This is a genomic window from Hymenobacter algoricola, from assembly GCF_039539525.1.
Classification (GTDB): domain Bacteria; phylum Bacteroidota; class Bacteroidia; order Cytophagales; family Hymenobacteraceae; genus Hymenobacter; species Hymenobacter algoricola.
Genome location: NZ_BAABDH010000003.1, coordinates 1 through 115,343 on the forward strand (window position 1 = coordinate 1; position 115,343 = coordinate 115,343).

At 63.4% G+C, this 115,343-nt stretch carries 92 protein-coding genes and 1 tRNA gene (1 of these 93 running past the window's edge); 42 read left to right on the forward strand and 51 right to left on the reverse strand.

All coding sequences use genetic code 11. The features are described 5' to 3' along the window. Positions 1 to 188: 188 nt before the first annotated feature. Entirely contained in the window at positions 189 to 2,648 is a 2,460-nt protein-coding gene (locus ABD842_RS00540; RefSeq protein ID WP_345108524.1) for a T9SS type A sorting domain-containing protein, read from the reverse strand. Between the two features lie 340 nt (positions 2,649 to 2,988). Here ABD842_RS00540 and ABD842_RS00545 point away from each other — a divergent pair, with 340 nt between their 5' ends. From ABD842_RS00545 to ABD842_RS00555, 3 genes are all read left to right on the forward strand, one after another. Then, positions 2,989 to 5,613, forward strand: a complete 2,625-nt coding sequence (locus tag ABD842_RS00545) for a T9SS-dependent M36 family metallopeptidase (RefSeq protein WP_345108526.1) — start codon at positions 2,989 to 2,991, stop codon at positions 5,611 to 5,613. Positions 5,614 to 5,724: 111 nt separating this feature from the next. Next, positions 5,725 to 6,153: a hypothetical protein gene (locus ABD842_RS00550; RefSeq protein WP_345108528.1), complete on the forward strand. Its 429-nt coding sequence runs from the start codon at positions 5,725 to 5,727 to the stop codon at positions 6,151 to 6,153. Further along, positions 6,150 to 6,938, forward strand: a complete 789-nt coding sequence (locus ABD842_RS00555; RefSeq protein WP_345108531.1) for a J domain-containing protein — start codon at positions 6,150 to 6,152, stop codon at positions 6,936 to 6,938. Before ABD842_RS00550 ends, ABD842_RS00555 begins: the two co-directional genes overlap by 4 nt. A gap of 58 nt (positions 6,939 to 6,996) precedes the next feature. Here the strand turns inward: ABD842_RS00555 and ABD842_RS00560 are convergent, their stop codons facing one another. Together ABD842_RS00560 and ABD842_RS00565 are read right to left on the reverse strand one after the other, a co-directional pair. After that, the gene (locus ABD842_RS00560) at positions 6,997 to 7,752 is read right to left on the reverse strand and encodes a TerC family protein (RefSeq protein ID WP_425553128.1); all 756 of its coding nucleotides are present in this window, start codon (positions 7,750 to 7,752) and stop codon (positions 6,997 to 6,999) included. A 102-nt stretch (positions 7,753 to 7,854) separates the two neighbouring features. Continuing rightward, complete coding sequence (locus ABD842_RS00565; RefSeq protein ID WP_345108534.1) at positions 7,855 to 8,346, reverse strand: YajQ family cyclic di-GMP-binding protein; 492 nt, start codon at positions 8,344 to 8,346, stop codon at positions 7,855 to 7,857. Between the two features lie 151 nt (positions 8,347 to 8,497). Between ABD842_RS00565 and ABD842_RS00570 the strand changes: the two genes are divergently transcribed. Continuing rightward, complete coding sequence (locus ABD842_RS00570) at positions 8,498 to 8,941, forward strand: GNAT family N-acetyltransferase (RefSeq protein WP_345108536.1); 444 nt, start codon at positions 8,498 to 8,500, stop codon at positions 8,939 to 8,941. Here ABD842_RS00570 and ABD842_RS00575 read toward each other — a convergent pair. After that, a complete protein-coding gene (locus ABD842_RS00575; protein ID WP_345108539.1) occupies positions 8,938 to 9,240 on the reverse strand; it encodes an Mpo1-like protein in 303 nt (100 codons plus the stop codon). The genes ABD842_RS00570 and ABD842_RS00575 overlap by 4 nt on opposite strands. A gap of 59 nt (positions 9,241 to 9,299) precedes the next feature. On the opposite strand from ABD842_RS00575, the gene ABD842_RS00580 reads away from it, so the two are divergent. Beyond that, positions 9,300 to 9,776: a PaaI family thioesterase gene (locus tag ABD842_RS00580; RefSeq protein WP_345108541.1), complete on the forward strand. Its 477-nt coding sequence runs from the start codon at positions 9,300 to 9,302 to the stop codon at positions 9,774 to 9,776. Positions 9,777 to 9,903: 127 nt separating this feature from the next. Here ABD842_RS00580 and ABD842_RS00585 read toward each other — a convergent pair whose 3' ends face one another. From ABD842_RS00585 to ABD842_RS00595, 3 genes are all read right to left on the reverse strand, one after another. After that, complete coding sequence (locus tag ABD842_RS00585; RefSeq protein ID WP_345108542.1) at positions 9,904 to 10,899, reverse strand: NYN domain-containing protein; 996 nt, start codon at positions 10,897 to 10,899, stop codon at positions 9,904 to 9,906. Positions 10,900 to 11,515: 616 nt separating this feature from the next. Continuing rightward, positions 11,516 to 12,256: a metal-dependent hydrolase gene (locus ABD842_RS00590; protein WP_345108545.1), complete on the reverse strand. Its 741-nt coding sequence runs from the start codon at positions 12,254 to 12,256 to the stop codon at positions 11,516 to 11,518. A 137-nt stretch (positions 12,257 to 12,393) separates the two neighbouring features. Further along, positions 12,394 to 12,582, reverse strand: a complete 189-nt coding sequence (locus ABD842_RS00595; RefSeq protein ID WP_345108548.1) for a hypothetical protein — start codon at positions 12,580 to 12,582, stop codon at positions 12,394 to 12,396. A gap of 222 nt (positions 12,583 to 12,804) precedes the next feature. On the opposite strand from ABD842_RS00595, the gene mfd reads away from it, so the two are divergent. The 3 genes from mfd (at position 12,805) to ABD842_RS00610 (ending at position 17,608) form a co-directional block, all read left to right on the forward strand. Further along, positions 12,805 to 16,239 (forward strand): transcription-repair coupling factor, encoded by a 3,435-nt coding sequence (gene mfd / locus ABD842_RS00600; RefSeq protein ID WP_345108551.1) that lies wholly within the window; start codon positions 12,805 to 12,807, stop codon positions 16,237 to 16,239. 71 nt (positions 16,240 to 16,310) lie between these two features. Next, entirely contained in the window at positions 16,311 to 17,237 is a 927-nt protein-coding gene (locus ABD842_RS00605; RefSeq protein ID WP_345108554.1) for a hypothetical protein, read from the forward strand. A gap of 53 nt (positions 17,238 to 17,290) precedes the next feature. Continuing rightward, positions 17,291 to 17,608, forward strand: a complete 318-nt coding sequence (locus tag ABD842_RS00610; RefSeq protein WP_345108556.1) for an STAS-like domain-containing protein — start codon at positions 17,291 to 17,293, stop codon at positions 17,606 to 17,608. 401 nt (positions 17,609 to 18,009) lie between these two features. Here the strand turns inward: ABD842_RS00610 and ABD842_RS00615 are convergent, their stop codons facing one another. The 3 genes from ABD842_RS00615 to ABD842_RS00625 form a co-directional block, all read right to left on the reverse strand. Continuing rightward, a complete protein-coding gene (locus tag ABD842_RS00615) occupies positions 18,010 to 19,461 on the reverse strand; it encodes an ATP-binding protein (protein WP_345108559.1) in 1,452 nt (483 codons plus the stop codon). A 258-nt stretch (positions 19,462 to 19,719) separates the two neighbouring features. Continuing rightward, positions 19,720 to 20,322 (reverse strand): DUF4276 family protein, encoded by a 603-nt coding sequence (locus ABD842_RS00620; RefSeq protein ID WP_345108562.1) that lies wholly within the window; start codon positions 20,320 to 20,322, stop codon positions 19,720 to 19,722. Between the two features lies 1 nt (position 20,323). Then, on the reverse strand, positions 20,324 to 21,574 hold the full coding sequence (locus ABD842_RS00625; RefSeq protein ID WP_345108565.1) for an AAA family ATPase: 1,251 nt from the start codon (positions 21,572 to 21,574) through the stop codon (positions 20,324 to 20,326). A gap of 593 nt (positions 21,575 to 22,167) precedes the next feature. Here ABD842_RS00625 and ABD842_RS00630 point away from each other — a divergent pair. Then, a complete protein-coding gene (locus tag ABD842_RS00630; RefSeq protein ID WP_345108568.1) occupies positions 22,168 to 22,653 on the forward strand; it encodes a hypothetical protein in 486 nt (161 codons plus the stop codon). A 332-nt stretch (positions 22,654 to 22,985) separates the two neighbouring features. On the opposite strand, the gene ABD842_RS00635 is transcribed toward ABD842_RS00630, so the two are convergent. Then, positions 22,986 to 24,362 (reverse strand): hypothetical protein, encoded by a 1,377-nt coding sequence (locus tag ABD842_RS00635; RefSeq protein WP_345108571.1) that lies wholly within the window; start codon positions 24,360 to 24,362, stop codon positions 22,986 to 22,988. Between the two features lie 602 nt (positions 24,363 to 24,964). Between ABD842_RS00635 and ABD842_RS00640 the strand changes: the two genes are divergently transcribed. After that, positions 24,965 to 25,282, forward strand: a complete 318-nt coding sequence (locus ABD842_RS00640) for a PKD domain-containing protein (RefSeq protein ID WP_345108573.1) — start codon at positions 24,965 to 24,967, stop codon at positions 25,280 to 25,282. A 36-nt stretch (positions 25,283 to 25,318) separates the two neighbouring features. On the opposite strand, the gene msrB is transcribed toward ABD842_RS00640, so the two are convergent. Next, on the reverse strand, positions 25,319 to 25,768 hold the full coding sequence (msrB, locus tag ABD842_RS00645; protein ID WP_345108576.1) for a peptide-methionine (R)-S-oxide reductase MsrB: 450 nt from the start codon (positions 25,766 to 25,768) through the stop codon (positions 25,319 to 25,321). 283 nt (positions 25,769 to 26,051) lie between these two features. Between msrB and ABD842_RS00650 the strand changes: the two genes are divergently transcribed. From ABD842_RS00650 to ABD842_RS00665, 4 genes are all read left to right on the forward strand, one after another. Further along, a complete protein-coding gene (locus tag ABD842_RS00650) occupies positions 26,052 to 28,271 on the forward strand; it encodes a M3 family metallopeptidase (RefSeq protein WP_345108579.1) in 2,220 nt (739 codons plus the stop codon). A gap of 81 nt (positions 28,272 to 28,352) precedes the next feature. Next, positions 28,353 to 28,520 carry a hypothetical protein gene (locus ABD842_RS00655; RefSeq protein ID WP_345108582.1) on the forward strand — a complete coding sequence of 56 codons (168 nt, stop codon included), beginning with the start codon at positions 28,353 to 28,355 and terminating at the stop codon, positions 28,518 to 28,520. 100 nt (positions 28,521 to 28,620) lie between these two features. Then, positions 28,621 to 29,400, forward strand: coding sequence for a DUF6624 domain-containing protein (locus ABD842_RS00660; RefSeq protein ID WP_345108585.1), 780 nt, complete (start codon positions 28,621 to 28,623; stop codon positions 29,398 to 29,400). A gap of 195 nt (positions 29,401 to 29,595) precedes the next feature. Next, positions 29,596 to 33,036, forward strand: coding sequence for a PAS domain S-box protein (locus ABD842_RS00665; RefSeq protein ID WP_345108588.1), 3,441 nt, complete (start codon positions 29,596 to 29,598; stop codon positions 33,034 to 33,036). Between the two features lie 59 nt (positions 33,037 to 33,095). Here the strand turns inward: ABD842_RS00665 and ABD842_RS00670 are convergent, their stop codons facing one another. Continuing rightward, a complete protein-coding gene (locus tag ABD842_RS00670) occupies positions 33,096 to 34,082 on the reverse strand; it encodes an ABC transporter ATP-binding protein (RefSeq protein ID WP_345108590.1) in 987 nt (328 codons plus the stop codon). A 389-nt stretch (positions 34,083 to 34,471) separates the two neighbouring features. Between ABD842_RS00670 and ABD842_RS00675 the strand changes: the two genes are divergently transcribed. Further along, positions 34,472 to 35,089: an SRPBCC family protein gene (locus tag ABD842_RS00675; RefSeq protein WP_345108592.1), complete on the forward strand. Its 618-nt coding sequence runs from the start codon at positions 34,472 to 34,474 to the stop codon at positions 35,087 to 35,089. Positions 35,090 to 35,215: 126 nt separating this feature from the next. On the opposite strand, the gene ABD842_RS00680 is transcribed toward ABD842_RS00675, so the two are convergent. The 3 genes from ABD842_RS00680 to ABD842_RS00690 all read right to left on the reverse strand — a co-directional run bounded on the left by ABD842_RS00680 (position 35,216) and on the right by ABD842_RS00690 (position 39,032). Next, complete coding sequence (locus tag ABD842_RS00680) at positions 35,216 to 35,665, reverse strand: hypothetical protein (protein WP_345108595.1); 450 nt, start codon at positions 35,663 to 35,665, stop codon at positions 35,216 to 35,218. A 59-nt stretch (positions 35,666 to 35,724) separates the two neighbouring features. After that, entirely contained in the window at positions 35,725 to 38,181 is a 2,457-nt protein-coding gene (locus ABD842_RS00685; protein ID WP_345108597.1) for a TonB-dependent receptor plug domain-containing protein, read from the reverse strand. Positions 38,182 to 38,330: 149 nt separating this feature from the next. Then, a complete protein-coding gene (locus ABD842_RS00690) occupies positions 38,331 to 39,032 on the reverse strand; it encodes a DsbA family oxidoreductase (RefSeq protein WP_345108599.1) in 702 nt (233 codons plus the stop codon). A gap of 112 nt (positions 39,033 to 39,144) precedes the next feature. Here ABD842_RS00690 and ABD842_RS00695 point away from each other — a divergent pair, with 112 nt between their 5' ends. Then, positions 39,145 to 39,639, forward strand: coding sequence for a YdeI/OmpD-associated family protein (locus ABD842_RS00695; protein ID WP_345108602.1), 495 nt, complete (start codon positions 39,145 to 39,147; stop codon positions 39,637 to 39,639). Positions 39,640 to 39,652: 13 nt separating this feature from the next. On the opposite strand, the gene ABD842_RS00700 is transcribed toward ABD842_RS00695, so the two are convergent. Both ABD842_RS00700 and ABD842_RS00705 read right to left on the reverse strand, forming a co-directional pair. After that, complete coding sequence (locus tag ABD842_RS00700; protein ID WP_345108605.1) at positions 39,653 to 42,526, reverse strand: TolB-like translocation protein; 2,874 nt, start codon at positions 42,524 to 42,526, stop codon at positions 39,653 to 39,655. 131 nt (positions 42,527 to 42,657) lie between these two features. Next, a complete protein-coding gene (locus tag ABD842_RS00705; protein ID WP_345108608.1) occupies positions 42,658 to 43,116 on the reverse strand; it encodes a DUF2141 domain-containing protein in 459 nt (152 codons plus the stop codon). Between the two features lie 248 nt (positions 43,117 to 43,364). Between ABD842_RS00705 and ABD842_RS00710 the strand changes: the two genes are divergently transcribed. After that, complete coding sequence (locus ABD842_RS00710; protein ID WP_345108610.1) at positions 43,365 to 43,931, forward strand: hypothetical protein; 567 nt, start codon at positions 43,365 to 43,367, stop codon at positions 43,929 to 43,931. A 215-nt stretch (positions 43,932 to 44,146) separates the two neighbouring features. Next, a complete protein-coding gene (locus ABD842_RS00715; RefSeq protein ID WP_345108613.1) occupies positions 44,147 to 44,335 on the forward strand; it encodes a hypothetical protein in 189 nt (62 codons plus the stop codon). Between the two features lie 79 nt (positions 44,336 to 44,414). Here ABD842_RS00715 and ABD842_RS00720 read toward each other — a convergent pair whose 3' ends face one another. The 4 genes from ABD842_RS00720 to ABD842_RS00735 form a co-directional block, all read right to left on the reverse strand. Next, positions 44,415 to 45,419 (reverse strand): fatty acid desaturase, encoded by a 1,005-nt coding sequence (locus ABD842_RS00720; protein WP_345108616.1) that lies wholly within the window; start codon positions 45,417 to 45,419, stop codon positions 44,415 to 44,417. A gap of 124 nt (positions 45,420 to 45,543) precedes the next feature. Beyond that, on the reverse strand, positions 45,544 to 45,954 hold the full coding sequence (locus ABD842_RS00725; protein WP_345108619.1) for a hypothetical protein: 411 nt from the start codon (positions 45,952 to 45,954) through the stop codon (positions 45,544 to 45,546). A 117-nt stretch (positions 45,955 to 46,071) separates the two neighbouring features. Further along, a complete protein-coding gene (locus ABD842_RS00730) occupies positions 46,072 to 46,647 on the reverse strand; it encodes a fasciclin domain-containing protein (RefSeq protein ID WP_345108622.1) in 576 nt (191 codons plus the stop codon). 155 nt (positions 46,648 to 46,802) lie between these two features. Then, positions 46,803 to 47,198 carry a hypothetical protein gene (locus ABD842_RS00735; RefSeq protein WP_345108625.1) on the reverse strand — a complete coding sequence of 132 codons (396 nt, stop codon included), beginning with the start codon at positions 47,196 to 47,198 and terminating at the stop codon, positions 46,803 to 46,805. Between the two features lie 163 nt (positions 47,199 to 47,361). Here ABD842_RS00735 and msrA point away from each other — a divergent pair, with 163 nt between their 5' ends. From msrA to ABD842_RS00755, 4 genes are all read left to right on the forward strand, one after another. After that, positions 47,362 to 48,036: a peptide-methionine (S)-S-oxide reductase MsrA gene (gene msrA / locus ABD842_RS00740; protein ID WP_345108627.1), complete on the forward strand. Its 675-nt coding sequence runs from the start codon at positions 47,362 to 47,364 to the stop codon at positions 48,034 to 48,036. Between the two features lie 157 nt (positions 48,037 to 48,193). Next, on the forward strand, positions 48,194 to 50,512 hold the full coding sequence (locus ABD842_RS00745) for a PAS domain-containing sensor histidine kinase (RefSeq protein WP_345108629.1): 2,319 nt from the start codon (positions 48,194 to 48,196) through the stop codon (positions 50,510 to 50,512). Between the two features lie 24 nt (positions 50,513 to 50,536). Further along, on the forward strand, positions 50,537 to 51,694 hold the full coding sequence (locus ABD842_RS00750) for a methionine aminotransferase (RefSeq protein ID WP_345108631.1): 1,158 nt from the start codon (positions 50,537 to 50,539) through the stop codon (positions 51,692 to 51,694). 156 nt (positions 51,695 to 51,850) lie between these two features. After that, positions 51,851 to 52,660 carry an amidohydrolase gene (locus ABD842_RS00755; RefSeq protein ID WP_345108633.1) on the forward strand — a complete coding sequence of 270 codons (810 nt, stop codon included), beginning with the start codon at positions 51,851 to 51,853 and terminating at the stop codon, positions 52,658 to 52,660. A gap of 73 nt (positions 52,661 to 52,733) precedes the next feature. Here ABD842_RS00755 and ABD842_RS00760 read toward each other — a convergent pair whose 3' ends face one another. Next, positions 52,734 to 55,043 (reverse strand): T9SS type A sorting domain-containing protein, encoded by a 2,310-nt coding sequence (locus ABD842_RS00760; protein WP_345108635.1) that lies wholly within the window; start codon positions 55,041 to 55,043, stop codon positions 52,734 to 52,736. A gap of 45 nt (positions 55,044 to 55,088) precedes the next feature. Here ABD842_RS00760 and ABD842_RS00765 point away from each other — a divergent pair, with 45 nt between their 5' ends. Beyond that, entirely contained in the window at positions 55,089 to 56,390 is a 1,302-nt protein-coding gene (locus ABD842_RS00765; RefSeq protein WP_345108638.1) for a UDP-N-acetylmuramoyl-tripeptide--D-alanyl-D-alanine ligase, read from the forward strand. Positions 56,391 to 56,413: 23 nt separating this feature from the next. On the opposite strand, the gene rfbC is transcribed toward ABD842_RS00765, so the two are convergent. Continuing rightward, a complete protein-coding gene (gene rfbC / locus ABD842_RS00770; RefSeq protein ID WP_345108641.1) occupies positions 56,414 to 56,959 on the reverse strand; it encodes a dTDP-4-dehydrorhamnose 3,5-epimerase in 546 nt (181 codons plus the stop codon). A 64-nt stretch (positions 56,960 to 57,023) separates the two neighbouring features. Next, positions 57,024 to 58,145: a glycosyltransferase family 4 protein gene (locus ABD842_RS00775; protein WP_345108644.1), complete on the reverse strand. Its 1,122-nt coding sequence runs from the start codon at positions 58,143 to 58,145 to the stop codon at positions 57,024 to 57,026. Positions 58,146 to 58,368: 223 nt separating this feature from the next. On the opposite strand from ABD842_RS00775, the gene ABD842_RS00780 reads away from it, so the two are divergent. The 8 genes from ABD842_RS00780 (at position 58,369) to ABD842_RS00815 (ending at position 67,477) form a co-directional block, all read left to right on the forward strand. Further along, positions 58,369 to 58,746, forward strand: coding sequence for a c-type cytochrome (locus ABD842_RS00780; RefSeq protein WP_345108647.1), 378 nt, complete (start codon positions 58,369 to 58,371; stop codon positions 58,744 to 58,746). Positions 58,747 to 58,800: 54 nt separating this feature from the next. After that, the gene (gene hflX, locus ABD842_RS00785; protein WP_345108649.1) at positions 58,801 to 60,123 is read left to right on the forward strand and encodes a GTPase HflX; all 1,323 of its coding nucleotides are present in this window, start codon (positions 58,801 to 58,803) and stop codon (positions 60,121 to 60,123) included. A 226-nt stretch (positions 60,124 to 60,349) separates the two neighbouring features. Beyond that, positions 60,350 to 61,609 carry a M43 family zinc metalloprotease gene (locus tag ABD842_RS00790; RefSeq protein WP_345108652.1) on the forward strand — a complete coding sequence of 420 codons (1,260 nt, stop codon included), beginning with the start codon at positions 60,350 to 60,352 and terminating at the stop codon, positions 61,607 to 61,609. A 316-nt stretch (positions 61,610 to 61,925) separates the two neighbouring features. Beyond that, positions 61,926 to 63,647: a GEVED domain-containing protein gene (locus ABD842_RS00795; RefSeq protein ID WP_345108655.1), complete on the forward strand. Its 1,722-nt coding sequence runs from the start codon at positions 61,926 to 61,928 to the stop codon at positions 63,645 to 63,647. Between the two features lie 191 nt (positions 63,648 to 63,838). After that, positions 63,839 to 64,330, forward strand: a complete 492-nt coding sequence (locus tag ABD842_RS00800; RefSeq protein ID WP_345108658.1) for a SixA phosphatase family protein — start codon at positions 63,839 to 63,841, stop codon at positions 64,328 to 64,330. Between the two features lie 135 nt (positions 64,331 to 64,465). Then, complete coding sequence (gene ppk1, locus ABD842_RS00805) at positions 64,466 to 66,598, forward strand: polyphosphate kinase 1 (protein ID WP_345108661.1); 2,133 nt, start codon at positions 64,466 to 64,468, stop codon at positions 66,596 to 66,598. 114 nt (positions 66,599 to 66,712) lie between these two features. Then, a complete protein-coding gene (locus tag ABD842_RS00810; protein WP_345108664.1) occupies positions 66,713 to 67,018 on the forward strand; it encodes a type IIL restriction-modification enzyme MmeI in 306 nt (101 codons plus the stop codon). Between the two features lie 48 nt (positions 67,019 to 67,066). Next, the gene (locus ABD842_RS00815; RefSeq protein WP_345108667.1) at positions 67,067 to 67,477 is read left to right on the forward strand and encodes a hypothetical protein; all 411 of its coding nucleotides are present in this window, start codon (positions 67,067 to 67,069) and stop codon (positions 67,475 to 67,477) included. 273 nt (positions 67,478 to 67,750) lie between these two features. Here the strand turns inward: ABD842_RS00815 and ABD842_RS00820 are convergent, their stop codons facing one another. The 3 genes from ABD842_RS00820 to ABD842_RS00830 all read right to left on the reverse strand — a co-directional run bounded on the left by ABD842_RS00820 (position 67,751) and on the right by ABD842_RS00830 (position 73,941). Then, positions 67,751 to 68,233, reverse strand: coding sequence for a hypothetical protein (locus ABD842_RS00820; protein WP_345108669.1), 483 nt, complete (start codon positions 68,231 to 68,233; stop codon positions 67,751 to 67,753). Between the two features lie 412 nt (positions 68,234 to 68,645). Next, a complete protein-coding gene (locus ABD842_RS00825; protein ID WP_345108671.1) occupies positions 68,646 to 69,797 on the reverse strand; it encodes a DUF6268 family outer membrane beta-barrel protein in 1,152 nt (383 codons plus the stop codon). A gap of 253 nt (positions 69,798 to 70,050) precedes the next feature. Continuing rightward, positions 70,051 to 73,941: a metallophosphoesterase gene (locus tag ABD842_RS00830; protein WP_345108674.1), complete on the reverse strand. Its 3,891-nt coding sequence runs from the start codon at positions 73,939 to 73,941 to the stop codon at positions 70,051 to 70,053. A gap of 268 nt (positions 73,942 to 74,209) precedes the next feature. Between ABD842_RS00830 and ABD842_RS00835 the strand changes: the two genes are divergently transcribed. After that, complete coding sequence (locus ABD842_RS00835; RefSeq protein ID WP_345108677.1) at positions 74,210 to 75,445, forward strand: Pycsar system effector family protein; 1,236 nt, start codon at positions 74,210 to 74,212, stop codon at positions 75,443 to 75,445. 161 nt (positions 75,446 to 75,606) lie between these two features. On the opposite strand, the gene ABD842_RS00840 is transcribed toward ABD842_RS00835, so the two are convergent. Then, positions 75,607 to 76,788: a DUF2652 domain-containing protein gene (locus ABD842_RS00840; RefSeq protein WP_345108680.1), complete on the reverse strand. Its 1,182-nt coding sequence runs from the start codon at positions 76,786 to 76,788 to the stop codon at positions 75,607 to 75,609. A gap of 120 nt (positions 76,789 to 76,908) precedes the next feature. Here ABD842_RS00840 and ABD842_RS00845 point away from each other — a divergent pair. The 3 genes from ABD842_RS00845 (at position 76,909) to ABD842_RS00855 (ending at position 78,507) form a co-directional block, all read left to right on the forward strand. Continuing rightward, positions 76,909 to 76,983, forward strand: a tRNA-Arg gene (locus ABD842_RS00845). Positions 76,984 to 77,169: 186 nt separating this feature from the next. Beyond that, positions 77,170 to 77,823, forward strand: coding sequence for a response regulator (locus tag ABD842_RS00850; protein ID WP_345108683.1), 654 nt, complete (start codon positions 77,170 to 77,172; stop codon positions 77,821 to 77,823). A gap of 318 nt (positions 77,824 to 78,141) precedes the next feature. Further along, on the forward strand, positions 78,142 to 78,507 hold the full coding sequence (locus ABD842_RS00855) for an STAS domain-containing protein (RefSeq protein ID WP_345108685.1): 366 nt from the start codon (positions 78,142 to 78,144) through the stop codon (positions 78,505 to 78,507). 47 nt (positions 78,508 to 78,554) lie between these two features. Here the strand turns inward: ABD842_RS00855 and ABD842_RS00860 are convergent, their stop codons facing one another. The 6 genes from ABD842_RS00860 to ABD842_RS00885 all read right to left on the reverse strand — a co-directional run bounded on the left by ABD842_RS00860 (position 78,555) and on the right by ABD842_RS00885 (position 85,619). Continuing rightward, positions 78,555 to 79,865, reverse strand: a complete 1,311-nt coding sequence (locus tag ABD842_RS00860) for a sensor histidine kinase (protein WP_345108688.1) — start codon at positions 79,863 to 79,865, stop codon at positions 78,555 to 78,557. Between the two features lie 170 nt (positions 79,866 to 80,035). Beyond that, complete coding sequence (locus tag ABD842_RS00865; protein WP_345108691.1) at positions 80,036 to 81,424, reverse strand: sigma-54-dependent transcriptional regulator; 1,389 nt, start codon at positions 81,422 to 81,424, stop codon at positions 80,036 to 80,038. 399 nt (positions 81,425 to 81,823) lie between these two features. After that, entirely contained in the window at positions 81,824 to 83,014 is a 1,191-nt protein-coding gene (locus ABD842_RS00870; protein WP_345108693.1) for an ABC transporter permease, read from the reverse strand. A 48-nt stretch (positions 83,015 to 83,062) separates the two neighbouring features. Beyond that, a complete protein-coding gene (locus tag ABD842_RS00875; protein ID WP_345108696.1) occupies positions 83,063 to 84,310 on the reverse strand; it encodes an ABC transporter permease in 1,248 nt (415 codons plus the stop codon). After that, on the reverse strand, positions 84,300 to 84,893 hold the full coding sequence (locus ABD842_RS00880; protein ID WP_345108698.1) for an RNA polymerase sigma factor: 594 nt from the start codon (positions 84,891 to 84,893) through the stop codon (positions 84,300 to 84,302). The genes ABD842_RS00875 and ABD842_RS00880 overlap by 11 nt, the downstream gene beginning before the upstream one ends. A gap of 57 nt (positions 84,894 to 84,950) precedes the next feature. After that, positions 84,951 to 85,619, reverse strand: a complete 669-nt coding sequence (locus ABD842_RS00885; protein ID WP_345109237.1) for an ABC transporter ATP-binding protein — start codon at positions 85,617 to 85,619, stop codon at positions 84,951 to 84,953. Between the two features lie 391 nt (positions 85,620 to 86,010). Between ABD842_RS00885 and ABD842_RS00890 the strand changes: the two genes are divergently transcribed. Further along, the gene (locus ABD842_RS00890; RefSeq protein ID WP_345108700.1) at positions 86,011 to 86,412 is read left to right on the forward strand and encodes a YybH family protein; all 402 of its coding nucleotides are present in this window, start codon (positions 86,011 to 86,013) and stop codon (positions 86,410 to 86,412) included. A 247-nt stretch (positions 86,413 to 86,659) separates the two neighbouring features. Here the strand turns inward: ABD842_RS00890 and ABD842_RS00895 are convergent, their stop codons facing one another. Further along, positions 86,660 to 88,126: a TolC family protein gene (locus ABD842_RS00895; protein WP_345108702.1), complete on the reverse strand. Its 1,467-nt coding sequence runs from the start codon at positions 88,124 to 88,126 to the stop codon at positions 86,660 to 86,662. Between the two features lie 2 nt (positions 88,127 to 88,128). Then, positions 88,129 to 89,376 (reverse strand): efflux RND transporter periplasmic adaptor subunit, encoded by a 1,248-nt coding sequence (locus tag ABD842_RS00900; protein WP_345108704.1) that lies wholly within the window; start codon positions 89,374 to 89,376, stop codon positions 88,129 to 88,131. Between the two features lie 257 nt (positions 89,377 to 89,633). Here ABD842_RS00900 and ABD842_RS00905 point away from each other — a divergent pair, with 257 nt between their 5' ends. Further along, positions 89,634 to 91,124 (forward strand): nicotinate phosphoribosyltransferase, encoded by a 1,491-nt coding sequence (locus tag ABD842_RS00905; RefSeq protein WP_345108706.1) that lies wholly within the window; start codon positions 89,634 to 89,636, stop codon positions 91,122 to 91,124. A 13-nt stretch (positions 91,125 to 91,137) separates the two neighbouring features. Here ABD842_RS00905 and ABD842_RS00910 read toward each other — a convergent pair whose 3' ends face one another. After that, a complete protein-coding gene (locus ABD842_RS00910; protein WP_345108709.1) occupies positions 91,138 to 94,326 on the reverse strand; it encodes a cyclic nucleotide-binding domain-containing protein in 3,189 nt (1,062 codons plus the stop codon). 40 nt (positions 94,327 to 94,366) lie between these two features. Continuing rightward, a complete protein-coding gene (locus tag ABD842_RS00915; protein ID WP_345108712.1) occupies positions 94,367 to 95,314 on the reverse strand; it encodes a YitT family protein in 948 nt (315 codons plus the stop codon). A gap of 447 nt (positions 95,315 to 95,761) precedes the next feature. On the opposite strand from ABD842_RS00915, the gene ABD842_RS00920 reads away from it, so the two are divergent. From ABD842_RS00920 to ABD842_RS00940, 5 genes are all read left to right on the forward strand, one after another. Beyond that, entirely contained in the window at positions 95,762 to 96,241 is a 480-nt protein-coding gene (locus tag ABD842_RS00920) for a VOC family protein (RefSeq protein ID WP_345108715.1), read from the forward strand. A gap of 314 nt (positions 96,242 to 96,555) precedes the next feature. After that, the gene (locus ABD842_RS00925; RefSeq protein WP_345108717.1) at positions 96,556 to 97,119 is read left to right on the forward strand and encodes a hypothetical protein; all 564 of its coding nucleotides are present in this window, start codon (positions 96,556 to 96,558) and stop codon (positions 97,117 to 97,119) included. A gap of 80 nt (positions 97,120 to 97,199) precedes the next feature. Then, entirely contained in the window at positions 97,200 to 97,682 is a 483-nt protein-coding gene (locus tag ABD842_RS00930; protein ID WP_345108720.1) for a hypothetical protein, read from the forward strand. A 117-nt stretch (positions 97,683 to 97,799) separates the two neighbouring features. Beyond that, on the forward strand, positions 97,800 to 99,947 hold the full coding sequence (locus tag ABD842_RS00935; RefSeq protein ID WP_345108723.1) for an ATP-binding protein: 2,148 nt from the start codon (positions 97,800 to 97,802) through the stop codon (positions 99,945 to 99,947). Positions 99,948 to 100,119: 172 nt separating this feature from the next. After that, complete coding sequence (locus tag ABD842_RS00940) at positions 100,120 to 100,329, forward strand: heavy-metal-associated domain-containing protein (protein ID WP_345108726.1); 210 nt, start codon at positions 100,120 to 100,122, stop codon at positions 100,327 to 100,329. 164 nt (positions 100,330 to 100,493) lie between these two features. Here the strand turns inward: ABD842_RS00940 and ABD842_RS00945 are convergent, their stop codons facing one another. From ABD842_RS00945 to ABD842_RS01000, 12 genes are all read right to left on the reverse strand, one after another. Then, on the reverse strand, positions 100,494 to 101,591 hold the full coding sequence (locus ABD842_RS00945) for an AIR synthase-related protein (protein WP_345108729.1): 1,098 nt from the start codon (positions 101,589 to 101,591) through the stop codon (positions 100,494 to 100,496). Positions 101,592 to 101,739: 148 nt separating this feature from the next. Then, positions 101,740 to 103,251: an amidophosphoribosyltransferase gene (gene purF, locus ABD842_RS00950; RefSeq protein ID WP_345108732.1), complete on the reverse strand. Its 1,512-nt coding sequence runs from the start codon at positions 103,249 to 103,251 to the stop codon at positions 101,740 to 101,742. An 81-nt stretch (positions 103,252 to 103,332) separates the two neighbouring features. After that, the gene (gene purN, locus ABD842_RS00955; RefSeq protein WP_345108735.1) at positions 103,333 to 104,034 is read right to left on the reverse strand and encodes a phosphoribosylglycinamide formyltransferase; all 702 of its coding nucleotides are present in this window, start codon (positions 104,032 to 104,034) and stop codon (positions 103,333 to 103,335) included. Beyond that, positions 104,031 to 105,320, reverse strand: a complete 1,290-nt coding sequence (purD, locus tag ABD842_RS00960) for a phosphoribosylamine--glycine ligase (RefSeq protein WP_345108738.1) — start codon at positions 105,318 to 105,320, stop codon at positions 104,031 to 104,033. Before purD ends, purN begins: the two co-directional genes overlap by 4 nt. Further along, entirely contained in the window at positions 105,304 to 105,762 is a 459-nt protein-coding gene (locus tag ABD842_RS00965) for a GNAT family N-acetyltransferase (RefSeq protein ID WP_345108741.1), read from the reverse strand. Before ABD842_RS00965 ends, purD begins: the two co-directional genes overlap by 17 nt. A 14-nt stretch (positions 105,763 to 105,776) precedes the next feature. Then, positions 105,777 to 107,177: a phosphoribosylaminoimidazolesuccinocarboxamide synthase gene (locus ABD842_RS00970; RefSeq protein WP_345108744.1), complete on the reverse strand. Its 1,401-nt coding sequence runs from the start codon at positions 107,175 to 107,177 to the stop codon at positions 105,777 to 105,779. A gap of 121 nt (positions 107,178 to 107,298) precedes the next feature. Further along, complete coding sequence (locus ABD842_RS00975) at positions 107,299 to 108,822, reverse strand: phosphoribosylformylglycinamidine synthase subunit PurQ (protein WP_345108747.1); 1,524 nt, start codon at positions 108,820 to 108,822, stop codon at positions 107,299 to 107,301. Between the two features lie 15 nt (positions 108,823 to 108,837). After that, positions 108,838 to 111,957 carry a phosphoribosylformylglycinamidine synthase subunit PurL gene (locus tag ABD842_RS00980; RefSeq protein ID WP_345108750.1) on the reverse strand — a complete coding sequence of 1,040 codons (3,120 nt, stop codon included), beginning with the start codon at positions 111,955 to 111,957 and terminating at the stop codon, positions 108,838 to 108,840. A gap of 125 nt (positions 111,958 to 112,082) precedes the next feature. Further along, complete coding sequence (gene pyrE / locus ABD842_RS00985; protein WP_345108753.1) at positions 112,083 to 112,694, reverse strand: orotate phosphoribosyltransferase; 612 nt, start codon at positions 112,692 to 112,694, stop codon at positions 112,083 to 112,085. A 49-nt stretch (positions 112,695 to 112,743) separates the two neighbouring features. Then, positions 112,744 to 113,505, reverse strand: coding sequence for an orotidine-5'-phosphate decarboxylase (gene pyrF / locus ABD842_RS00990; protein ID WP_345108756.1), 762 nt, complete (start codon positions 113,503 to 113,505; stop codon positions 112,744 to 112,746). Next, positions 113,493 to 114,353: a dihydroorotate dehydrogenase gene (locus ABD842_RS00995; RefSeq protein WP_345108759.1), complete on the reverse strand. Its 861-nt coding sequence runs from the start codon at positions 114,351 to 114,353 to the stop codon at positions 113,493 to 113,495. Before ABD842_RS00995 ends, pyrF begins: the two co-directional genes overlap by 13 nt. 216 nt (positions 114,354 to 114,569) lie before the next feature. After that, positions 114,570 to 115,343, reverse strand: the 3' portion of a protein-coding gene (locus ABD842_RS01000; protein ID WP_345108762.1) for an amino acid--tRNA ligase-related protein. 261 nt of this gene lie beyond the right edge of the window; 774 of the gene's 1,035 nt are visible here — the last part of the coding sequence; its start codon lies beyond the right edge, outside the window — the gene reads right to left on this strand; it ends in the stop codon at positions 114,570 to 114,572.

Sequence of the window (115,343 nt, forward strand, 5' to 3'; positions counted from 1 at the left end):
GTTCCGACGCGTGGCCACGCGCTACGATAAGCTCGCCGATTCCTACGCCGCGTTTATCCAACTACGCGCCATCACCCTCTGGCTAAATTGAGAACACGCCCTAGCTCTGCCTGGCCCAACCCGGGACTGAAACCCCACAAAAAAGCGGCGCCTCCTTTCGGAGGCGCCGCTTTTTTGTGTCGTAAGGCTTACTTCTGAATCAGCACCTTCTGCGAGGCCGCGTCGCCGGGCTGGCCCAGGCTGAGCTGGTAGAGGCCGCTGGCCAGCTTGTTCAAATCCACGGGCAGATCGAGCTGGCCGGCGGCGGGCGCTACGGCCTGGCGGAGCACTACCTGACCCAGGCTGTTGCGCACGAGCAGCTCCAGCCCCGTAACCGGCTTGGCCAGCGTGGCGCGGACGCGGAACAGACCCGCGCTGGGGTTCGGATAGACGCTCAGCCCCCCGGCGGCTTTCAGCTCGGAGGCCACGCTGGTGACACCCTGAATAACGAGGTTATCAATGGCCCAGCCCCAGCCGTGGGCACCGGGGTCGCCGAACAGGCGGAAGCGCAGGCGCACCACGTCGCCGGGAGTGAACTTGCTGAGCAGGTTAAACGTGTGGGGCGCGAACAAGGCGGGCGTCCCGACGCCGTTGGAGTTGCCGGCGGCGGTGGTGCTGCTGTTCCAGGCAGCCAGCCAGTTGGGGCGGAAGCGGGCGTCGTAGCCATCGGCCACCGGCGTCCAGGTAGCGCCGTTGTCCTTGCTGCCTTCTACTACCACGTAGTCGTAGAAAGCCTCAGTGCCATAAACGCTGCCGGGCTCGCCGGGCTCCACCAGGGCTATTTCGTCGAACGAAAGCGTGTGCTGGGTGGGCTGGATCGTGATGGGCACCAGCATCTGGTAAATCAGCGTGGAGTCGTCGTAGTACTGATGGTCGGAGTGGATGGCCGCGTTGCTGAAGCCGGCGGGCTGGGTGATGGCGAAGCCCTCGCCCACAAAATCCAGCGGCGCGGTACCGTTCAGATTGTTGGTGTAAAACGCCTGCGCGGGCTTGAAGTCGACAATGTTTACCACATAAGTGGCCGTCTGAGCCTGATTCACGCTGGCCGCTCCGTCGCGGGCTACGATGCGGTAGGTAAGAACGTCGCCGGCCACGATGGGGCCGCCACTGGTGGTGAGCGTACCCAGGAAGTTACTGCTCGCGCCTTGACGGGTCAGTGCCAGGGCCGGGCGGGCCACGCCGTTCACCGCGTATTCTACCGTGACGCCGGCCACGGCCACGTTATCAGTAGCCTGGGCCTGGAACTGGTAGGGCAGCTGCGAAACGAACAGGTAGGTCAGGGGCTTGTGCTTCACAACGGGCGCCGTAGCATCGGGCCCGATGACAAAAGAGTAGCGGGCTACCGTAGCCACATTGGGCGCATAGGTAGCCGGAGCGGTGTAGGTGCGGCCGGTTTCGTTGTCGGCCGCAGCTAGATAATAGCTTACCGTATGGTTGAGGCCCGGACCGGGAATAATGCCCTGGTAGTTGTTGCCGGCAGTGTTGGTCATGGCCACGGTATTCAGCGCGCCGTTGTCTACGGCGTAATACAGCTTTACCGAGCCCGGCGTTATAGTCCCGTCGGTGATGATGGTGGCGTTGACGAGGAAATTCTGCGACGTCTCCGCGTCGGGCAGCTTGGTGTGGCGGATGGCCGTATTAAACCAGCCCATCTCGTCGAACATGCGCAGGGTAATCGGGCCGGGATTATGCATAGCCTCGGCCGCGCCAATGTTGGGCGTCATCAGCGAGTTGATGTTGCCGGCCGGGTAAGTGGCTTCGTTCAGGTGGGAGATGCTGGAGCCGGCCGAATACGTAGCCGGAGCAAACAGGCGGGGCCGCACGCCGCCGTTCACGGCCTTGGCCAGGTTGCTGTTGAAGTACACGTTGCCGCTGGTGAACTGCGCGCCCAGGGCGGCAGAGCCGTTTGGGTACAGCGGGTTGTTGGTCAGGGGCTGGCCGGCCAGGTTCTCCATAAAGGAGGCGTATATGGAGGGCGGGTTGCCGTAGGAGCCGGCCCCGCTACCGTAGCTGGTGCTGGCAATGAAGCCCAGGCCGTGGCCCAGCTCGTGCAGCACCACCGACACCAGGTCGTAGCGGCCGGCCGGCACCATGCCGTCGGTTCCGTAGTACCAGTTGAAGGTGCTGTTGAAGCGGGCATTGATATCGGGCAGCGTACCGCCATTCAGCTCCTGGCCGGCAATTTTCTCCGCCAGCGCCACCGGGTACCCTACGCCGCTGCGTACGGCCCCGCTCGGGTCGTTGTAATACGCCGTAGCGCCGGCCGAGCCGAGGACGCCGGTGCCCAGGGGCGTCCAGGTGGCCTGCACCCGAATGGTAACCGGCGACACGAGCAGGGCCTCCCAGATATCGACGGCGTACTGGAAAGCGGCCTGCGCCTGGGGCGTGAAGCCGGTGTAGGTCACCTCAATGTTAGCGGCCGTGCTGCGGCGGCCGCGGCGCTGCTGCTCCAGGTAGGCCGCGGGCAGCGCCAGCCGGGTGTGCATATCCTCGGCGCGGGCGTAGCAGATGGTGGTAGGGGCCGGAGCCGGATCTTTTACGAACGTTTGCGCCTGGGTCGGATGCCAGGCCGCCAGCAGCAGGGCCGGCAGCAGGAGTAGTTTTTTCATCAAAGAGGAAGGAGGATAAAGCAGCCAGCTGCTGGATGGGAAAGCCTAAAGTTACGCTATTCAGCCTGCAAGCCCAAAAGCCCCGACCAGCCGTGGCCGGGCTTGCCAACGCGGTCAACCCCGGCCGGCCGGCCGGCGCGCCAGCCCTTCGCTTATATACTAGCCTGCAACTATTTACCTCGCCGGAAGCAGCTCAATAGAAAATAATTAGCTTCTTGGTTTATACCACAAGGATATATCACAATCCCTGTGTAAATTTGAAACAGCCCTTTGCTTCGACTCCGAAGTGAAGGCCTTTTTCATTTCACTCCCCCCTTTCTCTATGAAGTCAACTTCTACTATGACCGGATACCGGGCCTTGGCGCTGGCGGCCTTGTTAGCCATTCCGGCCCTGGGCTCGGCCCAAAATGCTCCCCTGGCCCGCACCCTCACCCAGTTGAGCGCCCAGCGCAGCCAGCTGGGACTGAGCGAGGCCGACCTGAACAATCCGGCCGTAACCAGCCAGTACACGGATGCCCACAACGGGCTGACGCACATTTATCTGCGCCAGCGCCACAACGGCATCGAAGTACTGGGCGCCGTAGCGGACGGCCACGTAACCAAAGCCGGTGAAATTGCCGCTCTGCACAGCAGCTTCCTGCCCAACGTAGCCGCCAGTGCCCGCGCCACCACGCCGAGCCTGACGCCCGAGCAGGCCGTGCAGGCCGCCGCCCGCGCCCTGCAGGTAGCCGCGCCCGGCAGCCTGCGCGCCGAAAAAGCCGCTACCCCAGCCGAAGGACTTACCTTTAACGACGGCGGTATTTCCCAGGATAAGATCAAAGCCAAGCTGATGTATTTGCCCGTAGCCAGCGGCGAGCTGCAGCTGGTGTACGACGTACTGCTGTGGCCTACTACCGGCGACGACGCCTGGTCGGTGCGCATCGACGCCCGCACCGGTGCTTATGTCAACAAGGTATCCTACACCACCCACGAGCCCGTCACCTTCGCCCAGCTTACCCAGCGGGCCATGCAGACGCCTAACTGGCCCGTAGTAGCGCCCACGACGGCCGGCAAGGTAAACGTGCCCAACAGCTACAACGTGTGGCCCATCACGGTGGAAAGCCCGATCCACGGCGCCCGCCAGCTGACGGTAAACCCATCCAACGTCCGCTCTTCTCCTTTCGGCTGGCACGATGAAGACGGCGTAGCCGGGGCCGAGTTCACCATCACCCGCGGCAACAACGTGCATGCCTACGACGACCGGCAGAACCGCAACGTGTACATCCCCGGGCAGAGCGTCAGCCCCGACGGCGGCGCCAACCTGGAGTTTGACTTCGCTTATGACCCGGCCAACCGCCCCGCCGGCAACCTGAACGCAGCCGTAGTCAACCTGTTCTACTGGAACAACATCATGCACGACATGATGGCCCTCAAAGGCTTCAACGAAGTCAGCGGCAACTTCCAGCAGATGAACTACACCGGCCTCGGCCTCGGCTTCGACCACGTGAAGGCCGAAGCGCAGGACGGGGGCGGCACCAACAACGCCAACTTCAGCACCCCGCCCGATGGCACGCGCGGCAAAATGCAAATGTACACCTGGAGCGCCGCTCCGGGCACGCTGATTGTAACGGCCCCGGCTTCGGTTGCCGGTACCTATCCGGCCGGCCTGGCCGACTTTGGCCGTACTGTAAACTCATTGGGCAGCGCCTACCGGGGCAACCTGGTGCTGGTCAACGACGGCTCCGCCAAGCCTTCGCGCGGCTGCAACGGCCCGCTGCGGAACCCGGCCTCGCTCAACGGTAACATCGCCGTAATTGACCGCGGCAAGTGCACGTTTGCCTCCAAGGTAAAGCTGGCCCAGGACGCCGGCGCCCGTATGGTAGTAGTAGTCGACAGTGTGGCCGGCGCTCCGCTGGGCGGCATGACCGGTGCGGCGCCCGACACCATCGGCCTCCGTATTCCGTCGGTATTCATTCCTAAAGCCCTCGGCGACCAGCTCAAGGCAGTGCTCTTATCGGGTGGCACAGTGACCGTGGGCGCTACCGGCGGCCCCGGCCCCGACGGCGACTTCGACAACGGCATTGTGGCCCACGAGTATGGCCACGGCATCTCTAACCGCCTCACCGGCGGCCCCGCTAACGCCAGCTGCCTGGGCAATGCCGAGCAGATGGGCGAAGGCTGGAGCGACTTTTTCGCCCTGTGGATGACCACCAAGCCCGGCGACGTCGGTACTACTCCCCGCGGCATCGGCAACTACGCCACCAACCTGCCCGTGAATGGCGCCGGCATCCGCCGGAAGCAGTACACCACCGACTTTACCCTGAACAACCACACCTACGCCTTCATCGGCACCACCTACACCCAGGTGCACGACATCGGTGAAGTGTGGGCCACGGTGCTCTGGGACCTGAACTGGGCCTTCATCAACCAGTATGGCTACAACGCGAACCTGACGGCGTCTACCGGCGGCAACAACGTCTGCATGCAGCTGGTAATCGATGGCTGCAAGCTGCAGCCCTGCAGCCCCGGCTTCCTCGACGGCCGCGACGGTATCCTGCTGGCCGACCGCAACAACAACGGCGGCGCCAACCAGGCGCTGATCTGGCAGGTGTTTGCCCGCCGCGGCATGGGCTTCAACGCCGTGCAGGGCAGCAGCAACTCCCTGACCGACAACACGGCCGGCTACTCGCTGCCGCCAACGCCGACGTCGGCCCAGAACGCGCTGAACGAAAACCTGCTCGAAGTGTATCCAAACCCGGCTAAAGATCAGCTGACGGTGCGGACGCAGGTCAACAGCACGACAGCGGTAGAAGTAACGCTGGTTACCATCCTGGGTCGCACGGTACAAACCACCTCGGTCCCGGTGGCTACCATGCAGCAGCAGGGCGTGCGCCTGAACACGACGGAGCTGGCCAACGGCCTGTACGTGGTGCGCCTGAAGACGTCGGAAGGGACCATCACCAAGAAGGTAATGGTGCAGCACTAAGCTGCCTTCCGCTGCTGAATGCCTTCGGGCAACTTAAAAAAGTCCGTCCGGCCCCGTGCCGGGCGGGCTTTTTTGTTGTTCTTCCTGCGCCGACCACCTACCTTTTTGCTTATGCCCCACCCGCTTCCCTTCTCTGCGCCCGATGCGGCGCTGCTGGCCCTGCGCCCCGCCGTGGCCACGGAGCTGCCCGCTACCGCGGAGGCCACGCCCGGCGACTTCCTGCACCGCACCCTGCGGCCCGTGCTCAAGCTGCAGAACCAGCTGTTGCTGCTCACGGTAGCCGATTTTGTGCGCGAGCACCACATGAACTTCGCCGGCCTTGGCCCTGCGGAGCAGCAGCGGGTAGTAGGCGAGCTGCTGGCCCGCAACGTGAAGCTGCGCTACACTATCATCGGGCTGGTAACCGGGGTTTTCACCGGTCCAGAAACCAGCTTTTACCGGTCGCGGCGCGGCGAAATAAACCGGCGGCTGCTGGAGCTGGCCACCAAACGCGTGCAGGACCAAGTGGCCGCCCTGGCCGAAGCCGAGCCGGCCGCATGACCACGCACTATCAGACGCTGGACCTGACGGAGCAGGCTTCCACCGATGATATCCGGCGGGCCTACCGCCGCCTCGTGCTCATTACTCATCCCGACCGGACTCCGGACCCGGCCGCCCACGCCCGATACCTGGCCATCAACGAGGCGTATGACGTGCTCGGCAACGCCCGGCGCCGGGCCGGCTACGATGCCCTGCTCTGGGTGCGGCGCAACCCACCGGCCGCGCCGGCCGGAGCGCCGCCCACCACCGTGGCCACGCGGCAGCGGCCCGCCCGGGCCCGCCCGGTAAGCCTGCAGGAGCGCTACGCCGCGCAGTACGCGCTGCTGTTTCGGTGCATGCGGCCGGTTATGCTGGCGGGAGCCCTGCTCAGCCTCAGCCTGGGACTCGACTGGCTGCTGGCCCGCGCGCAACCCGAGCAGGTACGGGTCCTCGATGCGGCGGTTTATTACACGGGCGGCCGCTATCCGGAACCCCACGTGTACTACGTGCACCAAACCGAGCGGGGCTTTTTTGCCAGCGACTCGGCCGTGGCCGTGGGCGAAACGCTGCTGGTGCGCCGCACCCCGCTCTGGCGCAAAGCCCTGCAGGTACGCCGCCCGGCCGCCGCCCATTCCCTGGAAACTGACACGGTGTATACGGGTCTGGCGTGGCTGGTGCCGCTGGCGCTGGGCCTGCTGGCCGGCCTGACGCTCTGGCCCGGCATCAACCAGGACTACCGCCTGGGCTTTGGGCTGGTCAGCGTTGTGTTGCTGGGCGTCACGGTTTATCAGCTGCTGCATCCTTAAAAACCCCCACTACTCCGGCGGAATAGTGGGGGTTTTTAAGGATGCAGCAGCGGCGACGCTAGTCGTACTGAGAGTCGCGCAGGTGCACGGGGTTGCTTTTCTTGCGCAGGCGCATGTTCAGCGTCTCCACAACCAGGGAGAAGAACATGGAGAAATACACGTAGCCTTTCGGAATCTCCTGGTGCAGGGCTTCGGCAATCAGCAGCACCCCGATCATAATCAGAAACGACAAGGCCAGCATCTTGATGGTCGGGTTGTTGTTCACGAAGTCGGCAATGTAGCCCGAGAAGGCCAGCATCACGCCCATGGCCAGCACCACGGCAATGATCATCACCAGCACGTTGTCCACGAGGCCGACGGCCGTCAGGATGGAGTCGAAGGAGAAGACGATGTCGATGATGATGATCTGAATGATAACGCGCAGCAGGCTGTCGTACTTGCCAGCCGCGGCTTCCTCTTCCTCGCCCTGGAGCTTGGTATGAATCTCGGTGGTGCTTTTGGCCAGCAGAAACAGGCCGCCCGCCAGCAGTATCAGGTCGCGGCCTGCCACGGCGAAGTTTGGCTCCCCAAACGGCAGATCCAGGGTAAACAGCGGCGTTTTCAGGCCCACAATCCAGGTGATGCTCAGCAGCAGCCCGATGCGGCACACCAGCGCCAGCAGCAGCCCGATGGTGCGCCCCTGCTTCTGCATGGCCGGCGGCAGCCGGTTGACCACGATGGAAATAAAGATGATGTTATCGATGCCCAGCACGATTTCCATGAACGTCAGCGTAAGCAGACTGATCCACGTTTGGGGGCTGGAAAAAGCGGCAATGTCGAACACGGGCAGAAGGATTTTGAAGGTATACGGAGTCAATGCCGGCGACGGAAACCGGCTGCAGCCAGTTCGCCTTGGGCTCTAAGGGGCCGGCGGGGCCTACGACTTCATGTTCACGAACTGCAGGGGCTGGCCGATATCGGTGCTGCGCAGCACGGCAATGGCGGCCTGCAGGTCGTCGATTTTCTTGGCCGATACGCGCATCTGGTCGTCCTGCATCTGTACTTCCACCTTCACCTTGGCATCCTTGATGGCCTTGGTGATCTTGCGGCCGGCTTCCTTGTCCACGCCGGCGCGCACCTTGATGGTTTTCTTGATCAGCTGGCCGCTGGCCTGCTCCTCGGCCGAAAAGTCGAGGGCCGTGCCGTCGATGCCCTGCTTGACGATGCGGCCCAGCAGAATATCTTCCAGGGCCTTCACCCGCATCGAGTTTTCCGACGAGAGCAGGATGGTGTTGTCTTTTTTATTGAGCTCCATGCCGCCCTTCGTGTCGCGCAGGTCGTAGCGGGTCTGCAGTTCTTTGATTGCCGTATTTACCGCATTTTCGAGGGTCTGCGGATCTACTTTGCTTACGATGTCGAAGGAGGCCATAGGCTGTAACTTGGGTGAAAAGGATATCTACGCCCCGCCGCGGCCGCGGTTGGAGCCGGGCGCCAAAGGTAGGAGTTTACGTACAGCCCGTCATACCCACGCCCCGAAACTCCCGGTTTGCTTTCCGCCCCTGCCACCATTCCGCCCTACCATGACTCTGCTGCTGACTACGCCCGCCACTCCCGCCGAATTTGAGGCCTACTACCGGCTGCGCTACGAAGTGCTGCGGCAGCCCTGGGGGCAGCCCGCCGGCTCCGAGCGGGCCGACGACGACGACGAGCCCACCACCCTGCACGCGATGCTCGTCGCCCCCGCGGGCCGCGTGGCGGGCGTGGCCCGGCTGAGCCCGGCCGGAGCAAACCAGGCCCAGGTACGCTACATGGCCGTGGCCCCCGACTTTCAGGGCCTGGGCCTGGGCCGCCAGCTGCTCGAGCACCTGGAAGCCCAGGCCCGGCAGCAGGGCCTGACGGAGTGCGTGCTGCACGCCCGCGAGGCCGCCGTGCCCTTTTATGCCAGGCTGGGCTACCTCGTGGTGGCGCCGTCGCACACGCTGTTCGGCAGCATCCCGCACTTTCTGATGCGCAAGCTGCTTTAGAACTTCTCCCGCCCCCGCAGCAGATCGAAGTACAGCGTAAAGTCGCCGCGCAGCGAATACAGCGGGTGCCGGAAGGTGGCGGGCCGGTTGTGCTCCACAAAGAAATGGCCGATCCAGGCAAAGCCGTAGGCCGCCACAATACCGGCCAGCAGCAGCGCCGGCTGCCGTTCGGCCACGGCCAGCACCGCGGCCACCAGAAACAGCGTGGTGCCCACAAAGTGCAGAATGCGGGTGCCCCGGCGCTTATGGTCGCGCAGGTAGGCGGGATAAAACTCGGCGAAGGTCAGCGCACGAAGCATAGGCGGGCTTATCCGGTAAAGAAACCTAACTTTTCGGCCATTATCCAGTCTTGCCTTGCATGGAGCAGCTTCCCGACGTAGCCACCCTGGTGGCCATCTACAACCAGATAAACCAGTACGGCCAGATCAACGGCATGGCCCTGACCGTGTCGGAACCCGGCCAGGTGGCATACACCATGACCATTGGCAACGAGCATCTGTCGTCGCCGGGCACCTGCCACGGCGGCGTTATTGCGGGGCTCATGGACTCGGCCCTGGGCGCGGCGGCGCTGTCGTTGGCCTTCACTGCCGGGGAGCTGGTGTCGACTGTCGAGTTCAAGATCAACTACCTGCACCCCGTACGCCTGCACGACCAGCTGGTGGCCCGCGGCCGGGTAGAGCACTCGGGCAAAACGCTCGTGGTAGCCAGCGCCGACATTGCCTGCCCCGCCCGCAACCTGGTAGTCGCCCGCGGTATGGGCACCTTCAACCGCTACCCGGCCGATAAGCGCGACTTTCACCGCCTGCTTTTCCCCGACGCCGACAGCGGCGAGTAAGGCAGTGGGCGCCGACTGCGCCCCCCGGTCAGCACAAAAAACCGCCGGACGCGCCTGCTACCAGCAGGGCATCCGGCGGTTTTTCTAAAAACGGCCTGGTTATCCTAAACTAACTAAACGTACGAGCTTACAGCCGCTCCGGGGAGCCGGCGGATTCGTGCTCGTGCTCCTCCGATTCTTCTTCGTAATCGTCTCCTTCGGCCGGGGCCTGCACTTTGCGCACGTTGCGGGCGCAGTCTTCGTCGCGGTGGTTGCGGCCCACGGTGAACTCCACCCAGTCGCCCTCGCGCAGGTCGTTGAAGTCGCCTTCGGCCATATCGGCGTAGCTGAAAAACAGGTTGTTGGGCGGCATGACCACGAAACCGAAGCCATTCTTCAGGTTTTTGATGGTGCTGATACCTACCGTGCCAACCGGACCGGCCGCCGTAGGACCCGTCGGGCGGATGGGCTTGACGCTGGGGTAAGACGCGGGCTCGGGCGTATTCACAAACAGGCTCTCGATGAGCTCGTCGGCGCTGGCCAGGCCGTTGTCAATCACGTCGTGCATGGCCACGGGATACGTGGAATGCTCCAGCAGCTGCTGCGAAGCGCGGGTCACGCGGTTTTCGCCCTTGAAGTCCACGTACTTGAAGTCCCAGTTCAGCAGCATCACGCGGGTGCCGATGGTGTTGAGCTTCTTGATCAGGGGCACGTAGTCGGAATCACCGGCGATGAGCACAATCACGTCGAAGCTCTTGTGCAGGGCCAACTCCAGGGCTTCGAGCGCCAGCCACACGTCCACGCCCTTTTCCTGCAGCCGGCCGTCGCGGGTCTTCAGGGGCATGTAGTGGGTGCTGATGCTCATGTTCATCAGAATGTCGTCGAGCAGCCGGTCGTGAAACAGGCGGTCCTTGTCGCGCGCTTCCGTAGCCGACAGGCGGCCGCGGAAAAAGTGGGCGTCAATGATCTGGCTCAGGCGTACGTCCACGTCTTCCTCCTCCGCCACCTGGTGGCGGATGTATTCGTGGAGCCCTTCCATGCTGATGCGCGCTTTGCGCTCATGCTGGAAGTAGTAGTAATCGCTGATTTTCAGGAAATAATTGCCGTCGTAGAAGACGCCGATCCTAATCAGGGGGCTATTCATCTGGTTCATAAGAGAAACTGGTTCGTGAACGCAAAAAAGGTGTGTAAGCGTAGGTGGGAGCGGGTACCCGACCAGGGTCGGGAGGGTAAAGATACAAAGCGCCTCTTTCTGAATACTGACACGGTATTGCGGCCGCCTATCACATGAATATGCGATAGAGCTATCATAGTAGAAGACGTTGGTACATATTCAGATTCTGGGGAGAGTCTGACCATGATTTATCACTGACCAGAGCAGCTGCTCTAGGCTAAAGACTTGCTATATTCTTCCCTCCACGAAGCAGTTGCGGGGTGCCACAATAGTAGATAAAATATATTCAAAATATCGGATATAAACAATTGGATCGGGCTTCTACTTATCCCGTAAGACGCTAAGCTAACAGCTTAATAGGGCTGGTGCAAGTTTTACCGCATCGCGCTTTAATCCTATGATCTACTAAATAATGCCACTACGTGCACCTATCGTTGATTTTTGAGACTTCAACAAGGTTAATGAAAGGAGTGTTTTTTTGCGTTACCAGTTTTTGCACACTGTACTGTCGGGCTCCGCAGCAGCCTGGCCGGAAAGCCCAGCCCTACTGGCTGATGTCGCCAGCTCTACCCAACCCCAACCGCTACTAGAACTGCATTCTGCCGATAACGAGCCCCAGCACCAGCAGGCCGTAGCCTACGCAGATTCCCACTTCCAGCACGTTGCCCGCGGCCGAACCCGTGGAAATCAGCGGTAGCTTAAAGGAATAGTCTGACAAGGGCAAAAACCACCGCACCCCGGATTTGGTCAGCGTGTCGGCCAGCAGGTGGGAGGCGTAACCCGCCCCGGCGTAGTGGGCCACGCCGTGCCAGCCCAGGCTTTGGTTGGCGAGGTAGCCGATGTAAGTCCACAGCAGCGTAGCCCAGATGGTGTGGGTCCAGGAGCGGTGGGTAGTGAAGGGCGCCACGCAGATGAAGATGCCCAGCATACTCAGCCACAGATACTCGAAGTACAGCCCGGCCAGCACCGCCCCGGCCCCGGTGAACACCAGTGCCAGCTTCCGGGCCGAGCCGCCCTGCAAGGCCGCCCCCAGCAGCCCAAACGCCAGGGCCGCCGTGAAGCCCATGCGCCGGTCGGGGCCGAGCGGCAGCATATAGTGCGTGTAGGCCGCCAGGCCCAGGCCCGCCAGCACGAAAGCCCAGCGCACGTACTGCTGGGTGAAGCCCAGGCGCTTGCTCAGGCGGGAGTTGGGGTGGTCGAGGTCGGCCGCCAGGGAAGAGAAGCCGGCCAGGGCAATGCCGGCGGGGGAAAAAGGAATGCCGGCTACCAGGCCGCCGACGGCCACGCCGGTAATCAGGCCAATGGCCAGGTGAGAAGAACCGCGCACTGCAGAGAAGGGAGTTGGGAAAACGAACCTGTAGTACGAAGGTACGCGGCGAGCAGTCGGGTGTGAGCTGAAAAGGCAGGAATGGTTCTGTGCTCCCAGTCTTGCACTCCGCCCCGTTTCACAGACCAGAAGAGAGGCTAGTTCGGTATCGGCAGCAGGTACACGATTTCCGGCTCGGCAGCCGGCTCGGCGGTCATGGACGGGCGGCGGGCAGCCTGACGGCGGGCCAGGGTGGCGTGGTGCCAGGCCTGCTTGAGACTCTGCCAACGCACCCAGGCGTCGAAATCAAAATCGGTATCCTCGGCGGGGTTACGAGTGGGTTCCATACGCAACAGGGGAAGTGGTGGGAATTGGCGCCGGTAGGCGGTAGGGGGGGCAGCAAGATGACGAATGTAACAAAACACAACCGTAACACCAGCATTCGGCCGGCCCAGGAAACTTTCGGACCTTGCGGGCGGTACTGCTTACCACAGTTTCTGCCTTGGCCCGACCGGAAATACAGCCGGCCGGGCTGCTCCTTTTTGCCTATCCCCTAGCCTTTCCGCGTTTTGAAGGTCACCGACTTCCTCCAGCTCTACCGCCTCGACCCGACCGTACTGACCGTAGCGGCCCGCCTGAACCCGGCCACGCGCCACTCCCTGCGCCCCGCCGGCGAGGCTGCGCCCGCCGGGCCGCTGCCCCGCCTGCACCTGCGCGGCCTCGTCGGCAGCCAGGATGCGGTGGTGGCGGCCGCTCTGCACGGCCTGTTTCCGGATCAGCACCACCTGTTCGTGCTCCACGACAAGGACGAGGCCGGCTACTTCCTGGCCGACCTGCAGCACCTGCTGCCCGAGCAGGACCCGTTGCTGTTCCCGAGCTCCTACAAGCGCCCCTACCACTTCGACGAGACGGAAAACGCCAACGTGCTCATGCGGGCCGAGGTGCTCAACCGCCTGAACTCCAAGCCCAAAACCGGGGAGCTGATCATCACCTATCCCGAGGCGCTGTTCGAGAAGGTTATCAACCGCAAGAGCCTGGTGGCAAACACCTTTCTGGTGAAGGTGGGCGAGAAGCTCGACGTGAACTTCATCAGCGACATGCTGGCCGAGTACGACTTCGAGCGGTCGGACTTCGTGTACGAGGCCGGGCAGTTTGCCGTGCGCGGCGGCATCGTCGACATTTTCAGCTACGCCAACGAGCTGCCCTACCGCATCGAGCTGTTCGGCGACGAGGTGGAAACCATCCGCACGTTTAACCCCGAAACCCAGCTTTCGGTGGAGCAGAAGCAGCAGATCAGCATCATTCCCAACGTGCAGACCAAGCTGCTCCAGGAAACCCGGGAGGCCTTTCTCGACTTCATGCCCCGGCACACGGCGGTGTGGGTGAAGGATATGCGCCAGACCCTGGACATCGTGACGGAGTCGTTTGAGAAGGCCGACGCGGGCTTTCAGGAATTGCTGGCGGGGGCGGCGGGAATGCAGATTGTGAGCAAGCCCGAGCAGCTGTTCGAGACGGGCAAGTCGTTTCGCAAGCTGCTGGAGAACTTCCCGGTGGTGGAGTTCGGCAAGCGGTTTCACTTCAAGACCGGGGCCGAGGAGTTCAGCTTCGAGGCCAAACCCCAGCCTTCGTTCAACAAGGACTTCAACCGCATGGTGAAGAACCTGCACGACAACGCCACCAAGAACTACGTCACCATCATCGGGGCCGACTCGGTGCGGCAGGCTGACCGGCTGCGCACCATCTTCGACGAGCTGGACAACAACGTCTCCTTCCAGCACATGCTGGTGGCCCTGCGCGAAGGCTACGTGGACGATTTGATGAAGCTCGTGGTGTACACCGACCACCAGCTGTTCGAGCGGTTCTATCGGGCCCAGGAGGCCAAGAAGTTCTCCAAGAAAAAGGCGCTTACCCTCAAGGAGCTGCGCACGCTCAGCCCCGGCGACTACGTGACCCACCAGGACTACGGCATTGCCCGCTTTGCCGGCCTGACGCAGGTCGAAATCAACGGGCACCTGCAGGAGGCCATCCGGCTGGTGTACCGCGACGACGATTTGCTGACCGTCAGCATCCACGCCCTGCACAAGATTGCCAAGTACTCGGGGGCCGAGGGCACGCCGCCGACCATGAGCAAGCTGGGCTCGCCGGAGTGGGAAAACAAGAAGAAGTCGGTTAAGAAAAAGGTCAAGGACATTGCCGCCGAGCTGATCCGGCTCTACGCCAAGCGCAAAACCGCGCCCGGCCACGCCTTCGCGCCCGACTCCTTTATGCAGGCCGAGCTGGAATCGAGCTTCATCTACGAGGACACCCCCGACCAGGCCAAGGCCACCGAGGACGTGAAGCGCGACATGGAAGTACCCCACCCCATGGACCGCCTCATCTGCGGGGACGTGGGCTTTGGCAAAACCGAAATTGCCATCCGGGCCGCCTTCAAGGCCGTGGCCGACGGCAAGCAGGCCGCCATTCTGGTGCCCACCACCATTCTGGCCATGCAGCACTACAAAACCTTCCGCGAGCGGCTCAGTAACCTGCCCGTGACGGTGGAGTACGTGAACCGCTTCAAGACCACCAAGCAGATCAAGGAAACCCTGGCCCGGGTGGCCGACGGCAAAACCGACATCCTCATCGGCACCCACCGCCTCACCAACAAGGACATCAAGTTCAAGGACCTGGGTTTGCTCATCATCGATGAGGAGCAGAAGTTCGGGGTCAAGACCAAGGACAAGCTCAAGGAGCTGAAGGTGAACGTGGACACGCTGACGCTGTCGGCCACGCCGATTCCGCGCACCCTGCACTTCTCGCTGATGGGCGCCCGGGATTTGAGCGTGATAGCCACGCCCCCGCCCAACCGCCAGCCGGTGCAGACCGAGCTGCACGTATTCGACGAAATCCTGATCCGCGACGCCGTGGCCCGGGAGCTGAAGCGCGGCGGGCAGGTGTTCTTCGTGCACAACCGGGTGAAGGACCTCGACGAGATGGGCGCGATGATCCTGCGCATGGTACCCGACGCCCGCATCACCACCATTCACGGGCAAATGGAGGGCGACCAGCTCGAAAAGCGCATGATGAAGTTCGTGGATGGGGAGTACGACGTGCTGGTGAGCACCAACCTGATTGAGTCGGGCCTCGACATTCCGAACGCCAACACCATCATCATCAACCGCGCCCACCTGCACGGGCTAAGTGATTTGCACCAGATGCGGGGCCGCGTGGGCCGCTCCAACAAGAAGGCCTACTGCTACCTGCTCACTCCGCCCGTAGCCGGCCTGCCCTCCGACGCCCGCAAGCGCCTGAGCACCCTCGAAGAATTCTCGGACCTGGGCGCGGGCTTCAACGTGGCCATGCGCGACCTCGACATCCGCGGGGCCGGCAACCTGCTCGGCGGCGAGCAGTCGGGCTTCATCAACGACCTGGGCTACGAAACCTACCACCAGATTCTGGACGAGGCCGTGACCGAGCTCAAGGAAACCGAGTTCCGCGACCTGTTCCTGGGCGACACGACAGGACGACTCCAGGATGCCGTGGGCAACAAGGGCCCCAAGGAGTGCAACATCGAAACCGACCTGCAGATCCTGATTCCCGACTCCTACGTGAGCAGCGTGTCGGAGCGGCTGCAGCTGTACAGCAAGCTGGACCGGGCCAAAGGCCCCGAGGAATTGCGCAAGCTCATTGCCGGCATGGTGGACCGCTTCGGCCCGCTGCCCGCCGAGGTCGAGCAGCTCGCCGACATCGTGAAGCTGCGCTGGCAGGCCTGCCAGGCCGGCTTCGAGAAGCTCACGCTCAAGAAGAACCTGCTCAAAGGCTACATCCCCGCCCTCGACAACGCCGACTTCTTCCAGGGCGAGCAGTTCGGCAACATCCTCAACTACATCCAGACCCACAGCCGCACCGCGAGCATGAAGGAGCGCAAGGAACAGCTCATCATCAGCATCGACGAGGTGAAGAGTGTGCAGGCGGCCAAGCGGATTCTGGCCGAGCTGGGGAGTGAGGAGAAGGTGGAGGCGTAAGCTGCTCAACTTTCCTCAAAGACTATAATCCGCTGAAACCCGGTATCTTGGCCAGCTGTTCAACCCTATGAATGGAACACGTTATCCAATTCGAAGCCTTTACTACTGCTTCGGCTTTCGCTGCATTTTTGCTGGATAACCGATTAGTCAAGGTGCAGGCGCATCTGCCGGGCCTCACTCAGGTTCGTATCCTGACGGCCAGAACGCAGACCCTGAAACCCCACCACGTCGTTACGCTAGCTTGCCTGCTGGAAGAGTACTGGCGGGCCGGCGTCCCGATTCATTTCGAGCCCAGCCCATCCATAGCGTATGGGTATCTGGAGAGCATCGGCTTCTTACGGCAGTGGTCCGGCCCTGTTGCCCCGCCGCACGAAGGGTTTACCGTTCCAACCGACGCTACTTCGTTCGTGTTCTGGAAGATCGAGCCGGAAAGAGTGGCCACCTTTGCCGACAGTGCTTACCGGCATTATAAGGCCAGCTTCTTTCAGGACAAAGATATTTCTGCCCTGCCGACCTATCTGGCCGAGCTTTTCAACAACGTCTTCGATCATGCCTTTGCCGCCGGGGCTACCGAACGAATTGCGTACTGCATGGTCCAGTTTTACCCCGCTACCAAACGACTGATTCTGGCCGTGGCCGACTTCGGCATGGGTATTCCTAAATCGGTCAACCACTTCCTAGCCTCCCAGCAGCAGGAGCAGTTGTCGGCCGTAAAAGCGTTGGAGCAGGCCTTACAACTCCATTTTTCGGCCCGCTCCCGGCCGCATAACCGAGGCCGGGGCCTGAATACCCTGCGCACCGGTCTGGCCGCCCTGGGCAGCACCCTCACGATCCAGACGTCCCAGGCTATTTACCACGTCGATAGTGCCGGCAATGCCCATCCTAAATCCTTGCCTGGCGAGAATTTTCCCGGAACAACGGTTTCTATTCGTCTGTTTTATGACCGGCTGCCGCCGGATGAACCCGACGTGCTGGAAGAGGAAGCTTCGCTTTTCTGAGCAAACTCCGTATACTGCCTGAAATATTCTCCTGACCGCCAACCCCTATTCCCATGAACCCCACGGTATCCAACGGCCCGGTCTTGCAGCTTTTTGACATTGTCGACAACACGCTGACCAATACTGAGGGCCTCAAGCTGCACCTGGCACTCCAGGCAGCCCTTCAAAACCAAGCCGGCTCCGTAACGCTGTCTTTACTGAACCTGACGGCCTTCTCCAGCTCTTTCCTGAACTCCTCCTTCGGGGCCCTCTACGAGCAGCAAGGGGCCGATTTCATGAAGCGTATTCGCCTGACCAACTACAAGCTCACGCAGCTACAACAGCTGAAAGATTACCTGACTGACGTTGCGCAGCTCCAGCAGTCTGAATAGATTGTACTTGATAAACAGAAAGACACTGCCGCCTTACACAGGGCGGCAGTGTCTTTTTACGGCTTCCCGTTTCCCGCACTATTTCTAAACCCGCCGCCTACTTCCAGGGCGACACCTTCGGCACCATCCTCAACTACATCCAGACCCACAGCCGCACCGCCAGCATGAAGGAGCGCAAGGAACAGCTCATCATCAGCATCGAGGAGGTGAAGAGCGTGCAGGCCGCCAAGCGGATATTGGCCGAGCTGGGGAGTGAGGAGAAGGTTGGGGTGTAGGGGAAGACGGCGCCCCAGACTGTGTAATGCACATAACAATCACACACAAAGAGTGCCTTTGTGTCACAGAAAGGCACTCTTTGCGTGTGATTGTCACATAACAGTCACATGACGGTCACATAAGAACTAGGCCCATATTGGAACATAACGAATGTGCTTCTTTGACTTATTATCAGGGTCGTAAGGCTTTATCAGGCCTTTTTCAATAGTATCGGCGATAATACGAGACACAATTGAGTAGTTCTTTTCTTCAATACCCATTCGTTCACGAAAAGACTGGTTTGTCATCTGCTCTCCATTCTCGTGCTTTAGACAGGCGTGTTGGTAACAAGCTCGAATTTTGTCCGGTTTATCCATAAGTCGCAACGAGCGTGGGCTGTACAGAATAGCGCGAGTATAATTATCACTATTAATAAAATTTGGTGCTGGCAATTGATACTTCTCACATTCTTCTACAACCAAGTCAATACCACTTCCACGCTCCTCACAAAATCCTAGGCGACGCATCATTGCAGCTACTGCCTCGTTTCTACTGCGGGGAGCGTGGTCTATGAAGCGTAGCGTATCAATAAGTGGGCTGCCTGGATTCGTTATTTCTATACGATTAGAGAAAACCTCAATCATAGGGGCAGTACCACGAATAGTAAGGTCTTGATGGATTAGAGCATTAGCTACCAGTTCACGTAAAGCAAGGATGGGATATATGGGTACAGTTTCGCGCCTAACCTTCTGCAACTCCTCATTGGCAGGCAGCTTTTCGTGCAAGTAGGTTACGATACCCTCAAAACCGAAAGCATACCCTTTCTGCCCAGATTGCTCACGCTTAGCACTGGTACGTCCTGTACCTTCATAAAAGATTACCCGTGGTGCCTTATGAGCGATGCGTGTAAACTGCCGCAAGTCACGGGCAAATAGTAAGGCCCCAAGATTAGTAATGTTGTATTTGCCATCCGAAGCACGAACAATAATTCTTTCTTGCAAGAACTTCTCGAGTACACCGGGCAAACCCGAAGGAAGAGGAAGCTTAAATAGTCGATAGAAGGCCTCATAATCTATCAACTCACGAACATGAGATGGGCCTGCGTTTTCCCATGCAATTTCCCTATCGAATTCATATTCGGAAGACTGGCGTTCTATTCGACGCCGCTCATCTGGATTGAGCGGACCAAGGCTTTCACCATCCCGACCATAGCAATGCCCTTTCCATGCGGTAGGTATGCCAATAACTGCTGGTGGAATTTCGAATAAAAGCACTCGTTGACCATCACGCTGGACCTCATGAATCCCTCGAAAAGTCAGCCGATTACTAGTCTGTTCAGCAACCTCTCTTAAAAGGTTCTGTAACTTATTTCCGTCTTGACGGAAAGCTGTTCCTACTATTTCTTTCTTGTCAGTTACGCCAAAAACCAACCATGCTTCGTCTGCACCCTGTAGGTTAGCTTCGTTGCTCAATGCACTAAAGTACTGTCCAAGCTTATCAGAATCAAAGCTTGCTTTGGCCTCTTTAAATTCTACTACTTCATTCTCTCTAGGAAGAGCAAGTAGCTTATCGAGGTAATGAGAGAAGTCACGTTCCATATAGGGTAAATGTATGTATATGCAGCCGCAAGGTTAGTGTGTTAACAAAGCTATTACAAGCTTGTAGCTCGTGCCCACCATGACGATGAGGTTCCACCTCATCTGCCGCAACGCGGCAACCCGGGCCTGCGCCGATAAGCCTACCGGGTGAGGCATAGCCTCACGTCAACGAAGGTACGAGCTACAAGCTCGCGCCAGTTGGGCCAGTTGGAAGTGAGGAGAAGCTGAAAGCGGAGGGAATCAGTAGCCTCTTGCGCCTTACAGCAGCCCCAGACTCTGCCGGAAATACTGGAAGCTGGCCGACGTATTCCGGTCGGGGTCCAGGTGGGGCGTGATAGTTTCGGCCCATTCTACTTTGGCTTTGCCGGCCAGGTAGTACCTGCCCTCCCGTAGCACCCGCCACAAGGTTTCCCAGGTATCGGCAATAGCATCCGGGTTCGGGGGCAGACCGCCAAAATGCTGCGGGCGCACCCGGGGATACGCGGCCTGGATAGCGGCCCGGTCCCCGAGAAACCAGGCTTCCAGCTCGGCTACCGCCAGCCGCGTGAGGATGCGGAAAGGCTGCCCGGCGCCGGCCGTGGTTTTGGTCAGCAAGCCGGCGGCCGCTACTACCTGCTCCATTTCAGCTTTGCGGCGGCGGCAATCGGTATCGGCATCCATGAGCACGACCACCCGCAGGTCGGGCTGGTGCGGAAACTGGCGGGCGTAGGTTTTCAGCCGGCCGGGCAGACGCTGCAACAAGTCCGTTTTGCCCCGGTGCGGGTAGCAGGCCCAGGTAGCGCCGGGCGGCAGCAGCCGGGGCAGCAGCAAGTCCAGCGCCGCCTTCGCCGACTCTTCTTCCAGCAGAAACTCGATGTGCATGCTACTGCGCGGCTGAGGGACGGGGAGCCAGCGGGTCGCCGAGGCGGAAGAAGTTGCTGGTCCAGAGGTAGCCCAGCGGGGAGCCGTCCTCCACCAGCTCCTTCACCTGCGGAATGTCGGCCGTGCGCGTGGCCTGGGTGTAGCCATCGGTGCCCCGGTGCAGAATCCATACCTGCGCGGGCTCCAGGGCATCGAGCAAAAACGGCGAGTGGGTAGCCACCAGCAGCTGCCGTGTTTCGGTGGCTTTTACCAGCTCCTCCGCCAGCCGGGGCAGCAGGTGCGGGTGCAGCTCGTTTTCCGGTTCCTCCAGCCCCAGCAGCCCGGTAGCGTTGGGCTCATAGAGCAGCGTGAGCAACGCCGCCAGCCGCATCGTGCCCTCCGACATGTACTGGGCCGGCAGCGGCTGAGTAAACGCGGCATCCCGGAAGCGCAGCAGCAGCCGCTCATCCGAGGTTATTTCCGGCACCACATCGGCCAGCTGCGGCACCCAACGCCGCAGCTTCTCCGTGACGCGGGCCAGCGCCGCCGGGTGCTTCGTGTGCAGATAATACAGCACGTTCGGCAGGTTGTCCCCGTTAGCCGACAGCTTCTCCCGCGGCCCGGCATCGGAGTAGCCTTTCAGGTGGTCGTCGGTGAGGTGGATGTAGCGGTAGGAGGTGAGAAAGGTCTTTAAAGGACTGATGATTCCACTAAGCCGACGGTTAAAAACAAAGGCGTAGCCTATCATCAAGTCAACGGTTGTCGCAACTAACATGCTGCCGTTTTCAGGGTATTTTTCGTTTTTCTCAACTTCATGGTCAGACTTCTCTGTCTCTGAAGTTATTTCTGACCATTCACCTGTATTCAAACGATTTGCTTTGAATATCTTTTTACCCTCGCCGCCTATTTTAACCCACTCGTCTGCAAGAAATATTTTGTTTTCTCTCTCATCAAGTTCGACATGATAGGTCATACTGCCTTGAGGTGACAGACCATCGATTGTTAAGGTGATTTGGATTGTCTCCTCGCTCCCCCGCGTCCGCATCCCGGCAAAGCGGTTCCGCTTCTCCCAGGCCTGCTGCAGATTCCCGCTTACCGCCTCGGCCAGAAACGCCAGCGCGTCCAGCACCGTGGATTTACCGCTGCCGTTGGGGCCGATGAACACCGTCAGCGGGGTCAGGTCGCGCAGCTCCACGTCGCGCAGGGCGCGGTAGTTTTTGATGCGCAGGTAGGTGAGGCGGGGGAAACCGGGGGCCGCGGCAGATTCAGGCATGGGGCAAAAAGGGGATGGGCTACAAAGTACGCGGGTTTGCAGGAATGTGCGTGAAACCGGCTCGTTCGGGACGCCCGCGCCACAGGTTATCTTATGGTTAAGGCGGCGGTAATTCCGGACTTATTCGTTGCTTTAGGCCGCGTCCAGGTCGTTTCTGCCTTAGCCACTTCGTATGCGCATCTCCCAGGTGTCGGGCCGGCTGGCCCGGGGCTGGTACTACTGCCGAAAGTAGTTTGCCGCCCTTCCTGCGCCTTGCCCATCTCCCCCGCCCGGGCGGGGTCGGGCGGCTGTCACTCTCCTGTAAGCCCCAACTGGCGCGAGCTGGTAGCTCGTGCCCACCATGACGATGAGGTTGCACCTCATCTGCCGCAACGCGGCAAACCGGCCCCACGCCAGTTGTTCTAGCAGGTGAGGCTAAGCCTCACGCTAAGCAAGGCCCGAGCTACAAGCTCGCGCCAGGAATACCCCAATAACTTTTCTCCCCCCACCCCTTGCGAACCCCAACCCATTTCCCCACCTTCCCGCTCCGCTCTATCTGCTAGTTACCTATTGCAACGTGTCCCATTCTTTTCCCACTTCTTATCCCCTTACTCATGCCCAACGAATTCCAAGCTGCTATTCCGGCGCCCGTACTGGCGCAGGTGCAGGAGTCGCTCAACGCCATTAAGACCGCGCTGGCGCCCTACCTGATTTCGCTGACCCCGGAGGAGCGCAAAACCATGCTGCGCATGGCCGACAAAACCGTGGCCTTCGTGCAGAAAACCACCGAGTACGCCACCAACACCCCCACCCTGGTACCGCCCTTCGTGGCGCTGAGCGAGCTGAAAGCCGACGTGGCCGGCCTCACCGCCCTCATGCCCCTGCACCAGCAGCTCGAGCAGCTTTCCCTCGATGTGGAGAGCACCACCATGGTAGCCGGCTCCGAAGCCTACGCCAGCTCCCTGACCATCTACACCAACATCAAGTACCTGGCCCACAACAAGCAGCCCGGCGCCCAGGCCGCCTTCGAGGACCTGCGGCAACGCTTCGCCGGCCAGGGCCGGGAGAAGAAGGCCCCCGCGAAGCCGTCGGTGAACTAGCTTCCTTGCCTTCACTATGCCACGAACCAGTTCGGGACTACCCCGGACTGGTTCGTGGCGTTTGGGGCCGGGTTGGGGTCCGCCCCGAACTGGTTCGGGTCCGCGGGCAACTGCTTAGCCTCGTTGGCGAACTGGTTCGGGTCGTTTGCCAACTAGTTCGGGTCGGACCCGAACTGGTTTAGGTCGAAGGCGAACTGGTTCGGGTCGGAGGGCAACTGGTTCGGGTCGTTTGCCAACTGGTTCGGGTCCGACCTGAACCAGTTCGGGTCCGGGGCGAACTGGTTTAGGTTGGACCCGAACTGGTTTGGGTCGGAGGCGAACCGGGCGGGAGCTTAGTTGAAGCGCAGCGCGTCCGCGACTTTATCGAGGGCAAAGGCCTTGTTGGCGAAAATATTGAAGCTGTTGACGGTGTTGCTGCCGGGTATGGTCTTCAGGTCGCAGCCCAGGGTGAAGCCGAATTTGCGCTCGGTTATCACAGCGTACACGTTCATGTAGAGGTTATTCCGGAGCTTGTTTAGCCCTTCAAAAGCCGGGTTGTTATCGGCCAGCGTGGTGCCCACAAACCCGACAGAGGGAATGGCAATAAACTCGACGTCGCCAAACCGGTACAGCACGGTAGAGCTCAGGCCAAAGTACCCGTCGAAGCTGTTGAGCCGCTGCTGCAAGGCCATTTCACCCCGGGCCGCGTCGCGCAGGAAGCTGTTGCTTTTCATGCGCACGGTGTCTTTAAACACGGCCGTCTTTTCGTAGGTGCTCAGAATTTCCCGCTTGATCAGCTCGCCGTGCAGGCCCAGGCTGATCTTGCACTCGGCCCGGGCCTGGGCTGGGCTGCTATAGGCCAGCAGGTTGAAACCCAGCGTCACGCCGGAACTGCGGACAGTAGTTGAGGCCAGCTTGTAGTTGAAGTACTCCCGCTCGACGCTCAGGGTCGAGTCGGCCGCTACCCGCCCCACCTGCCTGCTGATGGGGCGCTGAAACGTCAGGGGCACCACCCGGCCATTAATCACCGCTACGCCCTGCTCCTGCACCACCCGGAAGTAGCCCCCGAAATGGGGATTATGTTTTTTCGGGCAGTGCAGCCCATACTCTTTGAAGTGTTCCCCATCCGGGGACAGGTCCTTTTTTTTGCCCCACGGTATTTCGATTATATCCTGGTCCAGCGCCATCACATCAAAGTAGATGTTGCCGCCTACTTTTTCCTTATCGATGACGTTCAGGCTGGTGCCAATGGAAAAGCGCAGGGGGTAATTAAACTTCGATAAATACTTAAAAGAATCGGAGGCCGGCTTTTTTTCGCTGATGTCGCCAATCTGCACCGTAATCCGGTCATCACTGGTCACGATGCTGGCGCGGCTGAAGGCATCCTGCCCCTGCAATAGCAGCGTAAGATGCTCTTTGACATCCACCAGGGTATCGGCTTTCACGACCAGCTTGACGTATTGCACCCGAGCAGTTCGGCTGTCGAACACCAGCAGCAATGGCTCGGCATCAAGCTCAAAATCCAGCTTGATCTGGGCCGTGCTGCCTTTCATGACCGTCACGCTGACCGACAGTACCGAGTCTTTGGGAATGGTCCCCACGCACTGCACCGGAATATAGTACTCCCGTTTCACGGAGTCTTCCAGGTACGCAATAGGCTCTTCGGGAATTACGAATCCTATTCCCGGACTTTGCGCCCGGGCCAGGCTGGCAAAAAGGATTAAGCCCAAAACTGCCGGAAGAAACCGCTTAATCAGCCAATAATTTCTCATTAGAAAAATGAACAGTACAGCATAGGTTTTTATGCCCAATCCTAGCTATCGATTACATACGGGGCGTGCAAGTATACATAAATGCAGATATAAAGTATTCCATTGATTTTGCGACTCCTCATCCTAATTCCCGGGTTTCCCCCAACTGGCGCGAGCTTGCCGCTTATGCCCCGCCATGACGATAAGATTGATTTTTCTTCTCGTTACAACCGCCCCAACTGGCGCGAGCTGGTAGCTCGTGCCGAATCGTGGCCTGGGGTCCGGCCCCCAACTTACGCGAGGTGCTGGGACGAGGCTTCTGGCCTCGCGTGGAGCCGTGTGGCTATGATTTTCTGGCTTTGCGGGAAACCTTGGGCAACGGTTGGCCGCTGGCTGTTCTCCTGTCTTTCGGCAGTAGCCTTTCCCGGCCCGGGTGGCGCTATCATTGGGCAGCAGTGCTTAACTCATACCTTATTTAACTTTTACAACAAAAACTGCTTCATATACCCTTATTTATTGAATAAAAGCATGTTTTACACGTAACCCATGTATATTTAATCATCCAAAAAATTCCCTTTTCTATGCGTCCTCCATTTCTCTTTCGTCCGGCTATGCTGGCCACTGGTATTCTGCTGTTCGCGGCTTGTTCCAAAAAGCCGGAGGCCTGTTTCAGTGTCGATAAGGGCAGCCTGAGTACTAAAGTCAACGAGGAAATCCAGCTCAACGCCACGTGCAGCAACGATGCCGACTCCTACGCCTGGGAGTACGGCGACGGCGCCATTGAGGCGGGCGCTATTGTGAAGCACAAGTACGTCAGGGCCGGCACCTATACCGTCAAGATGACGGCCAAAGGGGACGGCAAGTCCGATACGGCCAGCAAGGAGGTTGTGATTCAGTAACGGCGGGCCACCTGTCGGCGGGCCACGTCAGGTGCCCTACCCGGCAGGTATTCGGACCAGGCTTGCGGAGTTGATGCAGTAGCGCAGGCCGCTGGGGGCTGGTCCGTCGGGGAAGACGTGGCCGAGGTGGGCGTCGCACACGTTGCAGCTGGCCTCCATACGCTGCATTCCCAGGCTGTCGTCGAAGGCATATTTGATGGCGCTTGGGGTCCGCGGCTGGGTGAAGCTGGGCCACCCTGATATGGCGTGGTACTTCGTGGCCGAACCGAACAACCGGCTCCCGCAGCCGGCGCAGGCGTACAGGCCAGGCTCGTAGCAGCGGCAGTAGGCATTCCGGTACGGCGGCTCCGTGCCCTTCTGCCGCAGCACCCGAAACCGGGCCGGCGGAAGCTGCCGGGCCCACTCGGCCTCCGAAAGCTCCACCCGGCGCGCGGGCTCCGGGTTGCTGTATCGGGCAAAGGTGAGGACGTCAATCCAGCGTAGCATGGGGTGGGGCAAGCGGTGAGTGAACCTGGATTTTCGGGGTAGGAAGGATACGACTTTCGCGGCATTGTCCCGCCACGTCTGGGCGGCCTCAGCCAGGGCACCACCCAGCCGAACGTCATGCAGAGGCGCAGCCGAAGCATCTCGCGTGCTGATATCGGGTCACTACGCAGGCATCCGCGCCCAAAATGCTTCCCATGCTCGGCAGGAACCCGGAAAATATAATCCCAAGCCCGCGCTTTGTACCTTCCCGTCTGCTCCTTCCAAATTCCCCCTTTCCGATCTTATGCCCGACTTCCTCCCCTTCTCCGCCGGACGGCTGGCGGCCCCCGCGCTGCTCGCCCTCAGCCTCACCGCTGCCCTGACTCCCACTTCCGGCCGCGCCCAGTCGGCCCCGGCGGCTACGGCCGCTACCAACCCGCTGCTCGCGCCCTGGGCGGGGGCCTACGGCGGCGTGCCGGCCTTCGACAAGGTGCAGGTATCTCAGTTTAAGCCGGCGCTGGAAGCAGCCATGGCCCAGAACCTGGCCGAGGTGCAGGCCATTGCCACCAACGCCCAGGCCCCCACGTTCGAAAACACCATTGCCGCCCTGGAGCGCACGGGCCACACCCTGGACCAGGTGCAGACCGCCTACGGCGTGTGGACCGGCACCCTCAACACCCCCGAGCTGCAGGTGGTGCAGCGCGAAATGGCCCCGCGCCTGGCAGCTTTCGCGGACCAGATAACCCAGAACGCGCCCCTGTTCAGGCGCATCGAGACGGTGTACAACTCCCCCGACAAGAAGAAGCTCACGCCCGAGCAGCAGCGCCTCACGTTCGTGTACTACAACAACTTCGTGCGCGCCGGGGCCCGGCTCGATGCCACCGCCAAAACCCGGCTGTCGGCCATTAATCAGCAGCTGGCGGGCCTGTTCACGAAGTTCAGCCAGAACGTGCTGGCCGACGAAACCGACTCGGTGCTGGTGCTCAAGACGCCCGCCGACCTGGGTGGCCTCTCGCCTTCCCTGCGCACCGATGCCGCCAGCGCCGCCACGGCCCGCAAGCTGGCGGCGGCCGGCGTCATCACCAACACCCGCTCGTCCATCGACCCGTTTCTGACTTACTCCGACCAGCGCAAGCTGCGCGAGAAAGCCTGGCGCATGTTCACCAACCGCGGCGACAACGGCGGCGCCAACGACAACAACGCCCTGATTACCGAGATTCTGCAGCTGCGCGCCGAGCGGGCCAGGCTGCTGGGCTACAAAACCCACGCCCACCTGCGCCTCGACAACACGATGGCCAAGACCCCGGAAAAGGCCATGGCCCTGATGGAGGAAGTCTGGACCCCGGCCGTGGCCCGGGTGAAGGAGGAAGTGGCCGACATGCAGGCCCTGGCCACCAAGGAAGGCGCGACGTTCAAAATAGCGCCCTGGGACTACCGCTACTACGCCGAGAAAGTGCGCAAGGAGCGCTACGACCTCGACCAGAATGAGGTGAAGCAGTACCTGCAGCTGGACAAGATGCGCGAGGGAATGTTCTGGGTGGCCGGCGAGCTGCTGGGCTTCACCTTCGCGCCCGTCGCCAACGTGCCCGTGTACCACCCCGACGTGAAGGTGTGGGAGGTGAAGGACAAAACCAGCGGCAAGCACGTCGGCCTGTGGTACTTCGACCCCTACGCCCGCCCCGGCAAGCGTTCCGGCGCCTGGATGAACGCCTACCGCAACCAGGAGCGGATGGACGGCGAGGTGAGCACCATCGTGTCGAACAACTCCAACTTCGTGAAGGGCCAGGACGGCGCGCCCACCCTCATTTCCTGGACCGACGCCACCACCCTGTTTCACGAGTTTGGCCACGCCCTGCACGGCCTGTCGTCGAATGTGACCTACCCGCGGCTGGCGGGCACCAGCGTGGTGCGCGACTACGTCGAGTTTCCGTCGCAGGTGCTGGAAAACTGGCTGGCCACGCCCCAGGTGCTCCAGCGCTTCGCCGTGCACTACCAGACCGGCAAGCCCATTCCCCAGGCGCTGGTCGACCGGATCGCCAAGGCGTCCACCTTCAACGAGGGCTTCGCCACCACCGAGTTCTTGGGCAGCGCCCTGATTGATATGAAGCTGCACCTGGCCGGCGACCAGAAAATCGACCCCGACAAGTTTGAGCGCGAAACCCTGACCCAGCTGGGCATGCCTACCGAGCTGGTGATGCGCCACCGCACCCCGCAGTTTTCGCACGTCTTCTCCTCCGACGGCTACTCGGCCGGCTACTACAGCTACCTGTGGTCGGTGGTGCTGGCGGCTGATGCCTACGGCGCCTTCACCGAAGCCGGCGGCCCCTACGACCAGGCCGTGGGCCAGCGCCTGAAGCAGCAGGTCCTGTCGGTGGGCAACACCGTGGACCCCGCCGACGCCTACCGCTCCTTCCGCGGCCGCGACCCGAAAATCGACGCGCTGATGCGGGAGCGGGGCTTCCCCATGAAAGGCGCCAAAGCCGCCCAGCCCACCCCGAAGAAAGCCGCCGGCAAGAAAAGCTAAGCGGTTTCCGCTTTCCTGATTGCCAAAGCCCCCGACCTCGGCCGGGGGCTTTTTTGTGCGCCGCGGTACCGTCCTGGTCCCTTGCCAGCCGGCTTCCTGCTGGATCCGCCGGGCCAGCTCTGCCGGCCCGGGCAGGCCACGCACCAGCTTGCTGCCAATCAGAAAGCCGGGCACGGCGCTGATGCCGAGCCGGGCCGCTTCGCGCAGCGCCTGCTGGTGCCGGGGCTGGTAGGGGCGCTGGTGGGTTGAGGCCGCGCAAAAGGCCTCCGTATTCAGCCCGATTTCGCCGGCCAGGTCGTGAGCACCGCCACGTCGCCGAGTTACCAGCTTATATTTACGCCCTGCCGCTATGCCCATGACCCACCGCTCCTACTGTCTGCTGTCTTTGCTGCTGCCCCTGGCGGCGCTGCTTTCTGCCTGCGACCCGCCCAGCTCGGTGGCCCAGACCCGCCCGGCCACCCAAGTGCAGCCAGCACCCCGGCTCAACCTGCGCCTGAAGCGGGAGCTGGACAGCATGGACGTGGAAGACCAGAAATACCGCCTGCTGCTGATGCAGACGATGGGCGTGGAGCGCAACACCCAGCTGGACTCCCTGAAGCGGACGGCCCACCTCACCGATGCCCAGGTCGGCCCTTACCTGTCGGAGCAGATGCTGCGCATCGACTCGGCCAACATCAAGCGGGTAGTGCAGATCATCCGGCAGTACGGCTACCCGGGCAAAACCCTGGTGGGGGAGCCCACCAACGAGGTGGCGCTGCTCGTGATTCAGCACTCGGGCCGCATTCCTCAGCTGCTGCCCCTGATAGAGCGGGAAGCCACCAAGGGCGAGGTAGCCTTTTCCCTTTACGCCCGCATGCTGGACCGCAAGCTCATGTATGAAGGCAAGCCCCAGCGGTACGGCACCCAGGGCCGCAGCTACGGCGTGCGCAACGCCCAGGGGCAGCCCGAAACCGTGAGCTTTATCTGGCCTATCGAGGACGCGGCCCATGTAAATGAGCGCCGCAAAAAGGCCGGGTTCGACTCCACGGTGGAAGCCAATGCCGAGCGGCTGCACATTCCCTACCGGGTTGTCACGCTGGAAGAAGCCCGCCGCATCGAGCAGCAGTCCGCCGCCGCCAGCCACCACTAGTCCGGGCAGCATTTTTTGCGGGCTCAGGGCTGCGGACGGGTGCTGGCACCGCGCGTGCTGGCGGCAGCGGCCGGATGACACAAATTTCCGTACGGCAGAAAGGGTGTACCTTAGATGGTCGGCAGTCTGGCAGAAAACCATAGCCCGGCTGACTCTTGCATTAAAAGCAGAATAAGTCTGTCCTTTCAAGGGTGGATGCCCGTTTTTTACCCCTTCCGGCCCATCCGGGTGGGGCTTTACTCCACTGGCAGCCGGCCCGGCAGAGCCGGCAAAACCACTCCGATGAAGGAAAGCGAAAAAAGATACCGGAGACTAATCGAAGCCAGTCAGGATTTATTAGTCACCGTGAACCTGCAGGGCAGCATCATTGACACCAACGAGGCCGCGGTCAAGCTAACGGGCGTGAATCGTGACACGCTGATGGGCTCCGGCTTCTTCACCTACTTCACCGAGCCCGAGCTGGTGCAGCAGGTGTATCAGGAGGTGCTGGCTAGCGGGGCCGTCAGCAACGTGCCCCTCACGCTGCGCCACACCAACGGCACGCTGACCGAGGTGCTGTTCGACGGCTCGGTGTACAAAGACGACCAGGGCGAGCTGCTGGGCGCCGTCATCGTGGCCCGGGAAATTGCCGAGAAGAAGTGGGCCACCGAACTGGGCATTGCCAACAAGGAGCTGGCCTTTCAGCACCACGAGAAGGAAAAGCGCGCCGACGAGCTGAGCATTGCCAACACCGAGCTGGCCTTCCAGAATGATGAGAAGGAAAAGCGGGCGGCCGAGCTGAGCATTGCCAACGAGGAGCTGGCCTTCCAGAACGACGAAAAGGAAAAGCGCGCCCAGGAATTAAGCATTGCCAACACCGAGCTGGCCTTCCAGAACGACGAAAAGGAAAAGCGCGCCCGGGAGCTGGGCATTGCCAATAAAGAGCTGGCCTTCCAGAACGACGAGAAGGAAAAGCGCGCCCAGGAGCTGGGCATTGCCAACACCGAGCTGGCCTTCCAGAATGATGAGAAGGAAAAGCGGGCGGCCGAGCTGAGCATTGCCAACGAGGAGCTGGCCTTCCAGAACGACGAGAAGGAAAAGCGCGCCCAGGAGCTGAGCGTCGCCAACGAGGAGCTGGCCTTCCAGAACGACGAGAAGGAAAAGCGGGCCCAGGAATTAAGCATTGCCAACACCGAGCTGGCCTTCCAGAATGATGAGAAGGAAAAGCGCGCGGCCGAGCTGAGCATTGCCAACATTGAGCTGGCGTTTCAGAATGACGAGAAGGAAAAGCGGGCCCAGGAGCTGGGCATTGCCAACAAAGAGCTGGCCTTCCAGAACGATGAGAAAGGCAAGCGGGCCCAGGAGCTGAGCGTCGCCAACGAAGAGCTGGCCTTCCAGAACGACGAAAAGGAAAAGCGGGCTCAGGAATTAAGCATTGCCAACACCGAGCTGGCCTTTCAGAACGACGAGAAGGAAAAGCGCGCGGCCGAGCTGAGCATTGCCAACATTGAGCTGGCGTTTCAGAACGACGAGAAGGAAAAGCGGGCTCAGGAGCTGGTTATTGCCAACAAGGAGCTGGCCTTCCAGAACGACGAGAAGGTGAAGCGCGCCGCCGAGCTGCGCATTGCCAACTATGCCCGCAGCCTGATTGAGGCCAGCCGCGACCCGCTGGTGACCATCAGCCCGGAAGGCAAGATTACCGACATGAACATGGCCACGGTGTACATCACCGGCATTGAGCGGGAGCAGCTGATCGGCTCCGACTTCTTCGCCTACTTCACCGAGCCCCAGATGGCGCGGGAAGTATACCAGGAGGTGTTTGCCAAGGGCACCGTGGCCGACTCCCCGCTCACGCTGCGCCACAAGGACGGCAAGCTGACCGACGTGCTGTTCAACGGCTCGGTGTACAAGAACGACGAGGGCCAGGTGCTGGGCGTGGTGATTGTGGCCCGCGACGTAACCGACCAGAAGCGCATTGCCACCGAGCTGAACGAGGCCAAGATAGCGGCCGAGCGGGCCACGGTGCTGGCCGAGGAAGCCCAGGCCAAGGCCGAAAGCGCCACCGCCATTGCCGAGGACGCCGTGAAAGCCAAGCAGCAGTTTCTGAGCAACATGAGCCACGAAATCCGCACGCCCATGAACGCCATCATCGGCTTCACGAAGGTGGTGCTGAAAACGGAGCTGACCGACAAGCAGAAGGAATACCTGACCGCCATCAAGCTCAGCGGCGACACCCTGATTGTGCTCATCAACGACATCCTGGACCTGGCCAAGGTGGACGCGGGCAAGATGACGTTCGAGAAAATCCCGTTCAAGCTCTCGGCGTCGGTGTCGGCGATGGTGCACCTGTTCGAAACCAAGATTCAGGAGAAAAACCTGGCCCTGATGATGGACTACGACGCCCGGATTCCGGAGGTGCTGGTGGGCGACCCGGTGCGCCTGCACCAGATCATCCTCAACCTGGTCAGCAACGCCGTCAAGTTTACCAGTGAGGGCAGAATAACCGTGGGCGTACGCATGCTGGTGCAGGACGCGGAAAAGGTCATCCTCGAGTTTTCCATTACCGATACCGGCATCGGTATCGAGGAGGCCAAGCTCAGTACCGTGTTCGACGACTTCCAGCAGGCCACCAGCGGCACCAGCCGCCTCTACGGGGGCACGGGCCTGGGCCTGGCCATCGTGAAGAACCTGGTGGAGCCCCAGGGCGGTACCATCAACGTGAAAAGCCGGGTGGGCGAAGGCTCCACCTTCAGCTTTATCCTGAGCTTCGGCAAAACCACCGAAAAGGCCGACACCGAGCTGGGCCTCGACATCGAGCTGGAAGCGGGCTTCAAGGACGTCAGGATCCTGGTTGTGGAAGACATTGCCCTCAACCAGCTGCTGATGAAGACGCTGCTCGAGGACTTCGGCTTCGAGATGGAAGTGGCCGGCAACGGCAAGCTGGCCATCGAAAAGCTGCGCACCACCCGCTACGACATTGTGCTGATGGACCTGCAGATGCCGGAGATGAACGGGTTCGACGCCACCGAGTACATCCGCACCCAGCTGCAGCTGCAGATACCCATCATTGCCCTCACCGCCGACGTGACCACCGTGGACGTAGAGAAGTGCAAGGCCGTGGGCATGAACGACTACATCTCCAAACCCATTGATGACAAGCTGCTCTACAGCAAGATCATCAAGTACCTGAAGAGTTCGGACTACGACAAAACCGTGGTTCCGGTGGGGGCGCCGGCAGCGCTGCCAGCGCCCCCACCGCCGGCCTGCGTCAACTTCGACTACCTGAAGCGCATCACCAAAACCGATGCCCGCATGGCCGAGATGATTCAGCTTTACCTGCAGGAGATTCCGCAGCTGGTGCAGGTGATGAAGAAGGCCATTGCGGACCGCGAATGGAAAGCCCTGAAGCGGGCCACGCACTCCATCATTCCCACCTTTGCCACCATCGGCATCAACCCCGAGTTTGAGGAGGTGGCCAAAACCATCCAGGCCCTGGCCGTCAACCTCATTCCCACCACCGCCGGCGACGGCGCCAGCGAGGAAACCATGAGCAAGCTGCGCAGCCTGTTCGCCAAGATCGAAGCCGTGTGCGCCCTGGCTGCCGAAGAGCTGGAAGACAAGCTCCGGCTGCTTGCCCAGGCGCGGGCTAAGAATTAAACGACTCTGCTTGCCGCTGGTGCGGCGGGTAGCAGCAGCAGCAGCGCTACGGCCGGTCCTTACAGGTACCAGCCACCGGCCGCGGCCAGCGTCAGAGTTACCCGGCGGCCCACGGCCGGGGCCGGCGCACTCGTTTTCACCGTCAGCCGCTCTCCCTGCACCCCGACTTCCACTTCGGAGTAGCTGCCAAAAAACCGGACGCTGAGCACTTCGGCCGCAAGCCCCGGGCCGTCGGAAGTATCGGCGGCGGTCAGCAGCACATCCTCGGGGCGCACCAGCAGCTGCTGGCTCGTGCGGCGGCGGCCGGCCAGCTTGGCTACGAGGGGCAGCAGCGGCCCGGTTATCAGGTTGTAGTCGCCAAACAGGCCGGCGGTGTACTCGTCGGCGGGCTGCCGGTAAATCTGCGCGGGCGGGGCCTGCTGCACTACCTGCCCCTGCCTGAGTACCAGGATTTCCTCGGCCCAAGACAGCGTATCGGCCGGGTCGTGGGAGACGAGCAGGCAGGTGATGCCCAGCTGGGTGCTCAGATCCTCAAGCACGGCTTTCAGGAGGTTCTTGTGGCCCCGGTCGAGGTTGGAAAACGGCTCATCCAGCAGCAACAGCCGCGGCGCCGACAGCAGCAGCCGGGCCAGGGCAATGCGCTGCCGCTCCCCCCCCGACAGCTCATCGGTGCGGCGCAGCAGCAGGTGCCCGATGCGGCACACCTCGTACAGGGCCGCCGCCTCCCCGGCCGGGAGCTTGTCGGCATAGCGCAGGGCCTGCTCCACCCGCAGAAACCGGGGCAGCTCGAAGTGCTGCGACAGGTAGGCAATGCCCGGGTGGCCGGGCACCAGCTGCTCGGCCGGCCCTTTCACGCGCTCCTGCTCGAAGAATATCTGCCCGGCCTGGGGCTGAATCAGGCCGGCAATGCACTGGAGCAGGGTGCTTTTGCCGGCCCCGGTTTCGCCGGCCAACGCCAGCCGGCGAAACCGGGGCTGAGTGAAGTGAATGTCGTGGAGGGCAAAAGCATTCTTCTCCCGCAAACTGATTCCGGCAACGCGTAGCATACTCATGGAAACAAAAGCCGGGGCGGCGGAAAGAGTTTGGCGCCCGGCCGCCAGCCCGAAGGGGCAACGCAAATATGGTGGGGCCGCCGCCGTCTTTTAGGGGCGGCAGCGGACTTTTCTGCCCCGGCCGCGCCGGAACTCAAAAATTACCGTCCGCGTTCCGGGCCGGAGTTCTGACAGCCAGCTGGTTGCCCGACGCTGCTGGCAGCGGCCGGAAAGTAGAGCAACCGGCGCAGAAAGTAGATTGGCGAAATAGTTTCTTCGCTTTTATCCCAGTATTTTCACACCCCTATTTATTACGTCGACCTTCCGCCTGTTGCATGATAAAAACCTCTACCCAACCGTGGCCCCTATTTTTATGCACCCTTCTCACCTTGTTGGGCATTTTTTTGGTTCCGGGCTCCCTGCAGGCCGTGCCGCCGGCCTATTGGCGGCTGGAGACTGACAAGGACGGCATTCAGGTGTATTCGCGCAGCCTGACCGGCAGCCGCTTCAAGGAAATCAAGGTGCGCTGCGAGATTCCCGGCACCCTGGCGCAGCTGGTCGCGCTGTACTCCGACGTGGATAACTACCGCGCCGTCATCAGCAACACCAAGTCGTCGCGCCTGCTGCGCCGGGTAAGTGAGACGGAGTTCTACTACTACCTCGAAAGCCAGATGCCCACGCCCGTCACCAACCGCGACATCGTGATGCGCCTGCAGTTTGAGTACAACCCCTACGCCAATTCACTGATCATCAACACTACGTCCGTGGATGGGCTGGTGCCGCTCAAGGCGGGGCTGGTGCGCGTACCTTCCTGGACGGGCCAATGGTATGTGCGGGCCCTGAACGCCAACCGGCTGCAGATCGACTATTCCTTCCGCGTAGACCCGGGTGGAGAGCTGCCCGCCTGGCTGGTCAACATGCTGGCTCCCGTAGCCCCGTACCAGTCGCTGATCAAGCTGCGCAACGGCCTGCAACTGCCCCGCTACCAGGGCCGCTCCTTTGCTTTCCTGAACGCCCGCTAACCCCGTAGCCCGCCCAACGACGACCTCCGGCAGTGCTGCTCATACTGCCTGCCATGCTGCCGGACCCAAAGCAAAGGGGCCATTCCTACCGGAATGGCCCCTTTGCTTTCTCCCAATACACTTGCTTTAGCGCAGCTGCAGGTTGGTAATGACGCCATCGACCTGGAGGCCAGTGGCAAACTTGCAGCTGAACGTACCCGATACGGCATTAGTGCCGGCATCCCGCAGAGTGGTGCCGCTGGCCTGCGTGGCAGTGATGGTGCCGTTCATTCTGACGTCGACCAGATCCGTACGGTTGGCACCCGCGGCCGTTGAGGACTGCCTGAAGGTAAAGGACAGCAGCGTCCCGTCGTTGAGCTTCCCGTTCAGCTCCAGCGAGGCCCGGCTGCTTTGGTAGAGCGACAGGCCGACCTGGGTTTCCTGCATTATATAGGGCGGGGCGCCGTCTACACTCACCGAAATGGCGGTGCTGGCAGGAGGTGGAGTTACTGGACCTGGGTCCGAGCCTTTAGTATCGCAGCCAGTAAAAAACAGCACTACGAGCAGTAAAATAGTGGAAATGGGAAGTAGTTTCATGGTTCCAAGTTACGAAAAACGAAAATAATCAGCCCCGGAGCTGATTCCGACCGGGCCACTTACCGGGCCGCTGCTACCCGGAAGCCGGCGGTGCTGCGCCCGGCCTGGCCGGTGTCAGTCAGGCCTTCCAACATCAGTTGGAAGGGGCCGGTTTCATCGGAGGCGTAGAATGACACGCTTGCCTGCCCGGCAGCATCGGTGCGCACGTCGGGGTTCCAGTAGAGCGTAGCACTGCGGTAGTCGGTAGCGGGGGTACTCTTATCGCCGTAGGCCGGCACGTAGAACTCCCGGACGGGCTGAAAATTGGGCAGCGCGTAGCCCAGCAGTCCCCGGTCGGCCTCCCCACCGGAGTAGCCATACTCAGGCGCCCCCTGCCTGGTGAGGATGGAAATAACCCCGGTGCCGGCCCGGGCCCCGAAAATAGCTGCGGATGAGCTTTTGAGCACCTCCACCGTGGCCACATCCTGCACGATGATAGAAGTGAGGCGGCTGGCATCGATGGGGATGCCGTCCAGTACGTAGAGGGCCTCATTGGAAGTGTTGATGGTATTGATGCCCCGGATCCGGGCGTGCATATCGTTGGGCGTGCCGGTGATGAGCACGCCGGGCACCCGCCCCTGCAGCAGCTGCAGCACGTTGGTGTAAGTGGCGGACGCGACGATATCCTTGGTGGCCACTACGGCATCGGCGCGGCCGTAGATTCGCCGCGGGTCGGGCGGCAGCGGGCGGTTGGCTTTCACCGTCACGTTGTCGAGCAGGATACTTTTGCCGCGGGCCTGGTACTGCTGCTGCTGCGCAATCTGCCGGCGGCTGCCTTTCAAATACGCCGCCTGCACCTCACTATCCGGGGTAAGCGGCCGCACGGGCAGCGTTACTACTTCCGGGATTAGCCGGTCGAGCTGGATGACGGGGTTGCGCAGACCCTTGGCGGGCGCCGCCTGCACCATCAGCCGGGCCGTATCGCGCCCGTCGAAGTTGCTGAACAGAAAGCGCCCGGTCGAGTCGGTAGTGGCCTGCGCCACGTCCTTTTCGGCGCCCAGGCGAAACAGGGTCACGGTGGCGCCCGGGGCGGGCACCTTCTTGTTGCCCAGCACCAGCCCGCTCAGGCTCAGGCTCTGCTCCAGCGGATAAGGGCGGGTTCCCAGGCGGCCCGCCAGCAGGTCCGGCCACACAAACCGCCGCCACCCCTGCGTCAGCAGCAGGTTGTCGAGGGCCTGCCGGGTGGCGGGCAGGTTGTTGGCGAAGTAGGAGCCCGGGGTTTCCACCCGACCCCGCAGGTCAGAATCCAGCAGCAGGTACGTCCGGATGTCAGTTGCGCCCGAATCGGCAGGCACCAGCGCGGCGTTGTTGACGGCCAGGGAAAACTGGCCAGCTACGGGCCGGCCGGCCGCGTCGGTAGCCGCAATGCGCACGGTTATCTTGTCGCGCGGCCCGTAGCTGGCCTGGTCGGGCTGCAGGGTCAGGCGCAGGTCGGGGGCGGTATGCACAAATACCAGCCGCTCGCACCGGGCCCGGTTCTGGCCGTCGAACAGGGTGAAATGGGCAATGCCGGCCGGAAACTTATCCTTGGGCACCCGCACCACGAAGGCATTGGCGTCCTTCATCACGCCCTGGGCGGCATACGCCAGCTGCCCGCGCACCTGGGCGACCAGCGTAATGGGCTCTGCTGCCGGGGCCAGGGCCCTGCGCTGGACGGCAAGCTGGAAGTAGGTGTCCATATCGAGCACCTGCATGGCAAACCCGGTAGGCTGGGCCGCGGGCAGGGCATAGCTGCTGCGCGAGGAAGCGGGCTGGCGCAGCACGGCCTTGTACTGCCGGCCCGCTTCGGGCGTAAACTGAAACCGGCCCATGCCCAGCCGCTGGCTGCGGAAGCTGACGACGGGCGTACCTTGATCGTCCTGCACTTCGCCGCTCACCTCCACGCCCTCGCCGTAGGCCCCGGTAGCTTTCAGGGCGACGGTGCTTGCCAGTCCTGCCACCAGCTGTCCGCCTTCGGGAAAGAACTGCACGTCCAGCCCGGTCAGCGGCGCGGCGGCCGGCAGGCGGCTGACCCGGCCGGCGGCCAGCACCGTGATGGGGCGCTGAAAGAAGTAGCCGGCGCCGGCATTGCGCATCCAGCTGGTGTAGGCGCGTACCGTGTAGGTGCCCGGCGCCAGGCCGGCGTCCAGGTCGATGTCGCCGGGCGCGGTGCCCCGACGCAGGGCGAGGATGCGCTGGGTCAGCACCTTGTTTTCGGGCGTCAGCAGGTCCACGTACAGCACCCGGCTGAGCGTGTCGGGCTGGTGCTGGGCAGCATCTACGAGGTAGGCCTTGAACCAGAGCGTTTCGCCGGCGGCGTAGATGCCCTTGTCGAGGTGGAGGTAGGCCTTTTCGGGATACGTAGCGGTATAAAACCGGGTCAGCTGGGCTTGCAGGCGCTGGATAAAGCCGTCATCGGCAGGGCGCCGGAAGGCGGTCAGCAGCAAAACCAGAGCCAGGGCAGCAGCCCAGGCGGCGGGCAGGCGGGAGTGTTTCATAGCGCAGGGGACCAGGGTAAGTAAAAATGCGGAGGCGTAGCGGACAGTAAGTATAGCGGATTTTCGCCGCCGGGTACGGAGCGCCGTCCGGGCGGCCCAAGCCGCAGAACCTCAGCCCTTGCGCACCGGAAAAGCCGCCGCCCGGCTGGCTAGCACGCGCTGCCGTCGAGGCCGCAGGCGGCGCCGTCGGCGCTGGCCAGCGGCCCGGGCGCGGGACGGGCTTCGTGCCACACTTTTTCCAGCACTTCCTGAAACAGCTCGCTCGGCTGGGCACCGGATACCGCATACGTATCGGCAAACACAAAGTAGGGCACCCCGCGTACCCCGATCTGCCGGGCCTGGTACTCATCGTGGCGCACGTCCTGGGCGTAAAGGTCGGAGGCCAGCAGCTGCTGTACCTCGGCGGCGGGCAGCGCCAGCTCGGCCGCCAAGCGGGTGAGCGTGGCCGGGTCGTCGATGTTCGCGCCTTCGGTGAAGTAGGCCCGCAGAATGCGCTCCTTCATGGCATCCTGCAGCTGGTGGGCCGCGGCCAGGTGGATGAGGCGGTGGGCGTTGAAGGTGTTGGCGGGAATGGTTTTGTCGAAGTTGAAGGCCAGCCCCACGGTGGCCGCGTGCTCAGCCATCTGGGTGTTCATCTGCCGGCCCTGCGCCACCGACATTCCCTTGCGCTCGGCCAGCAGCTCGTGGATGGTCTGCGCCGGGTTGGTGCGCATGTTGGGGTCCAGCTCGAAGCTGCGCCAGTGCACCTGCACCTGGTCGGCGTGGGGGAACTGGGCTAGGGCAGCTTCGAAGCGCCGCTTGCCGATGTAGCAAAACGGGCACATGATATCGGACCAGATTTCTACTTTCATCGCGGGGTAGTGAAGGTTCTTGGGAAGTAGCTATAAGCCGGGCGGGGTCCGAAAGGTTTCCCGGGTTGGCGGGCGCGGCAGGCGGCGCGCTTTGCTTAGCTTAGGCCCGCCTATGGAAACTGCCTCCCATTTTGAAGCCCTGCTGGAACCCGGCGGCCCCAGCTTCATGCCCACCCAGATCATCATCGTGCCGCTGGCCGTGGTAGCGGCCCTGGGCGGCAAAAGCCTGCGCCGCGTGACGGGCACGCTCAACGGCCACCCCGTGCGGCTGGGCCTGCAGCCCATGAACACCGGGGAGCGGTACCTGATGGTCAACAAAGACCTGTGTCAGGCAATGGGGTTGCAGCTGGGTCAGCGCGTGCGCGTCGTGCTGGCTCCCGACCCCGACCCCGACCATGTGGACCTGCCCGCTGAGCTGGCCGAAGCCCTGGCCGCCTGGCCCGAGGCGGAAGCCGCCTTCGCGCAGTACTCTGCCAGCCACCAGCGGGGCATAGCCTACCACATCAGCACCGCCAGGCAGCCCGAAACCCGCGCCCGCCGGGCCGTGGAAGTGGCCGAGCGGCTGGCGTTGGGAGCCCACCCGTTCCGCAAGCTGCCGGGGCGCTAGAAACCCGGACCGCTCAGATCCGGATGTTCAGCACCAGCGGCTCCAGCACGTAGCGGCGGGTGTAGGTGTTGTACACGTAGCGCAGGCCGGTTTCGATGGGCGTGCGCAGGTGCAGCACGTTGAAGAGCACGTTGGCATCGAGGCCCACATTGCGGTAGCGGCGGGTGGCCAGGCGGCCGGTGCCGGTGTTTTCGCCCTGGGCAAAATCGACGAAGCCGGTGGTCCGCAGCCGCTGAATGTACAGCACCCGGCCCAGCGTCCAGTGCACGTAGGCCAGCGGCAGGTAGTAGTCGAGGCTGGCGGTCTGCAGCCGGTCGAAGCTCACGTAGCCCTCGCCCCGCGGAAACGACACGGCCGACCCGAAGCGGTACTCACGCTGCTGCTGGCGCTGGTAGCCCCCGCGCACCCGGATGGCCTGGTGCTTGCCCAGGCCCGGCACAAACAGGCTGGCCTGGGCCCCCAGCTGGGCCGCGTCCCGGCCGGCGCCGAAGGGCGTGGTGCGCCAGGTCACCAGCAGCGTCTGGGCCCAGCGCGGGGCCACGTCGCGGGCACTCTGCTTGAGCTGGCGGGCGTAGCTGAGCGATGTTTGCAGCCCGTTCAAAGAGCTGGGGCCGACTTCAGTTATGGTGCGAACCGGCAAATCGTAGCCCTGTACCTGCTCGTGCAGGTAGTATGCGCCCAGCGTCAGACCCTCGAGGTAGCGGGAGCGGGTGAAGGTGAGCGGCAGCCGCAGGCCGGTGCTCAGGCGGGTATAGGTCCACTGGTCGCGCAGCAGGCCCTGGGTGGTGAGCAAGGCCACGTTGCGCCCGCCGTAGGCCACGTCGGCATCGAATACGGGGTAGCGGCCCTGGTAACTGAGGCCGCCAAACACGTTGGCCGTGCGCTCGGTCTGGTCGTAGCCCACGCCCACCACGGCCTGGGTGGTGCTGAGCAGGTCCTGGGACCGGACGCCCAGGCTCAGCCCATTGCCGGCCGGACTCTGAATCAGGCCGTAGCTGAACACGTTGAAGGCGTGGCGGAGCGGGGAGTAGCGCTGCACGGGGTAGCGGGCCGCCGAGTCGGGCGGGCGGAGCATCAGGCTCCGGATGAGGCCGGCCGCCGGCTCCCGGGCGCTAAGCTCGGCGGCGTAGGTGCCCGGCGTGTCGGTGGTAGCGGCGGGCACGGGCGGCCAGGTGGCGGGGTCGAGCAGCATTTCCACGACGCGGGAGCCGTCGGCCCGAAACTCGTGAAAGGCCAGGTGGCGCCCGTCCGGGGCCACGGCGGCGTGGTAGGCGCCCAGCGGGCGGGACGTCACCTGAAACGTGCGGCCCGAGCTGATCTGCACGGCGTACACGTTGTCGATGCCCGATTGCGGGGAGTTGTAGAGCACGTAGTCCTGCCAGGGCTGGGGGTTGGTCAGGTTCACGTTGGCCACCGGCAGCAAGGCCCGGGCCGCCCCGGTGGCGGGGTCCAGCAGCTCAATCGTTTTGCCGGCCGGCTTGAGCGTCACGACCACCAGCTGGCCGTCGGCCGTGAAGCGGGGTTGGAGGTAAAAGTCGTTTTGCGGGTTAGGCAGAGTGCGCTGCCCCGCGCCGGTACGGGCATCCAGCAGCACCAGGGCGTGGTGGTAAGCCGAGTCGGTCTGCACCGCCACGAGCCGCGCGCCGTCGGGACTGAGCGCGGCGGCGGCGTAGCGGCGCTGCTTCAGGCGGGTCAGCTCGCCGCTGGCTACGGTCAGAATCCGCAGCTCGGAATACACCCGCTGCCCCCAGCGCGGGTCGGAGCGAAACTCGGGCCACACCACCTTGCCCCCGCCCACCGACAGCAGCTCGGGGCTGTTGACCAAGCCCTGCACAAACAGCTTTTTCTCGGCTCCGTGCCGACTCAGCAGCACCAGCTGGGCAATGTCGCCGAGGCCGGTTTTCATGGCTACCACGGTGCTGTCATTGACGTACTGCGGATAGCGGTATTCGGTGAACACGGCGTGCCGGCCCTGCCGCTCGGGTTGGGCGGCAAAGTCGCGGCCGGCGGTCAGCGGCAGGCCCGGCGGCCGGGCCTGCCAGGTCGAGTCGAGGTCGGCCATGGTGCGGGCATGGAGCTGCTCCACGGTGAGGCCGGTGGTGCGGCGCAGGCTGTTGGAAAAGGAAAACGGGTAAAACGGAAACCGGTAGTACCGATCCAGCACCCCCGCCCAGATGGCCGGGGTGTAGTGGTTTTTCAGGTAGGAAGTCATGAAGTAGCCCAGCACGTACCAATCGGGCACATTGTCGCGCAGGGAGCCGCTCACGGCCTTTTGGTAGTCGTAGTGGCGGCCGGCCAGGCGGTTGGCGCGCAGGCCCACGTTGAATTCCGGAATCCGGCCCCGGCCGCTGCGGGTCAGGGCCGTTTCGCTGCCCACGGCGTCGCCCTCAAAAAACCACTGCGGCACGCCCACCGCCGCCACGCCCAGGCCCCCGTCGCCGAGCAGCGGGTGCAGCAGCCGCCCGATGCCCTGCCGGGCCTTGTCGAACTGCCCCACGTGCCGGTACTCGTGCACCACCAGCCCGTCGAGCCAGTCGACGGTGCCCAGGCCCATGCCCTGCTGGGGCGTGGTAAAAAACTCGGCGTGGCGGGGCAGAAACGTCACGAAGGCGTTGCTGACCGTGGTCTGGTTCTGCAGCACGATGCTGATGGGCGGGGGCAGCACGCCCAGCGTGGCCGTGCCCGGCGCGTGCACCTGCTCGAGCCGCCGGGCCGTGCGCTGGGCGGCCGAGTCGAGCCCCGTGGGGTAAAGCACCCGGAAGTGCGGGGTGCGCACCTGCCGCCAGCGCAGCGCGGGCGGGTTCTGGTCCAGGATGGGCAACGTTTGGGCAGACGCGGCAAGCGGGAAAAACAGACTCAGCAGAGCCGGCAGCAGACGGTGGCGCATGGCAGGGGGTTGGGAAGAGTGCAAGAAACCCAGCCCACCGCTGGAAAGCAAAAGCCGCGGCCGCGCGGGCCCCCGGCCGGCGCGGCGCCGCCCCGGGTTTTTTTTCGCGTACCCCTGGCCGCCAGACTACGCTACTTTTTCAGGACGATGGACACCACCTTGCCCGAGCCGTTGACCATGAACTTGCACTGGTTGAAATCGGGAGGGCGCAGGGTGGGACGAATGTTGTTGGAAAAGGCGTAGGGCTCGGTCGGGATACCCAGGAAGTTCTTGTCCAGCTTATCGTTGTTGTTGGTGTCCTGGGTGATGGCCACGGCCCATTCGCCGTTGGGCAAATCGACGGGCAGCTGAATCCGGCTCTGGCCCCCGGGCTTGACCACCCGCATGAAGGCGTAGCCGCCGTGCTGCAGAAAGGTGGCATGCACATTATAGAAATACAGCTTGACTGCCGCCTTCGTGGATACCAGCTCCGATACCACCACCGTCACGGAAGACGTGCCGCCGCCAGTGCCCGCCGCGGCGGGGTGGCCGGCCACCCCGGCCAAAAGCAGGCTGGCCGTAGCGGCTACCCCAAGCTGAATTCTTCTCATAAGCAGCAAAACCTGAAAAACAGATGATAACGGGCCAACACCAGTCTACGGAAAAAGATTACCCTCAGCCGGAGCGGCCGGCAAAAAACCCGACGGGCCTTCAGCCTCAGGGATTTAGCGGCGCCTAACCGGGCCCGCCGCCAGCTGCCGCAAAATTTTAGGGGCAACGCCGACGCATATTTCTCGTAAGTGACTGATAACAAAACTATTACTGTTCAGCTTCCTTCCTCCAACCAAACCACTCCCCCATGAAACGCATCTTCATTTTCGCCGCCGTACTCGCCGCCGCCCTCTCTACGGCCCGGGCCCAGTCCACGTCGGGCACTACCACGGCAGGCACCACTACCTCCGGTAGCATGACGTCGGGCACCACCAGTGGCACGATGACCTCGGGCACCACCAGCGGTACGATGACATCAGGAACTACTTCGGGCACGACCGGCGGCAGCATGACGTCGGGCACCACTTCCGGCACCATGACCTCCGGTACCACCAGTGGCTCGACCACCTACGGTACCACGGCGGGCACTACTTCCGGCACCATGACCGCGGGGGGTACCACCAGCGGCACGATGACGTCCGGCACCACCAGCGGCCGCACCACCAGCGGCACGATGACGTCCGGCACCACCAGCGGCCGCACCACCAGCGGCACGATGACGTCCGGCACCACCAGCGGCCGCACTACCAGCGGCAGCAAGGGCAGGATGAAAACCAACTCGGATGGCAGCAAGATGAGGTCGAAGGGCTCCCGCGCTACCACGACCAGCGGCTCCATGACGTCGGGCTCGACCAGCGGCAGCACCACGCGCTAGACTTTTCTGCTGCCTCGCCATTGAAACGCCGGGCTTACGTCCGGCGTTTTTTTGTGTCGGCGCAGTGCCGCGCCCAAGGCGTTACGCCACTGACCAGCGACCATTTTTCCCGGCTTCCAGTCCCTATCTCGCCGCAGAGCCGGCGCACCCTTCCGGCGGCCGGACGGTTAAGTCCGCTTGTCTGGCTGGCCTTCTTTTGCCAATCCCCCTTCTCTATGGAATACCAACAACTGGGCGACTCCGCCATCCGGAATTTCGTCATCACCTTCGGCAGCCGGGCCGCCGGCGGCGGAAGGTGGGGCGGCACCGAGCAGAACGATGCCGGGGGCGCCAGCCACGCTTCCTACAACCTGGGCGTGACGTTCATCGACACGGCCCCGATCTATGGGCAGGGCCTCAGCTAAATCCCACTCCAGCCCATACGCAAACAGACCTTTCCGATAGCCGGAAAGGTCTGTTTGCGTATGGGCACCCGCTGCTCCCTCAGGCCTCCACCAGCTGCCGGTCGGGCACCGACTGGTCTTTGAGCGTGGCCTGTCCGCGGGATTTGCGGGTGATGCGCGAGAACAGGCTGATTTCCTGATCGAACAGAAAGCGAAAAAACAGCCGGGTGTAGGACGTGTGGTGCAGCAGCGGCTCGTAGAACTCGGGGGCCACCGCCTTGAGCTTAGGCAGGTTGTTCCACGGAATACTGGGCATGTCGTGGTGCTCGTTGTGGAAGCCCACGTTGAGGTTGATGCCATTCAGCGGGCCGTAGTAGCTGTAGGTTTCCTGCGCCTTATCCAGCGTCAGGTAGTGCTCCTGAATCCAGCGGGCCCCGAGCGGATGCAGGCCCACCGAAAACCAGAAGCTCAGGAACAGGTAGAGCATGGCCGTCCAGCCGAAAAAGTAGATGACGGCCGCGTCAAAAGCCACCTGCGCCACCATGTTGGCCACCACGTACCGGTCGACGGTAGCCACCTCCCGGCAGCGGATGGTGCGAATCACCTGGAACAGGGGGAAGAAAAACAGCCACACGGCCTTGCCCACCGAGTAGTTGCGGATCAGGCGGGCCTCGTACCAGTCGGGCAGGTCGGCATCCAGCTCGTGTACGCCCTGAAACACGTGGTGCTTGATGTGGAAGTTCTTGAAGGAAATAGCCGTCGGGACGATGGACGGGAAGTTAGCAATGATGCCCACGGCCACGTTCTGCCACACCTTGCGAAACACCAGGTTGTGGGCCGCCTCGTGGATGACCACAAACAGCGTGTGGGAGAAGAATGCCCCCACCATATACGCCACCGGCAGCGTCCAGTACCAGGCCTGGTGGCGCAGCGCGTAAGCCAGCCCCACCTGGGCCAGCACGCAGGCCCCGCCGATGGCGAAGGTGGCCGGAGTGCGGGTCATCAGCTGCTTCACCTCGGGGTGGGCCCGCACAATCTGCCGGGTGCGGAGGCGGTGGGGCTCGGTGGTAGCTACCTCAGTGAAGTTGTCGGGGGTCGGAATCATGGGCAAAGCACGGGGCGGCAGAGTGAGACAGTCGGGCAAAGGTCAGCCTTTTCCCACTACCCCGACAGCTGGCCCGGCCCGCTTGTTTTGCCCGGCCCGCTGTTTTTTGCCCGCGCCGCCGCCCCTAGGATGTCGGCGGGGCCGGCGCCACCCAGCGGCGGGCCTGCTCCGGGGTTTCGAAGGTTTGCACCTCGGCCGGAAAATCAACCGTCATGTGCTCGGCAATGGTTTTCATGGCCATCCGGTTCAGCGGGTCGCGCGACACGACCACCCCAAAGCGCCGCAGCGGCAGCCCAACCAGCGCCGGCAGAAAGTTGTCGTGAATCCACTGCTGGTCGGCGGGGCTGATAGTGCGCATGCCCTGCTGGTTGGTCACCAGGCCCAGCACCCGGTTTTCGCGGGCCAGCCGCAGCGCCAGGGTCAGGCTCTGGCGCAGCGGCTCGCCGCTGGCGTAGTCGAGCCACTCCGTTTCGAGCAGACTGCGCCGCTCATCCAGGTAGATGCGCAGGATATCGGAGGTGTGCAGCAAAACCATACAGCCAGATTTACTCCCATTTTAAAAATAAGCCGCCGCCGGGGTGCCGAGGCCGAAAGCCAAAGCCCCGGCCGTCTGCAGGCAGACCACCGGGGCTATGACGACAGGCGCAGCTGCTTACTTGGGCAGCATCACTTTGTCGATTACGTGAATCACGCCGTTGCTTTGCATCACGTCGTAGGTCGAGATGCAGCTCGTGTTGCCCGACTCGTCGGTGAGCACCACGTTGTGAGGGCCGTTCATGCTGGCGACCAGGGTGCCACCGCTCACGGTTTTCAGCGAGGCCTGGCCCTTGCCGGCTTTGATGGCGGCCATCAGCTTGTCGGCCGTCATGGTGCCCGATACCACGTGGTAGGTCAGCACCTTGGACAGCGTTGCCTTGTTTTCGGGCTTGAGCAGGGTTTCTACCGTGCCGGCGGGCAGGTTCTCGAAGGCGTCGTTGACGGGGGCAAACACCGTGAACGGGCCTTTGCTCTGCAGCGTCGCCACCAGGTCGGCGGCCTTCACGGCGGCTACCAGCGTGGTGTGGTCCTTGGAGTTGACGGCGTTTTCAACGATGTTCTTGTTGGCGTACATGGCCTGGCCGCCCACCATCACGGTGTTGGGCGACATCTTGGCCTGGGCCGAAGCCGAGGTAGCAGCAGCGGCACCAAACAAAGCCACGAGGGCGAAGGAATACAGGGACTTTTTCATGGGGAGGAAAACGGTTGTTTTGAAGATGACGCACTTACGCCACCCTACCCGCAACCGGATTTTTCCGCCTCAATATTTAATCTTCCGAATACTACAACTAACTGACTTACTGATCTAAAAAAATCCAACTTCCTGCTCGCGCCGGGCGGCCCGGCTCACATCTGCCGCAGCCAGGCCTGCGCCGTCTCCAGCTCGTCGAAGGTGGCAATGATGGGTTGGGTGGTGTAGGTCAGCGTCAGGTCCGTCGACAGGCGGCTGTACACGTTGGGCGAATACACCCAGGCAAAGTAGCGCAGCCCCGCCGCCTGCATGGCCGGAAACCACTCCGTGCCGCCCCATTCCGCCGCATCCGCCCACATGCTCGTCACGCGGGTGTTGTTGTTGAGCACCTTATGGCACCGCTCGGCCACCAGCAGGTCCAGCATTTTCAGGGCCCCGGCCTGCACCGTAGCCAGCGTCTGGTCGCCGGTCCAGTCGGCATAGAGCCACTCGTTGACGTAGTCGTAGGAAATCTGGATAAACGACGTTTCAAATAGGGTGCGCAGGGCCATGGCAAACGGGGAACGAGGAACGGGACTTAGCCAAGGGTGGAGCGCCAGCTCTGCCCCGGCAACCGGGCCGGCGTACGTGCTTGGCGGCGCCAAGATAGCGCCGGTTTGGGCAAAGTGCGGGGGCTGCATCCGGCGGCGGGCCGGCTGCGTATAGGAACCCGTGATGAACAAGCCAACTTTCTACCTGCTGGGGCTGCTGCTGAGCCTGGCCTCCTGCACCCAGCGCCAGCCGGCCACGGCCGATGCGCCTGCTACCCCCTTCAGCCAGCCCACCACCGGGGCGGCCCCCAGCAACCTGAGCGGCCTGGCCGTGGCCACCTTCGCGGGGGGCTGCTTCTGGTGCGAAGAGGAAGTTTTTGAGGAGCTGCGCGGCGTGCAGCAGGTGGTGTCGGGCTACGCCGGCGGGCCGGAGCAGAACCCCACCTACGAGCAGGTAGGCAGCGGCGCCACCGGCCACGCCGAATCCATTGAGGTGTATTACGACCCCCAGCAGGTCAGCTACCAAACCCTGCTGGACGTATTTTTTGAAGCCGCCCACGACCCGACCACCCTCAACCGCCAGGGTCCCGACGCCGGCGCGCAGTACCGCTCGGTGGCGTTTTACCGCACGCCCGAAGAGCGGCAGCTTATCGAGGCCACCATCCGGCGCGTAAACGAGTCGAAGCACTACCCGAACCCGATAGTCACTCAGGTGACGGCCTTTACCCGGTTCTGGCCCGCCGAAGACTACCACCAGGGCTACTACCGCCTGCACCCCGACGACTCCTACATCCGCAGCGTATCGGAGCCCAAAGTGGCCAAGTTCCGGCAGAAGTTTGCCGATAAGCTTAAGAAATGACCTTGCCCGGGCCCTGCTTTTTTCGAAGCAGGGCTTTTTTTGGCCCCGGCCCGGCCTTTTTGGAGGCGACTGCCAGTCACGGCTTATATTTGTTTGGCGCCAGCCGCTTCCGCTGCTGGCTGCCGGTGCCCGCCCCGACCCCATTTTCTTTGCTGCTATGCCTGCCGCCGTTGACTTTGAGCTCATTTTCGAGGCCCTGCTCGCGCCGCATCTGGCGCTGGCACCCGATCTGACGATTCTGGCGGCCAACGTGGGCATGTGCCGGCTGCTGGGGCGGCGGCGGGAAGAGCTGGTGGGGCAGCCGGTGCTGGCCGTTTTTGAGCAGCGCCCGGCCCTGGCGCCAGCCGTGCTGGCCGAGTGGCGGACCGCGCTAACCCAGGCAGTGCAGCACCAGCACAACCAGACGCTGAGCCTGCGCCACAGCGCCGGCCACGCCAACGGCCGTCGCCCGTCCGCCCACTGGAGCATCGAGCTGCGGCCCATTCTGGCGACGGGCGGGGAGCTGCGCTACCTGCTGTGCCGGGTGCTCGACGTGACGGAGCAGGTGGTGGCCGAGCAGCAGAGCAACGAGCGGTTTCGGCTGCTGCTGGAGGTGCTGCCCCAGATGGCCTGGATTTCGCAGCCTGAGGGCGGGGTGCTTTATTACAACCAGCGCTGGTATGACTTCACCGGGGGCACCTTTGCCGAGCTGCAGGACTGGGGCTGGGAGAAATTTATTCACCCCGACGACCTGTCCACCACCCTGCAGCACTGGCAGCACGCCCTGGCCACGGGCACCCAGTACGAGGCCGAGCAGCGCTGGCGCAACCGCCAGGGCCAGTACCGCTGGTTTATCTCGCGCGCCAAGCCCATGCACAGCGCCGACGGCACCATCCTGCAGTGGGTCGGCACCAATACCGACATCCACGAGCGGCGGCAGACCATGGCCCTGCTGCAGGAAAAGGACCAGCAGCTGCAAGCCATCATCGGCAACGTGCCGGCCTACATCATCACCATGTTCGGGAGGGAGCACCTCATTGGCTTCGTCAACGACCGGCTGCAGCTGCTGCTCGAAAACCGCGCCCACCTGGGCCTGCCGGTGGCCGAGGCGCTGCCGGAAATAGCCCACAACGGCCTGACCCGGCTGCTGGACCACGTGTACGAAACCGGCCAGCCCTACTCGGCCCTCGAAACGCCCTTCCCGGTTATTGGCGCGGCAGGGCAGCCCGTGGACATGCGCTACTTCGACTTCACCTACCAGCCCTTTCAGGATGAGGCCGGCCAGACCCATGGCATCCTCATGTTTGCCGTCGATGCCACCGAGCGGGTGCTGGTGCGCCACCGCGCCGATCAGCTCGACGCCGCCGTGCGCCAGCGGGAGGAGGAGTTTGGGCTGCTGGCCAACGCCATGCCCCAGCTAGCCTGGATGGCCGCGCCGGACGGGCATATTTTCTGGTACAATCAGCAGTGGTACGACTATACCGGCACCACGCCCGAGCAGATGCAGGGCTGGGGCTGGCAGCAGGTGCAGCACCCCGACCACGTGACCAGCGTGGTGGAGCGGTGGCAGGCGGCGCTGGCCACCGGGCAGCCCTGGAAAGACACGTTTCCCATTCGCAGCGCCGAGGGCGAGTACCGCTGGTTTCTGTCGCGGGCTCAGGCCATCCGCGACGAGCAGGGGCAGGTCGTCCGCTGGTTTGGTACCAACACCGACGTCACGGAAGCCCAGCGCGTGGCAGAGCAGCTCAAGGAGCAGAACCGCGAGCTGCTGCGCATCAATGAGGACCTCGACAACTTCGTCTACACCGCTTCGCACGACCTCAAGCAGCCCATCAACAACATGGCCGGCATCTTCGAGGAGCTGACCCGCACGGCTTACTTCCGCGACCCGGACGCCGTTAAGCTCATTGCCATGTTTGAGCGGGCCCTGCAGCAGATCTACGACACCATTCACAACCTCTCGGAGCTGGTGAAGGTGCAGAAGCTGCGCCACGCGCTGCCGGCCGAAGCCATCGGGCTGGAGCAGCTCACCCAGCAAGTGTTGACCAGCATCAGCGAGCAGCTCGACTCCTCCCGCGCCATCGTCACCCTGGACTTTTCCCTGGTGCCGGTGGTGGAGTTTGTGCGGCCCAACCTGCAGAGCGTGCTCTACAACCTGCTCAGCAATGCCCTGAAGTATGCCGCCCCGCGCCGGCAGCCGCGCATCGCCGTGCGCAGCGCCCTGGAAGCGGGCCACCCCGTCATCATCGTGCAGGACAACGGCCTGGGCATCGACATGGAACGCTACGGCCACCAGCTGTTCACCATGTTCCGGCGCTTCCACAGCCACGTGGCGGGCTCGGGTATGGGGCTGTACCTGGTCAACCGCATCGTGCAGAGCCACGGCGGCCACGTCGAAGTGCAGAGCCAGGTCAACGAAGGCACCACCTTCCGGATTCACCTGGCCCCCACGGCTCAGCCCGCCGCGGCCCCGCCCGAGCTGAGCTACTTTATCTGATTTATTTCGGCCTGCCTGCTGCTTATGCCTTTGCCCCCTCTTGTATCGAAGCTGCCCGACGTAGGCACCAGTATCTTCTCGGTGATGTCGCAGCTGGCGGCCGAGTACGGGGCCATCAACCTCGCCCAGGGTTTCCCCGACTACGACCCGCCGCAGGTGCTGAGTGGTGCCCTGGCCCGCCACGCCACCACGCCCGGGCACCAGCAGTATGCGCCCATGCCCGGCCTGCCCCGGCTGCGGGAGCAGATCAGCCGCAAAACCGCCCTGCTCTACGGCGTGCCCGCTCCCGACCCCGACACGGAAATAACGGTGACCAGCGGAGCTACCGAGGCTCTGTACGCCGTGCTGGCCGCCGTGGTGCGCCCCGGCGACGAGGTGCTGGTGCTGGAGCCGGCCTACGACCTGTACGGCCCGGCTATCCGGCTGCAGGGCGGCGTGCCGGTATATGTGCCCCTGTGCCCGCCCGGCTTCCGCCCCGACTGGGATCTGGTGGCAGCGGCCCTCACGCCCCGCACCCGCCTGGTGCTGCTCAACTCGCCCCACAACCCCAGCGGCGCCGTGCTGACCGCCGCCGACCTGCGCACCCTGGGCCAGCTGCTCGAGCACTCGGCCACGCTCGTACTCAGCGACGAAGTGTACGAGCACATGGTATTTGACGGGCAGTCCCACCGCAGCGCGTTGCAGGAGCCGCTGCTGGCCGAGCGCAGCTTCGTGCTGTCGTCGTTTGGCAAAACCTACCACGCCACCGGCTGGAAAGTTGGCTACTGCCTGGCCCCGCCCCTGCTCACGGCCGAGGTGCGCCGGGTGCATCAGTTCGTCACGTTTGCCGTGAGCACGCCTACCCAGCACGCCCTGGCCGACGTGCTGCCCGACGCCGAACTTTATACTTCCCTGCCCGGGTTCTACCAGCGCAAGCGCGACTTATTCGCCGACCTGCTCCGGGACTCGCGCTTTGAGCTGCTGCCCGCCCAGGGCGCCTACTTCCAACTGGCCCGCTACGCGCAGATTTCCCGGCAGGACGACGTCACCTTTGCCCAGTGGCTGACCCGCGAGGTGGGCGTGGCCGTGGTGCCGGTATCGGCCTTCTACCACGACCGGCAGGATCACGGGCTGGTGCGCTTCTGCTTCGCCAAGCGCGACGAAACGCTGCGGGCCGCAGCCGCCCGGCTGCGAAATCTGTAACCCGTGGGCTGGGGTTTGCCGTGGTCGGTGCCGCAGTCCGGATTGGCGGATAGTACGGAACTAGCTTGCCCGTAATAGCATTATTTGATTTCAGGTTATCATCATTTTTGCTTATCATTCAGAAAATTCTTCTCACCTGCCAACTCCTCCCAGCTCGTGCCCGACTTAACTGTTTCCTTCGTCCAGTCCTCGCTGCAATGGCATGACCCGGCCGCCAACCGGGCGGAACTGGGGCGGCATATTGAGGAGATTTCCATTCCAACGGACCTGATTGTGCTGCCCGAAATGTTTACCACCGGGTTCAGCATGGCAGCTCCGGCCCTGGCTGAAACGATGGATGGCGCCACCGTGGCCTGGCTGCGGGAGGTGGCCGCCCGCCGCTCGTCCGTCGTTACGGGCAGCGTCATCATCCAGGAGCAGGGACATTACTACAACCGGCTGCTCTGGGTGCGGCCCGACGGCACGCTGAGCTACTACGACAAGCGCCACCTGTTCGGCGTGGCCGGCGAAGGGCAGGTGTACACACCGGGAACCGAACGGCTGATTGAAGAGTGGCGCGGCTGGCGCATCTGCCCCCTGGTGTGCTACGACCTGCGCTTCCCGGTCTGGAGCCGCAACCCGGCCGCCGAGCCCTACGACCTGCTGCTGTACGTGGCCAACTGGCCCGCTTCCCGCCGCACCGCCTGGATTACGCTGCTGCGCGCCCGCGCCATGGAAAACCTGGCCTATACCATGGGCGTCAACTGCGTGGGCATCGATGGCAACAGCCTGGCCTACGCCGGCGACTCGGCCCTGCTGGACATGCGGGGTGAGTACCTCGTCGAAGTCGGCAACCAGGAAACCAGCATCACCCGCACCCTGCGCCGCGACGACCTGCAGGCCTTCCGGGAACGGTTTCCCGCCTTGCAGGACGCCGACCCGTTTGTGCTGCGGGAGCCCGTGTACTCCGCGGCCCACCACAACTAGCCCGCTTGCAGCATCCAATAAAAAGCCCTTCGACCGCGCAGTCGAAGGGCTTTTGCTTTTCCCTTACTCCGCGTTACCGTACCGCCAGGCGCAGCACGCTCGACTGGCCCGCGGCCGTCTCGGCCCGCACCAGATACAGGCCCGCCGCCAGCCCGCGCAGGTCGAGGGCGTGCGTGCGGGCCGGGGTGGTGGCGGTACGCACCCGGCGGCCCGTCAGGTCCAGCAGCGTCAGGCGCACGGGCTGGGCGGCTTCTACGGTAGCCGTGGCCGTGGCCGGGTTCGGGTACACGCTCAGCCCCACGGCCAGCGCCGCGGCCTGCCGGGTGCCCAGCAGCAGGTTGTTGCGGGTACCAAAAGCCACCACGCCGCCGGTTTCGGTGCCGACAAAGGCTTCCGGCGCCCCGTCGGCATTCAGGTCGGTGGCGGCCAGCGCGTAGGAGTTCGTGAGCTTGCCGCCCAGGTTGGTAGCTTGGTACTGCCCCAGCAGCGAATTGTAGAGCAGGTCGCTGCGGTCCAGGAAAATGGCGCTCTGGGCGCGCAGGTTCGGAAAGAACCGCAGCTCCCCGGTCGTGTCGATGGTGAGCATGTCGATGGTGCCGTCGCCGTCGATGTCGGCCACCGTGGACGCGAGCGAGACGGGCCGCTGGTTGGCATCAGTGCGCAGCTGGCCGAAATCGTTATTGACCAGCACGAAAGCCGAGCGGAGCGGCAGCGTCCCGTTGTTGCGGTAGTAGCGCAGCGCGCCGCCCGGCAGGGCATTCGTGTCGGTGCCCACCAGCAGGTCCACGTTGCCGTCGCCGTCGATGTCGGCAAAGGTGGCATTGTCGTACTGGCGGCTTGGCAGGTTGTCGATGTAGGCAATGCTGCCCAGGTTGTAGGCGGCGGGCTGGTTGGCGGCGGCCGTATTGAGCAGGTAGCCCACGAAGTTGTAGGAGCTGCCGCGGCTGTTGCCCGAGAAAGCCAGGTCCAGGGCGCCGTCGCGGTTCAGGTCGACCAGCGAGGGGCGCAGCGAGGAATAAAACTGGCCGGGGCCCGCCAGGCCGAGGTAGTTGCTGTCGATGAGGCGAAAAACCGGCTTGGTGGCCGTGCCCACGTTGCGGTAGTACGACAGCGTGGCCCGGTAGAAGCCGTTGGGCGTGTTGCGGCTCACGCCGCCCACCAGCATATCCTTCAGCCCGTCGCCGTCCAGGTCGCCGAAGGTAGGCGCGGCCTTCTCGCTCAGGTCCAGCATGTCGCGCTGCAGAAAGTCGTTGCGGCGGTACTCAAACGTGGGCGTGCTGGTGGCGCTGACGTTTTCGTACAGCAGCACCGTCTGGCGGGTGTCGAGCGTGTCGAGGTTGTCGAACACGTTCGGCGTCACCGCCAGGTCGGGGCGGCCGTCGAAGGTCAGGTCGAGGTAGTAGGGCGAGGGGAAGTTGGCCAGGTGGGCCGGGGTGGTGTTCGAGGGAAAGTTGGTTTCAAGGCCGGTGCTGGTCATGCGCGGTACCAGGTTGGTACCGCTGTTAATGACCTTGGTCAGCTCGGTGCAGTAGTCGCGCCCGGTGAGCATATCCAGGTCGCCGTCGCCGTCGAGGTCCAGGGTGAGCAGGTTGTTGCCCGAGGTATGATTGATCTGCTGCACGGAGCGGCAGGTGGCATTATCGAACACGAACGAGGTGCAGGCCGAAAAGCAGATCCGCGTGCCGCCCCAGCGTTCAATGGGGGGCGCAAAGGTGAGTCCGCCGCAGCTGGAGCTGGTATTGAGAAACAGCCGGATGTCGTAGTTGCCGCCGAAGTCGTGGCACAGAATGTCCACTTTGCCGTCGCCGTTCACGTCCCGGATGTCGGGCAGGTTGAAGCCCCCGGTGGTGATGTTCACGTCGCCGGGCGGCGGCGCGGGGTCGAAGTAGTACAGGTTGGGCGCCGTAAGCTGAAACGAGGGCCGCCCGCCGGCCCCGGCCACGTTGCGAAACACGCGGATATTGCCCGGAATCTGGCTGGCCGTGAACAGGTCGGGGCGGTTGTCGCAGTCGTAGTCGCGCAGCAGCACCCAGTTCTGCATATCGGTCGGAAACAGCGCCTCGTACTCGGGCGCGTACTGCCAGCGGCGCCCGCCACCAACGGCCGGCGCGCTGAGAAACGTCATCGAGCGGCGGCTGATCCGGTCGAACAGGTACAGGTCGGGCTGGTTGTCGCCGTTGAGCTCAATACTGGAAAACTGGGCCGAATTCAGGCCGCCGGCCCAGGCGTTGCGCAGCGTGTCGGTGCCTTGCACTACTTTTGCCACGTCGCGGTGTTCAAACCCGAACAGGCTGCCGGCCGACTGGGCCCGCCCGGCGGGCGCCCAGCCCAGGGGCAAACTCAGCAGCAGCACAAAAAGGCCCCGGCGTAGCATCGGCGACATAGTTTTTCAGGTTTACAATTCAGTTCCAAGTTACGCAGAATCAGCATGGAAGACGCAGCGGCCCTTTACGAGATATTCCAGCACTGCTCGGCCGTGAGTACCGACTCGCGGCAGCCCCAGGCCAACACGCTGTTCTTTGCCCTGAACGGCCCCTCGTTCCGGGGCCGCGACTTTGCCGCGGCGGCCCTGGCCCAGGGTGCCCGCCACGCCGTGGTGGATGATGCCGCGCTGGCCGCCACCGACCCGGACCGCTACACCTACGCCCCCGACCCGCTGGTGGCGCTGCAGCAGCTGGCCCATTTTCACCGCCGGCAGCTCATCATTCCCGTTATCGGCATCACCGGCTCCAACGGCAAGACGACCACCAAGGAGCTGGTGTACGCCGTGCTCAGCCAGCGCTACCGGGTGCAGTACACCCAGGGCAACCTCAACAACCACATCGGAGTTCCCCTTACCCTGCTCAGCATCCGGCGCGGGGAGCACGAAATGGCCATCGTGGAAATGGGAGCCAATCATCAGGGCGAAATTGACCTGCTCAGCCAGCTGGCCGAGCCCACCCACGGGCTGATTACCAACATCGGCAAGGCCCACCTCGAAGGCTTTGGCGGGGTGGCCGGCATTGCCCGGGGCAAAAGTGAGCTGTTCCGGTTTCTGGCCCGGGTGGGCGGCACGGCCTTCGTGAATACCGCCGACCCGCTGCTGCCCGGTTTGGCGGCCCCGGTGGCCCACTGCATCACCTACCCCGGGCCGGCCGACTCCTACCCGGCCGAGCTGCTCAGCGACTCGCCCCAGATGCTGCTGCGCCTGTTTGATGGCACGCTGGTGACGGCCCAGATTACGGGCGGCTACAATTTCCTGAACCTGGCCGCCGCCGCCGCCGTGGGGGCCCACTTTGGGGTGCCCAGCGCCGATATTGCGGCCGCCCTGAACGGCTACGCGCCCACCAACAACCGCTCCCAGCTGGTGCGCACGGCCCGCAACGAAGTAATTCTGGATGCCTACAACGCCAACCCGTCGTCGATGGCGGCGGCCCTGACCAGCTTTGCCGCCCGCCCGGCCCCGGCCGCCGACAAAGTGGTGGTGCTGGGAGACATGTTTGAGCTGGGCACGGAAAGTGAAGCCGAGCACCGGGCCCTGGGCGCGCTGCTGGCCGCCCAGCGCTTCGGCACCGTGCTGCTCTGCGGCCCCGACATGCGCTACGCCCTGGAAGCCTGCCCGACGGCGCAGTACTTCCCCACCAAAGCCGATCTGGCGCACTGGCTGCAGGCCCAGCCGCTCAGCCGCCGCCAGATCCTGATCAAAGGCTCCCGCGGCATGGGGCTGGAAACGGTGCTGAGCCTGGTGTAAGCAGCCGGGTTAGCGGGGGCCGCCTACGCGAAAGGCGACTCGAACCCGGCGAAGGCGGGCAGCATCTTGTCCTTGTCCGACACGATGGGGTTGGTGGCGTGCCAGTTGATATTCAGCGTGGGGTCGTTCCAGCACAGGCCGCCCTCGGAGCCGGGCTCGTAGTAGTCGGAGCAGCGGTAGAGAAACAGCGTGTCGTCCTGCAGGGCGTAGAAGCCGTGGGCGAAGCCGGTGGGAATGTAGAGAATGTTGCCCCGGCGCGAATCCAGCTCCACGCTCAGGTGCTGCCCATAGGTGGGCGACGAGCGGCGCAGGTCCACGATAAAGTCGCGCACCCGGCCCGTAGCCACGCGCACGAGCTTAGCCTGCGAGTACGGGGGCCGCTGAAAGTGCAGCCCGCGCAGCACGCCCAGCCCCGAGCTGGACTGGTTGTCCTGCACCCACTCGCCCACGGCGCCGGCTTCGGCCATCACCCGGGCGCTGAACGACTCGAAAAAGATACCGCGCGAATCTTCGAAAATACGGGGCGTGAACTCCACGACGCCCGCCAGGGCATGCTGCTTGACTTCCATGAGCAGGAAAATAAGAGGCGCGCAGAGGGAGCCTGCACGGGCACAAGGTAGCTAGTTTTAAGGCTCAGCGCTGACCTGATCCTACTTCTTCGACCACGCGCAGGTATTTATCCAGCACAATCTGCTCGTCGAACTTCTGCTCGGCCAGCCGCCGGCCGGCCCGGCCCATGGCTGCCAGCGCCGCATCGTCGAGGCGGAGCACCTGCAACATCTTGGCGGCCAGGTCAGCAGCGTTGCGCACTTCGCAGAGCAGGCCGTTCTGGCCATCCACCACGGTTTCGCGGCAGCCGGGCACGTCGGTCGTCACAATGGGCTTGCCCATGGCCGCGGCTTCGAGCAGGGTTTTGGGCGTGCCTTCGCGGTAGGAGGGCAACACCACGCAGTCGGCCAGGCGCAGGTGCTCGGCCACGTTGTCCGACGTGCCCAGGTACTCCACGTGGCCCGCCCGCAGCCACTCGTCGAACAGGGCCCGCTTCACCCCGATGTTGCCCGACTCATCAATACCGCCCAGCAGCTGCACCCGGGCGCCGGGCACGGCCTCGCGCACCAGGCGGGCGGCCTCGAAGTACTCTTCCACGCCCTTTTCGTAGAGCACCCGCGCAATCATGAGGAAGGTGAAGGGCTGCTGCCGCCGGAACTCGGCCGCGGGCCGGAACTTGTTGGTATCGATGCCCGAGCCGGGGAGCAGGTCGGTGATGCCGGGCTGCACCAGGCCGTGGTCGAGAAACAGCTGCCGGTCGTCGCCGTTCTGAAAAAACACCCGCTTGGGAAAGCGGAAGGCAAAGCGGTACAAGCTCAGGGCCACCGTACTCACGAAGTTCTTGACGATAAACACCGTACCCAGCCCCGACACGTTGTTGACGCTCGGAATGCCGGCCAGCCTGGCCGCCAGCGTACCGTAGATGTTGGGTTTAATGGTGTACTGCAGCACCACGTCGGGCTTTTCGCGGCGGTAGATGTTGTAGAAGCGGCGCGTGAGCAAAGCGTCCTGGGCGGGGTTGGTGCCCTTGTTCTCCATCAGAATCGGGACGAAGCGGCAGCCCAGCTCGGTTTCCAGGCGCTCCGAGTAGGCGTCGGGCGGGGCAATGGCCAGCACTTCGTGCCCGGCCGCCTGCAGGGCCCGGATCAGGCTGCCGCGAAAATTCCAGATGTTCCAGGAGGTATTGATGACGATGGCAACGCGCATAGGGCAGACGGGGAATAGAGTTCGTAAAGGTAGCGGTACCGGGCAGGAATCGGCACACGAAGGTCCCGCCGCCTTGCCCGGACCAGCCTCAGAAGGGGTTCCGGCGCTTCCCGGTCTGGCGGCATACGCTTTTTCCAGGGCGGAAGGCCGGCTGGCTGGGGCGACAGTCCCTACCGCGCATTGCGGACCTAACTCACTATCGGCGGCTCCGTACCTTTGCCGGATGAGACCTTGCACTTTCTCCCGCCCCCGCTCCGGCGGAGTCCGGTTTTTGGGATTGATTTTGCTGCCGCTGCTGTTAGCAACGGCCTGCACCTCGGCCCCCGACTCCACGGCGCCCCCAACGGCGGCCGCTCCGCCCACGGCTGATGCGGGACTGGAAGCGGGCAAAGCTATCTTCACCCAGCGCTGCGCTGTCTGCCACGGTCCCGACGGCAAAAAAGGCCTGAACGGGGCCCACGACCTGACCAAAAGCAACCTGAATGCCACCGGCCGCGTGTACCTGGTTACGAACGGCCTGGGCTTGATGCCTTCCTTCAAAACCGAGCTCACGCCGGCTGAAATCGACGCGGTGGCAGCTTACTCTCTCACGCTGCGCTAAGACTGCTTTGCGGCAACCTTGTGGGGCGCCACTTTACTTTTACTACCTGAACTCATGGCCAAAAAAGGCAACTCGCATAGCTGGAATCCTACCAACAGCACCCGCCACCACACCACCGACGCCCCTACCACGGGGCCCAAGCGCGACCCCAACCTGGGCACCTACGATACCACCAACGGCCAGGAAACCGCCGTGCTGGTGGCCGTACCCGACAAGCGCCAGCCCGAGCTTCAGACCCGCGAGTACCTCGACGAGCTGGAGTTTCTGGCCGAAACCGCTGGTGCCCAAGTGACCAAGCGCTTCATTCAGCGTCTCGACAAGCCCGACACCCGCACTTTCGTGGGCGAGGGCAAGCTGGCCGAAATCAAGGCCTACGTGAACCACAGCCGCACCAGCATGGTCATCTTCGACGACGAGCTTTCGCCCTCGCAGCTGCGCAACCTGGAGGCCGAGCTGAAGGTGAAAATCGTGGACCGCTCCCTGCTTATTATCGACATCTTCGCCCGCCGGGCCAAGTCGGCCACGGCCCGCACCCAGGTCGAGCTGGCCCAGTACCAGTACCTGCTGCCCCGCCTCACCGGCCTGTGGAGTCACCTCGACAAGCAGCGCGGCGGTGGTGTAAGCCAGCGCGGACCGGGGGAAACGGAAATTGAAACCGACCGCCGCGTCGTGCGGGAGCGAATCGACTTTCTCAAGGAAAAGCTCAAGGACTTCGACCGGCAGAGCCACACCCAGCGCAAGTCGCGCGGGGGCGTGATTCGGGTGGCCCTGGTGGGCTACACCAACGTGGGCAAAAGCACGATTATGAACCTGCTGAGCCGCTCCGACGTGTTTGCTGAAAACAAGCTCTTTGCCACCGTCGACTCCACGGTGCGCAAAGTGGTGCTCGACAACACGCCCTTTCTGCTCTCCGACACCGTCGGCTTTATCCGCAAGCTGCCTACCCGCCTGATCGAAAGCTTTAAGTCGACGCTGGACGAAATCCGCGAGGCCGACCTGCTGGTGCACGTGGTGGACATCTCGCACCAGTCGTTTGAGGAGCAGATTGCGGTGGTCAACGACACGCTCAAGGACATTGAGGCCGCCGACAAGCCCATGCTGCTGGTTTTCAACAAGATTGACCAGTATGAGCTGGACTCGACGGCGCTGAAGAAGGATGAGTTTGAGGGCATGAACCCCGACGAGGACGAGACGCCCCGCCCGACGCTGGCCCAGCTGCAGGCGACTTACATGGCCAAGATGCACGACCCGGTGATTTTCATCTCGGCCCAGGAGCGGCAGAACATCGACGAGCTGCGGGCGCTGCTTACGCGCCACGTGACGGCCCTGCACCGGCAGCGCTACCCCAACCAGGTCGGCGAAGCCTACGACGAGTAGCTTCCCTTCTGCTTAAAAATGCTTTTCGCCAGCCCCGTCATCCGGCCCCCGCCGCGTGACGGGGCTTTTTTCTGTGTTCGTCGCAAATGTCATTTGCGGCGTTATTTCAACGATTTGTTATCGAAATGTTAACATAATTAGGGCATTGTTATAAAAATGGCAACCCTCCTGCGTATATTTCCATATCCCCACTCATTCACTCACCATCCAAAGAAAACCGTTTCGCATGAAGACAACCTTCTACGCTGTTGCTCTGGCCTGCCTGGGCCTGGGTTCATTTGCTGCTCAAGCCCAGGATGCCCGCCTGGCCCCCATGGGTGGCAACCCCGCCGCTGTTGTTGGCCGCAACTGCGCATCCATGGAAGTTCTGGAAGCTCAGCTGGCCGCCGATCCGGCTATGGCCCAGCGCATGCGCGCCATTGAGCGCCAGACCGCGGAGGTGCTGGCCGGCAACGGCGCCAATCGGACCAATGCCATTGTCACCATCCCCGTGGTCGTCCACGTGATCTACAATACGACCGCCCAAAACGTACCGCAGGCGCAGATTGATGCGCAGATCCGGGTACTCAACGAGGACTTCGCCAAAACCAACGCCGACGCCAGCCAGATTCCTTCCCTGTTCACGGGGGTAGCGGCAAGCACCAACGTTCGGTTTGTACTGGCTAAGCGCGACCCGAACGGGGCTGCTACTACGGGCGTTATCCGCAAGTCGACCAAGACTCGCTCCTTTAGCAGCAACGACGCGGTGAAGTCTTCCAGCCGTGGCGGCAGCGACGCCTGGCCAGCTGATAAGTATCTGAACCTTTGGCTGTGTAACCTCGGCAACGGCTTGCTTGGCTACGCCCAGTTCCCCGGTGGCGCAGCCGCTACCGATGGCGTGGTCTGCCTGTATTCGTCGGTTCCCGGCGGCACGGCTACCAGCTACAACAAGGGCCGCACGGCTACCCACGAAGTAGGCCACTGGCTGAACCTGCGCCACATCTGGGGCGATGCCACCTGCGGCAACGACCTGGTATCGGACACCCCGACCCAGCAGACGTCTAACGGTGGCTGCCCGGCTTTCCCTAAGGTAACCTGCGGCAACCAGGGTGATATGTCGATGAACTACATGGACTACACCTACGACGCCTGCATGTACATGTTCACCACCGGCCAGTCGTCGCGCATGGACGCGCTGTTCGCCACCGGTGGGGCCCGCACCGGCCTGATCACCTCTTTAGGCGGCACGGCTCCCCGCGCTGCGCTGGCTACTACCACGGAAGTAGCCATGTATCCTAACCCGGCCAGCAGCGTGCTGAACCTGACCCTGCCGAAGACGGCCAACGCCTGGAACGTAACGGTATACGACCTGCGCGGCCACGAAATGAAGCAGGCGGTTTACAATGGCCAGGGCCAGGTAAACGTAGCCCAGCTGCCGAAGGGCCTGTACCAGATGACCATTTCGAACGGTGAGCAGACCACGCGTCAGCGCTTCCAGAAAGACTAGGTGCCCGGGGCAGGCCGCGCGGCGCAGCTTAAGCTGCACCGTGCTGCTTTCTCTGACTCCGACAATGAAAAGGCCGGCCCCAAAGGCCGGCCTTTTTTACTGATTGAAGCGGCGCGCCTGCAGGTCGTAGCAACCGGCCGGCGATGCGCTTTTGTTGCCAAATTCTCAAAATACCGGCGCCTTACGGTGCATTATCAAAAAAGTTATGCCAGTATTTTATAAATATTCACAGTAAAGTGGATTGTAGCCTTCCAAATATTATCTACATTGTCATTCCGTTTACCCTTTCCCCCAACCAACCCCCCAATTCTCTCGCATGAAAAAAAACTATTACGCACTTGCCTTGGCCTTTTTGGGCTTGAGCCTTAGCTTCCAGGCGGAAGCGCAGAAAACCCGGGAGTGTGCCACCATGGAAAGCCTTGAGCGCCAGATGGCGGCTGACCCTTCGCTGGCTCAGCGGATGGCTGCCATCGAAAACCAGACGCGCCAGTTCGAAGCCAACCCCATTTCCCAGCGCAGCACGGCTCTCACCGGCACCATCCCGGTAGTAGTGCACGTACTGTACAGCAACGCCAACGAGAATATCTCCGACGCGCAGATTGCTTCGCAGATTGCCGTGCTGAACGAAGACTTCCGCAAGCTCAACTCGGACGTAAATAATACCCCCGCCGCTTTTGCGGGCCTGGCAGCCGATGCCGGCCTGCAGTTTGTACTGGCCAAGCGTGACCCGAACGGCAACGCCACCACGGGCATCCAGCGCAAATCGAGCACCAAGACCACTTGGGGCACCGCTGATGCCATGAAGAGCACCACCACCGGTGGTCTGAATGCCTGGCCCGCCAGCCAGTACCTGAACCTGTGGGTATGCAACATCGGCGGTGGTATCCTGGGCTACGCCCAGTTTCCGGGTGGCGCCGCCAGCACCGACGGCGTAGTGGTAGGCCCCAACTACTTTGGCCGCACCGGCTACCTGTCGGCGCCCTTCAACAAAGGCCGCACGGCCACGCACGAAGTAGGCCACTGGCTGAACCTGCGCCACATCTGGGGCGATGCCTCCTGCGGCAACGACCTGGTAACCGATACCCCCACCCAGCAGACCAGCAACACGGGCTGCCCGGCTTTCCCCCGTCGCACCTGCGGCAACACCACCAACGGCGACATGTTCATGAACTACATGGACTACACCGACGACGCGTGCATGTACATGTTCTCTACCGGCCAGTCGTCGCGCATGAACGCGCTGTTTACTGCCGGCGGCTCCCGCGCTTCCCTGATTACTTCCCTGGGCGGCACGGCTCCCGGTGGCACCACGCCTCCCCCTGCCGCTACGTATTGCGCTTCGAAGGGCACGAGCGTGGCCTACGAGTTCGTCGACTACGTGAAGCTCGGTACCCTGGTCCGGACCTCGGGCGCGGATGCCGGCTACTACAACGGCACGGCCCTGGCGGCTCCGAGCATCGGCGCCGGTACCTCGCAGACCGTCAGCTTCAGCGCGGGCTTCGTGGGCACGGCTTACTCGGAGTACTTTAAGGTCTACATCGACTACAACCAGAACGGCCTGTTCACCGACGCCGGCGAGCTGGTGGTAAACGCCGCCGCCAGCAGCGTGACCACCATCCGCAGCGCGACGTTTACGGTTCCGGCCGCAGCCAAATCGGGGACGACCCGCCTGCGCGTGGTGATGAGCGACAACTCGGCTACCACCAGCTGCAACTCCTACAGCTACGGCGAAACCGAGGACTACACGGTCAACATCACCGGCGGCACGGCCAAAACGGCCTCGACGGCCCGCATCGGCAACAGCACTGAGTACAGCGTATATCCTAACCCGACGGCCGACGTGCTGAACGTGGTGATTCCGACGGACCGCCTGGGCAGTGCCGTTTCGGTGAAGGTGTACGACGTGCGCGGCGCCGAAATGAAGCAGGTGGCCTTCGATGGCAGCCAGCTCAACGTAGCCAACCTGAGCAACGGCATTTACCTGCTGACCATCACGGCCGGCGACCAGGTGTCGCACCAGCGCTTCGTGAAGCAGTAAAGTAGCTTCACTCGGGAGGACCGTAGCTTTCCCTTACGCGCCGCGGTTTTCCTGATTAGGCTAAAAAAGGCCCGCCGGCTCCCGGCGGGCCTTTTTATTTTTTCGCCAGCTTGCGCTTAGATCAGCACTCTTAATAACCATTTTGGGAAGCACGTAGTAAAGAGGCCCATCCCATTTAGCCGCTCCACTGTATGAAAACCCTGTATCTGATGCGCCACGCGAAATCCAGCTGGAGCTTCGACGATTTGAGCGACCAGGAACGCCCCCTCAACGACCGGGGCCGCGACGATGCCCCCCATATGGGCCGGGCCCTGGCCGCCCGCAGCATTCAGCTCGACCTGCTGGTCAGCTCGCCGGCCGTGCGGGCCATGAGCACCGCCTCGCTGGTGGCCAAGGAAATCAGCTACCCCCACGACCGGATCCAGGTGATTGAGGGCATCTACGGGGCCGAAGTGGCCGGCCTGCTGGCCATCGTGCGCCAGCTGCCCGACGCGGCGGCCTCGGTGCTGATGGTGGCCCACAACAACACGCTCACCGAGTTTGTGAACCTGCTTTCCCCCAACCAGATGCCCGAGCTGCCCACCTCGGCCATCGTGTGCCTGAAGTTCAATACCGAGCACTGGGCCAAGCTGGACCGCGCCAACGCCGAGTTCTACTTCTACGACTACCCGAAGAATAATTAGGGCTTAGGGTTTCAAGGACCTGGGGACTCAGGGTCTTGGTTTTCGTTCAACGAATCCAAGTCCTGAGACAGAAGAGCCCACGTCCCTATACCAAGTCCCTAAGTCCCCAAGACCCTAAGTCCCCAAGTCCCCAAAATGGAATCGACCAAGAAACACCAACCCGTACTGCTCAACCGCGAGCTAAGCTGGCTCACGTTCAACCGCCGCGTGCTGCAGGAAGCCCAGAATCCGGCCGTGCCGCTGCTGGAGCGGGTGAAGTTTCTGGCCATCTTCTCTTCCAACCTCGACGAGTACTTCAAGGTGCGCGTGGCCACGCTGCGGCGGCTGGTGAAGCTCAAGAAAAAAACCCGCGCCAAGCTGGGCGAAGACCCCGGCGAGCAGCTCAAAAACCTGCTCGACGAAGTGGGCCGGCAGCAGCAGGAGTTCGGCGAGACCTTCCGCGAGGGAATCCTGCCCGAGCTGCAGCGCCAGCACATCCACCTCATTGCCGAGCACGACCTGAGCCCTACGCAGCGGGAGTGGGTGCACGGGTACTTCCGCGAGAAGGTGCAGGACCTGCTCTCGCCGGTGATTCTGGACGAGAACATGCACCACCTGTTTCTGAAGGACCAGACGGTGTACCTGACGTTTCACCTGACCGAGCCCCTCAAAGCCAAAGCCAAGAAGCACGACGACGAGGAGCGCGTGGTGGTGGTGGAGCTGCCCACCAAGCGCCACGGCGGCCGCTTCGTGCAGCTGCCCACCGAGGGCGCCGAGCACTACGTGATGTTTCTCGACGACGTCATCCGCTGCTGCGTGCACGACCTGTACCCCAAGTACCAGCAGGTGCAGGTGCAGGCCCTCAAGCTTTCCCGCGACGCGGAGCTGGACATCCAGGAGGAGGTATCGGGCAACATGATGGCCAAGATCAAGAGCAGCCTGCAGAAGCGCGAAACCGGCTACCCGGCCCGCCTGCTCTACGACCCGGGCATGCCCAAGGCCGTGCTCAGGAAGGTGATGCAGAAAACCGGTATCGGCAAGGACGAGCTGGTGGAAGGCAGCCGCTACCACAACTTCCGCGACTTCTTCGGCTTCCCGACCCTGGGCCTCACCGACCTGCAGTACCCCGAGCAGCCGCCCCTGCCCCACCCCACGCTGCCCCGCACCGGCGGCAAAATGCTGGCCGCCATTGCCGAGCGCGACCACCTGCTGCACCTGCCCTACCAGTCGTTCGACTACGTGACGCGCTTTATCACCGAGGCCGCCACCGATGCCCACGTCACCAGCATCGGCATTACGCTGTATCGGGTGGCGACCAAGAGTGAAGTCGCCAAAGCCCTGCTCAAGGCCGTGAAGGCCGGCAAGCAGGTGACGGTGGTGGTGGAACTCAAGGCCCGCTTCGACGAGGAGTCGAACATGTTCTGGGCCGAGAAGCTGCAAAAGGCCGGCGCCAACGTCATCTTCGGCATCCCCGAGCTGAAGGTGCACAGCAAGCTGCTGCTCATCACCCGCACCGAAGACGAGCAGAACCGCCTCTACGCCTACTTCAGCACCGGCAACTTCAACGAGGTCACCAGCCACATCTACGCCGACCACGGCCTGTTTACCTGCGACCCGCGCCTGACCCACGAGGCGGCCGAGGTGTTCCGCTACTTCCACGACCGCCAGCCCAAAACCGGCTTCGAGCACCTGCTGGTGGCCCCGTTTGAGCTGCGCGACAAGCTCAACGACCTCATCGACCGGGAAATCAAGCTGGCCAAGCACGGCAAGGACGCCTACATCATTCTCAAGCTGAATGCCCTGCAGGATGAGCGCATGATCCTGAAGCTCTACGAGGCCAGCCAGGCCGGTGTACGCGTCGAGCTGCTGATCCGCGGTATCTCCTGCGTGATACCCGGCGTGGAGGGGCAGAGCGCCAACATTCAGCAGCGCGGCATGGTCGACCGCTACCTGGAGCACGCCCGGGTGTACGTGTTCGGCAACGATGGCGAGGAAAAGGTGTTCGTGGCCTCCTCCGACTGGATGGCCCGCAACCTGGACCGCCGCGTGGAGGTGGCCTTCCCCATTCTCGACCCCGCGCTGCGCGCCGAAGTGCGCCACCTGCTCGACCTGCAGCGCCAGGACAACATGAAGTCCCGCGACTGGGAAAACAACTACATCGGGCAGGCCGAAGGCGAGGTGCAGCAGGTGCGCGCCCAGGTAGAAACCTACGAGTACCTGAAGAAGCTCAGCAAGCGCCGCGCCGCCCCGGTGAAGAAGGCCCCGACGCCGAAAGACCCGGCCGGGTAGCCCCCCGGCCTCCCCAGGAGCCTCACCCCCAGCCGCACCTGCTTTATGCGCAGAGTCCTGAGGAGAGAGGAGCTTGCTGCCCTACAAACACCAGAGCCACCAGCTGCCCAGCCGGTGGCTCTGGTGTTTGTAGGGCAGCAGGCCGCGGCGGTGGAAGCGGCGGCCCGGCTGGTGCTGGCGGCGCGGGCGCAGTGTGCCGCCGAGAGCCTGGCCACCCTCTACGACCCGCTCACCATGCCCCCGGTGCTGGTAAAAGCCCACCAGCAGCTCGACCGGGCCGTGGACCTGTGCTACCGGGCCGCGGCTTTCCCCACCGAGCTGAGCCGCCTCGAATTTTTGTTTGAGCAGTACCGCCAGCTCCAGGCGCCCCTGCTGCCCCCGCCGCCCAAAGCCCCGCGCAAGGCTCCCGCCAACCGCTAGCATCCGGCCCCTCACCCAAAGCCCCGCCCGCCGCCTTTCCCCACCCCCATGCCAAACCCGCCCGGTCTGGACCTCCAGTACCGTCCCGACCTGGACCTGCTCACCGCCCGCTGGCGGCACGACTCCAGCTTCGCCGACCTGCAAGCCGAGTACGAAGCCCGGCTGGCCGCCGGCCGCGCCCACCACGCCACCCGCTGGCTCGTGGATGTGCGCCGCCGCGACGCCCCCACCCTGGAAGCCTCCGAGTGGGTGGCGCAGCAGTGGCTGCCCCGGGCAGTGGCTACCATGGCCCCCGCCCGCCTGCGCCTGGCCTACTTCATCTTGCCCGCCCAGGCCGAGATGCTGCGCACCAATACCGCCATCCAGCCCCTGGTGCACGAAGCCCTGGCCCGCATCCACGACTACGAGATGGAAATATTTCACAACGAAGGCGAGGCCGTGGGCTGGCTGCTGGCCTAGCCCCCACCCGAAACCGGGGGTCCGCCCCCATCAATCGAGGGTCCGACCCCATCAAGTGAGCTTCCGAAGGCCGATTTCGAGCTTCCGAAGGTCGAAATCGGTCTTCGGAGCGTCGAAATCGAGCCAGCTTGGCCCGATTTCGCCCTGAAAAGGCCCGATTTCGACCTTCCGCGGGTCGCAATCGAGCCTCGCAGCTTCGATTGCGAGCCCAAAAGGCCCGATTCCGAGGCGCGTCAGCTCGAAATCGGGCCTTTTGGGCTTGGTCAGGCCACGCTAGCCTTTGGTGGGGCCGGGCTTGCGGCCGGCGGTGGTGTTGCCGGGGAAGCGGGTGCGCAGCTCGTCGTAGGCAGCCTGGGCCCCGGGGCGCTTGTTTTTCGCCAGAAACTTAATGTTGCCATACACGGTGAGGGCCGCGCCGTAGGCTTCCGAGCCGGCCACCATCACGGTGGAGTCGGTATCGAGGGCGAGCTGCTCGAACTGCTGCCGCAGCGGGGTCAGGGCGGCAATGCCGGCCGCATCCTGCTTCAACTCGGCCAGGCTCACAAAATCGGGCACGAAGGCGGCATTGTTGGTGGCCTGCTCGGTGGTTTTGGTCACGAAGGCCACGGTCTTGTCGCCCATGCGGAGCATGGTTTTGCGCTCTTCGGGGGTCAGCGACAGCAGGTAGGGCGCCAGCTCGGCCTTGATGTCGTCCAGGGACTTCTGCACCCGGGTCAGCACGGCGGCCGGGATATCGGAACGGAACTCGTTGGGCATGGAAGGGGGGGGTAAAGGGTAGAAGATGGGAGAAACGCGCGTTGCAAGAGGCGCTTCGGGTAGTGGATAAGCAGAATAGGTTTCCGAAGATGGCAAATGTGCGCCGCTGTTGCAAGCCGCCCGCCGGGTACGGGCCCGCAACGCCGGCCGCGGACGAAAAAAGCCCTTCTCCGGAACCGGAAAAGGGCTTTTTACAGGACCGCTGTTCAGGAAGCAAGGCCGAGGCGAGCTGCTTCGCGGCGCTGTTTCGCAGTCAGTGAGCGTCGTAACGCGAAGTTCTCCTTCGCGTCGTCCGGCCCGGGTCAGCGGTGGGCGTCAGCAACGGGTCGCGAAGTGAAACTTCGCGTTAGGCGTGGGCGGTGTACTGGCCCGGCGACGGCCTCAAACTGCCTGCGGGTGAGGGCCAACCAGCTTACTTGCGGCCGGCGGTTTTCTTCAGGAACTTGCGGGGGGGCACAATGAACAGCTCCAGGCTGGCGTAGGGCGCGCCGGCCAGCTTGCTGTCGATGATCTTCTCGCGGTCGGCGTTGGTGCGGTCGAAGGCGTCGAAGGCGTAGTTGTAGCGGTAGCCGCCTTCGGCCCCAAACCAGAGGAAGTCGTAGATTTCCCGCTCCCAGCGCAGGCGGAACTTCACTTCCGTCTCGCGCAGCTCCAGGGTACGCAGGGCGGTTTTGCCGGGGTCGGACATGCCGTTTTCCAGGTTGCGCTGCAGGGGCGTGCGCAGCTTGGTGATGTAGTTGAGGCCATCGACGGAGTAGCCGGCGAAGAGCAGGGAGTTGGGCGCGACGTTGTAGCGCACCGTCACGCGGGCCGGAAACAGGGCCTCCACCCCCCAGCGGCTGTTGAAGGTGCGGTTGTAGAGCAGGGCCGGATAGGGGCTGAAGCGCCCGAAGGTGTAGCCCAGCTGCACGCCCAGCCCCCAGGAGAAAGTCGGGCTGCGCTTCCAGCCGTAGAGAAACTCCGACGACACGCGCAGGTAGTCCTTCACGCTGAGCTCGGAGGAGGTATAGTCGCCGCTCAGCTCACCCTTCACCCGGAAGATGTACCAGTTCACGGTATTCACCGGCCGGATCACGGCCAGCTGGGCGCCCAGGGTCTTGAGGCCCTTGTCCTCAATGTTGTCGTAGAGCTCGTAGCCGGTGGGCGAGTCGCGGAACGCAAACTCCTCCCGCTCGTAGTTGATGCCCAGAATCAGCTTCAGGTGGGGGTGGTTGACCATCGGAATGTAGCCCTTCACGTTGAAGCGGGCATTCTTGGTGGCCTCCGAGCTGAAGTCCTTCAGGCCGACTACCTTGCCCGTGGAGGCCACGTTGAAGCGCGGCACCCGCTCGTAGTGAAACACGAGGCCCTTGCTGGGGCCCATGCCCACCACCGAGGGCGTGGCAAACTCCTGCCGGTCGATGACGCTGCTGTCGGCGGCAGCAGGGGCCGGCAGCGGGTACACCGGCGTGGTGGGCGTCACCTGGGCCGTGGCCGCGAAGCTCAGCCCCAGCAGGGCCAGGCCGGTGGTCAGCCGCCATTTGCCGGAGGGGGTTGGAAAGGGAAAGCGGTAAGAAGTCAGCATCGTGTGGGGTGGTGAAAGCCGGGCAGGGTAGGAGCCCGAAAGCAGTATCGTTGGGCTAACGGGAATCCGGGCAAAAGGATAGGCCCGCCGCCGGGTGAGCCGGTCGGGCCGGGAGCGGCGACGCAGCAATCCGGCCGGCGCCCTGCCGCACGCCGGGCGACCAAAAAGCCCCGAGGTCTGGTGACGTCGGGGCTCTGGGGGGGGGGAAGCACAAGCAGCTGCCGGGCGCGCCCCGGCCGGTTGGGCCGGACGGCTAGAACAGGAAGTCGAAGCCGACGAAGACCAGGTTCTCCTCCCCGACCGAGTAGGTGGCATTGATAACGGCCTGCTTGAGCACGTCGATCCAGATGCCGCCGCCGGCCGCGGTGTGGAAGGACTTGAAGCCGGTCCGCACGTCGTTGTCGGAGTACACGCGGGCGGCGTCGGCCAGGCCCAGGATGCCGAACTTGCCGGGCACCAGGTAGGCGTTGAAGGTGAAGAGCTGCAGGCGTATCTCGCCGTTGGCATACACCGAGCTGCGGCCCGAGTAGCGGGTGCGGCGGTAGCCGCGCAGGTTGGTGGTGCCGCCCAGCGTATTGGCCTGGTAGAAGCGGTAGTCGCCCAGGGCGCGGTTGGCGCCGATGCGGCCGGCCCAGGTGAGCTGGAAGGGGAAGTTCGGGCTCAGGTAGAAGCGGACTTCCGTGGCCAGGTTGCCGTAGCGCAGCTTCTCGCCGTTGAGCTGGTAGTTGTACTGGGCCTCGTTGTACCAGCGGATGCCGATGCGCGGATTGATGGGCGAGCTGCTGGCGTCGAGGTTGAAGTAGGCCCGGCCGCCGGCGTAGCGGTTCAGGCCGAAGTCGGAGGCACGGATGCCGAAGCGGGTATTTTCCAGGCCGCCGGTGGCGTTCAGGCTGTCCTGAATCACGCTGCCGATCTGGGCGCGGTCGACGCGGAACTGGTCGTACTGGGGGCCGAAGCCGACTTTAAGAAAGCTGAACACGTCCTTTTCCAGCGTGGGCGAGAAGGTAAAGCGCGAGAACCGGATGCGGTAAGAGCTGGTGACGGTGCGGTTGGTGACGTTTTCCCGGTCGTTTTCCCGGGCAAAGTTCTCGGTGTCGTTGCCGATGCCGAAGAAGTTGTAGAGCAGCTGCGGGCCGTAGAGCTGGCTGTTGACGTTCAGGTTGAAATTGCCGAATATCTCCGTGAATTTGCCGGTGTAGCGCACATTGTAGGCGTCGCGCGAGGGGGCGTAGTTGGCCGCCAGGGTCTGCTGGGTGGCGAAGGGCGTCTTGCGGAAGCCGTAGGTGCGGTACGTAGCGCCGCCCCCGATAAACACGCCGTCGTCGATGTTGTAGCCGAAATAGGCGGCCGGGCCGAAGTAGTTCAGGTTATAGTCGCCACGGTTGCCGCGGGGGTGCACGTCGTAGCGGTTCACGTCGATGCCGGGCTGCAGGCGCAGGCGGGCTTCGGTGCCGGGCACAATCACGTTGCCCGAGTCGCCGTCGTAGATCTGGGTTTTGTGGCCAAACCAGCCGTTCACGTGCGAGTCATCCACGATGGAGTCGCGGCCGGTGCCGGCAATCACGCGCAGCAGCGAGCCGCTGCCCGAGCGGCCGGTAATCTTGTACACGTCTTCGCCGGCGAAGCCGTAGAGGCGGATTTCCTTGGTGTCCTTGTCGAAGGTCTTGTCGAACAGGTCCTTGCTGACTTTGCCTTCCTTGTTGATCTTATTGACCTGGACGCGGGTTTTGCCGCCTTCCAGCCGGGTCACCACGAACTTCTCGCGCTTCTTGCTGCCCTTCACCTCGACAATGTGGTTCAGGGTGCTGTAGTAGTCGTTGGCCAGCTGGGGCAGCAGGTCGCGGCGGCTTTTGAGCTTGGCCACAATTTCGGGCCCGTGCAGGTCGTAGATTTCCTTGGACCAGCGGGTGCGGAAGGCCTTTTCAATCACGTCGTCGGTGAGCGAGACCTTCATGTCTTCGGCAATCTTCACCCAGTCCTCCTTGGTCACCGACGCCAGGAACGTGCGGTCGTTGGCCAGGGCCGTCAGGTTGAGGCCCTTGTAGTCGGCGTAGTCGTAGCCGAAGTTCTGGAAGTTGCGGACCGCAAACTTGCGCGAGGCCAGGAACGGAAACAGGCCGTCGCCCTTAAAAAAGGCAATGTCGCGGTCTTCGGGCACGCCGGTGAATTTCCGGTCGCCGTCCTTGTCCTTCTTCTCGGCCCAGCGCCACTGGTCCTCGTGCCGGTCCCAGTCGCCGATCCACATGTCGAACAGGCGGGAGCGGGCAAATTCCTTCTCGTTGACGCGGTTGTCGTTGTCGTCCTGCAGGCGCTCCAGCACCTTGTCGGTTCCCACCAGGTTGGTGGCGTTGCCCAGCGAGGCCACGTTGCTCTGGTCGTCCTTGGCATCTTCCTCAAAGCCGGCGGGCGTGTTAGAGAAGCGCTCCAGGTACTGGCCCAGCAGCGGGTCCTGGGGGACGTACACCGGCTTGGGGTTGGTATGCAGAATCTTGGCCGCATCGGCCAGGGGCGGAATGGCGAAGGACGCGTAGGGGTGCTGGGCCGAAATCTGGTCCTGCAGGATGTCGGCGGCGGCGCCTTCGCGCAGGGCCTCGGGCAGCACGGCGCCGGGGTCCTTGTCGATGCCGCGGATGGTGAACAGGCGGCCGGCCTCGTTGCGCACTTTCAGCGAGGCGGTCTGCTTGCCGCCCCCGATCTTGTAGGCTTCCAGCCCGCCCTGCTCGGTGGCCATGTCGAGCACCTTGAACTTGACCGGCGTTGCCCACTCCTTGCGGTAGTGCTCGCCGAAGAGGAAGTTGTGAAACTTGTTGTGGTCGTCATACTCGGGCTTCACGGCCAGCGTGATGGTGCTGTCGCCGAAGTTGGGGCGCTTCACCTGCTTGGTTTCCAGCTTCTGCACCACGGCCGCCGTCTGCTGGGCGTAGAGCGGGGTGCGGAACACCAGCCGGCCGGTTTCGCCCTTATCGTTGGGCACCCAGAACTCGGTCCAGACCTCGCCGTTGTCGTAGTAGTTGACGCGGGACCAGCCTTTTTCCTTGTCCGAGAAGATGGAGCCGGCACCGCTGCCGGCGCGCACGTGCTGGGTTTTGCAGCCCGAGCCGCTCACAATCTGGTGCCAGGAGTTGATTTTGAAGTACTGCAGGTTGTGCTCGTGGCCCGAGGCGTAGATGATGTTTGGGTACTTGTTGAAAATCTCCTCCAGCCCCTTTTTGTAGGCCTGGTACTGCGGGTGGGCAATGTCCTGGCTGACGCCGCCGTACTTGCGGGCAAACGGGTAGATGGAGCCGATAATCGGCAACGGGATGAAAGCATACTTGTAGACGATGGACACCGGAAAGAAGTGGTCGGCCAAAGTAAAGTAGCCGCCATGAACACCGTCGGAATAGATCGGGTGGTGGGCTACCACCATGATGTTCTTGCCCTGGTTGCGGGCAATGATGTCTTCGAGCTGGGTGAAGAAGTCGGTTTCGTTGGCCACGCCGCAGCCGCTGTTCGAGCCGTAGGGCCGCTCACCGTTGGTTTGCAGAAACCACTGTGAGTTGACGGCAATCATGACCACATCGTCCTGCACGCGCACCTCAAACGGGCCGGGGCAGGCATTGCGGGGAATGAAAAAGTCGCCGGTATAGGCGAAGGCGGCCGAGTCGGAAGTCAGGTAGTTTTCTACGAAGGCCTGCTCCCGGTTTACCTGGTCGACGCCGCCGGTGAGGCCCTGCTTCCAGTCGTGGTTGCCGGGAATCATGTACTTCTCGCCGGCGTAGTCGCGCAGGGCATCGAGCTGGGCTACCATGCGCTCCTCGGAGGCTTTGCGGTCGTAGGCACCCTCACGGGGCATGCCGTACTCATATATGTTGTCGCCCAGGTAAATGGTAGTGCTTTTGCTGCCGGCCTTCACAATCTGGCTGTGCAGAAAGTTCAGGGCCGGCTCCCCGCCCTCGGCCGTGGGCACGGGCTTGCCTACGTCGCCGATCAGAAAGACGGAATAGCGGATGCGGGAGCTGTCGGGCGGGGTTTTGCTTTCCCAGGTTTCGCCTCCGTGGTGGTAATTGGGCCGGGTGGGATGGGCCGTCTGAGTCTTTTGGGCAAAGGCCGCGTTCAGGCTACCAAGGAGTAGCAGGGCGCAGAACAGGAAATGTCTTCTCATATAGAAGCAAGGAACGGAAAAAACGAGCAGGCACTGTGCAAGCCTAACCCGATAGGGGCGGCAGAGTTGTAGAAAAGGTCGTAAACTGAGTGTACGCAACGCCGCGGACGCCGTTGACCGGTCCGTACGCAGACGGTTGGGCTGCGGTTGGGCTTGACCCGACATTATGCCGACCTTGGGCCCACAAAAACCTCCGCTGCCGATTCGCGTTCTAAGCCCGTTAGGGCCCGGCGCTGCGGCCGGCCCCGGCTTCTCTTCTTCTTCCCGCATGGAAACCACCGAAACAATAAAGCCCGCCAAAGCGGAAATCCTCAAAAAGGCCAAGACCTACGTCACCGACCTTTTTGAGGAGAAACTACCCCGGCAGCTGGTCTACCACTCCTTTAAGCATACGGCGGCCGTGGTGAAGGAAGCCAAAGCCCTGGGCGAAGCCAGCAACCTGAGCGGCCCCGACCTGGAGGCGCTGGTGCTGGCCGCCTGGTTTCACGATGTGGGCTACACCGAAGTATACGACGGCCACGAGTACCGCAGCATGGAGATGGCCGGGCAGTGGCTGACCGAGCAGGGCTACCCCGCCGACCGGATTGCCCTGGTGCAGGAAACCATCAAAACCACCCACCGCGACGAGCCCGCCGCCACCGAGCTGCAGCTGCTGCTGGCCGATGCCGACATGAGCAGCATGGGCCAGGAGGAGTTTTTTGCCAACGCCGAGCTGCTGCGGGCCGAGTGGGAAGCCATGCTGGGCAAGAGCTACTCCACCACCGAGTGGGCCGAAACGCAGCTCAACTTCCTGCTGTCGGCCAAGTTTCACACCGGCGCGGCCAAGGACCGGTACAAGGAGCAGTTCAAGGATAACATCAAGCAGCAGCGCAAGCTGCTGAAGAAAACCGGGAAGAAAGCCAAGAAAAAGGAGGAGGAAGCCACCGGCACCTTTGCCGAACCCAAGCGCGGCATCGAAACCATGTTCCGGACCATGTACTCCAACCACATGAAGCTCTCGGACATGGCCGACAAGAAGGCCAGCATGATGATTCAGCTCAACGCGGTGCTCATGTCGGTTATCATAACCTATCTGGGGGCCAAGATGGGCCAGACCGCGGCCCTGGGCAGCCTGTTTTCCAAAAACCCGATTCTGGCCGTGCCCATGAGTATTCTGCTCATCACGGCCCTGGGCTCGGTGGTGACGGCCATCTTGTGTGCCCAGCCCGACGTGACGAGCTTCAAGTGGCTGAAGCGCAGCCCGCAGATTGCCACCAACCGCCGGGTGAACCTGCTGTTTTTCGGCAACTTCAGCAAGCTCAGCCTCGACGACTTTCAGGGCGGCATGACCGAAATCATGCGGGAGAAAGATGCCCTCTACACCAACATGGTGACGGATATCTACTACCTCGGCGACGTGCTGACCCGCAAATACCGCCTGCTGCGCACCAGCTACACCATTTTCATGGTCGGCCTGATCCTGACGGCCTTGTCGTTCGGCATTGCGCTGCTGTATAAGAGCTAAAGCCGGCCTCGCCCGAAAAGCAACCTCACCGCTGGCCCTTTTCGGGTGAGGCCGACAGGCGAACCAAGCGCCGCTACCACCATAGAAAGCCCCGGCGGATGCCTCCGCCGGGGCTTCGGGTTGAAAAGGAGTTCTGGCGCCTGCGGCCCTGCCGGGCAGGCTCAGGCGTGCTGCCCGGTCAGCATCTGCCCGCACAAGGTGGCCAGCTGCCGGCCGGCGATGCCCAGAAACCGCTTCATGCGTCGCAGCTGCCCGAAGCGCACCAGGCGCAGGGGGCTGGCCACGTAGCCGTAGCGGAATTCCAGCGTCACCAGGCAGGCAGTGGGTGTGACGGGCTCGATGAAATAGAACAGCAGGGAGTTGGGAAACAGCCGGAACAGCGAAATCTTCTCCACGTACTCGATGCGGGTGGCCTCCTCGAAGCGCTGCACGGTCTGGAAGTCGATCTGGCCGCGGTTGAACTGCACTTTGTAGCTGGTGCCCAGGCGGCCGGCTTTGGTCACGTCGTACTGCACGTCGCGTACGCCGGGCATCCAGTTGGGCCGCAGCCGGAAGTTGCTGACGACGCGCAGCGCGTAGGCCGCGGGCACCGGCACGGGGTACTGCACCTTGATGGCGTTGCGCTGGCTGCCCTGGGTCTGGCCGCCGTTCTGCGGGCCGTTCAGCAGCAGGCGCAGCGGCGAGAGGTAGGCGTAGCGGTAGCAGATTTCGCCCAGGTGGTCGTAGAAGCAGGTGCCGCGCAGCAGCCGGGTCCAGGAAAAGCTGCGGGCCAGCTCGGCGGGCTCCTGGGTTTCGAGGTAGCCGTCCGACAGCAGGAGGTACTCGTTGCCGGTGATGTTGTTTTTGAGCAGCCGGTGCACCACGATGACGTCGCGGCCCATAAGCTTGGTAAACTGCCGGATGTGGGCCACACTCACCCGCCCGAAGTGCACGATGATCTTGATGGTCAGGTCGTGGCTGCGCAGGGCCGCGCTCAGCTCCGAGTCCAGGTCGCGCTCCACCAGGCGCACGTAGTTCTGAAAGTCGAGGAAGATGCGGCGGCACTGCGTGACCAGGTCCTGAATGGGCGGCGGCGGGCCCAGCCGGTAGAACAGGATGGCGTCGCCCTGAATCTCGCTCACCTCCATGGTCAGCATGTTGGCTTCGATCAGGATTTCGAGCAGGTCGGCAATCAGCTGGGGCGCCAGCGGGCTGCCCGACTCCTGAATAAAGCGCGTGAAGCCGCTGATGTCGGGAATAAACAGCAGCGCGGGCTCCATGCCGTCGGCGCTGACCGGCGCGGGAGTGTCGGCGCGGCGGCCGGCGGCGCGGCGGGCGGCGTGCATGTCATCCAGTAAACCCATATGGCCGGAAAGCTAGGAAAGAAACCCGGAAGCAGCGCCAGACCGCCGGGGTATGCGGCCGCGGCGCCGGCGTTTGGGCCGCCGCCCGATTCGGCCTACCTTTGGGACGCCGCAGGCTTTGGCCCCGTAGTTCAACGGATAGAACAAGGGTTTCCTAAACTTTAGATGTGAGTTCGATTCTCGCCGGGGCCACCAAAATGCCCGCCGCTCGTTAGCTAATGAGGGGCGGGCATTTTAGCTGCGGCCCAGTGGCTTGGTTTGCTGTGTCTGCCGCGTGCCCCGGCCTGAGCTGCCACCGCCCTGCCGGGTCCTTGCGGCGCAGCTGCGGCTGTTCCGGCGCGGGGCCTGCCGGCTTTTTACCGCTTCTTACTTTGTACTGCCATGATTCGTATCATCCTCGCCGACGACCACACCATTCTCCGGGAAGGCATCCGGGCGCTGCTGTCGGCGGCGCCGGATCTGCAGGTGGTGGGCGAAGCGGCCAGCGGGGAAGCGCTGCTGGACCTGCTCACTACCACAGCGGCCGACGTGGTGGTGCTGGATCTGAACATGCCCGGCATGGACGGCTTTGGGGCGCTGGCCCAGCTGCAGAAGCACTATCCGGCCGTCAAGGTCCTGATTCTGTCCATGCTCGACCACGAAAAGTACGTGGCCCGCACCCTGGACGGCGGGGCCCGGGGCTACATCCTCAAAAATGCCGACAGCACCGAAATCATGTACGCTATCCGCACGGTGGCCGAAGGGCGGCTGTTTTTGTGCACCGAGCTCGGGCTGGACATGCTGCGCAAGCTCACCCAGCTGGCCCCGGACAAGTCGCCGGAGCCGGGCACCAGGTCGCCCAGCGACCTGTCGGGCCGGGAGCTGGAAGTGCTCAAGCTCATTGCCGAGGGCCTCACCAACGCCGAAATTGCCGATAAGCTCTTTACCAGCAAGCGCACCATCGAAACCCACCGGCAGAACATCATCGAGAAAACCCAGGCCAAGAATACCGCGGCCCTGATAAAATTTGCCGTCAACCAGGGTCTTATCGACTAAGCGGGCTGGGCTGCGGCCCAGCTGGGCGGGCGCACCCTGGCGGAAGGCAGCCAGTGCACGGCCACTACCATCTACGACACGGCTCCCGAAACGCCCTTCTCCATTCGCGGCCTGCACCTGCTCGGCGCCGGCCAGGAGCACGACCCGACGCCCCCGGCCCGGCCCCGGCAATCTGCTTTGGGCTGGCTTCCCCTTCCCTGACGCGCCTTGGCGATGCTGCACCTTTTGGCGCTGGAAACGTATATGCAGCTGCAGCCTATACTGCGCTAATACCGTGTTTATAAGCTCGTTCGTTGCATCCCACCCAACCCTACCGCCATGCCCGCCCTGCAAGTATACCACGAGATTTTACCGGACAGCTACCTGCTGATTCTGGCCGAGAATGACGAGCTGCCGGAGGAAGTGCCGCTGGCCAAGCTGCTCCGGCAGGCCGCCAACAGCGGCAAGGCCTACGTGTGGGTCGACTGCAGCCATATTCACCGGTTGTCGCACCAGGCCATCGGGCTGCTGCGCAAGTACTATCTGCAGCTGCGGCGGCGGCACATTCCGCTGGTTCTCTGCCACCTCGACGAGAGCCTGCAGCAGCTGTTCCGGCAGCTGCCGGCCGCCTCACAGCCGCCCATTGTACCCACGCTCCTCGATGCCGACCACTACTGCCACGCGGGGCGGAGCCACCGCTCGTAGAGCCTGCTGGCGCGCCTGCTGAGCTGCTTTCTGCCGCGAAGCCCGCGCTATTCGGCGGCCGTCAGCTGAATGGTAAAGGCGGTCAGGCCGTCGGGCCGCGTTTCGAGGCGGAAGGGAAAGCCGTGCTGGAGCAGGATGTCGCGGATGAGGGTGAGGCCGATGCCCTGGCCGTCGCGCTTGGTGCTGAAGAAGGGCGTAAACAGGCGGGGCTGCACCTCGGGCGCAATGCCGGGGCCGTCGTTGAGCAGGCGCAGCACGGGGGGCCGGGCGGTGGTCTGCACGGTCAGGTTGCCGTTTTCGCCGATGGCTTCGAGGGCGTTCTTGACGATGTTGAGCAGGGCCTGCTCCAGCTGCTGCTGGTCGAGGCTGATCCAGAGCGGGCCGGGCGCCAGCTCCCAGTGCCAGCGGATGCCGCGCTTCTCGCTCTGCACCAGCAGCAGGCGATGAATGGCGCGCAGCAGCTCGTGCACGTCGCAGGGCTGGCGGTTGGGGGCCGGCAGCCGCACCAGGTTGGCGAAGTTGGCAATGAAGTTGGCCAGGTGGGTATTGCGGTTGATGGATACCTCCAGGGCCTCCCGGAAGTCGGGCTGGTCGTCGGCGCGCAGCTGGGGGGCGTAGTAGCTGAAGCTTTGCAGAATGGAGTTGATGGCGCCGATGGAGTTGTTGATTTCGTGCGACATCATCCGGATCAGCTTCTCGTAGGCCAGCTTTTCCTGCCGGATCAAGTCCTGAGTCAGCTCTTCGAGCACGATGAAGTTGCGGGTAAAGCCGCGGTCCAGGAAGTGGGAGCAGTGGGCGCGGTAGGTCTGGATGCCCGACAGCCGAATCACCTGGGGCTGGCCGGTGTGCAGCGTGCTCAGGGCCGGGCCCCACTCGCCGGGCAGCTCGCCGGGCTTGCGGCCCAGCAGCTCGGCCACGGGCAGCTGCAGGCACTGGGCGGCGGCCGGGTTCAGCGTCTCGATGCGGCCCTCGAAGTCGAGCAGCAGCACGCCGGCGGGCGAGGCCTGCAGCAGGCGCTCCAGCAGAAAGCTTTTCTCGTGCTGGGTTACCCGCTCCTGCCGCAGCTCGTCGATCATGTGGTTGTAGACGTCGATGAGCTGGTCCATCTCGCGCTGGCCCACGGGCACAAACTTCATCGAAAAGTCCCTGGCCCGGATGGCCTCGGTGCCCGCGGCAATGAGCTGAAACGGCCGCACGAAGCCCCGGTACAGCTGCGCGGTGAGGATGATGGACACCAGCAGCAGCCCCTCCAGCCCCACAAACAGCGGCGCATTGGTCCGCAGCACCTGTCCCGCCAGCACGATGAGCACGCCGTGAATCAGGATAACGAACAGCAGGAACTTGGTGCGCAGGGTCATGAGAGAATTAAGCTAGTTGCACAGTAAGGATTTCTGAGCCCAAAGGCCGTCATGCCGAGCGCAGCCGAGGCATCTCGCGTGCTGACTCTGAATTAGTACTCAGACATCAGCACGCGAGATGCCTCGGCTGCGCTCGGCATAGCGTTCAAGCTGAACAGCCGCCGCACAGCTTACCCCTTCTCCGCGTCAAACGGAATGGCGTACTTTTCCAGCCTACGGTAGAGGGCGCCGCGGCTCAGGCCCAGAGCTTTGGCCACCCGGCTCACGTTGCCGGCGTAGAAGTCCATTGACTTGCGGATCATCTGGGCCTCCAGCTCGTCGAGAGTCATGGAGCCCACGGCGGGCAGCTCGCCGGGGGCGGCGGGCCTGGTGGGGGCTTTCTGAAACTGGGCCTGGAAGTCTTCGGGGCCCAGCTCATCTTTGCCGCTGACCAGCACGGCCCGCTCGACCAGGTTTTTCAGCTCCCGGATGTTGCCGGCCAGGGGCAGCTCGCGCAGCCAGTGCAGGGCGCGGGTGCCCACTTTCAGGGCGGGCCGGTGGTAGGTAGTGCGCAGGTGGTGCACGAAGTGCTGCACGAGCAGCGGTATATCGTCGGGCCGCTCGCGCAGGGCGGGCAGGCGCACGGTTATCAGGTTGATGCGGTAGAACAGGTCTTCGCGGAAGCGGCCCTCCTGCACCAGCTCGGCCAGGTTGCGGTTGGTGGCGCAGATTACCCGGATGTCGAGGCTGCGGGCGCGGCTGTCGCCGAGCACCTCGTAGGTGCGGTCCTGGAGCACGCGCAGCAGCTTCACCTGGCTGCTCAGATCCAGCTCCCCGATTTCGTCGAGGAAGATGGTGCCTTTGTTGGCCAGCTCGAAGCGGCCCACCCGGTCGGCTTTGGCGTCGGTGAAGGCCCCGCGGCGGTGGCCGAACATCTCGCTCTCAAACAGCGACGACGAAATGCCGCCCAGGTTCACCTTCACGAAGGGCTGCTGGCGGCGGTGGCTGTTCTGGTGCACGGCCTCGGCAATGAGCTCCTTGCCGGTGCCGCTTTCCCCCTCAATCAGCACCGAGGCATCGGTGGCGGCCACCTGGCCCACGCTGCGCAGCAGGTGCAGCAGCTGGGCATCCTCCCCCACGATGTCGCGGAAGCTGTAGTGCCGGTCCAGGTCGCGGCGGCTGAGGCGGGGCGCCTCAGCCGCCGCGGCGGGCTCGTGCAGGGCCAGGATGGTGCGGATGGTCTGCAGCAGCGCGTCGTTGTTCCAGGGCTTGGTCACAAACTCGGCGGCCCCGGCCTTGATGCCCTCCACGGCCAGGGTGATGGAGCCCCAGCCCGTAATCAGAATCACGGGCACCGGCGGGGCCAGCTGCTTCACCTGGGCCAGCAGCTGCAGGCCGTCCTGCCCGGATGTTTCGAGGGAGTAGTTCATGTCCATGAGCACCAGCTGCGGGGTGGCGAGGCGCACGGCGTCCAGGGCGGCTTCGGGGGTAGCGACGGCCTGGGTGGCGTAGCCGGCCTGCTTGAGCAGCAGCCCCAGCGAAGTCCGGATGGCCAGGTCGTCATCGACGATAAGAATCATAGAGGAAAGGTAGTTGCTGCGAAGGACGGCAATGCCGGGGAGAAAATCGGGGGTCCGACCCTTGATTTCGGGGGTCGGACCCTCGGAATCGGGGGTCCGGAGGTTGAAATCGGGGGTCGGACCCTCGAAATCGGGCAAAAGTGGCTTGATTCCGAAGGTCTGACTCTCGGTAAGGAGCCACTTTTGCCCGAAATAGACCCTCGGCAGTCCGAAATCGGACTTCGGAAGCTCTATTTCGGCCAAAAACGGACCGGATTCGAGCTAACGAGGGGCTAAATCGGGCCTCGTTAGCTCAAAATCGGTCCTCGTTAGGTCGAATTCGGGCCTCCTTAGCTTGAATTCGGGGGTAGCACGCTCGAAATCGGAGGTTGGCCCCCCGATTCCGACCCGGTGCCGGACTCAGTCTTCGCGCAGGGCCACGGCGGGCCGGATGCCCGCGGCCAGCCGGCTCGGGTACAGGGCGCACAACGCCGTGAGCATGTACACCAGCACCGAGGCCACGCCCATGCCGGCCAGGTACACGGCGGGCTTGATGTTCATCACGCCCAGCAGCGGAAACTGCGCCGCCACCAGCAGCCCGAGCACCAGCCCAAAGGTGGTAACGACCAGCACCTCACCCAGAAACTGCGCGCTGATGATGCCGGCGCTGGCCCCCACGGCCCGGCGCAGGCCGATTTCGGCCCGGCGCTGGCTGATGTTGTACCAGAGCACCCCAAACAGGCCCAGGGCCACGTTAATGATCAGGAAGCCGCACACCAGCACCATCATGCCCATGGGGGCCAGCGCGAACTTCATGCGGATGGCGCGCTCCTCGGTCAGCGTGGTCACGGTGGTTTTCCAGCCGCCAGTGGTGGCGGCCACCTCCTTGGCAAGGCGCTGCTCCAGCTCGGCGGTGGCCGTGGGCTGCACCCGGATCAACAGCTTGGGCTGGTCGAAATTGACGGAGTCCTTGGGACTCACCAGGGCCTCACTGCGGTGGAACAGGGCTGGGGCAATTTCCTGGAATTCGCCCCGGCTGCGGAAGGGCGTGGCCAGCACGCCCACTACTTGCAGCTCGTCGTCTTTGGTGCGAATGAGCTTGCCCAGCGCCGGGCCGTTGGCAAACAGGGCCTGGCGCGTTTCCGGGGTGATAACCACGGGTTGATGCGTAGCCACTTCGTCGCGGCGGTCGAACCAGCGGCCTTCGGCCAGCCGCAGATCGAGCACCTTATCCATCTCGTCGCCCACGTAGTAGCTGTCGCTGCCCACCTCTTTGCCGTCTACTGTCAGGTCCACCTGGCTGTCGCTGAAGGAGAAGGGTGTATTGGAGCGGGTGCGCTCTACGTTGCGCACGCCGGGCATTGCCCGCAGGTGCTGGATAAGCCGGGTGAAGTTGGCATCCTGCTTCGAGACGGGCTGGCCGTTGGGGTCCAGGTCGACCATCCACACGTGCTCGTAGGCAAAACCCAGCGGGGCGGTGTATTTGCGGTAGTTATCCAGCAGCAGGCTGCCCAGCACGAAGAGCACCACGAAGGCGAAGAAAATTTCGGTGATGAGCAGCGCATTGGCCCGCTTGCGGTTCCAGATGAGCGTAAACAGATGGCGTAGCATGGCAAGAAGATAGAAGCTGGGAGAGAGGAGCCGGAAGTCAGGAAGTAGTTATTTGCTGCCGCCTTTCAGCGCCTGCATGGCGTGCAGCTTCGACATCTTGTAGGCCGGATATACTCCCGACAGCAGCCCAAACACGAGGCTCAGCAGCAGCCCCCCCGCGAAGATGCGCGGGTTGAGCGTGAGGGTGGTGTAAGGAATAAAGCCGCTACCGTCGATGATGCGGAGCACCACGGCCGCCAGCACCAGGCCCAGCACACCGCCCAGCAGCGTCAAAAACACATTCTCAATCAGAAACTGCCGCACCAGCGTGCCCGAAGTGGCCCCAAAGGCCTTGCGCACCCCGATTTCGGAGGAGCGCTCCAGAATGCGGCTCACGTTGATATTAACCAGGTTCAGGGCCGGCAGCAGCATAAACAGCAGGGCCAGCACCAGGGCGCCGCCCAACATTTTGCTCACGCCATCGTCGGGGCCGCTGTTGTTGTTGAAGAAGCGCACGGTAGAGGCCAGCAGCGTGCCGGCGTGGGGTTTTACTTTCTCGTGCACCTTGGGGTCGGGCACCGGCACGTGCGCTACCACCCGGTCAAACTCGGCTTCGACGTTGGGCACGTCGGCGGGCGTGCGGGCCAGCATGATGGCCAGGCAGTTGCCGAAGTAGTTGGGGTCTTTGGCGTCGGCGGTACCCGTGGTGATGGGGGCCCACATATCGGCATAGGAGTTGAAGCGCATGCCGGGCACGTCCTTCACCACGCCCACAATGCGGTAGCGCACCCGGTCGGTTTCCAGCGTGCGGCCCACCACCCCGCGCACGGCCCCGAAATACTCGCGGCTGGTGCGCTCATTAATCACGGCTACGTGGGCGGCTTCCTTTACTTCCTGCAGGGTGTAGGGGCGGCCTTCGAGAAAGTCGAAATCGAGCACCTGCCAGAACTGTCCGTCGGTGTACTTCAGGTCCACATCGAGCTTGTGGCCGCCTACGTAGGCGGCCGTCGAGCCAAAGTAGGAGCTGATGGAAATAGTTTCGGGCGTACGCATGGGGCGCACGTAGCGCTCCAGAAAGCTGTAGCTCGCGGTGCCGTTGTTCTGGCCTCCCTCTTTGAAGGTCACCGTCATGCGGTTGACGAACACCAGGCGGTCCACCTTTTTTTCGGGGGTGTGCGGGCCCATGGTGTGGTCGTAGAAGGCGTATACCACCAGCAGAATCATCAGCGTGAAGCTGATGCCGAACAGGCTGATGAAGGTGAAGAACTTGCGGCGCAGCAAGACTTTCCAGGCGATTTTGAGGTAGCTAAGCAGCATAACGCAGGGGAACAGAAGAGGTGAGAGAAGAAGCCTGCCGGGCCGTCACGCGCCGCTGCAGGATGGCCCGGGCCTTAGCCAACTGCGACTTGCTGGTGCCCTCGGCAATGCCCAGCAGCGCGGCCGCCTCGGGGTGGGTGTAGCCCTCGATGGCGCAGAGGTTGAATACGGCCCGGTAGCCGGCGGGCAGCTCCTGCACCAGCCGCAGCAGGTCGGCGGCCTGCAGCGCCACGTCGGCGGCGGGCAGGTCGGTGGCCAGGTGAGCGGTGGGGCAGTCATCAATATTCAGAGTAAAGCGGGGCTGGCGGCGCAGCCAGCCCAGGGCCTCGTTGACCATGATGCGGCGCACCCAGCCTGCCAGGCAGCCCGAGCCGTCGTACTGGTGCAGGTGGCGAAACACCTGCAGAAAGCCCCGGGCCAGCACGTCCTCGGCATCCCAGCGGCTGCGCACGTAGCGCAGGCACAGGGCCAGCATCTTGGGGGCAAAGCGCTGGTAGAGCTGCTCCTGGGCGGCCCGCTGCCCGCGGCGGCAGGCCGCTATCAGCTCCGCATCGGACAAGGCGGGTGGGAAAGTCGTTTTCATGGCGTAGAAATAGAATAGGGGGCCGGAATACGGCGGATAGGGAAGTGGGAAGCCGGCTTAGCTGACCTGGCTGCCGTCGAAGAAGCGGATGACGCGCTCGGTTTTCAGCGCCTGATGCTCATCGTGGGTGACCATGATGATGGTCACGCCGCTCTGGCGGTTCAGGTCCAGCAGCAGGTCCATGATTTCCTCGCCCATCACCGAGTCCAAGTTACCGGTGGGCTCATCGGCCAGAATGATTTCGGGGTTGCCGGCCAGGGCCCGGGCAATGGCCACGCGCTGGCGCTGCCCGCCGGAAAGCTGGCTGGGGAAGTGGCTGGTGCGGGCGCTGAGGCCTACTTTGTCGAGGGCGGCGTGGGCACGCTGCCGGCGCTCCTTGCCGCTCACCCCAGGCCGGTAGAGCAGCGGCAGCTCCACGTTGTCGAGCACCGAGAGGTCGTTGATGAGGTGGTAGCTCTGAAACACGAACCCAATCTTCTCGTTGCGCAGCCGGGCCAGCTCCTTGTCGGAGTACGACGTAACCGGGCGCCCCTCGATTTCGACCGTGCCGCTGGTGGGCTCGTCGAGCAGCCCGATGATGCTCAGCAGCGTCGACTTGCCACAGCCCGAGGGCCCCATGATAGACACGAACTCGCCCTTGCCGATGGTCAGGTTCACCCGGTTCAGGGCCACCGTCTCGATGGTCTTGGTCTGATAGACTTTCTCAATGTTGGTGAGCGTCAGCATGGCCGAAGCCGGGGCAGCCGGCGGGGGCATCAGTTCGATGTGGGGAGCAGTGGTCGGGGTCATGGTGGAAGCGGTTTGGAGGCGGAAGGAAGTTGTCCGGTTTTGGGGCAGCGCCCAATGGATTCCCTCTTACTTAGCCAAGCGCTGTGCCAAGTTCAAAAACAGCTGCTTATCAGCTTCTTACTTACAATTCACTCAAATAAGCCCGGGCAAATATTGTCCGGAAACGGACAACGTGTTCGGATCTGACGGCCGGGGCGGACGCTTTTGCGGTTCGCGCGTTCGGGCCCCGCAAAACAGGCCGCGCCCACCGGCGTACCCCCGGTGCTCGGTCTGCAAATAAGTTATATCTTACTCCTACAATGTTCTTCCCACCTTAACCCCACCAGCCATGCCTACCACCGCCACCAGCATCCGCGACGAAATCCGGCGCGCCAACGACTCGTTTGAGGCCAGCTTCGCCCGCGGTGATGCCGCCGGAATTGCCCGCCTCTACACCAGCACCGGGGTGCTGCTGCCCACGGGCATGGACACCATTCGGGGGGCGGAAGGCATCCAGACGTTCTGGCAGAGCGCCATGGCCATGGGCATCAAGCAGGTGAAGCTCAAAACCCGCGACATCGAGGAGCTGGAAGACACGGCCATCGAGCTGGGCACCTACACCCTGTTTGCCGCCAACAGCCAGCAGATTGACCAGGGCAAGTACCTGGTGGTCTGGAAAGAGGAAGCCGGCCAGTGGAAGCTGCACCAGGACATCTGGAACACGAGCATGCCCGCCCCGGCCCAGTCGTAAAAGCAGGCGGGTTTCGGGGCTGCCATTCCCCAACAGAGGCGGTCAGCCTGAACGGCGCGCAGCAGAGGGCAGGCCCTTGCTCTTCCGTCGCTGCAAGCAATTTAAAATGAGCAAAGCCCTTTACCGTTGCGCGGTAGAGGGCTTTGTGCGTTTTACAGAATTTGGCACCAGCCGCAGAGGCAGGTCCTGCGCTCTGCGTACGCCAGATGAAGGATGGCAGCCGATTGTTGCTATTAGCACTCACTTTTTACTTTCCCGCCACCAGCGGCTGCTGCAGCGCGAAGTCGTAGAGGGTAAGGGCGCGCAGGCGGTAGTGGGCCACCCAGCAGGCCCGCAGGGCGGCAATGTAGGCGCGCTTGGCCTGGTCTTTTTCGGCCAGGGCAATGGTGAGGTCGGTGAGGCTGATGCGGCCGACTTTGTAGGTGGCCTGGGCAATACCGTAGCGGCGCTGGGCCAGCGAATCGGCCTGGGCAGCCAGGGTTAGCTGCTCCTGCAGGCTGCCCAGCTGCCCGGCCTGGGTCAGCACGGTCTGCTCGAAGGAGGTTTGCTCCTGGGCCACGGTCTGCTGCACCTGCCGGCGGTTCAGCTCGGCCGTTTTCACCACCGACTTCTGCCGGCCCCAGTCGACCACGGGCAGGGCGAAGCCCAGGCTGACCTGCTGCTGGTTCTGGGGGTTGTTGTAGGTGGTCCAGAAGTTCTGGGCGCTGTTCACGTAGCCCAGGTTGGCCTGCAGCGTCGCCTGGAAGCCGGTGCTGCCCTTGGCCTGGGCCACGTCGCTTTCGGCCTGGAGCAGGCGGCGACGGAAAGCCACGGTTTCGCGGCGGTTCTGCCGGGCCTGAGCCAGGGCCTGGTCGGGGGCCACGGCGGCGACGGACGTGGCGGCGGGCACGCTCAGGCGCAGGGCCACGGCCGGCTGGCCGGTGTAGGTCTGCAGGCTCAGGGCCGCGTTTTCGGCGTCGAGGCGGGCCTGGCCGAGGGCTTTGCGGGCGCCCAGCACGTTGAGCTCCAGCAGCAGCAGGTCGCTTTCCGAAAGACGGCCGAGCCGGAACCGTTCCTGACCCAGGCGCCGCAGCTCCTCGTTGGCCTCCACGTTCTGCCGGGCCACCTCGGCATTCACCTGCTGCAGCAGCACGTCAAAATACAGCTCCGTGATGCGCTGGGCAATGGTTTCGCGCTCCTCCACGTACTGCCTCCCCGACTCCTCGTAGCGCAGGGGCTCAATCTTCCGGTCCCAGCGCAGGCTGTTGAAGCGCCCGATGGGCTGGCTGATGCCGATGCCGATGGGCTGGGTGTTGTAGAGGCGGGCGCGGCGGTTGAAGTCGTCGAAGCGCTGCACGCCCGAGCTGACCGACACCTGGGCGCCGGTGGGCCCCACGGCCTGGGTGAGCGTGAGGCCCACGTTGGCGTTGTTGATGCGCACGGCCCGGAAGTCGGTGGTGCCGTCGGGCTGCACGACGGGGGTAATGACGCGGTTAAAGTTGGGAACCGTGCCCTGCAGCGCCAGCTGGGGCCGGTAGTTGGCCTGGTAGGCGCGGTACTGCCAGTAGCTGGTTTCGCGGGTCGTAAACGCCTGCCGGGCCACCGCCGACTGCGCCAGCGCCTGACTGATAACCTCGGGCAGGCTCACCGGGGCCGGCAGACTAGTTTGAGCCAGAGCGGCGGGGGCCAGGGCAGCGCCCAGGCCGGCCAGCAGCAGAACGGAAAAACGTTTCATAGCTAGTCGTTGATAGTCAGCACGGGGTTATCCAGGTAGTCTTTCAGGTCGCTGAGCACGATTTCGTCGCCGGGCTGCAGGCCGCTCAGCACCTGCACGTAGTCGAAGTTGCTGTCGCCGAAGCGCACGGCGCGCCGCTCGGCCTTGCCCGCGCGCACCACAAACACCGCCTGCTCTTTGCCGCCCTGGTAGAACGGCCCGTTTTTGACCCGCACCGCGTGGTGGTGGGCCTTGGTCACCACAAACACGTCGGCGCGCAGGTTGGCGCGCAGGGCCGGGTGGTGGTCGTCGTGGAGGCGGGCGTAAAACGTGACCACGCCTTTGTCCACGGCCGGGCTGATGGTGCTGATGGCGCCGCGCAGGTCCGTCCCGTTCAGGCGCACCACCACCGCGTCGCCCAGGTGCAGGGCGTCGGCGTAGGCGTCGGAGATGGTGGCCCGCACCCGGAAGCTGCTCAGGTCGGCCACGCGGGCCAGCACGTCGCCCGGCTGCACGGTGGCCCCGATGTCCTCGTTCACCCAGGTCAGCACCCCGGCCTGCTGGCTGCTGACGTTGGCCTGGCTGAGCTTGCCGGCCAGCTCCGCGATGCTGCGGTCCTGAATCTGCATCGTGAAGCCCAGCTCCCGCACGTCGGCCGCATTGGCGGCGCGCTGGTTGCGGATCTGCTCCGTCAACCGCTGCTGCTCCAGGCGGGCCACTTTCAGACTCAGCTCGGCCTGGCGCACGCTCTCGGCCGTACCGCCCCCGACTTTGAGCAGGTACTGCTCGTCGCGCAGGGCCGACTGCAGGCTGCGCACGCGCACCTGCTGCACCTGCTGCTGGGACTGCAGGTCGTTCAGCGCTTTTTCCAGGCTGAGCTGCAGCTGAGAGTTCTTGTTGCGGTGCTGCTGCTGCCCGTCCTGGAGCTTGGCCAGGGCGCTGGAAGTAAGCTCTTTGTCGAGCTCCAGAATGGTTTGATCGGGGCGCACCTTTTCTCCCACCTGCACGGCTACCCGCCGGATGGTACTCTGAATGGGGCTGGTCAGCACCGCCTCACGGCCCGGAATGACGAGGCCGGCCGCTGTGAGGGAAGCTTCCACGTCGCCGGTTTCGACCCGGGCAGTCAGGATCCGGGTGCGGCTGATGCCGGGCTGCAGCACCGCGCGGAACGCCAGCAGGGCTGCTACGGCCAGCAGCAGCCCGGCGGCGGCCAGCAGCCAGCGGTGCCGCCGGCGCTGGGTTTGGGTGGCGGAAGAAATTGCTCTGTCCATTTTCGTGCAGGAGAGGTAAGGATTCCCTACCTGTCAGCCAAGGCCCGTGCCATTCCTGCAAATACCTCACTATCAAAAACAAACGCACAAACAAGCCCCCCCTGGCGCTCCACAATATTGTCCGGAACCGAACACTCTGTTCGGAACTGAAAGCCCCGCGTCCGGCCCGCCGCCGCGCGGGGGCGGCGGCAGGCGGGCCGGCATGTAGCGGCGCCACTGTACCTTGCCGCCGTGTTGCCCTCGTTCCGATTTTGCGCATGAACCCAGCCCCGCTTTCCGGCCTTTACGCCCCGTCTTTGTCGTTGGTCACCGACCTCTACCAGCTCACCATGGCCTACGGCTACTGGCAGCAGGGCATGCAGGACCGGGAGGCCGTCTTTCACCTGTACTTCCGCCGCGCCCCGTTTCAGGGCGGCTACGCCGTGGCGGCCGGCCTGGCGCTGGCCGTCGACTGGCTGCAGCATTTCCGCTTTACTCCCGAAGACCTCGACTATCTGGCCAGTTTGCAGGGCAGCAAGGGCACCCGGTTATTTCCCCAGCCGTTTCTGGAGTACCTGCGCGACCTGACATTCAGCTGCGACATCGACGCCATCGGGGAGGGCACGGTGGTGTTTGGCAACGAGCCGCTGATCCGGGTGCGCGGGCCGCTGCTGCAGGCCCAGCTGCTCGAAACGGCACTGCTCACCCTGGTCAACTTCCAGACGCTCATTGCCACCAAAGCCGCCCGTATCCGCGAAGCGGCGGGGCCGACGGATCAGGTGCTGGAGTTCGGCCTGCGGCGCGCCCAGGGCTTCGACGGCGGCCTCGGGGCCAGTCGGGCGGCTTATCTGGGCGGCGTCGATGCTACCTCCAACGTGCTGGCCGGGCAGCGCTACGGCATTCCGGTGCGCGGCACCCACGCTCACAGCTGGGTGCAGGCTTTCGGCGACGAGCAAAAGGCTTTTGCCGCCTACGCCCAGGCCTTCCCCGACGACTCCGTGTTCCTGGTGGATACCTACGATACGCTGGAAGGCGTGCGCCACGCCATCAGCGTGGCCCGGCAGATGCGCGCCGATGGCCACGAGCTGGGCGGCATCCGCCTCGACTCCGGCGACCTGGCATACCTGAGCCGCGAGGCCCGGGCCCTGCTGGATGAGGCCGGCTTTCAGAAAACCCGCATCGTGGCCAGCAACGACCTGGAGGAAAACCTCATTATCAGCCTCAAAAGCCAGGGCGCCCGCATCGACACCTGGGGCGTCGGCACCCAGCTCGTGACGGCCTACAACCAGGCCGCCCTGGGGGGCGTGTACAAGCTGGCCGCCCTGCGCCGGGCCGACGACGCGGGCTGGGACTTCACCATCAAGCTCAGCGAGCAGCTCGTCAAAACCAGCATTCCGGGCATTCTGCAGGTGCGCCGCTACCTCAACGAGTACGGCAAGCCCCGGGCCGACATGCTCTACAATACCGCCGAGCCCCTCCCCGACCAGCTCACCCTCGTCGACCCCGCCGACTACACCCGCCGCCGGCCCGTGCGTGCCGGGGCCGAGTACCGGGAGCTGCTGGAGCCCGTGTTTCGCCGGGGCCGGCTGGTGCTGGACCTGCCCACGCTGGCCGAAAGCCGCGCCCACGCCCAGCGCGAAGTGCAGAGCCTGGACCCCAGCATCCGCCGCTTCCTGAACCCCCACACCTACCCCGTGGGCCTGGAGCTGACCCTGCACGAGTACCGCAACCGCCTGATTCTGGAGAAGCGGCCCCAGCGGCCGGCATAGCGCGGGTTACCCCTTAGTGCGCCACCGGCTCCGTTTCCGGCTGGGGCATTTTCTCGTTTTGCCGGCGCAGGCGCTGGCACAGCTCCCGCATGATGCTGCGCACCACTTCGGTACACTCCTCGGTCACGTCGTAGAAGTCTTCCTGGTCGATGCGGAAGGCGCGCACGGCCTGCAGGGCTACGGCGGAGGCCGAGCGGGGCTCGGCATCGAGCAGGGCCAGCTCGCCGAAGAACTCGCCCTTGCCGAAGGTCGTCAGCAGCTGATGCTTGTTGAAAATGCCGACTTCACCCTCGTAAATAATGAACAGAGATGTGCCCAGCGTGCCTTTGGCGAAGATTTCCTGCTCCGGCCGGAAGTCTACCTCGTGCATGATCGGGACGATGGTGCCCAGCACGCTTTCGGGCGTCTGGCCGAAGAGGGCGGTGCTTTTCAGCATGCGCACCCGCTCTACAAAGGAAATGTGCGAATCAGCAACCGGGTCGTTCATGGGGGAGGCAGCAAGGGTAGGATAAAGCAGCAGCAGCTGGTCGTAGGCGGCCGGGCGCTGCACGGGCAGGCGGCGCAGCACGGCCGCGGCGCTTTCCTGAATCAGCAGGTCCGAGGTTTGCAGGTGCGGATACAGGTAGGCCACGGTATCGGGCGCGGGGTGCCACTGGCGCAGCGCCACCCCCACCGTCCAGGCCGAAAAAGCCGCCGTCCCGCGGCTGACAATCATGGTCTGGATGCTTTCGCGCTGGATGGCGGGCCCGAGCAGGTTGTCGAAGGTCTGCACTTTCTCGCTGAGCCGGCCCGCGTCCAGCAGCGCCTGCAGGCCCAGGTACAGCGGCCGCGGAATCAGGTTGTCGAGGATTTCCAGGGCAGTAGCCTGCCGCTCGCCGGTGGCGTGGGCCAGGTTGCGCTGGGCTTCCAGCAGCGGAGCCCGCTCGTAGAGCTGCAGCAGCAGGCCCAGCAGACGCTGCTGAGCCCTGCGCAGCTCGTAGCGCAGAGCCGTGCGCAGCTCGGCGTGGCCTCCGAGCATGCTGTGCAGCAGGTGCTGGGCCAGGCACATTTCCTCTTCTACCAGGCGCTGAAATACCGGAGCATCGGCAGGCTCGGCGGGCAGGCTGTTCAGGGCCCGCAGCGCGGCGGCCCGACTGCACAGGTTGGCCTCCCGCGCCAGCTGCACCAGCAGCTGGCGGCCAGCCGGCGTACCCAGCCGGGCACACACCGGCGCCAGGTTGCGCAGCAGACGCTCGTCGGTTTCGCGGACCAGCACCTGCTGCACCATGGGCAGAATGGCCTCCCCCAACCGTACCAGCCCGTCGGCAGCGGCTTTGCGGACTGCCTTATCGGTGAGCAGACCGATAAGGCGGCCGGTGAGCAGGTCCGACGGGGCCTCGGCCGCCGCGAGTGTCGCGGCCCGCACCACTGCCGGGTCGCGGCTACGCAGGCCACTGGTAATAAGCTCCACCTGCTGCTCCGGCGCCAGGAAGCCAATCAGCTCCAGGGCCGCCCGCTGACAATCGGGATTTGCCACCACTTCCGCCAGCCCAGCCTGGGCCGGGGCATGCGTGGGCGCAACTTCCAGCCGCCCCCGGATGGCGCCCTTGCGGACGATAATATCCGGGTGACTCAGCAAATCGTCGTTGGCGGAATGCCGACCGGCCAGCCGGCTGGCCAGCTCCCGCATGGCCGGGTCGGTATCGTGCAGGGCAAGGTGGCGCAGCAGGTCCGGCGCTACGTAGTCGCCCACAATGGTCAGCGTAAGGCTGCGGACCCGGCTTTCGGGGTAACGCAGCAGGATTTCTGCCTCCTGGACCAGAGTCCGGGCGTCGGCCCGCTGCAGGTGCAGCAGGGCGCGCAGCGCCTCGCCGGGCGAGCAGGGCGCCGGCGCGGGTGGAACCGGGGAATCAGTAGCCGGCGCGGGCGCCGGGAAGCGCAGGCCCAGCGTATTTTTCAGCGCCGCCAGATACTGTTGATAGGCCCCCTGCAGCAGCAGCAGCGCCAGCAGCAGAAACCCGGCTACCCCACTCAGGGCCACCCACGGCGGCCAGCCGGCGCCGGCCTGTAGTATCAGCAGCAGCCCCGCCAGCCCCAGCCCCAGCGGCTCGTAGAAGCTCTTGACCAGCGTGTGGCCCTGCAGGCGCTCCAGCGGGGAAAGGGGCTGAAAAAGCACCAGGAATACCGGCTCAAACAGGGCCCGGCGCATCACTTCCAGCCCCAGATAGAGCCCGCAGAAGTACGTCATCTGCCCGGCGGGGCCCACGCCGGCTGCCCGCAGCACGCCAAACAGCGCCACGCCGGCCAGCGCCGCGAGCGGCAGGCTGATCAGCGTGCTGCGGATGCCCAGCTGGCCGAAGCGGTAGCGCGCCACCAGCACTTTGAGCAGGGTAGCCACCAGATACGTGACGGCCAGCACGCTGCCTACGTAGCGCAGCATGGTGGCGTAGGTGGGCAGCTGCTGCTTCACGTTCACAAAAAACAGGTACTCCACCTCTGCCGCCACCACCGCAATGGCCGCCAGGCTGAGCCCCAGGTACAGCGCCAGCGGCCCCGCTGCCACTATTTGCCGGATGAGGCCACCGCTTGCCCGGAGTCGGGGGGCTGCCGGGCTGCCCACGGGCTGCGCCCGGAAGGTGCGGCGCTGCAGATACAGCGCCAGCAGGAACGCGCTAAAGGCCACGATTAGCAGAAAGTACCGGTCGAGGTACTCGTGCACGAATACGGCCAGCAGGGCGCCCAGGGCCTTGGCGGGCAGGTCGGCGGCGCTGACGAGGCCAAACAGCCGCCGGCTTTGCCGCACGTTGAACACCACTGCCGACAGGCCCCAGAACTCCAGGTTGGTGAGCAGGTAAATCAGCCGGTAGCCGGTCATGATGGCTACGGCCGTGACGAGGGCATTGCCGGGGACCAGCAGCAGCAGGCCCAAAACCAGGGTGAGCACCAGCGTGGCCAGCAGGGTCCGGAACGCCAGCCGCTGCAGACGCCAGTGGTGCTCGTAGTACGCGTAGAGGCGGCCCGTACCCAGCATAGCCAGCGCCGCCACCCCGTAGGCCAGCGGCAGGTTGCGCTCGGGCTGATTTTCCAGCAGCAGCGCGTTGGCCGCCACGTACACCAGGATGGTGCCGGCCCCGAGCAGAAAGTGGTGCAGGAAAAACCACCCGACGGTTTTGGTTTCCCCCGGGCGCACCCCCAGCAAACGATACCACGTGTTTGTATTCATCGGAACCCTGGATTTAGACGTGTCAGCCCGGCCGGCGCCTTCAGTGCAGGGCGCGCTTCTTGATCAGGCCCCCGCGGGTGTCGCTCACGCTTTGCATCACCACGAAGGCCTGCGGGTCAATGGCGTGAATATCCCGGGTCAGGCTGATAACCTCCAGCCGGGTGACTACGGTAAAAATGGCCTCAACCTTGAGGTGCTGGTGCCCGTGCGTGCCGAAGCCCTGGGTACACTCGTACATGGTGGCGCCCCGGTGCAGCTTGTCGGTTATCAGCTGCCGGATTTCGGTGCTGTGGAAGGAAATGATGGTCAGGCCGGTGTACTCTTCAATGCCGACCAGAATAAAATCCACCGTTCTGGCCGCCGCCAGGTACGCCAGAATGGAGTACAGCGCCGTTTCGACAGACAGCAGCCACGCGGCCACCCCGAAGATGAAGATATTGATGATCAAGATTATGTCGCCGATGGAGCCGGGCAGCTTGCGGCTGATGTACACGGCCAGAATTTCGGTGCCGTCGAGCACGCCGCCCCCGCGCATGGCCAGCCCGATACCGGCGCCCAGGAAAAAGCCGCCGAATACGGCAATAAGCAGCTTATCATGGGTGAGCGGCGGAAACGACACCAGCAGCAGCGCCCCCGCCAGGCTCAGGACGGTGAGCAGGGTCTTCAGCGCAAAGGGCGGCCCCAGCTGGTAGTAGCCCAGAATAATAAAGGGAATGTTGATCAGAATAATCAGCACCGACAGCGACACGCCCGTCAGCTGGCTGATCAGCATGGATATGCCGGTTACCCCGCCATCAATAAACCCGTTGGGCAGCAGAAAGCCCTTCAGACCCAGCGCCGCCGAGAATACGCCCGCCAGCAGCAGCGTGAGCTGCAGCAGCCGCTCCCGGATCTGGGCCGCCGTGAGGGTGGCCAGGCTGCTCAATAGCGGCGGCCGGCCGGCCGCCGACGATTCGGCTACCTGGGCCGCCAGCTTTTTCGCCCGCAATGCGGAAGATTGATGTTGCCCCAAAAGCATGACCTACGCTGCAAATACCCCTGCCTGTCACCTCTGCTCCACAACGATGGCCGCGCCCACCGGCCCGGACTGCGTCTCTCGTTACCCAGCTACTGCTGTACCGAAGGGCTGCTTTACCCTTACCCGTTGCAACTCGATTCGGGCTGCTTCCCAGACTCCACCCCGCTAGCTGCGGGGTCGAATATACTCAAAAAAGATATTATATATTATATTTAATATTACCTTGATCCTATTACCTGCCAATAAAGATTTACTTATTGCCTTGAACCCGGGCCGGATAGGCCGGCGTCCACCCTCATTTCCACCGTTATCCGTCATACCATGAAAACACCGGTTGCAGCAGTGTTAGCAGGAGTCCTGGGTCTGGCCGCCTGCACGGGACGCCACGTAGCGACAAGGACAGAAAACCCGCGTTTTATGACCACCGAGAAAGTTATCTACCGGGTGCGGGAGGATACCACAACGATGGAAAAGATGATAGCGTGGTACACCTTCTTCCTCAACGTGAAGCCTACCAAAGTGAACCTGACTGACCCGCCGTACTACGCCGTTTTTAAGACTGATAGTGGTGTAGTAGGGGGGCTGCTGGGCCGCACCAAGATCTGGCTGGTGGCTGATCCTACCGTGCCGCAGCTGACCAAGCCCGCCTTCCACTGGGAACTGCGCAATTCGGATGAAGTGAAGGCCAAGTATGAAGTGCTGAAGGCCCGGCAGGCTCGCTTTGCGAGTGAGCTCACCGTAATATCCCGCCTGCCAGCCGCCTCCGGCGGGGCCCGGTCGACCCGGCAAGCCGCGGCGGAAGTACAGGAGTTTGTGGTGCTGGACCCTTCGGGCAACAAAGTTGGAGTTATCAACAATCCTATCTACACCCCGAAATCTATTGATCTTCCCAAGTAGCAAAGCCAGGGGCCTGGCCTTTGCCGGCAGCCGGTTGCGGTAGGCCCGGTGCCAGCCGCCCGGTTGCTGAGCGGAACAGCATACGCGGCCATTATTCATAATATATTATATATATTTATTATCTTGATCCTATTACACCTGCTTCAGCCAGCCAGTTTACCCACAGGCGGAGCCCGCTACGGGGGCTGGGGCAGGTAGAAGAGAAGTTGAATCTGCTGCGGCCCTGCTAGCCGGGGCAGCCGCCCGGTGTCTCCTACCCGAAGGGTATCGGCTTTGCCGAGTCTTTGGTTCCTATTGCTCAAATCCTTAAGCCGATGAGAAATACCGCCGGGGTTCTCCTGCTGCTGATGTGCGCTGGTCTGAGCACCGCCGGCTACGGTCAGGCTGTGCCCGCCGCCGGCCCCGGCGGGCAGTTTGCCGCGCAGCGCACGGTGGTCTACCCTATCCGCGACGCCGCCGCCATCCAGACTGCCATCGACTGGTATTCCGCTTTCTTCTCGACCCTACCGACCAGAGTGGACCTGACGGCCGCGTACCCCTACGCCGTGTACACCATAGACGGCGTGGAGGTACGGCTCGAAACCAGTCCGCAGTACCGGCAGCTGCGGGAAGCCGTGTTTTACTGGGTGCTGCCCACGCCCGCCGATGTGGAGCGCAAGTACGCCGCGCTGGATGCCAATCCCGCCAATAAGTTTGAACGGGGCCTGTTTCAGCGGGTGCGCCAGATTGATGACCGCCGGGCCAGCAGCTTCGTGCCCGGCGCGGCGGCCCCCGTGACGGCCGTGAAGGAGTTTGTGGTGCTGGACCCGGCCGGCAACCAGGTGGGCGTAATCAACAACCCGATTTATACCCCGCCGACCACCGTAGCGGGAGAATAGCCGGCGCCGGACCGAAAGCGCGGAACCCACCCGGGGGGCCGGGCAGTAGCTGTCATCTGTTGTACCCTAACACCTTTTCTATGAAAACCTCCCTTTTCAGTCCGCAGGAAACCCCGGCCGGCCGCCCTGATGCCGCCAGCCCCGATCAGTTGATGACTACTGCCCCGACCACGCAGAAAGCTGTTTTTTACTTCACCAGCAATCTTCAGTTTTCCCAGATCTGGTTCGAGGAGTTCTTTACTACCCGCTTCAGAGCTGGGTCGGGCGCCTCCGTTTACCCCTACCTGGTTGCCGAGGTGGATGAGGTAATCGTTTACCTCACTACGGACTGGCAGTACCGCAACCTGCAGCCCGATTTCTACTGGATGGTCCCCACCGTGGGCGACGTTGCGGCAATGCGGACGGCCGTGGCCAACCGCCCGGGCACTGCCCAGATTGAAATAGCACCCGAAAACGGTACTCTGGTCAGCCAGTTCGTGGCAGTGGACGACTTCGGCAACCGGCTCGGGGTTATTAACAACCCCATTTACACGCCGCATTTAGGAGAAAAGGCCGGCGCCTGAATGGTGGGCCTGCCCTTGCCAGCTCCTGTAACTGCACCTGGGAGCAAACCCGCCGGCGGAGCCTCCGCCGCTGCCCCAGCAACCGGTGCCGTTTTGTTCCCAATGAAAAATTCCTGTGTGCTTCTGCTGCTCCTGCTCACGCTGAAGGTTTCGACCGGCCGGCCGGCATTCGCCCAGACCCGGCCGGCCGACAGCCTGCGCCGCCTGCTGAGCACCCAGCCCCGGGCCGATACCATGCGGGTGCGCCGCCTGCACGCGCTGATCAATGAGCTGGCCGCCAACAACACCCCGCAGGCCATTGGCCTGAGCAAGCAGGCACTAACCCTCTCCCGCCGGCTGGCCGACACTGTGGGCATTGGCCGCAGCCTACTGTGGCTCAGCATCCTGCACCGGCGGCAGGAGCAGTTCGCCGCGGCCCGGCACTACACCATCCAGGCCCGGGAGCTGTTTGCCCGCAGCCACGACCGGCGGCGCGAAGCCCGGGCCTGCATGGAGCTGAGCCTTATTGACGTGCAGCAAAGTCAGTCGACCTCGGCGCTGGCGTGGGCGTTGCGGGGGCTGCCGCTGGCCGAGCAGGCCCAGGACGTGGGGCTGCAAGCCCAGCTCCGGGGTACCATCGGCAGCATCTACTACCAGATTGGCGACTACGCCAGCGCCCTGCCGATGCTGCGCACAGCCCTGCGCGACGGCCAGCAGCTGGGCGACCTGCAGGTGGTGTCGGCGGTCCTGAACAACCTGGCCAGCCTCTACCAGACCCAGCGCAAATGGAGCCAGGCCCGCCGCTACTACCAGCGGGCCGTGACGGTGAGCCGGCAGATGGGCGACGTGCAGAATGAGATAAGCAATGAGATCGGGCTGGCGGAAGTGTACGCCGAGCAGGGCAACCAGACCCGGGCCTGGGAGCACAGCCAGCAGGCCCGCATCCTGATGCGCACCAGTGGCGACTACTACAACCTGCCCGCCGTGGAGCTGATGCTGGCCCGGGCGTTTTTGCTGAACCGGCAGCCCGACAGCGCCGTGGTGCTGGCCCAGCGCGGAATGCAGCTCAGCCAGATGACCCGCCGCAACGGCAGTATCAGCAACGCGGCCGACATTCTGGCCCAGGCCCATGCGGCACTGGGCGACTTCAAGGCGGCTTACGAGCACCAGCGGCTGTTTTCGAGCTACCAGGATACGCTGGCGGGCGAAACCACCCAGCGCCAGACCAGCGCCCTGCGCTACGGCTACGAGCTGGACAAGAAGCAGAACCAGATTGCGCTGCTCAACCAGACCCGGCAGCTACAGATCCAGAAAAGTGCCCGGCAGCGCCAGCAGTTGTACGCCCTGCTGGCCGGCCTGGCGGGCACCGTGCTGCTGGCCGGCCTGCTGTGGCGCAACGTGTACATCAAGCAGCGCGCCAACCGCCACCTCAACGAGAAGAACGCCGAAATTGCCCGGCAGCGCGACGACCTGACCCGCGCGCTGGCCGAGCTCAAAGCCGCCCAGAACCAGCTGATTCAGCGCGAGAAGATGGCCAGCCTGGGGGAGCTGACGGCCGGCATTGCCCACGAAATTCAGAACCCCCTGAACTTCGTCAACAATTTCTCGGAGGTGAGCGTGGAGCTGGTAGAGGAATTTATGGACGGCCCCTGGCAGCAGCTGCCCGAGGCGGAAAAAGCCTACGCCACCGAGCTGCTGGCCAGCCTGACCCAGAACCTGCAGAAGATAACCCAGCACGGGCACCGCGCCGACGGCATCGTGAAGGGCATGCTGCAGCACTCTCACGTCAGCTCCGGGGAGCGGGATGCCATTGACCTCAACGCCCTGGTAGCCGAGCACCTGGCTATGGCTTACCAGGGCTTCCGGGCCCAGCACCACGACTTCAGCGCCACGCTCACCTCCAACCTGGATGCCCAGGTGCCGAAAGTGCTGCTCGTACCGCAGGACGTGGGCCGGGTGCTGCTCAATCTGTTTGCCAATGCCTTCTACACGCTGCTGGAGCGCCTGAGCCGGGACGAGCCCGACTACGCGCCGGTTCTCACCGTGCTGACCAAGCGCCTGCCGGGCGAAGTGCAGATCCGGGTGCACGACAACGGGCTGGGCATGAGCGAAGAAATCCAGAGCAAGATCTTTCAGCCCTTCTTCACCACCAAGCCCCCCGGCGAAGGCACCGGGCTGGGGTTGTCGCTCAGCTATGATATCATTGTGAAAGGCCACGGCGGCACCCTGACCGTGAGCAGTCGGGAAGGCCAGGGCACGGAAGTGACCATCGGCCTGCCCTGCTGAAGCCCCGGCATCAGCCCTGAAAGCAGGGGCCGCACGCGGGCAGCGGCTCCGGTCCGAGTTAAACCCTGCCAAATTGCCGACCACTCTTACGGGTTTCCCGTTGTTAGGGCAATATTCCTCCCCCGCTGACGCTGCACTCCAGCTTTGTCGGCGGCCCAAGCCCTTCGACTCTATGCCTACTCTCCGGTTCAAAACCAGCATCAACTGCGCCAACTGCCTGCGGGCCGTCACTCCTTTCCTCGATGCCGAGGCCAGCGTTGAGAAGTGGCAGGTTGATACCACCAACCCGGCCAAAATGCTGACTGTGGAAGGCCCCAATCCTATTCCCGAGCTCATCATGAAAGCCGTAGCCCAGGCCGGCTTCGACATTGAGCCCGCCTAGCAAGCCCGGCATGGCGAGGCCAAGGCAGTTTGTCCGCTGCCATGGACGCCACTCCTTTTCGGCCGAAAGCCCCGACGTATGCATACGGCGGGGCTTTTCGGTTTAATGGGTTTTCGTTCCTGCGCAGGCCGGCTGGTTGAGGCCCCTGGTCCTGGCAAGGCCAGCTACTCGTAGCGCAGCTCCCCGGCGCCGACCGTCAGCCGGATGCCCGGCGCGGCGGTGATGCGGCCGGCTACCCGGGCCTGGTAGCCGTCGGCCTGCAGGTGGGCGGCCAGGGCGTCGGCGTGGTTTTCGTCGGTTACCAGCAGCATACCGTTGCCCATGTTCCAGTAGAGGTAGGCATCGACGGGGGTGATGCCGGCCAGCTCGGTGAGCTGCTGCATGGCGGGCAGCGGCTCGAACAGGTTGGTCAGCTCGGCGCCCAGGCCGTTTTTGAGGACGCGCTTGAAGTTATCGGCCAGGCCGCCGCCGGTAATGTGGGCCGCCGCGTGCAGCGGCAGGCCCGCATCGAGCACCCGCGCCACGCCGGGCGAGTAGATGAGCGAGGGCGCCAGCAGTACCTCGCCCCAGGTACGGCCCATTACGTCCGCGTCCGGCCCGTCATAAGGAGCCGTGTGCCAGGTGTCGCCAAACAGGTTCTGCAGGGTGCGGCGGGCCAGGGAAAAGCCGTTGGAGCGGAAGCTGGGCGAGCGAAGCGCCACCACGGCCATACCGGCGCGTACGGCCGCGCCGCTCAGTGGCCGCTCCAGACTCGGGTGCAGGCTGCCGATGGCCGTGGAGCACCAGTTGAAGTTCATCTTCGCGCCCGGCCAGCCGCCGATGCGGTTGCCCAGCTCGGCAATCTCGCCGCCCGTAATGGCCATTTCGGCGAAGTTGCAGGCGTCGTGCAGGCCGCGCATCAGCTCGTCAACTACGTCGTAGTCGAGCGTGTTCACGTCGATGATGTTCGAAAGGTTGGTGGGCACAAAGCCACCCACGATGAGGTCGTCGGCGGTCATGGCCACCAGGTCATAGCCCAGGGTATCGAACCTGCCTACCCGCTCCGCCACCTCAATCTTGGTCCCGATGCCGTCGGAGGAGATGCCCAGCCGGGCGTTGCCGAAGCGGATTTCGTTGGCGAAGCCGCCTTCCAGATCCTGGGCCGCTTCGCCGGGCTTGCCGGCCCGGTTGGCGAAGGTCTTCTTCGACCAGCCGTAAGCGTTGCGGGAGCATTCGTTGCCGAGGTCGATATCGTAGCCGGCGGGTTTCTGGGAAGATGACATGCGTCGTAAGTATGTTTACTTTTTTGAACGTCATGCTGAGCTTGCCGAAGCATCTCGCGTGCTGACGTATGATTACTTTGGCAACACCAGCACGCGAGATGCCTCGGCTTCGCTCGGAATGACGTTCTTTTTGGAGTTCAATTCCAATTTAGTGCTCCGTGGGTTCCGGGGCTTTGGCGCTGACGGAGGGGACCACGTCGCCGCGGTCCTTCTTGTCTTTGGTGCGGTGGCTGGTACGCTCCTCCTGGATGTGGCGCAGGTACTTGGTCACGTCGCCGGTGGGGTAGTGGCCGGTGAAGCAGGCGAAGCAGCTGCCGCCGTTGCCCTTGTCCTCGGCAAACAGCTCCTGCAAATCCTCCACCGACTGATAAATCACCCGGTCGGCACCGATGTAGGCGCAGATTTCCTCCTCCGTGTGGTTAGCCGCAATCAAATCGGTACTCATGGCCATGTCGATGCCGTAGATGCAGGGGCTGACGATGGGCGGGGCGCTGGAAATGAAGTACACTTCCGACGCCCCGGCTTCGCGCAGAATCTGCACGATGCGCCGCGACGTGGTGCCGCGCACGATGCTGTCGTCGACTACGGCAATCTTCTTACCCTCCACGAACTCGCGGATCGGGTTAAGCTTTTTCTTGACGATATCCTCCCGGCCCGCCTGGCTGCTCACGATAAAGGAGCGGCCCATGTGGTTGTTCTTCACCAGCGCCCGCCGGTAGGGCACGCCAATGGCTTCGGCCAGCCCGGACGCCGCGAAGTAGCCCGACGAAGGCACGTCAATCACCATATCGGGCTGAATACCCGACTCGATAACCTTGCGGGCCAGCAGCTTACCCAGCCGCACCCGCTCCCGCGCCACCAGCCGGCCGTGAATCACGGAGTCTTCGCGGGCGAAGTAGATGTGCTCGAACACGCAGAAGTTCTTCGGCTGCTTGTACGGATTCTTGTAGTGAACCTGGAAATCCTTGTCGATGAACACCGCCTGCCCCGGCCCCACGTTCTTGATGAAGTCGAAGCCGAGGTAGTCGAAGCAGGTACTTTCGGAGGCAAAGGCGTAGATGGGGCCTTTGGGCGTTTCGCGGCGGCCCAGCACCAGCGGCCGGATGCCCAGCGGGTCGTTGAAAGCCAGCAGACCGTGGCCGGCAATAACGGTGATGGTGGCATAGGCGCCTTTCACCAGCTCCTGGGTGGTTTCCACGGCGTCGAAGATGTCGACCACCGAAATATGGTCGAGGTCCTTGAGGCGCAGCTCCGAGGCGAAGGTGTACATGATCAGCTCCAGGTCGTTGCTCGTCTTGGGCAGCACGTGGTACTTGTCGTGCAGGCGCTTGGCTACCTGGCGGAAGTTGATGACGTTGCCGTTGTGCACCATCGAGAGGCCAAACGGGTAGCTGGTGGTGAAGGGCTGGGCCAGCTCGGAGTCGCCGGAGCCCTGGGTGGTGTAGCGCGCGTGGCCGATGCCGATGTTGCCCTTGAGCTTCTTGAGCTGCTTGGGCTTGAAGACGTCAGAAATCAGGCCGTTGCCCTTGCAGAGGTGGAAGTTGTCGTCGAAGGTGGCAATGCCGGCGGCGTCCTGCCCGCGGTGCTGCAACGCGGTGAGGCCGAACACGATGTCGTGGGCAACATCATCGGGACCGTAAAAACCTACTATTCCGCACATGGCACTGGGGTGGTTACAGGGTAAAATTCAAAAACGGCAGGCTGAGCTTGTCGAAGCATCTAGCCCGCTGCCGCAGGAGTACTAAGCAGACGACTGCCCGCGAGATGCCTCGGCAGGCTCAGCATGACGTTCTTTTTCAATCAATTCCGCCAGCGTAGCCGCGTACAGCTGGTGCTCCACGGCCAGGCCGCGACGCTCCACTTCAGCCAGCGTAGCTGCTCCGCGCAAATCCACGGCCTGCTGGGCGAGGATGGGTCCGGTGTCGAGTCCTTCGTCAACCAGATGCACGGTGATTTTGGTTTCCGGCAGCTGGTTGTCGAAGGCCCACTCGTAGGCGTGCAGGCCCTGGTGCTGGTGGGTGTCGGCGGGGTGAATGTTGAGGATGCGCCCGGCAAAGGCCCGAATGAACGTGGGCGACAGAATCCGCATGTAGCCCGCCAGCACGATGTAGTCGGGAGCGTAGCGGTTCAGCAGCTCCACCACTTCAGCATCAAACTCGGCCCGCTTCTTCCCCTGACTGGCCAGGCTGGCCGTGGCACAGCCCAGCGCCGCGGCCGTAGCGAGGCCGGGGGCGGCGGGTTTGTTGCTGAACACCACCGCTACCGCGGCCAGATCCTGCAATATTCCCTTCTGCACGGCCTCGACCAGCGCCACCATATTGGAGCCCCGCCCCGAAAGCAGAATAGCTACACGCGTAACCCCGCCCCCACCCCGAAAGGGAGGGGTGCCAGACGAAGAAACGTCAGAGGGTGGCGTTACGCTATGTTCCGCTTCCTTCTTCACCGTACTTCGCTGAAAATGCCCGTTGGCTCCGGCCGCTGGCCGATATCGGTACGGAGGTACGCATCCTGAAACTTGACCTTGTCGGCTTCCCGGTACACGTGCGCCACCGCATCTTCCAGCTCGGGCGCGTGCCCGACCAGCACCAGCACCCGGCCGCCGCTGGTCACCAGCTGGCCGTCCTGCCGGCGGGTGGCCCCGTGGAAGGCGAGGATGCTCGGATGCAGCTGGTCGAGGCCGGTGATGGGGAAGCCGGTAGGGAAGCCCGCGGCGGGGTAGCCGCCCGAAGCCAGCACCACGCCTACGTACTGTCCGGGCCGCTGGCGCACCACGGTCTGGCTCAGCCGGCCATCCAGCGTGGCCTCGATGAGTTCGAGCAGACTGCTTTCCATAGCCGGCAGCAGCACTTCCGCTTCCGGGTCGCCGAGACGGACGTTGTATTCGAGCAGCTTCGGGCCCTGGGGCGTGAGCATGATGCCGAAGTAGAGGAAGCCGCGGAAGTCAAACTGCTCGTTCTGGAGGCCGCGCAGCGTGGGGTCGATGATGTCGGTGCGGACGGCGGCCAGCACGTTGTCGTCGGCGAACGGCACGGGGCAGTAGGCGCCCATGCCGCCGGTGTTGGGGCCCTGGTCGTGGGCCAGCAGCTGCTTGTGGTCCTGCGACGGGGCCAGCAGCCGGATGCGGTTGCCGTCCGTAACGCCGATGATGCTGATTTCGGGGCCGGTGAGCTTTTCTTCGAGCAGGAAGCTGAACCAGCCGGTATGCTCGGCCTGCAAGTCATCCAGCGCGGCCTGGGCTTCGGCTACCGACGAGCACACGTACACGCCCTTGCCGGCGGCCAGCCCGTCGTATTTCACCACCACCTGCCCGTTCAGCTCGGTGGCTTTGGCGCGGGCATCGGCCAGCTTATCACTCCGGTACTGCCACGACAGGGCCGTGGCCACGCCGTGCCGCCGCATAAAGTCTTTGCTCCACACCTTGGAGCTTTCCAGCACCGCCCCGGCCCGGCCCGGCCCAAACACGCGGGTATCGGAGTCAGCGAAATAGTCGACCACGCCCGCCGCCAGCGGGGCTTCGGGCCCGACCACGATGAGCTGCACGCCGTGCTGCTGGCAGAAGCCTTGGATGGCGGGAAAGTCGGTGGCGCTGATGGCGGGGTGGCTGTTGGGAATGCCGCCGTTGCCGGGCAGCACGTGCACGGTGGCCCCGTCGCGGGTCAGCTTCCACGCCATAGCGTGCTCACGGGCCCCGCCGCCGAGGAGAACTATGGATTTATGGCTGGTGCTCATGATGCTTTATCGGAATTACCATCTGAATGGTATGTTCTGCGCTGTCTGTTACTGTAAATCCAAGTTTTTGATAAAGCCGAAACGCGTCCTTATTTACTTTGAGCACACTCAATCCAACTGCCTTACCGCGTTGAGCCGCCTTGGCTATCAATTGCTTCAATACATGAGAACCAACGCCCTGATTTTGAAAGACGGGCTTGATCAACAGATTCTGAATCAAAAGAAAGTCTGCTGTTTCTACTGTTTCTACCAACCCAACTTCATTATCTAAGAAACTCAACAACGCTGTGTTAGCTGGATTAAAATGAGTCAGATGATAGTCGTGCTGAAACTTGTCATCCCAGCCCCAGACCTGCTCTATACAAGGACCGAGAGCTTGTTTCTTTATCTCCAGGGTACTTGCAAAATCGTCTGGGCTGGCTGGTCGATAAAGAATGTGCATTACAGTTAAGAGTCTTACAGCACCCGCAGCTCCGCGTCGGCCGCTCTCAGCTTGGCTTTGGTGACCAGAATTTCCTTCGACAGCTGTTCGCGCAAACGCGGCAGGTTCAGGGCGCGCACCGCGGCCTGGGCGGCATTGTCGGGGCGCACCACGGTCAGGTTGGGCGTGCCGCTGGGCATGATCACCGACGAGTTCAGGTTCATGGCCAGCTCGGCGTAGTCCTTCCACGGCGGGCAGCTGATGACGGGCACGTTCACGTTGGCAGCCAGCGCCCCGCCGAGGCCGTTGGAGAGGCCGGCCACGGCGATGATGACGCCGGGTTCCACCGAGTTGTTCCATACGGCGGCCATGCCGGCTATTTCCTCGCCGTTTTTGTGAGCTGAGGTCACGCGCAGCTGGGTGAAAATGTTGTAGGCTTCGAAGTTCTGGCGGATTTTCAGGCAGTGCTCCTTGTCGGCCGCCGAGCCCATGACGATGTTCACCCAGGCGTCCTTCATGATGCCGGCGCGCACGAGGTTGCCCACGAGGCGGGCCCGCACGTCGCCGCCGGTGGTCATTTCGGTGCCAGTGGGCAGCGGAGCGCCGGTGATGCGCTCAAAGATGTCGAGGTAGCGGCGGCTGGCTTCCTGAGCTACTTCCGGGGTGAGGGCGCGCAGGTACTGGCCGTCCTGCTTGTTCTGGATCAGCCACTGGCGCACGTACTCCTTGTCCATCTGCTCGGCCGTTTCGGGGTTGCGGGCGTAGTCCTCGGCGCTCCAGAATCGCGACGAGTCGGGCGTGTGGATTTCGTCAATCAGGATCAGCTCCCCGTTCAGCAACCCGAACTCGTACTTGGTATCGACCAGGATGATGCCGCGCTCGGCCATCCAGGCGGAGGCGAAGTTGAACAGCTCCAGCGACTTCACCCGCATCTGCTCGTACAGCTCGGCCGCTACCCAGCCCTCACTCACCAGGTTCTCGGGCGTGATTTCGCGGTCCGAATCCTCTTTCGTCGTCGGCGTCACGATGGGCTCGGGGAACTGCTGGTGCTTGGTCAGGCCGTCGGGCACCGACACGCCGGAGAAGGTGCGCTGGCCCTTCTGGTAGCCGCGCAGCATGGAGCCGGTGATGTAGTTGCGCACAATCATCTCCACCCGAATCGGCTCGGCCTCCTGGGCCAGGGTCACGTTCGGGTCAAGCAGCTCGATAACGTGGTTGGGAATGATGTGCTGGGTTTTGTCGAACCAGAAAGCGGCCAGCCCGTTGAGCACCGCGCCCTTGTGGGCAATGGGCGTTTCCAGCACCGAGTCGAAGGCCGACAGCCGGTCCGTCACCACGATGAGCCGCTCGCCCGACGGGGCGCGGTAGGAGTCGCGGACTTTGCCGCGGTGCAGGAGTTCGAGCTGGGGAGTAGCGAAGTGGTTGAGTGTGTTCATATGTAGCCCCACCCCCCGGCCCCCTCCCCTGCGGGGGAGGGGGAGCCTGACGACTTTTGCGAGAGGTGCTTTGGGGAGTTTAAGGTTGGATTTTGCTTGATTTTGGGTGATTCAGCCTGAGTTACGAAGCTGATGCAGGGTCCAGGTGCTGACGAATCGTTGCCAGCACTTCGGGAAGCTGCTGTATTACCTGATGATTCGGGAAGCGCAGCACCCGGTACCCGTGCTGCTGTAGTAGGTCGGTGCGGGCCTGATCGTAGTCGGCCTGTTCAGGGTGCTGGTGAATTTCCCCATCTACTTCCACAATCAGCTTATCGGCCAGGGTCACAAAATCGACGATGTAGCCGGCAATGGTATGCTGGCGCCGAAAGGCCACGCCAAGCTTTTCGCCGCGTACGGCCTGCCATAGCGCGTCCTCCGCCGGCGTAGGGTTCTTCCGCATTTCCCGGCCATATACCTTGAGGGTTTCCCACTTACCGCCGCTTGCGGCCGTGAATACGTCCTGCTCAATGGAAGTGAGTAATCCTTCCGCCCGCCGCCCGCGCCGCTCATAGTAAGCCCCCGCCTCCTCCACCAGAGAATCAGATTTGCCGTCAGGCTCCCCCTCTCCCAAAGGGGAGGGGGCCGGGGGGTGGGGCTGGATGTGCGCCACAATATTCCGGAACAGCTTGAGCCCGTCGCCTTCCTCACTCAGGTTGGGGTTCTGCCGCTTGCGCCGGGCCCAGTCGGGGTGGTTGTAGAGCGAGAGGAACGCCTCGGGGTGCGGCATCAGCCCGAATACCCGGCCAGTGGGGTCCGTCAGGCCGGCGCAGTTCAGGTCGGCGCCGTTGGGGTTGTGCGGGTACACGTCGGTGGGCGAGCCGTCGAAATCAACGTAGGAAAGGCAGTTTAAAGCCTGGGCTTCGATGGCGGCCAGCGTGTCGGCGCCCCGGATAATCAGGCGGCCCTCGCCGTGGCGCACGGGCACTGCCAACGTGTCGATGCCTTTCAGGAAGGGCGAGTTCGACTCGGGGTTTACTTTGAGCCGCACCCACCGATCCTCGTAGCGGCCCGAGGCATTATGGGTCAGCGTCACTTCCGGGGTTATGGTGCCGCTCAGGTTGGGCAGCAGCCCCAGCTTGACCAGCACCTGAAAGCCGTTGCAGATGCCCATGACGAAGTTGCCGTTGGCCACAAACTCCTTGATGTCGTCGAGCAGGGTGCGGCCCGCGGCGTTTTTGCGGTAGCGCAGCTTGTTGGCCAGCACCACGCCCGAGCCCAGATCGTCGCCGAATGAGAAGCCTCCGGGGAAATTCAGGATGTCGTAGTCGTGGATGCTGACGTGGCCGTGCAGCACCTGGTTGAGGTGCACGATGGTGGCTTCCGCGCCGGCCAGCTTGTAGGCCGCCGCGAATTCCTCCTCGCAGTTGATGCCGAAGCCGGTCAGGATCAGGGCCTGCACCCGGTCTTCGGGTGCCGGTTGCTCGTCGTCGAATTGGTCCTCCTGGTTTTCCTTGAGCGGCTCGGTGGATTCGTGGCCGCCGTCCACGCTCTTAAAGCCGGGCAGCTTGATATTGCCCTCGGCATCCACGACCTCATAGCCCGGATCTTCGTGCTGGGGTCGTGGGGGCGTGTTCTGGTCGGGTAGCTTAGGTTTCTCTTCCATCTGTTCTACTACGCGTTACTGCGCGGCTACGTGCTGGCCGAAGCCGATAATTCGATTCACCGGGCCGTTGGTCCACGCGTGCCGCAGGGCCGCCGTACTAGCCGCAATAACAATCTGGCCGCCGTGGCGCACCGTGAGCTGGCCGTCCGCCGTCACCACGCCGAGGCGGGTGGCGCGGGGGCCGAAGTGCTGCTCAAACGCCACCACATCGGCCGGGGCTACCGTGGCCACAAAGCGGGAATGAGACTCGGCAAACAGCTGCGTATGCACCGGCAGGGCCCCTCCCCAAAAGGGAGGGCAGTCGGACGACTCGTCAGAGGCTAACGTAAGCCCCTCCCTTTTGGGGAGAGGTTGGGGAGGGGTTGCCGGCAGCTCCACCGCCGCCCCGCAGCCGTAGCCAAACGTAGCCTCGGCCAGCGCCACGGCCAGGCCGCCATCCGACAGGTCGTGGCAGGACTGGATCAGACCCTTATCGTTGGCTTGGCCCATCAGAATATAAAGGGCTTTGGCCGGCCCGAAGCGCACCTGGGGCACGTTGGCGCCCAGCTCGCCGAAGAGCTGGTAGAACTCCGAGCCGCCCAGCTCGTCGTAGGTTTCGCCGAGTAAGTAGATAACGTCGTCGGCCTGCTTGAAGTCGGAGGTGATGGTGCGGCGCACGTCCTCAATTTTAGCGGTCATCGAGTACAGCACCGTGGGCGGCACCGAAATCTTGACGCCGTCGGCCTTGAAGTCGTTTTTCATCGAATCCTTGCCCGAGGTGAGCGGGATGCAGTAGGCCGCCGTGGCATCGCGCAGGGCTTCGCACATCCGCACCAGCTTCGCCAGCTTGAGCTTGCCATCGGGGTTGCCCACGGCATCGTACACCGAATCCGGCACGCAGAAGTTGTCGTTGACCGACCAGAAGTTACCGTCGCCGTACGTGAGGTTGGGCAGCTTGCCGCCCACGGCCACAATCTGGCGCACGGCCTCGTCGAAGGCGCCGGCCGACATGTGGTAGGCATCCAAATCGCCGAAGCGGGGCAGAATGCCGTTGCTCACGGCCACGCCTTCCCAGCTCTCAAAGTTGAAGCGGACCACCGCCGCATCCTGCGGGGCCTGGCCGGTAGCACCCATCAGCGGCTTGATGACGGTGCGGCCCTTCACCTCGTGGTCGTACTGCCGGATGACCGACTCGCGGGAGCAGATGTTGAGGCTGCCTAGCAGGCGGGTGAGAACGTCAGTGTATCCACCAGCTGGCATATTATATAGAGTATCCGGTTCCGCCAGCTCCGGCTTGCGCCACTCCGCTTCCAACACTTTGCGCGGCACTCCTTCGTGCAGGAACTCCATATCCAGCCGTGCCACCGACGCGCCGTCGAAGCGCACGTCGAGGTAGCCATCGGCGGTGAAGTAGCCGATGTCGGTCAGCTCCACTTCCATTTCCTGGCCTAGGGCCAGCAGCTCGTCCAGCTTGGCAGGCTCCACGGCCAGCGAAAACCGCTCCTGCGACTCCGACACGAATATCTCCCAGGGCCGCAGCCCCGGATACTTCAACGGCACCTTTTCCAGCTCTACCACGGCCCCGCCGCTGATGGTAGCCAGTTCGCCGATGCTGGAGGACAAACCGCCGGCGCCATTATCAGTGCTGCACCTGATCAGGCCGCGGCGCGTGGCCAGAATCAGGAAGTCCATGGCCAGCTTCTGGGTAATCGGGCTCCCAATCTGCACGGCCGTGGCGGGCGAGGTTTCGTCGAGCTCGATGCTGCTGAACGTCGCGCCGTGGATGCCGTCCTTACCCACCCGGCCGCCGGCCATGATGATGCGGTCCTGGGCATCGATGTTCTTTTCCCACGAATCCAGCCCGGCCAGCTGCATCGGCATCACGGCCCCGGTGCCGCAGTACACCAGCGGCTTGCCGGCGTAGCGGTCATCGAATACAATGGCCCCGTTCACCGTCGGCACCCCCGACTTGTTGCCGCCGTCCTCGATGCCCTTGCGCACGCCTTCGAAAATGCGGCGCGGGTGGAGCTGATTGGTCAGCAGCGTGCCCGAAAACTCGGGGTTACCGAAGCACAGCACGTTGGTATTGAACAGCAGCCGGGCGCCGCCAATGCCAGTAGCCAGCGGGTCGCGGTTATTGCCCAGAATGCCGGTAATGGCCCCGCCGTAGGGGTCGATAGCCGAGGGCGAGTTGTGGGTTTCCACCTTCCACACAAACAGCGACTCCGGGTTGATGCGCACGGCCCCGGCATTGTCGCTGAACACCTTGATGAGCCAGTCGTTGCCGTTGGCCCGCAGCTGGCGGTCAACTTCGGCGGTGGCGTCCTTGATGTAGGTCTTGAACAGGCCGTCTACTTCGTGCGTCGCGCCGGTGTCGGCGTCGGTGTACTTGATGAGGGCGCTGAACTCCTTATGCTTGCAGTGCTCCGACCAGGTTTGGGCAATGATTTCCAGCTCGCAGTCCGTCGGGTCCTGGGGCAAGCCGGCGGCCTGCCGCTCGGCGCTGATGGCCGCGTAATGGTCGCGCACGGCCCGCATTTCCGCCAGGTTCAGGGCGTAGAGGTTGTCTTTCGACAGCTTCACCAGCTCCTCATCCGTGAGGCTGGTCAGCGGGATGAGGTCCGTAATGGATTCGGCCCCGCCACCGGGCCGCGGGGTGTAGTCGCGGATGTCGGTAATGGGGCCGGTTTCGAAGCGGTGGATGAGCTTGTTGCCGAGCAGCTCCTGGGCCAGCTGGCGCAGGCTGCTTTCGGGCAGGGCCGCTTCCAGGAAGTAGAGCCGCTTGCTGAAGATGTGCTGGGTGTGGATGTCGAGCGGCTCGTTCAGGAAGTCGCCGAGGGCGTTCTGGGCCGAGATGCCTTCGTCGTCGGTTACGCCGGGCAGCTTGGCGACGAGGATGTAGCTCTGGTAGTCGGGGCCGTGGCGGAACTCGTCGAGGACCACGTCGTGCAGTACCGGGTCCTGGAGGCAGTGGGTGGCGAAGACCTGAAGCTGAGCGCTGCTCAGGGGGTAGCGCACCGTGTAGAGCGCCGTGCTTTGCACCCGGCCGGTGGTCAGGCCGAGGTGGCGTTGGGCGGCTTCGGCGATGCGCTGGCCCTCGCCATCGTGTTGACCAGGCTTGAGCAGCAGCTGAATAGTTCTTTGGGTAGAGTCCAAAAGATGGGTGTTTATCTATTTTTCGGGTTTCCCACGCCTGGCCCAAGTGCCACCGTGAGGAAGCATACCCTGGGTGAGGTACGCCGAAAATGCCTTGCTCCGACGCCGGTTGCGCCGCAGTAGGTTTAAGAAAACGCTTTGTCGGGCCGACTGCCCGGCTTTACCACCGGAATACCTGCCCGGCACAGCGGGCACTCATCGGGTGCGTAGGTAGCCGCCGTTACCGGCAGCAGGGCAAAGTTCGGAAAACTTAGCTCAGCATTGCCCCCCGTGCGGTCAATTAAACTCACGACGGCCAAAATTTCTGCGCCCAGGCTGATCAGCAGGCGGGCTACTTCGTTGGTGCTCTTCCCGGTAGTCACCACGTCTTCGGCAATGACGATTTTCTGCCCCGGCTCCACCGTGAAGCCGCGCCGCAGCGTCATCTGGCCCGTGTCGTCGCGCTCCGTAAAAATACCCGGGACGCCCAGCTGCCGGGCCAGCTCGTAGCCAATCACCACGCCGCCCATGGCCGGCCCGACTACCACATCGGGCTGCAAGCCGGCCTGCTGAATCAGCTGAGCCAGCTGCCGGGCAGCCGGCTCGGCCAGGTCGGGGCGGCGCAGGAAGCGGGCGCACTGTACGTAGGTATCGGAGTGCAGACCCGACGACAGGCGAAAGTGCCCGCGCAGCAGCGCGTCTTCCTGCAGCAGCTGCTGCTCCAGGGTTGCGGAGGTAGTGGTTTGGCTGACAGTCAAGGAAGGAGCTTGGTTAGGTATGGAGTAAAAAGCGACGGGCGGCTTTCGGTTACGCCAGCACCGGCCGCAGCTGGTTGATCTGCTCTACCAGCTGCCGGGCTACCGCGCCGGCTTCGGCCGCCTGCCACAGCACGCGGGACGTATTAATAAGGAGTCCCGACCCGTCGGCCCGCAGACCGGCCCGCAGCGTGGCGGCCAGATCTCCGCCCTGGGCTCCGACCCCGGGCACCAGAAACCACTGGTCCGGGCTCAGGCTGCGCAGCCGGCCCACGGCCTCGGCGTCGGTAGCCCCGACTACCAGACCGATGCCGCCGTGCTGCTCATCGAGCTTGCGGCCGACCTGGGCGGCGCAGTCGGAAAGGTAGCCGCCGCGGGTGAGGGCCACGTCCTGGAGGGAGTGGGCGGGCTTGTTAGAGGTTTTGGCCAGCACGAACACTATTTTGCCGGGCCGGGCAAAGGGCACAATGGCATCGTCGCCCATGTAGGGGTTCACCGTCACACCGTCGGCTCCCACGATGTCGTAGGCGAAGCGGGCGTAGTGGTCGGCGGTGTTGGCAATGTCGCCAAACTTGCCGTCCAGAATCACCGGAATATCCCCGGGAATGCGCCGCACCGTTTCGCGCAGCAGCTGCACCCCGTTTTCCCGGCTCAGGAAAAAAGCCAGATTGGGTTTGAAGGCGGCGGCATACTCGGCGGTCTGGTCGATAACTTCGGCCAGGCGGCGGGCCACCTGGGCGTCGTCGCCGATGGGGTCGAGGCCGACGCAGAGCAGGGTCTGGGCGAGGTGGGTGCGCTGAATCAGCTTTTCCATGCAGGTACAGTTTCAGGGTGAAGATGCGCGCATTCGGCGGCCAGGCGGGCCGTCAGGCCGGGCTCCAGCCATTCGCCGCTGGCAATCTGCACGGCGCGGGCCCCGCAGCGCAGAAAATCGGTGACGTGGGCGGCCGTAAACACGCCGCCGGTGCCGAAGACGGGCAGCGTGATTTGCTCGTCGTGGGCCAGCTCCCACACGCAGCGCAGGGCCACCGGCCGCAGCGCCTCCCCCGACAGCCCGCCGGCGACGGGGGCGGCGGTGGCATCTTCGGGCAGGTGCAGGGCTTTGAGCAGGTTGGTGGCGGCCAGGGCGTTGGCCCCACCTTCCTGGGCTCCCCGGGCGAGGCCCCGGATATGCTCGGGCCAGGGCGGCAGCTTCACGACCAGCACAGCTTCGGGCCCCAGCTCGTTGCGCACGGCCTGGGTGGCTTCGCGCACAAAGCGGGCGTTCAGCTCCTCCCCTTTTGCCGTGTCGGGCTGGGCAATGTAGATTTCGACCCCGGCAATGGAGTGGCCTACTTCCTGGGCCAGAAAACGGGCAATTTTGCGAAAGCCCGGAATGCCGGGCGCCGTGATGCTGACCAGCACCGGCACGCCGTAGCGCAGCAGGTTGGGCAGGTGCTCCTGCACCAGAATTTGCGCGTTTTCGGTGCGCATGTTCGTCGCGTTGAGCAGCGTTTGCTCATTCACCTGCCAGATGCCTTCCTCGTAGAGCCCCGGCCGCGGCTCCATGGTGACGGTACGGGTGAAAATTGCGCCTAGCCGCTCGTAGCCGGTGCCATCCAGCTGCCACGCAGCGGCGGCCAGGCAAATGGGGTTTTGCAGCGTGAGGGTTCCTAGTTGCATGATTGCGCGCGTTTAAATACCAGTGCCCTCCAGAGCTGACGAAGGCTTCCGCCAGCATTGCAGCAGCCTCTTTTCTCACCGGAAACCTACCGCTTCCGTGGTCAGAAGTACCTTCGCCAGCTCAGGAGAGCATATTTTATCTTGTCCGGTCCGGCGGCAGTGCCGCCGTAAAAGCAAAACGCCCGGTAGGAACCGGGCGCTCTGTTTAGTAGGCTACTAGATGACGTTGTCGCGGTTGATCAGGAACGGTACGCAGTTCCGGATGTCGGTCTGGCCGAGGATGAACTGGGCTACCCGGGCCATTCCTACGCCAGCGCCGGAGTGCAGCTTTACCTCGTGCTCCTTATGGAAGTCGATATACCAGTCGAAATCCGACAGCTTCATTCCCTGGCGCAGCAGGCCTTCCAGCATCGAGGAAGTTTCCAGCTTGTGGCGCAGCTTTTCGGCATCGAATTCGCGCTCGGCCGAGCCGGCCGACTCCCCAGCCAGGGGCAGCAGCAGGTCGGAAGAGTTGACCACGCGCGGGTCGTCGTCGTTGTTGCGCATGTTGAAGAACTTGATGTCGGCGGGGTAATGGGTCACGAACATCGGGCCCATCAGCTCGGTCAGGCGGCCTTCGTGCGGCGCTTCGAGGTCGTCACCCCACTGCAGCTCGGGGAAGCCTTCGGTTTTGAGCAGTTCCACGGCGTCGGCGTAGGTCATGCGCTTGAAAGTCAGGTTGGCCAAGTCGGCGGGGTTGCGGTCAAACAAAGCCAGCTCCTTGGCGCAGTCCTGGGCTACCTGCTTGGAAGCCGAGGCCACAATGCCGGACAGGTGGCCCAGCAGCTCGTCTAGGTCGCCGATGTGCTCAATCTCAAACAGGCTGAACTGCGCCAGGCGGCGGTTGTCGGCGTTCAGCTCCTTACGGAAGCTCTGAATTTCGCCGTACACCCGGCCCCCTTCGATGGCCTGGGTCAGCATCTCGATGTAGAGCTGGTTGGACTGGGGCAG

Coding starts and splice junctions, on each gene's coding strand:
- ABD842_RS00540 (WP_345108524.1), bottom strand. CDS start 2,648: ATGAAAAAACTACTCCTGCTGCCGGCCCTGCTGCTGGCGGCCTGGCAT.
- ABD842_RS00545 (WP_345108526.1), top strand. CDS start 2,989: ATGACCGGATACCGGGCCTTGGCGCTGGCGGCCTTGTTAGCCATTCCG.
- ABD842_RS00550 (WP_345108528.1), top strand. CDS start 5,725: ATGCCCCACCCGCTTCCCTTCTCTGCGCCCGATGCGGCGCTGCTGGCC.
- ABD842_RS00555 (WP_345108531.1), top strand. CDS start 6,150: ATGACCACGCACTATCAGACGCTGGACCTGACGGAGCAGGCTTCCACC.
- ABD842_RS00565 (WP_345108534.1), bottom strand. CDS start 8,346: ATGGCCTCCTTCGACATCGTAAGCAAAGTAGATCCGCAGACCCTCGAA.
- ABD842_RS00570 (WP_345108536.1), top strand. CDS start 8,498: ATGACTCTGCTGCTGACTACGCCCGCCACTCCCGCCGAATTTGAGGCC.
- ABD842_RS00575 (WP_345108539.1), bottom strand. CDS start 9,240: ATGCTTCGTGCGCTGACCTTCGCCGAGTTTTATCCCGCCTACCTGCGC.
- ABD842_RS00580 (WP_345108541.1), top strand. CDS start 9,300: ATGGAGCAGCTTCCCGACGTAGCCACCCTGGTGGCCATCTACAACCAG.
- ABD842_RS00585 (WP_345108542.1), bottom strand. CDS start 10,899: ATGAATAGCCCCCTGATTAGGATCGGCGTCTTCTACGACGGCAATTAT.
- ABD842_RS00595 (WP_345108548.1), bottom strand. CDS start 12,582: ATGGAACCCACTCGTAACCCCGCCGAGGATACCGATTTTGATTTCGAC.
- ABD842_RS00605 (WP_345108554.1), top strand. CDS start 16,311: ATGGAACACGTTATCCAATTCGAAGCCTTTACTACTGCTTCGGCTTTC.
- ABD842_RS00610 (WP_345108556.1), top strand. CDS start 17,291: ATGAACCCCACGGTATCCAACGGCCCGGTCTTGCAGCTTTTTGACATT.
- ABD842_RS00615 (WP_345108559.1), bottom strand. CDS start 19,461: ATGGAACGTGACTTCTCTCATTACCTCGATAAGCTACTTGCTCTTCCT.
- ABD842_RS00620 (WP_345108562.1), bottom strand. CDS start 20,322: ATGCACATCGAGTTTCTGCTGGAAGAAGAGTCGGCGAAGGCGGCGCTG.
- ABD842_RS00625 (WP_345108565.1), bottom strand. CDS start 21,574: ATGCCTGAATCTGCCGCGGCCCCCGGTTTCCCCCGCCTCACCTACCTG.
- ABD842_RS00630 (WP_345108568.1), top strand. CDS start 22,168: ATGCCCAACGAATTCCAAGCTGCTATTCCGGCGCCCGTACTGGCGCAG.
- ABD842_RS00640 (WP_345108573.1), top strand. CDS start 24,965: ATGCGTCCTCCATTTCTCTTTCGTCCGGCTATGCTGGCCACTGGTATT.
- msrB (WP_345108576.1), bottom strand. CDS start 25,768: ATGCTACGCTGGATTGACGTCCTCACCTTTGCCCGATACAGCAACCCG.
- ABD842_RS00650 (WP_345108579.1), top strand. CDS start 26,052: ATGCCCGACTTCCTCCCCTTCTCCGCCGGACGGCTGGCGGCCCCCGCG.
- ABD842_RS00660 (WP_345108585.1), top strand. CDS start 28,621: ATGCCCATGACCCACCGCTCCTACTGTCTGCTGTCTTTGCTGCTGCCC.
- ABD842_RS00665 (WP_345108588.1), top strand. CDS start 29,596: ATGCCCGTTTTTTACCCCTTCCGGCCCATCCGGGTGGGGCTTTACTCC.
- ABD842_RS00670 (WP_345108590.1), bottom strand. CDS start 34,082: ATGCTACGCGTTGCCGGAATCAGTTTGCGGGAGAAGAATGCTTTTGCC.
- ABD842_RS00680 (WP_345108595.1), bottom strand. CDS start 35,665: ATGAAACTACTTCCCATTTCCACTATTTTACTGCTCGTAGTGCTGTTT.
- ABD842_RS00685 (WP_345108597.1), bottom strand. CDS start 38,181: ATGAAACACTCCCGCCTGCCCGCCGCCTGGGCTGCTGCCCTGGCTCTG.
- ABD842_RS00690 (WP_345108599.1), bottom strand. CDS start 39,032: ATGAAAGTAGAAATCTGGTCCGATATCATGTGCCCGTTTTGCTACATC.
- ABD842_RS00695 (WP_345108602.1), top strand. CDS start 39,145: ATGGAAACTGCCTCCCATTTTGAAGCCCTGCTGGAACCCGGCGGCCCC.
- ABD842_RS00700 (WP_345108605.1), bottom strand. CDS start 42,526: ATGCGCCACCGTCTGCTGCCGGCTCTGCTGAGTCTGTTTTTCCCGCTT.
- ABD842_RS00705 (WP_345108608.1), bottom strand. CDS start 43,116: ATGAGAAGAATTCAGCTTGGGGTAGCCGCTACGGCCAGCCTGCTTTTG.
- ABD842_RS00710 (WP_345108610.1), top strand. CDS start 43,365: ATGAAACGCATCTTCATTTTCGCCGCCGTACTCGCCGCCGCCCTCTCT.
- ABD842_RS00715 (WP_345108613.1), top strand. CDS start 44,147: ATGGAATACCAACAACTGGGCGACTCCGCCATCCGGAATTTCGTCATC.
- ABD842_RS00720 (WP_345108616.1), bottom strand. CDS start 45,419: ATGATTCCGACCCCCGACAACTTCACTGAGGTAGCTACCACCGAGCCC.
- ABD842_RS00725 (WP_345108619.1), bottom strand. CDS start 45,954: ATGGTTTTGCTGCACACCTCCGATATCCTGCGCATCTACCTGGATGAG.
- ABD842_RS00730 (WP_345108622.1), bottom strand. CDS start 46,647: ATGAAAAAGTCCCTGTATTCCTTCGCCCTCGTGGCTTTGTTTGGTGCC.
- ABD842_RS00735 (WP_345108625.1), bottom strand. CDS start 47,198: ATGGCCCTGCGCACCCTATTTGAAACGTCGTTTATCCAGATTTCCTAC.
- msrA (WP_345108627.1), top strand. CDS start 47,362: ATGAACAAGCCAACTTTCTACCTGCTGGGGCTGCTGCTGAGCCTGGCC.
- ABD842_RS00745 (WP_345108629.1), top strand. CDS start 48,194: ATGCCTGCCGCCGTTGACTTTGAGCTCATTTTCGAGGCCCTGCTCGCG.
- ABD842_RS00750 (WP_345108631.1), top strand. CDS start 50,537: ATGCCTTTGCCCCCTCTTGTATCGAAGCTGCCCGACGTAGGCACCAGT.
- ABD842_RS00760 (WP_345108635.1), bottom strand. CDS start 55,043: ATGTCGCCGATGCTACGCCGGGGCCTTTTTGTGCTGCTGCTGAGTTTG.
- ABD842_RS00765 (WP_345108638.1), top strand. CDS start 55,089: ATGGAAGACGCAGCGGCCCTTTACGAGATATTCCAGCACTGCTCGGCC.
- rfbC (WP_345108641.1), bottom strand. CDS start 56,959: ATGGAAGTCAAGCAGCATGCCCTGGCGGGCGTCGTGGAGTTCACGCCC.
- ABD842_RS00775 (WP_345108644.1), bottom strand. CDS start 58,145: ATGCGCGTTGCCATCGTCATCAATACCTCCTGGAACATCTGGAATTTT.
- ABD842_RS00780 (WP_345108647.1), top strand. CDS start 58,369: ATGAGACCTTGCACTTTCTCCCGCCCCCGCTCCGGCGGAGTCCGGTTT.
- hflX (WP_345108649.1), top strand. CDS start 58,801: ATGGCCAAAAAAGGCAACTCGCATAGCTGGAATCCTACCAACAGCACC.
- ABD842_RS00790 (WP_345108652.1), top strand. CDS start 60,350: ATGAAGACAACCTTCTACGCTGTTGCTCTGGCCTGCCTGGGCCTGGGT.
- ABD842_RS00795 (WP_345108655.1), top strand. CDS start 61,926: ATGAAAAAAAACTATTACGCACTTGCCTTGGCCTTTTTGGGCTTGAGC.
- ABD842_RS00800 (WP_345108658.1), top strand. CDS start 63,839: ATGAAAACCCTGTATCTGATGCGCCACGCGAAATCCAGCTGGAGCTTC.
- ppk1 (WP_345108661.1), top strand. CDS start 64,466: ATGGAATCGACCAAGAAACACCAACCCGTACTGCTCAACCGCGAGCTA.
- ABD842_RS00815 (WP_345108667.1), top strand. CDS start 67,067: ATGCCAAACCCGCCCGGTCTGGACCTCCAGTACCGTCCCGACCTGGAC.
- ABD842_RS00820 (WP_345108669.1), bottom strand. CDS start 68,233: ATGCCCAACGAGTTCCGTTCCGATATCCCGGCCGCCGTGCTGACCCGG.
- ABD842_RS00825 (WP_345108671.1), bottom strand. CDS start 69,797: ATGCTGACTTCTTACCGCTTTCCCTTTCCAACCCCCTCCGGCAAATGG.
- ABD842_RS00830 (WP_345108674.1), bottom strand. CDS start 73,941: ATGAGAAGACATTTCCTGTTCTGCGCCCTGCTACTCCTTGGTAGCCTG.
- ABD842_RS00835 (WP_345108677.1), top strand. CDS start 74,210: ATGGAAACCACCGAAACAATAAAGCCCGCCAAAGCGGAAATCCTCAAA.
- ABD842_RS00840 (WP_345108680.1), bottom strand. CDS start 76,788: ATGGGTTTACTGGATGACATGCACGCCGCCCGCCGCGCCGCCGGCCGC.
- ABD842_RS00850 (WP_345108683.1), top strand. CDS start 77,170: ATGATTCGTATCATCCTCGCCGACGACCACACCATTCTCCGGGAAGGC.
- ABD842_RS00855 (WP_345108685.1), top strand. CDS start 78,142: ATGCCCGCCCTGCAAGTATACCACGAGATTTTACCGGACAGCTACCTG.
- ABD842_RS00860 (WP_345108688.1), bottom strand. CDS start 79,865: ATGACCCTGCGCACCAAGTTCCTGCTGTTCGTTATCCTGATTCACGGC.
- ABD842_RS00865 (WP_345108691.1), bottom strand. CDS start 81,424: ATGATTCTTATCGTCGATGACGACCTGGCCATCCGGACTTCGCTGGGG.
- ABD842_RS00870 (WP_345108693.1), bottom strand. CDS start 83,014: ATGCTACGCCATCTGTTTACGCTCATCTGGAACCGCAAGCGGGCCAAT.
- ABD842_RS00875 (WP_345108696.1), bottom strand. CDS start 84,310: ATGCTGCTTAGCTACCTCAAAATCGCCTGGAAAGTCTTGCTGCGCCGC.
- ABD842_RS00880 (WP_345108698.1), bottom strand. CDS start 84,893: ATGAAAACGACTTTCCCACCCGCCTTGTCCGATGCGGAGCTGATAGCG.
- ABD842_RS00885 (WP_345109237.1), bottom strand. CDS start 85,619: ATGCTGACGCTCACCAACATTGAGAAAGTCTATCAGACCAAGACCATC.
- ABD842_RS00890 (WP_345108700.1), top strand. CDS start 86,011: ATGCCTACCACCGCCACCAGCATCCGCGACGAAATCCGGCGCGCCAAC.
- ABD842_RS00895 (WP_345108702.1), bottom strand. CDS start 88,126: ATGAAACGTTTTTCCGTTCTGCTGCTGGCCGGCCTGGGCGCTGCCCTG.
- ABD842_RS00900 (WP_345108704.1), bottom strand. CDS start 89,376: ATGGACAGAGCAATTTCTTCCGCCACCCAAACCCAGCGCCGGCGGCAC.
- ABD842_RS00905 (WP_345108706.1), top strand. CDS start 89,634: ATGAACCCAGCCCCGCTTTCCGGCCTTTACGCCCCGTCTTTGTCGTTG.
- ABD842_RS00910 (WP_345108709.1), bottom strand. CDS start 94,326: ATGAATACAAACACGTGGTATCGTTTGCTGGGGGTGCGCCCGGGGGAA.
- ABD842_RS00920 (WP_345108715.1), top strand. CDS start 95,762: ATGACCACCGAGAAAGTTATCTACCGGGTGCGGGAGGATACCACAACG.
- ABD842_RS00925 (WP_345108717.1), top strand. CDS start 96,556: ATGAGAAATACCGCCGGGGTTCTCCTGCTGCTGATGTGCGCTGGTCTG.
- ABD842_RS00930 (WP_345108720.1), top strand. CDS start 97,200: ATGAAAACCTCCCTTTTCAGTCCGCAGGAAACCCCGGCCGGCCGCCCT.
- ABD842_RS00940 (WP_345108726.1), top strand. CDS start 100,120: ATGCCTACTCTCCGGTTCAAAACCAGCATCAACTGCGCCAACTGCCTG.
- ABD842_RS00945 (WP_345108729.1), bottom strand. CDS start 101,591: ATGTCATCTTCCCAGAAACCCGCCGGCTACGATATCGACCTCGGCAAC.
- purF (WP_345108732.1), bottom strand. CDS start 103,251: ATGTGCGGAATAGTAGGTTTTTACGGTCCCGATGATGTTGCCCACGAC.
- purD (WP_345108738.1), bottom strand. CDS start 105,320: ATGAGCACCAGCCATAAATCCATAGTTCTCCTCGGCGGCGGGGCCCGT.
- ABD842_RS00965 (WP_345108741.1), bottom strand. CDS start 105,762: ATGCACATTCTTTATCGACCAGCCAGCCCAGACGATTTTGCAAGTACC.
- ABD842_RS00970 (WP_345108744.1), bottom strand. CDS start 107,177: ATGAACACACTCAACCACTTCGCTACTCCCCAGCTCGAACTCCTGCAC.
- ABD842_RS00975 (WP_345108747.1), bottom strand. CDS start 108,822: ATGGAAGAGAAACCTAAGCTACCCGACCAGAACACGCCCCCACGACCC.
- pyrF (WP_345108756.1), bottom strand. CDS start 113,505: ATGGAAAAGCTGATTCAGCGCACCCACCTCGCCCAGACCCTGCTCTGC.
- ABD842_RS00995 (WP_345108759.1), bottom strand. CDS start 114,353: ATGCAACTAGGAACCCTCACGCTGCAAAACCCCATTTGCCTGGCCGCC.